This window comes from Candidatus Binatia bacterium (assembly GCA_036504975.1).
GTDB lineage: Bacteria > Desulfobacterota > Binatia > UBA9968 > UBA9968 > JAJPJQ01.
Genome location: DASXUF010000105.1, coordinates 1 through 114,002, shown reverse-complemented (window position 1 = coordinate 114,002; position 114,002 = coordinate 1). Strand labels below are relative to the sequence as shown.

Sequence of the window (114,002 nt, the reverse complement as noted above, 5' to 3'; positions counted from 1 at the left end):
TTCATCCGACCTTCCTGAGATCAGCGAAGATCAAGAGAAGCCCGCAAAACCTAGCGCGAAGATTTCTCCAAGCAAACCTCAAACTTCATCACGCGCTCAGCGACAGGCAAAGGTTTCCGAGAGGCCGTTTGTACGGCGGCCTGCGGAACCGGGAATCTATCAGACCATCCGGCGAACTTCGGTGCGGTCACGGCCGAATAATTCGGCTTCCGTCGTGGACGAGGTTGGGTCGGGAGCCAGGCTCAACGTCGTCGGCTCGGAGGGCGATTGGCTGATCGTTCGCTCAAACAAACTCAAGTCGGTGGTGTACGTGAAAAGGGACGACGCCATGTTTCTTCCCCGGGAAAAACCGGCCGAATCGTATGAAGAAGTCGAGGCCCGGTGGAGAAAGGTCGAGGCAGACATCCATGAAGCCTTCGGCAGGTGGAACGTTATGGGGGTGAGCGTGGCTTTTATCGGCGACACGGCCTATCTCAACGGCCATGTAAAAACAGCGGATGAAAGATTCAGGGCGGAGCAGGCGGCGCGGACGATTCCGGAGGTCGAGCGTATTTACAACGGAGTTTGGGTTAACCCTTAAGATATCTCACCACAGAGGCGCTGAGGGCACAGAGTAAAATCAAGGAATTTTCACCGCGGAGGCGCTGAGGGCGCGGAGATCAGGAATAAAACAAACCCTCCTGCGGACTTTGTAATACTATGCCTGAGAGTTTTCGCGGTTTGCGCAAATTTTCTTGCGCACCAATCCTCAGTTGCCGGATCGACAAGAAAATACGATCTCACCACGAAGCGCACGAAGGCCACGAAGGATTCGTAAACTTTATAACTTTTGACTTTCGTAATACTATGCCTGAAAGTAAAACTTTACGAGCTTGGCATCTTGGCGCGATAACAGAGAAGGACCGAAATGCGTTATCTCGCGCAAAGGCGCAAAGGACGCCAAGGGGAAGAAATTTCGTGTGCTAAGACCTTCGTGGTGAAATGTCTGTTTCTACTTTGGTTGCGGCGTAGCCGCGCGGTGTCTCAGTGGTGAAAAGGAATTCGTATCTCACCGCGGAGGCGCTGAGGGAGAAGACTGAAAGACTTATCGTTTGAAGAACGCGAACAGGATTCCGGTGATTACGCCGATCTGACCGACCCAGAAGATGAACATCCAGCGAATGAGGTCGGCTTTAAACTTAGTGATTTCATGGCTAACTTTATCTACTTCTTCGGTAAGCCGGTGTTCGAATCTAACAGCTTCCACGGTCGGACTTTGCACGAGGCGCATGCGTTTAAATATCAAAGCTTAATACTACAGCGAGAGCTTTTGCGATTGAATCCATTACACGGTCCGGGAGCTTTCCAAGTCGTCGCACAAATCTTTCCTGGGCTAACGAGCGGACTTGAAATGTGTCGGCGGCAGAAGGCTTCTGTAGCCCATTTTGTCCGTCGGGATCTAATCGGACTATCCAAGGCGCCACGGCATAGCGTTCTTTCCATTCGGTAATCGGGACAATTACTTTGAGCGGCAGGATTCCAATCGCGTCATCGCTGACGATGACTGCCGGGCGGGTTTTCTTGATCTCGGCGCCAATCGTCGGGTCCAAATTGATTAGCCAGATTTCACTTCCTTTTCACAAAAATCCTCGCCATCAAGCGCAGTAAAGACAGTGAGCTCGCCCTTAGACTTATAGTCCGGTAGTAGAGCCTTTGCCGCCTTAGCGAGGTTCTTTTCTTTTGCCGGGCGAGTTGTTTTCCGAAGATCTTCCCGAACGAGACGCAAAGCAGCCTCCGCAACGCTGAGCCGTTCGGCCGGCGTCAGTTCCTTTAATTTTTTCAGTAAATCTGGTCGGGCCATACAACCTTCCATCAACTCCTAGCACATATTATCACAGCCCAACCCTACAGTCACGGCTGAATAAATCTCTAAGAGAGAAGGAAATTAAAACGGAGGAAATTAGTATTGCGACCGGGTGGCGGACTTGAAGGATGAGGCGAAGGACGTGCTAATGAAAAAATCTTTGGCGAGATATTTTACCAGCTTCCACGGGCGGACCTTCCAGAGCCGCATGCCTTTCAGATGGTCCACGTTCGCGGCCCAAAACTTCTGCAGGTCCTGGCGGGAATAAAAGGCGCGGTTGGTAAAGGCATCGAACTTCATTTGCGGCAGGCTGAATTTGGACGGGAGAACTTTTCGCAGGCGCGTGTAAGCCTCCTGCCATTCCTGAATTTTTCTTCCCGCCCACGCGGTATTGTGGATGCGCGACATTTCTTCCAGCCGGCGCGCGGCTTCGCCGTCGTACCCAACACGGTTGCGCAATTTTTGCAGGCGCTTCGGTAGCCTCGCCCACTTCCGCAGGAATGAATTCAAGTCGTCACGGCTGACCAGGACCTTCGAGGACAATTCTTCAAACGGGTCGAGCAGGGCTTTGGCCTTGGCGGGCAGCGCCGCCTTGGCATTGTTGTAGGTTTGTTGCCATTCGGCGATCTTGAGCGACTGCCAGATCTCGCCCTGAATCCTCTGAATCTCTTCCAGCCAGCGCTCTTCCCGGTCGCTTTTTTTCCGCGTCTGGAGCCAGACTTCTTCCATCTCTTTGAAAAACTTGGCCCACGAGATGAAAAGACGGGCGATTTCTTTGGAGCGCTTCCACATGTGGACCGGCAGAGGATCGACGGCAAATCCGGGACGGCGCGCGGTCCGGTCTTTTAGCCGGAAAAAGCCCGCGATCATCGGGTGCTCCTTTTCGATCAACGCCGCGTTCTTGTACCAGAAGAAGACCGACATGAGGTTCCAGTAGGCCCTGGGCTTGTGGCTCCAGCGGGAGAGAACGCGAATCATGTTCTCCTTGCTGTAGAACGCTTTCCAGGCGTCCTCGTAGGCCCGCGTCCATTCCTCCGCGTTCATGTGCGGATGATGAATGGTGGCGTGAAAGGAGTCGCGTTTGTTGAAATCCGGGTCCATCCACTCGCCGCGCTGCTTCATCTCTTTGTGGTCTTGCGAGCCCGGCAGCGGCGTCAGCATGAAGAATGAAGCCTGATCCGGCTGGATCACGTTCATCAAATACTCGGCGTCGCGCTTCACGCCTTCCTTCGTGTCCCAGGGAAGGCCGATGATGTAGCCGGTATGAACCACGATGCCGGCGTCGTGCCATTCCTTGATGATGCCCTGGTACTCTTCGACTTTGTTTTGCGCCTTGCCTTCGGCCTTGAGATTCTCCGGATTGACGCTCTCCATGCCGATAAAGACCTGCGAGCAGCCCGCCTTGGCGGCGAGCGCAACGAAGTCCTTGGGCTTCTTGGCGAGGTCCACCTGCATCATGAAGGAGATCTTGATACCTTCTTCCCGGAGCTTGATGATCGCCTCAAAGGTTTCGCGCCAGAGTTTCTTGCGCGCGAAGTTGTCGTCGGTAAAGAAGTAAAAAGTCACACCGTGCTCGTGATAATTTCTCCGCGCCATCGCGGCGATGCTCTCCGGGCTGCGCTCGCGCATCTTGCGCCCCTGGACGTTGATGATCGTGCAGAACGAGCAGGCGAAGGGACAGCCTCTCGAGGTGTCCGCCGTGCCGAAGGCCGGCTGGGCGAAGTGCTTCATCGTCTTCGGACTCGTCACCGGCAGCGGCGCGTCGCCGATGTCCACGAGGTTTTGCAGGTCCCCGGCGTAATGGTAGAGGGGCTTCAGTTGGCCGGCGAGGCAATCGGCGAGGATACCCTCCCATTTTCCTTCCACCTCGCCGGAAATTGCGGTGATACCCTCGCGGAAAAGCTCCTGAATATCGGGCTCCTGATCGCCCAGCATCGAGACGGTCCCGCTGGTATGAAAGCCGCCCATCATGACGTCGATGCCGTGCGCGCGGAACCGCTTGGCCAGGTCGAAGGCGCGCGGAAACTGGTTGGTCTGGACGCCGACGAGGCAGACGAGCAGCTTGGTGCCGGTGCGGCGGCTCCAGCGAATGATTTTTTTGACCGGCAATTTTTCCGCCGTCTCGTCGAACGTCACGACTTCGAGGTCGATGTCACCGAGAGCCCGGCGCTGCTTCACGTCTTCGGTCAACCCGTGGAGAACGTTGAGGGTATTGCTGGGGAGAACCCCGCGCCAGAAGCGAATGACGTAGCCGTCGTCGTCGTACTTGGAGGGCTTGATCAGAACGATCCTGAGCTTATCGATGACGCGATCTTGGGCGGGATTCATTTTTGGCTGAGGATTCTGCCGGACGCTTGTAAGTTGGATGGACATAACCTAAGATAAGCAACACTTATCCCATTGTTTTCAACGAATCTAACAGTCGCTCAGGGGGGTGTCAAGGCATTTTTGCCCTATTTCCCCCGGGCCGCGCTGGCAGATTGAATGATCCGTCTGTTTCGCGTCTCGAAGATCTACCCGCCCAATTATCCCGCGCTCGTCGATATCGACCTGGAGATTACAAAAGGTGAGTTCGTATTTATCAACGGCCCCAGCGGCGCCGGCAAGACGACGCTGCTGAAGCTCCTCTTTCGCGGGGAAGAAGCCACCGACGGACAAATCGTCATCAACGGCCGGAACGTTGGCCGTCTGAACGCGGGCGGCGTCGCCCGGCTGCGCCAGGAGATCGGTCTCGTCTTTCAGGAATTCCGGCTGTTGTCCACAATGACGGTCTTGGACAACGTCGCTCTGGCCGCGGAGGTGGTCGGAACCCCGGCGCGTGAAAGCCGCAAGAAGGCCTTCAACCTGCTGCGCGAGCTGGGACTCAAGGACAAACACGACGCCAGGCCGGCGATGCTGTCCGGCGGCGAGCAACAGAGAGTCGCCATTGCCCGGGCGTTGGTCAACGATCCGCTTCTGGTTCTGGCCGACGAGCCCACCGGGAATCTCGACTCCGAAGTCGCGGAGGAAACGATGCGGCTTTTTAATCGAATCCACCAGCAAGGCGCCACGGTCGTGATCGCGACTCACGACGCGGAGATTTTCAAGCGATTCCGTCACCGGGTGGTCATGCTCCAACATGGCCGTTTGCTCGGCGAGCCGAAGCTCGCGGCGGAGGCCTGGCGATGAAAATATCTCAGGTCTTGTTCGTGTTTCGCCGGGTGTTTAGGAGCTTTCAGGAGGTGCTCTCGACCCATCTCCTCACCTCCGGCACCATGGCGATGACGCTTTTCATTTTTGGCGGCTTTCTCCTCGCTCAGGAAAATCTTCAGGGCCTGTTCCGGGGGTGGGGGAGCCGGATTCATATCTTTGCTTACCTGGGCAATCGCCTCGCCGCGTCCGAAGCCGAGTCTCTCGTCCAGCGCGTCCGCGCCTATCCGGAAATCGAAAGCGTCCGCTTTATCTCGCAGCGCGAGGCGTGGGAGAGCTTCAAGAAATCGCTCGGCTCGCAATCCGGAGTGCTCGAAGGATTGTCCGCCGATACGCTGCCGGCGTCGCTGGAGATCGCTCTCAAGCCGGGCCATCGCGATCACGATTCTGTAGCCGGCGCGGTCGAGCGGCTGCGCGCGGAAAAGGCGATCGACGAAGTGGAATACCCGCAGGAATGGACAGAAAACTTCACTGCGCTCATGATCGGAATCGAATGGGCGAAGTGGATCCTCGGCGGATTTCTTTTTCTCGCGACGCTCTTGATCGTCGTCAACACCGTCAAGCTCGCCATCGTGGCGCGCCGGGAGGAGATCGAGATCATGCAGCTCGTGGGCGCGCCGGCCGGAGTCGTCAAGATGCCGTTTGTGATCGAGGGGATGCTTCAGGGGCTCTTCGGCGCCGCGCTGTCGCTCGTCGCGCTCTGGCTGGCGTTTCTTTTGTTGCAGGCCGAGCTTCCTCAGACTCTAGCCGTCTTTACGGCGCGCGACGGGCTTCGCTTCCTCGCGCCGGAAAGCATGGCGCTGCTGTTTTGTCTGGGTTGGGTCATGGGCGCGTTCGCCGGTTTTTTTTCTATCAGCCGGTTTCTGCCGAGATGACGAGCTGCGCGCCCGGGGGCGCGCCAATGCAAAATGCAGAATTCAAATTTCAAAATGCAAATTGAAAGAAAGAAACATCTGCTCTTTTTGACTTTTACACTTTGCAGTTTTCATTTTGCAATGAGTCCAATTTTTCTTCCGGGCGCGCCTGCCCTCGCCGCGGAGGCCGAGCGGGAGCTGGAAGGAATCAAGAAGAAGATGGAGAAGGAGCGGCAGGGAATCACCCAGGTGAAGAAGAAAGAGGGCTCGGTCCTGGAGATCCTGGCGAAGATCGACGGTGAGCTGGACAAGAAAAATAAGGAGCTGAAAAGAGTCAACGCCGCTCTCGAGTCGGTTCAAGCGGACATCAAGAAAAAGGAAGCGGAGGCGCGGCGGCTCAATTCTTCGATCGACGTGCGCCGAGATCTGTTGCGGCAGCGGTCGCGGGCGCTTTATAAGTGGCAGCGGACTGGAAGCCCGTTTGTCCTGCTGGACGGCGCGGGCTCGTTGGCCGAGCTGATGCAGCGGAGACACTATCTCAAGATAACTCTCGACTACGATCGCGCGCTGGTCGATCGGTTGAGCGACGAGTCCGGGCGCCAGCAGATCCTGCGAAAAGAGCTGGAGCAAAAAAAAGAAGAGGTCGCCCGGCAAAGAAAATCGCTGACGGACATCAAGGAGGGCATCCGGCTCGACCGGCAAAAGAAGCAGGAGATGCTCGCGAGCCTGCGCCGCGAAAAGGAGACGCGCCAGCGCGCGCTGAAGGAGCTGGAGCAGGCGGCTCACAGGCTGCAGAAAATGATGGACGAAATCAGCCGGCGGTCCGCCTCCCTTCCAAAGGAAGCTCCCGCGGGCTCCGGTTTTGAAGCGATGCGGGGCAAGCTGGAATACCCGGTGCGCGGCGCGGTCTCGGGAGCGTTCGGCAAGACCCAGCACCCGGAGTTTTCCGCCGAGCTGTTTCGCAAAGGCATCGACATCGATGCGCCGGTCGGCGAAGAGGTCAGGGCCGTCGAGGCGGGTAAAGTCGTCTTCGCCGACCGCTTTTCGGGCTATGGCAGGATGATGATCGTCGATCACGGCCAGCGCTACTACACGATCTACGCGCACCTGGCGGAGCTGTTCAAAAAATCCGGCGACCCGGTCCGCAAAGGCGAGCCCATAGCCCTGGTCGGCGACAGCGATTCGCTCGCCGGAGCGCGGCTTTACTTCGAGATCCGCAAGGATGGACGGCCCGTGGACCCGGCGCCGTGGTTTAAAAAGTGAAGGTTTGGAGTACTGGAGTATTGGAGTACTGGATTCTTAGTCCATAACTCCGTTGTTCCATTACCCCCCTACTACCTGGCACCCGTTACTTTGCCGGCAAACGGACCCGAAAATGATTGGCAATTTTTTCTTCTTTGATATACATTAAGCCTCTGTTGCAATCTTTTTCTCAGGAGAGCCCCATGAAGTTGGTTAGAAAACATCGGTCTTCGTTTCTTTTGGCCCTGTTTTGCCTCGGCCTGGTTTTCGTTTTCAGCGGGCAGGTCGTAACGAACGTTTCGGCCATCCCGCGCGAGGAATACGAGAGCCTCGAGACATTCACCAGCATCCTGTCCATCGTCAAAAAGAACTACGTCGACGACGTCAACTCCAAGGACCTCGTCAACGGCGCGATCAACGGAATGCTGAACTCGCTCGATCCGCACAGCGCTTACCTGACGCCCGACCTTTACAAGGATCTCCAGATGGACACGGCGGGAAGGTTCGGCGGCCTGGGAATCGAGATTACGGTCCGGAACGGTGTTCTCACCGTGGTCTCGCCGATCGAAGACACACCCGCATCCAAGGCGGGGGTCAAGGCCGGCGACCAGATCATCAAGATCGAAGACGAGTTCACCAAAGATATGACCCTGGTCGAGGCGGTCAAGCGAATGCGCGGCACCAAAGGCTCTAAAATCACCATTTCGGTCAAGCGCGAGGGCGTTGCCGAATTGCTGAACTTCAACCTCGTGCGCGACACCATCCGGGTGCAGAGCGTCCGCAGCCGCGTGCTCGAAGAGGGCTACGGCTATGTCCGGCTGGCCCAGTTCCAGGAGCGCACCGACCGCGACCTGCAACGTTCCCTCGAAAAGCTCAGTCAGGAAAAAGGCGGTCTCAAAGGGCTGGTGCTCGACATGCGCAACAACCCGGGCGGGCTCCTCACTCAGGCCGTCAGGGTTTCCGACATGTTTTTGGATTCCGGAATGATCGTTTACACCGAAGGGCGGCTGGAATCTCAGAGGCAGAAATATTTCGCCCACAAGGACGGCACCTGGAGTAATTTTCCGATCGTCGTTCTGGTGAACGGCGGCAGCGCCAGCGCCTCGGAGATCGTGGCCGGCGCGCTGCAGGATCACAAGCGGGCCATTATTTTGGGGACCAAGACTTTCGGCAAAGGTTCCGTCCAGACGATTCTTCCTCTCGACGACAACTCGGCGCTCCGCCTGACGACGGCGCGTTACTTCACGCCCAAAGGCCGCTCGATTCAGGCGACGGGCATCGCGCCCGATATCATCATCGACAACCCGAGCGCGCCGATAGAGACAAAGGTCGAGGAAAAGAGCCGCCCCAGCCTGAGGGAAGAGAATCTCCCGGGCCACCTGCAAAACCAGCAGCGCCTGCAAGAGCAGAAGGAGAAGGAGCAAAACCAAAAAGAGCAGCTGAAGACGAACGAGAAGGACAAGGAAAGCGAGAAAGTGGTGCAGCCGCCGTCGCCGAGTGAGACCGCGGAAAACGACGTCCAACTGCGGCGCGCCCTGGAACTGTTGAAAGGCTGGGACGTCTTCAAACAACTGGTGCTGCAAAAGGGCTGATGGCCGTCGCTACGAACAGCCGCCGACATACCGCTAAACGATAAGCCACAATGCATTAGCCCTCCCCCCGGAGGGCTAATTGTTTTATAGTGTTTCCATGGGAGAAGGAAAAAGGGAAAGCGACCTGCCGCTCTTCTCCGACGAGCTCGGCGCCTGTCTCACCGTCAGCGAGCTCTCTCAAATCATCAAAGGCACTCTCGAGCGCGGGCTGGAAGATGTGTGGGTGGTGGGCGAGATCTCCAATTTTCGCGTCCCGCCTTCGGGCCACCTCTACTTTACCCTCAAGGACGACAAGAGCCAGATCGGCGTCGTCATGTTCCGCCGCCAGGGAGTGAAGCTCGCGTTTCAACCCGAAGACGGCATGGAGGTGCTCTGTTTCGGCCGCGTGAGCCTCTACGCCGCGCGCGGCGACTTGCAGCTCTACGTCGAGATCATGGAGCCGAGGGGCAAGGGCGCCCTCTACCTCGCCTTCGAGCAACTGAAGAAGCGGCTGGGCACGGAGGGACTCTTCGCCGCGGAAAGAAAAAGACCGCTGCCGTTTTTACCCTGCTCGATCGGCATCGTTACCTCGCTCCACGGCGCGGCGCTCAGCGACATGCTGCGCATTCTCGACGACCGCTTTCCCGAGCGGCGGGTGGTCGTCCGGCCGGTCAAAGTACAGGGCGATGGCGCCGCCGCGGAGATTGCGCAAGGCATCGCGGAGCTTGGCGGCTCCGGGCTCGTCGAAGTCATGATCGTCAGCCGCGGCGGCGGCTCGTTGGAGGATCTCTGGGCCTTCAACGAAGAAATTGTCGCGCGGGCGATTTATGCCGCGCCGGTTCCGGTCATCTCAGCGGTCGGCCACGAGGTGGACTTCACGATCGCCGATTTCGTCGCCGATCATCGCGCGCCGACGCCGACGGCGGCGGCGGAGATGGTGGTGGGGCGGAGGGATGATCTGATCGAGCAGGTCCTCGTCCTCGGGGCCCGCTTCCTCCGCTGCATTCAAAGCAAAATCGAAACCGAGCGCGACGCGCTCAGAAGTTTGGCGCGGCGATTGAGCGATCCGCGGCGCCGGCTGAGTGAGAATCAGATGCTTCTCGACGAACTCTCGCTCAACTTGTGGCGCCGCTTTCAAGACCGGCTCGTCCGCTTGCGGCAGCGGCTGGCGCACGGCTCGGAGCGGCTCGGCGGCCTGAGTCCGCTCGCCGTCCTGGAGCGCGGCTACAGCATCGCGCACAAAATGCCCGAAGGCTCGATCGTGAAAGACAGCGCCGCGGTCGCCGTCGGCGATCGACTGCGGGTAACTTTCGCCCGCGGCAAAGCGCTCTGCGCGGTCGAAGAGAAGGAATGAGATCGGCGACCGTCCTGGCCGTTTTTTTGTGGCTCCTCGCCGGCGACGCTCTTGCCGGCGAGCCCCGGTTGGTTCTTAGCCTGGAACCGGTGGAGGTTTCTCAAGGCGGGATTCTCCACATCAAGGCTTGGGGCAGGGATATCGCGGGGGCAAGAGCGATTCTACCGGATCGCGATTTGCCGTTCGTTCGCGGGCGGGAAGGGGTCTTTTCCGCTTTCTGGGGCGTCGATCTGGAGCACCGGCCTAAAGTTTTGAACTTCGCCGTGGAAATAAGCACCGGCAGCGAAGAGAAATGGGCGAAGCGGTTGACCGCTTACGTCAGAGCCAAAGAATTCCCCAGGGAAACGTTTTCCGTTCCGCCGGCTTCGGATACTTTCGATAGCGCGACGTTAAAGCGGATAGAAAAGGAACAGGCGATATTGGAACGTCTTTGGAAAATTCATAGCGCCGGCCGTCTATGGGAGGGCGCTTTCGCGGCGCCGGTGCCGGGAGAAATCAGTTCTCATTTCGGCTTCCGCCGGGTGATCAACGGCATCGCCCGGGCGCCGCACACCGGCGTGGACTTGAGGGCCGCGTTGGGCGCCGAAGTCGTGGCGGCGAACAGCGGCCGCGTCGTGCTCGAAGACGATTTTTTCTTCAGCGGCAAGAGCCTGGTGCTGGATCACGGCGGCGGACTTTACACCCTGTACTTTCATCTTTCAGAATTTCGCGCCGAGAAAAATGCCCAAGTCCGCAAAGGCGAGGTGATCGGGCTCGTCGGCATGACCGGCCGCGTCACCGGCCCGCATCTCCACTGGGGCGCGCGTCTGAACGGCGCGCGCATCGATCCGATGGAGCTGCTCACGCTCGAAGAAGGCGAGAGGCAGTAGGCAATAGGCATGAGGACTCGCGGTATACGAGAATTCACCTCGGCAATTATTTCACCGCAGAGGTGAATGAAATTCGAAACGAGAACAATTAGCAGGTTGCTGAAAAACCCACCGTTCACCCTTCGACACGCTCAGGGCGAACGGTGCAGATATTGAAATCGTTGAAGAATTCCGTTCGTGCTGAGCTTGTCGAAGCACGAAAAATCTTTTTTCAGCAACCTGTTAGAATCGGAAAAACGGATGGCGAAGAAGGAACAAGAGAAGAAGAAGTTCGAAGAGGCGATCGAGGAGCTGGAGAAAGTCGTGGAGCGCCTGGAGTCGGGCGAGCTTTCCCTGGAGGACTCGCTGGCGGCCTTCGAAGAGGGCGTCGGCCTGGTTAAATTCTGCAACCAGAAATTGACCGAGGTCGAAAAGAAAATCGAGCTCCTGGTCAAAGATAAAGACGGCAAGCTCCAATTGAAGGCTCTTGACGAGGCGGTGGACGAAGATCCGGAGGACGAGGAGCGTTGAGCCGGTGTCCTCGTTCGACATCCAAGATTATTTAAAAAAGCGGAGCGCCCTGATCGACCGCAGCCTGGACCGCTATCTGAAAGAATCAAAACAGCATCCCCAAACGATTCACCAGGCAATGCGCTACGGGCTGTTCTCCGGCGGGAAGCGGCTGCGCCCGATTCTGACGTTGGCCGCGGGAGAGATGTTCGGCGGTGAGCATAAGGCGCTGCTGCCTTTTGCCTGCGCGCTGGAGATGATCCACACCTATTCGATCATCCACGACGATCTTCCGGCTCTCGACGACGACGATTTTAGAAGGGGCGCGCCGGCAAGTCATAAAAAGTTCGGCGAAGGAATCGCTCTCTTGGCCGGCGACGCGCTGCTCACCGAGGCATTTGACTTGATGACCAGGCCGCGAGTCGTTCGCTCGGTCGAGCCGGGTTTAATCCTGGAGCTGATCCATGAGATCGCTCACGCCGCCGGGGTCGGCGGCATGGTCGGAGGCCAGGCGGTGGATCTCGAAGCCGAGGGCAAAGAGATAGATCTCGCCACCGTCGAGCGCATTCACGCACTGAAGACCGGGGCGTTGATCCTCACCCCGGTCCGGATCGGGGCGATCATCGCGGGGGCGAAGCCGAAAGACCTCCTCCGGGTCACCCGCTACGCGAAGTTTTTGGGCTTGGCATTTCAGATCGCGGATGACATCATGGACGTGGCCGACCACGCGGGCGTCGACGGCAACGGAAAAAAAAAGGCGACCTACCCGGCGGTGGCGGGAATCGGCGCGGCCAAGAGCCGGCTCGCCGAGCTGCTGCGCCGATGCTTGAAGGAAATCGACGTATTTGGTAAAAATGCTGACCCGCTCAGAGGAATCGCGCGCATCATTGTGGAACGAGCGTTGTAAAAAAACACCAGTGCTGAGGACTGAGCTATGAGGACTGAGGGCGGAATGAAAAAGACCACTCAATCCTCAGCGCTCATCGCTCAGCACTCTCATTAAAGATGTCCAAGCTGCTCGACACGATTCATGCTCCCGAAGATCTCCGGAAGCTTGCGATCGAAGAACTTCCCGCTCTAGCTGAAGAGGTGCGCGAGGAGATTCTTTCGGTTGTCTCCGAGGTCGGAGGCCATCTCGCCTCCACTCTCGGCGCGGTGGAGCTGACGCTCGCGCTCCACTACGCGTTCGACACGCCGCGCGACCGCATCGTCTGGGACACCGGACACCAGGGTTACGCCCACAAGCTGATTTGCGGCCGGCGCGAGAAGCTCTCGACCATCCGGCAGCTCGGCGGCCTCAGCGGATTTTTGAGCCGCGACGAGAGCGAGTACGACGTCTTCGGCGCCGGACACGCGGGCACGTCGGTCTCGGCCGCGTTGGGAATGGTGGCGGCGAAGTCGCTCTCGGGCGCGAGCCATAAAGTCGTCTCGGTCATCAGCGACGGCGGCTTGAGCGCCGGCTTGACCTTCGAAGGGCTGAACCAGGCGGGGCATCTCGGCAAGGACTTGATCGTGGTGCTGAACGACAACGAGATCTTCATCGACCCGCGCGTCGGTGCCTTCTCTTCCTTTCTCAGCAAGCAACTGACGACCGACCTAGCCGTTCGGCTGCAGCACAACCTCGGTCACCTCATGCGCACGCTCCCCAAGGTCGGAGAAAATCTTTATCAGGTCGCGCGTAAGCTCAAGGAATCGTTTCTCGGTCTGGTCACGCCGGGTTTTCTCTTCGAAGCCCTGGGCTTCCAGTACGTCGGTCCGATCGACGGCTACAACCTGGCGGAGATGATTCAGACATTTCACAACGTCAAAAAAATCGACCACCCGACCCTCATTCACGTGATCACGAGAAAAGGGAAAGGATACGGGCCGGCGGAAGAGGACCCGATCAAGTATCACAGCGTGACGCCCTTTCACGTGCTCACCGGCAAGCCTAAAAAAGCCAAGGGGCCTATTCCAAGCTACACCGACGTTTTCGCCGACGCGCTCATCCGGCTCGCCAAAGAAAATCCCAAGGTCGTGGGCATCACGGCGGCGATGGGGAGCGGCACCGGCATCGACAAACTGTCGCGCGAAATCCCCGACCGCTCCTACGACGTCGGCATCGCGGAGCAGCACGCGGTGACCTTTGCTGCGGGATTGGCGACAGAGGGCTGGATTCCGGTCGTGGCGATATATTCCACTTTCCTCCAGCGCGGCTACGACGAAATTCTCCACGACGTGTGCCTGCAAAACCTGCACGTCGTCTTCGCGCTCGACCGCGGCGGCCTGGTCGGCGCCGACGGCCCGACGCATCACGGCGTTTTCGACTTCGCCTATCTCCGATCGATACCCAATATGGCGGTGATGGCGCCGAAGGACGAAAACGAGCTGAGAAGCATGCTCAAGACGGCGATCGATCATGACGGACCGATCGCGCTTCGTTATCCGCGCGGCGAGGGCGCCGGAGTGGAAATCGACAAGGAGATCCGCCCGCTGGAGATCGGCAAAGGAGAGCTGCTGAAACCAGGGAAAGACATCGTCATTCTCGCCGTCGGCAATACTGTACTGCCGGCGCTGAGAGCCGCTCAGGACGTTGCTCCTCTCGGCATCGACGCCGCGGTAGTCAACGCGCGCTTCGTAAAACCGCTCGATCGCGAGCTGCTCCTCGATCTTCTGGCCCGGGTTCGGTGCGCGATCACCGTCGAAGATCACGTCGTGCAGGGCGGCTTCGGCAGTGCGATCGTGGAGCTTTTAGCCGACGAGGGAATGACGGGCGTCGGCGTCCGGCGTTTGGGCGTTCCGGACAAGTTTATCCCGCATGGGACTCAGGACGAGCTAAGAAAGATCTGCGGCATCGACAAGGACGCCATCGCGCACGCGGCTCTCCGCATGGTTCGGGGAGAGAAGAAGAGAAAAAAGGAGGGATGGGAAAGAGGGAGCGCTTAGATAAACTCCTGGTCGAGCGCGGGCTGGTCGCGAGCCGGGAAGAAGGCCGCAGGCGCATTCTTGCCGGCGAGGTGCTGGTCGATGACCGGCCGTTCGCCAAGGCCGGCAGCTTGATCGACGCGGGTTCTCTTATCCGGCTTAGGGGCAAGGCGATGCCCTACGTGAGCCGCGGCGGCGTCAAGCTGGAAGGAGCGCTCGGACATTTCTCGATCGACGTTAAGGATAAGATCGCGCTCGACGTGGGCGCTTCGACCGGCGGCTTTACCGATTGCCTGCTCGCCTTCGGCGCGCGGCGCGTTTACGCGGTGGACGTGGGCTACGGCCAGCTCGATTGGAAACTAAGAAACGATCCGCGCGTCGTCGTCCGAGAAAAAACCAATATCCGCCACCTCGAGCCCGGCGAGCTGGCCGAGCCGGCCGAGCTCGCAACCATCGACGCCTCCTTTGTCTCGCTCCGCTTAGTTCTCCCCTCCGTTCGCAATCTGCTCGCTCCCAGGGGCGAAATCGTTGCTTTGATCAAGCCGCAATTCGAGGTCGGCAAAGGGAAAGTCGGCAAGGGCGGCGTCGTGCGCCGGCGCGAGGAACATGAGAGAGTGATCGGAGAAATCCGGGCGGCGGCGGTCTCGCTGCAACTTCAAGTCATCGGCGTCGTCGAGTCGCCGCTCGTCGGGCCGAAGGGCAACAAGGAATTTTTTATTTACCTTAGAAAGACCGATTGAGCATGGCGACGTTTATCAGAGTGGCGCACCGCGGCAGCTCCGGCTCCTACCCGGAGAACACGCGCGCCGCGATCGAGAAGGCGCTCGAAGCCGAAGCCGACATGATCGAGCTGGATTGCCAGCTCTCGAAAGACGGCCACATCGTCGTCTTTCACGACGAGAAGCTCCGGCGCACCGCGCGGGCGAAAGGCACCGTCCGGGGAAAGACTCTCGCCGAGCTTAAGAAGCTCGACGTCGGCGGTTGGTTCAAGAAGTCGTTCAAAGGCGAGCGCATTCTTACTCTGGAAGAGGCGCTCGATATTATTGACGGCAAGGTCGATCTCAACCTGGATATCAAAGCCGGGAAACCGGGCGCTTCGGCAATCGAGCTTCAGTTGCTCTTCATCTTGAGCCACTACGATTACCTGGAGCGCTCGGTTCTTTCTTGCCTCGACAATCGCGTGCTCCGGCGCCTGCGCGAGCTGGCGCCCGACGCGCGGATCGGAGTTCTGCACGCGAATGAGATTAAAGACAACCCGTTCCAGCTCGCGCGCGAGATCGGCGCCGAGTCGCTGCACATTCAAAAAGAGCTGGCGACGCCGCCTGTCCTCGAGCGCGCGGCCGGGATCGGCCTCAAGACTCTCGTCTGGACGGTCAACGACCTCCGCGAGATGGAAAAATTCCTCGCCCTCGGCGTCGACGGGATCATCTCGGATTTCCCCGAGAAATTTTGGAAGATCAGGCAAAAGAGAAGGTGAGGCGACTTCGTCCTTTCCTCTGCGCCAATTCAAAGCTCCTTACTTTCGGGTATCTTCCTGGCAAATACGGTCTGGTTTAGGCAATTCTTGGCACAACGTCGCACCCCCGCGCGGTCGCTCTGCGCCATTCCCTACGCGCATGAGTTCGGATCCATAGCTGCTTCGAGTCATAGCGTTGAAAAGCCTTCATTCCATGCAAGGCTGTATGGGCTCGTTTCTCATCGGAGCGTGTCGGGGTTTCATACGGGCCGCGGACGGTTCCACAAGGAAAAAATGCTCCGCAGCCAACGCTCTTTTGCTTGACTTGGAACGCGATTCGGATAAAATTGCTGAGTTGAGGAGAAGCGGCGGTGGTTCGAGTGGGGGGTGATCCATACACTATGACGGGAATACGAGTTCGAGATAACGAGTCCATCGAGAGCGCCATTCGGCGCTTTAAAAAACTGTGCGAGAAAGCCGGCATCCTGGCCGAGCTGCGCAAGCGAGAGCACTACGAAAAGCCCAGCGTCAAGCGCAAGAAGAAAGCGATAGCGGCGAAAAAAAGGGCCTTGCGCCGGGCGCGGAGTCACTACTTTTAAGCGCCGCCGCGCGCTCTGTTCACAAAGCGTGGGACTCAAGTCTGAAATTCAAGACGGGATGAAAGCCGCGATGAAGAGCGGCGACCGCGTCGTCCTGTCCACGCTCAGGCTTTTGTTATCGGCCCTTCATAACGAAGAGATCAAACAGCGCCGCGAGCTCAGCCCGGATGAGATTCTCAAGACCGTCGCCACTCTTTGCAAGCAGCGCCAGGAATCGATCGAGTTTTTTCGCAAGGGCGGCCGGACCGATCTGCTTCGGCAGGAGGAAGCCGAGCTCGCGGTCCTGCGCCGCTTTCTTCCCGAGTCGCTCAGCGAGGAAGAGGTCCGTGCGCTGATCCGAAGCTCCATCGAAGAGGTGGGCGCCAAGGGTCTCCAGGACCTCGGACGCGTGATGAAGCAGCTCATGCCTAAAGTCACCGGCCGCTCCGACGGCAGGCGGGTGAGCGAGCTGGCCAAAGAGATCTTGAGCGCGCCGTAATAGGCAACGCCGGGACGCTCTGAGTCGGATGACGCGCGACCGTTGCCATTGCTGGAAGTAACCCGCCGGTGAATATCGTCGATCCGATCCTGCTCGTCCTGCTCTCGCTCTTCGCACTGAGAGGTTACTTCAAAGGGTTGTTCCGCGAGGCGTTCTCTCTGCTGGGGCTTTTCGCCGGCTTGATGATCGCGGTGCGCTACGAGCAACCTGTCGCCGCGCTGTGGGCGGAGAGCTGGAAATCCTCTTTCATTTTTTTGCGCGCCCTGACGTTTGTGGCCCTTTTCTTTTTGACTTATTTCAGCTTAAATCTGATCGGTTGGCTGCTTCATCGCTCCGCATCGCTCCTTTTCCTTCAAGGGATCAACCGGATCGGGGGCGTCGTTCTGGGAGCGGGAAAGGGCGCCGCGATCATGGCGCTGGCGATTTTTTTTCTGACGTCGACGCCCTTGATTTCGGGAAAGGCGAAGGAGAAGATCGGCCATTCGTATCTCGTTCCCGCGTTCAATCAGTTGGCCGCGGAACTCGTCGAATTGAGCAAGACCAAGCTGCTGGGGCCGAAAGAGTCGCGAGCGAGCGTGAGTGCTTTAGAGTAGACGCGCCTCATGATCCCGGAAGAAAAGATCATCGAGATCCGCGATCGCGCTTCCATCGTGGAGGTGATCTCGGACTATCTGACCCTCAAGAAAACCGGCCGCAATCATCTCGGGCTCTGCCCGTTTCACTCCGAAAAGACTCCTTCCTTTACCGTCAACGAGGAAAAAGGCATCTTTCACTGCTTCGGCTGCGGCGCGGGAGGGAGCGTTTTCCATTTCCTGATGCAGTACGATCATCTGAGCTTCCCCGAGGCGGTGGAGCGGGTCGGCAAGCGCTATGGAATCGTCGTCGAGCGGCTCCAGGCGCCCGGCGCGAGAAGAGACGCCGAGCAGAGAGAATCTCTTTATCGTTTGAACGAAAGAGCGGCGGCCTATTTTCATGGGCTCCTCTTCGGCCAGGGCGAGGGGAGACGCGCGCTCCAGTATCTCAAGTCGCGCGGGGTTGATGAGCCAACGGCGCGCCGCTTCGATCTCGGCTATGCGCCCGAGACCGGTCAGGGTCTTGCCGCCTTCCTTAAAAAAGAAGGGCTCTCGCTGAAGGACGCGATCCGCCTGGGACTCTTGAGCGACCGGGGCGGGGAGCGCTACGGAGAAAAATTCTTCGGCCGGGTCATGTTTCCGATCGCCGACGCCGCGGGAAAAATCGTCGGCTTCGGCGGCCGGGTCCTCGGCCAGGGGATGCCCAAGTATCTCAACTCGGCCGAGACGCCGCTGTTTCGCAAGGGGTCGACCGTGTACGGTCTATACCAGGCCAGGGAGCGGATTCGCGAGACGGACCGCGTCCTGGTCGTGGAAGGATACTTAGACGTCGTCGCCCTGGCGCAGTTCGGCGTCGCCGACGCGGTGGCGACGCTCGGCACCGCGCTGACGCCGGACCACGTGCGCATGCTGGGACGCTACACGAAAAAAATCATTGTTCTTTTCGACGGCGACGAGGCGGGAAGAAAGGCCGCGGCCCGGAGCCTTGAGATTTTCATCGAAGGCGGCCTGTTAGGGCTCGGTGCCTTCTTGCCCAAAGGAGAAGACCCTGACACCTTTGTCCGTTCGAAAGGAAAAGAGGCTCTGGAAAAACAGATCCTTGACCTGGCTAGTCCCCTTGCAGATTTCTATTTTACCTGGTTAAGAGAACGTTACGGGTCAAGTTTGGAGGGAAAGAGCCAAATCGCCCAGGAGATGAGTCGGGTGCTGGCGAAAGTGCGCAATCCACTCGAGGCCGATCTGTTAGCCGCGACGGCGGCCGATAGACTGGGCATTCGGGAGAATCTCTTGCGCGAGGCGCTGCGCCAAGCGGGCGAGGGCAAGCGGCCGGCCGCTGCGCCGCCGTCCGCCGGAGCCCTTCCAGAGGCGGGCAAGGAGAAAACCGAGCGCCTGCTGATCGCGCTCATGCTTCGTTTTCCCGCCATGATCGAGCGCGTGGAGAAGGAATCCGAGTTGCAATCCTTGCTGAGCCCCGCATGGAACGAAATTCTTCAGGAGATGCTCACCGAGTGGCGTAAACGGAACAGCGTCGATGCGGCCGGCCTGGCCGAAAGGTTTTCCTCCGAACGCGCATCCAAGATCGCGGGCCTGGTCCTGGAGGCGGAAACCATTGCCGAAGACGAGTCCGAAAAGATGATGGGGGATCTGATCGCCGATCTGTATAAGCGGCATTTGACCGGTCTGAAGCGGGATCTCAGGCAGGCGATCCGGATCGCGGAAGAGAAGAAGGACGAGAAGACTAAAAGAGAAAGGATGCTCGAATGGCAAGAGGTCGACCGAAGAGAGCGGCAGCTCATACGCCAGTGAGCCGGCCCCAGAACCGAGACCCGGTCAAGCGCGAGAAAATGTCTTCCTCCGCCGATCCCGTGGCGGAGAAAAAAGATATCAAGGAGGTCAAGAAGCTGATCGACCTGGGTAAGGAGAAGGGCTATCTCACCTACGATGAGGTCAACGATATGCTCCCGGCCGACGTCGTGTCGCCGGATCAGATCGATGACGTCATGTCGCTCTTCGGCGAGATGGACATCGAAGTCATCGACTCCAATCAGAGGGTGAGCCTGGCGGGCCAGGCCGAAGAGCTCGCGGATGACGAAGAGGAGGAGAAAGAGCTCGAAGTCGACGTGGACGGGGACGTCGCCGGAAAGACCGGCGACCCGGTCAGGATGTATCTCCGGGAGATGGGAACGGTCTCGCTCTTGAGCCGCGAGGGCGAGGTGGAGATCGCGAAGAAAATCGAACAGGGAGAAAAGCAGGTCATCGAGGAGGTTCTCTCCAGCTCGCTGGCGCTGCGCTACGTCCTGGAGCTGGGCGACAAGCTGGCCGAGCACGAGATCCGCGTGCGCGAGATCATCAAGGAAGAGGGCGATGAGGAGATGGAGTACCTCGAGGAAGAGGAGGTGCATGAGAAAAGGCTTCTCGACCAGATCGGCAAGCTGCGCCGCCTGGCGCGGGAGCGGGAAAAAATCAAGAAGAGTCTCTGCGCCAAGAGCGTCTCGGCGCGCAAGCGCAAGTCGTTCGAAGAAGCGCTCGGCAAGCAGCAGGAGAAAATTTTCGCCGCGCTTAGGGCGCTGCAGTTGAACCGCCGGCAGACCGAGGCGATCGTCGAGGGACTCAAGAAAGCGATGGACCAGGTCCGCGCCATGGACCGCAGGATCGCGGAGTTCGAGCGCAGGACGGGCAAGGTCACGAAGCAGATTTTGGAAATCGTTCCCAGTAACGGCCGCAAGAAAGCCTGGAAGCGGGCGATCGGCGCGCTCAAGATGGGCCACGACGCGATCGAAAACATGGTCGATGCCATCCGCCACTCGCGGCGCGAGGTGCGCGGCGTCGAGAAGGACCTCGAGATGCCGGCCGAGGAGATCCGCCGGCGCGTGCGCTCGATCGTCGACGGCGAGACCAGGGCCAACATCGCCAAGAAAGAGCTGATCGAAGCCAATCTCCGCCTGGTGGTGAGCATCGCGAAGAAATACACCAACCGCGGGCTCCAGTTCCTCGACCTGATTCAAGAAGGGAACATCGGCCTGATGAAGGCCGTGGACAAGTTCGAGTACCAGCGCGGCTATAAATTTTCCACCTACGCGACCTGGTGGATACGCCAGGCGATCACGCGCGCGATCGCCGACCAGGCGCGGACGATCCGGATTCCCGTGCACATGATCGAGACGATCAACAAGCTGATCCGCACGTCGCGTTATCTCGTCCAGGAGATCGGCCGCGAGCCGACGCCGGAGGAGATCGCCTCCAAGATGGAGATCCCGTTGGACAAGGTGCGGAAGGTGCTGAAGATCGCCAAGGAGCCGATCTCGCTCGAAACGCCGGTCGGCGAAGAGGAGGACAGTCACTTGGGGGATTTTATCGAGGACAAGCGCATCATGACGCCGTCCGACGCGGTGGTGAACATCAATCTCCAGGAGCAGACGCGCAAGGTGCTCGCGACCCTGACGCCGCGCGAGGAGCAGGTGCTGCGCATGCGGTTCGGCATCGGCGAGAAGTCGGACCACACGCTGGAAGAGGTCGGGCAGAAGTTCACCGTCACGCGCGAGCGCATCCGCCAGATCGAGGCCAAGGCGCTGCGGAAGCTGAGGCACCCAAGTCGCAGCAAACGGCTTAAAAGCTTCATGGAGAGTTGAGCTGCGGGTTTCTCCGACCTTTGCGTTCTCTGTGGTTAAAGAAGAGAACCGCAAAGAACACAAAGAACTCAAAGTAATCGCGAGAGCCTCTTCGGGTGAATTCAAAACTCACAATTCAACATTCATCGTTATTTTCTCGCGGGCCCATAGCTCAGCTGGTTAGAGCTACCGGCTCATAACCGGTCGGTCCCTGGTTCGAATCCAGGTGGGCCCAAATTTTTTGTTTCACAAAAAATTTAGAGCATTGGAGTATTGGACATTGGAACAATGGACAATACGGAAATGCGGTCTACTGCTCTATTGTTCCATTGCTCGCATTGCCTTCCGTCTTGTCTTTTGCTAACCTCGAAACCATGAAGAAGAACGGCAAAAACGGGTTCAGAGTACTTAGCCGCGAGGAGGGTGAAAAACTTCTCGACCGGCAGGCGCGCCGCTATCTTCGCATGAGCGGGCCGGAATTTGCCCGCAAGTGGAGGGCGAAGCAAATTAAAAACCCCGATCGACCCGAAGTCATGAGGGTCGCTTTCCTACTTCCTTTTGGCGGGTAATTCTCCCCATCAAGCAGTTCGCAATTTCCTTGAGCCGCTAAACCGGGCTGTTTCCTGCATTACGAAATCCGTGTTGGTCACAAGCGGCTCCGATCCGTCCAATCAACGTCACGCAGTGGTACTGAACAACGGTAATCCTGTAAGTCTCCGCTCCAATCCCGTTCTGCTCCTCACCGTACTGATGCATTACAAGGTCACGGAGGCGCCGGGACAATTTGGGCCATGGAAGGTTTCAACCGTGGCGTATCTTTACGCCGTTCAGGACAAGCAGGGGCGCGAGTTGTTCGCCTATCATTGGCATCCGACATCTACGCCGCAGTACGATTACCCGCACTTGCACGTTCATGGCGGCATTCTTGCCAAGCTGCATTTACCGACGCGGCGCATTTCATTGGAAGAGATCCTCAGACTCGTGATTACCCAACTCAGCGTGAAGCCGCTCAAAAAAGAATGGGAAAAAGTCCTGCGAGAAACACAGCAAGCCCACCAAAGGTTCCGAACCTGGGAATAAGTCACATCCACTGATCACGGTGCTCTTCCTCGCGTTATTTCAGAAACTTCAACAACGACAGGACTAGAGCGAGAGCAACTCCTAGCAGCGAAATTAAGACGACAAAAGTCCACGGTGGCCCCATGTAGTCAAAGCTCAAGATTCGCCTTGGCCCTTTAAATTGGAACCTTGTAATCATCGGACCCTCCCGATCAATACGTTATCACTTGTGGCATCTTTGATTTTCTGAAACATGCTGCAAGTTTATGCAGCCGTGTCAAAGATCGAAAGAGATAACGAGTGAGTTCTACTTCTGTAAGCGACTCAAGCGCCGTCAATGAAGTGCGAGAGGGTTCTAAGACGTGGAAGAAGACGATGAAGCGATTCGGGGCTAAGCCCACCTTCCTGCCAGTCTGCCGCTAGTGTTTTATTAACTACTCGGCAGGTGATCTCCATGGCCAAGGCATGGCGTGAGAGATCAATCCAAATTTCTATATCCTGTTCTGTTGCCTCAAGGAAAAGCTCGCCGGATTGCGGATGGAAAAGGCATCGGCCTTTGCGGCCCGGTACTTGAGGAAGCTCAGTAAAGATAGTGGCTAGGAATTTTCGGCGCCGGTCTCTATCATCGTGAGGAAATCGTCCTCTCGATTTTCTGGGATACTCTGTCAGGCATTTCATTACATCTTCGTATGTTGCTAGGTAAATTAGTTGAAAGACATTTCCATGCTGAGGCCTGCCGCGCATGTCTAGATGAGGCCATTTGGCTATTCTAGGCAAAAGCCTTTCGCATCTTACAACAGGATCATCGGCGGGCCTTTTCCCGAAATCATTAATCCAGACATCAATCAGATAGCCGAGAGCCTGATTTAAAAACACCGCAGTCTGCTCTGGGTGCCAACGGATCAGGGTTGACCCATCGCGTGAAGTTTCTTTGGGGAAATACCGCCTAAGTTTTTCAACTACAGCCCGGCAAAGCACTTCCGTCATCCTTTGCGCTGGATCACCGGAATCATCTGGGCAGGTAGCTCGGAAAAGGTTGCCTTGAAAATATTTCCGGAAAGCCTCTGCAATCCGTTCCACATTATCAGTCTTTTTTAGGATGTCCTCTAGATCCAGAGCGGCGGACGGGTGAAGGAAGTTAAGTGGAGATTTACTAGGTATTTGCGACATGCTCTCTCACCGTCTCTCTCTCTCTCTCTCTCTCTTTGAAAGGGAAGGCGCCAGGCCGAGCGTGAGAGAATCTCCCGGCCGTTCGTTAATCAGCTCAAGTAAACCCCTTTTTCTTTTCTCAGTTTAAGGGTGGCCCGGCAAAAGGCAAGGAAAATCTTTGTTGACTAGTGCACGACCAGCGTGGGAAAATCCGTTTTCGAGGCAGGAAGGGCGAGACGAAAAAACAAACCATACTATTTCCATTCCTACCGCTGGGGTGAGAAGATGAAGAGGCTCGATTGGCTTCACTGGGCGCTTATAGCGATCTTGTTTGCAGTCGTTGCGCTCGGAATTCTTACACCTTACAGATATGAGAAGATGGGTCAACGAATCGTGCGAATCAACCGGCTCAGTTCGGAGGCTGACATGCTCACCAATTCTGGCTGGCGTCCTCTCCGGCCCTCTAAAGAACCGATTGGCTCACGGTTTGATTTAGGGTCAGAAGAGAAAAAGGGCCCGCGATTACGTAAACTTGAGCCAGACGAACAGATCTTGCCGCTCAAGGAGTAAAATTCCTGATCACTTCATGCACCTAATGGACGCCCATAAGTTTTAATCATGGCTCAAAGAATCGTCGTCACGGGCGGGAGCGGGCGGTTGGGGCAGCATGTGATCCACGAACTGCTGGATTACGATTACGATGTCCTCAGCCTCGACCGGGTCGCTCCCCCGACGGAAATCTGCCCTTCGCGGATCGTCGATCTCGCGCACGCGGAAGACGTCTACCGGGCTCTCGAACGCGCGGACGGCGTCGTTCACCTCGGCGCCTACCAGGCGCCGGCGATTGCGCCGGACTGCGAGACGTTCGGCAACAACGTTACCGCAGTCTACAATCTGCTCCACGGGGCGACGAGAGAGGGGATTCGCCGCGTCGTGATCGCCTCGAGCACGGCGGCGTTCGGTTTTTTATACGCGCATAAGCCGTTTTTGCCGGACTATCTGCCGCTCGACGAAAAGCATCCGTGCAAGCCGCAGGACCCCTACGGTCTATCGAAAGTCGTCGGAGAAAAAATTGCCGATTCTTTCGCCGCCGCTCACGATATCAGCATTTGCAGTTTGCGCCTTCCCGGGGTCCATTTCGATTTGAGCTATCAGACCTTCGCCGAGAAGTGGCAGGATCCGAGCGTCAAGCTGGGCCGATTCTGGAGTTACATCGACGCGCGCGACGGTGCCGTCGCCTGCCGGCTGGCGGTGGAGAAGGATCTGCGCGGGCATGTGGCGCTGATCGCCGCCGCGCCGACGAGCACGGTGCGAGAGCCGACGGACGTTCTGTTGCGCCGCTATTTTCCCGGCGTGAAAAAAGCCCGGCCGGAGCTCGCGGGTAACTGGAGCGGCCTGGATTCCACCCGAGCCCGCAAACTTCTCGGCTTCGAAGCCAAGCACGTTTGGGAAAACCACCTGCCGTAACCGGTTTCCACGGCGTCGAGCGGCCCTCTTCTCGGTCAAGAAAATTTAAACCGAACTCTAAATAGTTTGAAATTGACATGATCTTCACGGGCAAATATTCTGGGTCCCCGTTGGACGCATGAAAAGGAAAAAAAGCAAAGTTACCCTCTCCGACCTGGCTCACGTCGGTCCCGGCACGCCGGCGGGCGAATGGTTCCGGCGATACTGGTTGACGGTCGCGACGACGGCGGATCTCCGCGACATTCCCTTGGGGGTAAAGATCCTGGGCGAAGAGTTGGTGTTGTTTCGAGATGGCAGGGGGCAGTTAGGTTTGTTGGGTTTGCATTGCCCGCATCGCGGAACCTCGCTCGAATACGGCGACATCGAAGAGACAGGTATCCGCTGTCCGTATCACGGCTGGCTTTTTGATGTCTCCGGTCAATGCTTGGAACAACCGGCCGAGCCGAAAGAGGCCACGTTTCACCGGAAGGTGAAACATCTTTCTTGTCCGGTGCGCGAGCAGGGCGGATTTATCTTCGCGTACCTGGGGCCGGACCAAGACGACCCGCCACCGCTGCCGCGCTATTATCCTCTGGTCGATGAAAAAGGGCGGAGATCGCTGGAAAGCACGCGCCACTACGACTACAACTGGCTCAACTTTATCGAGAATGGCGCCGATCCTGTGCACTTTTCCATCTTACATCGCAGCGACCCCAATGACGGCACCTGGAGAAGCTGGTTCTTCAGCTTTAAGGACATACCGCCGTTCGACGCCGTGGAAACTGGCTACGGCATGAAAGTCATTTCGCGCAAGCCCGGACCAACGCCGGAGACGGAGTACGTGGATGAAAAGAGCTTCGCCCTGCCGAGCATTCTGCAGATCGGCGATACCGAGTTCACCCATTTCAAACAACCAAAGGAATCACTGGGCACCGGCTCGCACAACGTGCACTTCATGTTCTTGACGCCGAACGACGACGAGCGTTTCACGCTCTTCACGGTCAACTATTATACCGGTCCGGACCCGAAGTTTTTCGAGAAGCTCTCGCCCTCGCGCGAATTAACTCCCAAAGAAGAAAAAAAGGCATACGACGAACGGAAATACGCCGCCTTTCGCGGCAGCGTCAGGCGCGAGGACATCGCGTGCCAGGCGACCCAGACGGTTATCGACGCGCGGAAGGAGCAACTGGCGACCTCGGATCGCGGCGTCATTCTACTGAGAAAACTGATTCTCGACGGCATCCGAGCCGTCCAGGACGGCCGCATCCCGAAAGGAGTTTTAACCCAAGAGCGCGCCGGAGAAGTGGTCAAGATCGATTCATTCACCGGCGTGCGGGCCAAGGGCGCCTCCAAGAAATCGAGCACCGTCACAAGATGTTAGATACTTACTTTTGAAATGTCGAACAGAACGACTTCAAGAAAATTTATCGCGCCAAGACGCCAAGAGCGCAAAGAAAGAAATCTTTCTCCGGACTTGGCGCGCCTTGCGTCTTGGCGCGAGGCATTCTTATTCCGATTCTGTAAGCCAAATTCAAGGGGAAATTTCAAGTATCTTTGGAAAGGATTTTTTCTCGCCGTTGTTTTGTCGCTCATTTCTTCGACTGGCGACGCGTTCGGCGCCTCGATTCACGTCGCCTACAGCGCGATCAGCGGCGCGATGGCGCCTCTATGGGTGGCGCAAGACGCGGATTATTTCCGCCGCGAAGGGCTCGAAACAAAGCTCCTCTACATCGGCGGCGGCTCGCTGTTGATACAATCGATGCTCGGCGGCGACGTTCAGTTCGCCTTCGGGCCGTCGGTTCCCGTCGTCAACGCTTCGCTCAGAGGGGCGGATCTGGTTTTGATCGCCAACACCGGCAACGCGATGGTTTTCTCGATCATGTCCCGGCCGGAGATTAAAAATCCGCCCGACTTGAAGGGAAAAAAAGTCGGCGTGACGCGGCTCGGCGGATCGACCGACCTGGCGCTCGATTTCGCTCTGGAGCGGTGGGGACTTCAGAGGGGGCGCGACGTGACCGTGTTGCAGACGGGCGGCATGCCGGAGAGCCAGGCGGGAGTGAGCTCCGGCGCGTTGGACGCGGCGGTCCTGTCTTCGCCGAGCAACTTCCGCGCGAAAAAGTTGGGCTTATATGAGCTGGCCGACGTCGGCCAACTCGGCATCGTTTTTCCCAACACGCCGCTCTCGACCCGCAAGTCTTACATCCGCTCGAACCGAGAAACGGTGGTGAAGTTCCTGCGGGGATTCATTCACGGGCTGCACCGCCTCAGAACCGACAAAGAATTCAGCATGAAAGTGCTGGCCAAATATACCCGGGTCACGGACGCGGAAATCCTGAGCGAGCTGTACCAGGTTTACGGCGTGCGCCACACGGGCGATGCCATTCCTTACGTCCGCTCTGAAGGAGTAGCCAGGATTCTCAAAAGCATCGAATCGAAGGATGCCCGCGAAGCGAAGGCGGCGGATTTCATCGACAACGGTCTCCTGAAAGAGATCGAACAAAGCGGCTTCTTCGGTAAACTCCGCCCGTAGAGCTTCTCATGCTTCGACAAGCTCAGCATGAACGGAAAATTATAAACGATCTTAACCCTTGTCCCGTTCGCCCTGAGCGAGTCGAAGGGTGAACGGGGCATTTTGAGGAATGAAAGTCGTCGTCACGGGAGGCGCGGGCCGGCTTGGGCAATACGCGATCCAAGAATTGTTGCAGTACGGGTTCGACGTTCTCACCGCCGACATTGTACAGTCCGCGAAGAATCTCTGCCGCTTCGTCGCCGCCGATCTCGGCAATGCTGAATCCCTTCAAGAAATTTTTGCCGGTGCCGACGCCGTCGTTCACCTGGCGCGGCGGCGATTCCCCTACACGGAGAACGGCTTCGATCCCGCGAGCGGGACGTGGAAGACTCCGGACGTCATCGGCGACGCGCGGCGATTCAACGACAACACGGCCATGACCTACAACGTTCTTACCGCGGCGATCGCCGCGGGCGCCAAAAAAATCGTCGCCGGCTCGAGCCTCGCGGTGTACGGTTTGTTTTATCCCCCCATGGAGGCAGTTCCGGACTACTTGCCCGTGGATGAAGATCATCCGTGCCGGCCGCACGATCCGTACGGACTGTCGAAGCTCGTCGGCGAGGCGATGTGCGATTCTTTGGGTCGCAAAGCGGAGGTGCAGATAGCGAGCCTGCGTTTTTCCGGCATTTACGCCGGCGAGAGCGCGCGCGTTCTCGCCGAGCGGCGGAAAAATCCGATCGTTCGCGGCGCCGGCGCGCTGTGGAGCTACGTCGATGTCCGTGATGCGGCCACGGCGTGCCGCCTGGGGCTGCAGGCGGACTTCCAGGGGCACGAGGCATTCAACGTATGCGCGCCGACGACCATCATGGATGAGCCGACGGAAGATTTGATCCGGCGCTATCTGCCAAAGGTGAAATCCATCAGGGCCCGTGGACAAGCCAACTGGTGTGGCTACGATACGAAAAAGGCGGAGACGATGCTCGGCTTCCGGGCGCGGCATCTGTTTAACAACGGAACTTTGCAATAACCAACGGGAGGAACGATGCAATCTCAAAGCGAATTTGCGCCTAAGACTTACGGCGCGACTCCTTTCGACCAGTTTCTCGAATGGGAAGAGCTTCCCGTCATCAGAAATTTCGTCGTCGACGATATCAGAAAAACCGTGCTGGCGCCCTGGCGCCGCCGCGGCGGGCGGGGCTGCTATATCATCCTCGGCCACCCCAAGGAGCCGCCCAATTCGGCGGCCTACGTCTGCGAGATTCCGCCGGGCGAAAGCTTGAAGCCGCAAAAGCAGATGTTCGAGGAGATGATCTTCGTCTTGAAGGGCCGCGGCGCGACCAGCGTGTGGCTCGACAACGGGAAAAAGCAGACCTTCGAATGGCAGGAGCGCTCGATGTTCTCGATTCCGCTGAACGCCTGGCACCAGCACTTCAACGGCCAGGGAAAGGAAGCGGTGCGCTACATCGGCTATACCAACGCGCCGTCGGTGTTCAATTTATACCACAACTACGATTTCGTTTTTAACAACAACTACCAGTTTTTGGACCGCTATCACGGCGAGGAAGATTACTTCAGCGGCAAGGGCACGGCGCTCGCCCAGCGGCGCGTCTGGGACACGAGCTTCATCGCCGACATCGAGAAGCTCCAGTTTCACGACTGGACGAAGAAAGGCCCGGGCGCGACCAACGTCGAGCTGGAGTTCTGCGACAACATCATTTCGGCGCACATCACCCGCTCGCCGGTCGGCGCCTATAAAAAGGCGCACCGCCACGGCCTCGGCGCGGATATCTTGGTGCTCGAAGGCAAGGGGTACTCGCTCATGTGGCTCGAAGGGTCGGAGATGGAACGCTACGATTGGGGACCGTTCAGCATGTTCTCGCCGCCGCACATGTGGTTTCACCAGCATTTCAACACGGCCAAAGAGCCGCTCAAGATGCTCGCCTTCAAGCCATTCGGGCAAAAGTTCCAGGTCATGGACTACGACCGGCTGTTTGTCAGCACCGGCGGCGGCGGTCACCTGATCGAGCTCGAAGACGAAGATCCGAAGGTGCGGCGAATGTTCGAAGAGGAGCTCAAAAAAGACGGCATCCCACTCAACATGCCGCCGGCCAAGTACCGGCGCTAGAGGAGGCACTATGCGCGCGCGAAATATTTTCTTCTTGGCTGCCGCACTGGTTCTGCTTCCGGCGGCGTCCGCGTACACCGCCGAGCGGGTCGTGCTGGGTTACAGCGGCGTCGGCTCGGGCGAGGAGGTGCATCATCTGGCCAAGCAGTTGGGACTTTTCAAAAAATACGGTCTCGACGTGGAGATCGTCTACATCCCCGGCGGCTCGACGGTCGTGCAGGCGATGGTCGCCGGCGACGTTCAGTTCGGCCGCGGCTCTTCGAACGAGGTCGTAAGCGCCCATCTCGCGGGCTTCCCGCTTAAAATCATTTCCGCGCTGATCAACAAATTCGTCTACAGCTTCGTGACGCCGCCGTCGATCGCCAAGCCGCAAGATCTAAAAGGCAAGTCCGTCGCGGTCAGCCGGTTCGGCTCGGGGTCGGATTTCATCACGCGCCTGGCGCTCAAATCCTGGGGCTTGGAGCCGGTGAAAGACGTGACGATTCTGCAAGTGGGCAATTCGCCCGAGCGCCTGGCCGCGATCGCCTCGGGAAAAGTTCACGGTTCAATTCTATCGCTGTCGCAGACGCCGCGGGCGAAGAAATTGGGATTGAGGGTTCTGGCCGATCTCTCGCAGATCGACGCGGAATATCCGCAGGGAGTGCTCTACGTTTCGGCCGCGCTCATCGAAAAACGGCCCGATTTGATCCGGGAATTTATGAAGGCCTACGTGGAGGGCATCCGGCAGTTCAAGACCAACCTGCCGGCGGCCTTCGCCGTGATCGAGAAAAATAGCGGGCTAAAAGATAAAAGCGAGATCGAAGAGTACCACAATGTCTTGACCAAGAATTTTTTATTGAGCAATCCGATGCCGACGACGGCGGGGATCAAAACCGTGCTCGACGATCTCGGCCAGAAAAATCCCAAAATTCGCGAGCTGAAGCCCGAGGACTTGATCGACACGCGCTTCCTGCGCGAGCTGAAGGACGGCGGGTTCATAAAATAATTAAGAGACTGTTTACGTCGTTGTTGCGCTCAGCCCGAGAGCGCGAGCCCTCCGGGCGAGATCAATAGTTTTCTGCCTCGAGGGCCGCCCTCGCCGGCCGCCCCAATTATGCTAACTCCATCCATCGGGCTTGCCGTGTCGCTGCATGTCCCTGTGATCTCGCCCTCCAAGCTCGCACTCTCGGGCTTGTTGCCTCCATTAAATTGCAATGTGAGATCTGTAATTTGAGATTTGAGATTCCGAGCGGAGCGAGGACTTGGCTGGAAAGCTTGTCCCTGAGGAACCGGGGGCAATGACATTATCGATAGGATGCGCGTGGACTGAGCAATCCCGCCCAGCGCCCCTCTTTGAGCACCTGATGGAGCAGTGAGAAATCCGCGAGCTGAGAGAGTGGCACCTCCTTGATCTTCGATTCGGCCAGTTGCTGATCGATGACGGGTTTCAATACGGATTCTTCGACCGTGCCGTCCAGGGTGAAGTTGTTGACCGAGAGCTGGTAGATCGCTTGAGCAAAATTTTGAAGCCGTTCTTTTTGGCCAGGAACGCTTCATTGTAGTCGAGCAATCCCGCGTCCATGGAGCCCGAGAGCAGCGCCGGAATGCGCGCGCCGACGTTGAGCACCTTGTAGACCGCGTCCTTATCCGGGTCCAATCCGTTTTGCTTGAGGATCGCTTTCGTAGTGATGTGATGCGCTCCGGCCAAGCCCGCGACTCCCATGACCTTGCCTTTGAGCTCCTTGACCGAGTTGACTTCGGGGCGGACCACCAAGGCCCAAAAGGGCTTGATCGTGCCGACGAAAAGCATCCGCACCGGCAAGCCGCGCGCCGCGGACAAAACGGTCGAGCCGCCCCGCAGGGTAAAGTCGATCTCGGCGCTGGCCAATGCCGCGCGGTCCACGTCGGACTTCGTCAGGATGAGCTTGACGTCGAGGTTTTGCCGCTTGAAGAGGCCCTGGTGGCGGGCGACCTCGGTGGGAAGGAAAAAGATCGCGGGTCCGGGATAGGAAACCGTGATCTGCTCCTGCGCGAGAGCCGCGGGATCGGCGAGCCCTCTGAGCGCGACGAGGAAAGCGAGCGAAACAATGGCGCGGCGCATTTTCGATCCTCCCACGGTCAATCCAGAATTTTTTTGCCCCACTTCTCCCGCACCTGCTTCGCCAGCTCGTCGGGAACTTTCACCGACTGGGGAAAATCCTTGATCCATTCGTACGGCCGGCACGCGTCGATGATCGCCCTCGAATTGGAGCTGGCGTTCCTGCTCTTTTTGTCTTTGGGGAGGATCGGGTCGAGCGGACTGCTCCAGCAGCGCCTGAGGATCTCGATGTCCTCGATCGGATCGCAGCGCGTCGTCATCGCCCAGATCACGTCTTTCATGTCGCAGGGGTCGATGTCCTCGTCGACGACGACCGTGAAGCGGCCGAGATACGCCGCCGCGTGCACCTGCGACGCGAGCACGCCGGCCTGGCGCGCGTGGCCGGGATAGCGCTGCTTGATCGCGACCACGGTGAGAAGCCGCGTGTTGCCTTCCGGCGGGCACCACACCCCGGCGATATCGGGAACGCCGGCTTTTTCCAACTCGTCCCAGATCATCGCCGAGCGCCAGAAGCTTTTGTAAAACGTCGCCTCGGTCGGCGGCCGGCTCGGCGGCGCGCCGGTCATGATCGGATGGTCGCGGAAATAAACCCGCTTCACGCGCAGCACCGGCTCTTCGCGCACCGAGCTGGCGTAATAGCCGGTCCATTCTCCCAACGGCCCTTCCGCCTTTTGGTCCGACGGCAGACATTCGCCTTCGATGACGAGCTCCGCCGTCGCCGGCACCGGGAGGCCGGTGCGCTCGAGGCGGACGACGTCGATCGGCTCTCCTCTCAGCCCGCCCGCGAAATCGTACTCCGAGAGGCCGTAAGGCACCTCGAACGCCGACGCCATGAAAATCAGCGGATCGTAGCCGATCGCGACGGCGACGGGAAACGGGCGGTTCTGGGCGAAGTACTTCTCCATTTGAATGCGCCCGTGGCGGCCGGGCGAGATATAGAGTCCGAGGTTTTTCTCGTCGTGGATCATTATTCGATAAGTCCCGAGGTTGACCCATCCTTCGTCCGGGTCGCGGCTGATCGTGAGATGCCCCGTGCCGATGTAGCGACCCCCGTCGCCGACGTTGTAGCGCGGCGTCGGGAAGCTGAGCAAGTCGACGTCTTTTTCCTCCCAGATGTTTTCCATGAAGTCGCCGTCTTTGACGACGTTCGGCGCGATCGGCTTCATCTCTTTGATGCGCTGGCGCCACGTGCGCACGAATTCCATCGGCGGCAGATCGAGCGCCATGTCCGTCGTCAGCGCGACGCGCTTGATCGAGTTCAAAAGACCCACGGCCAGGCGATGGCCTTTGGGGTAACCCTTGACGGAGTCGAACACGATGCACGGCGCGGTCTTCGATTCTTTCCGCGCCATCTCGGTGATCGCGCCGATCTCCAGGTCCCAATCCGCGCCTTCGACGGTCCGGAGCTCGCCGAAGTCGTCTACCTGTTTCAGCCATTCTCTGAGATCACGATAACTCATGCTATCTCCTATTTATAAAGTTTGCGGAACAAACCTTCGCGCTCCAGATCGGCGACGAGACTATTGTCGATGAAGTCCGCCGCTTTCGCCGCCGCGCCCGTCTTCACTTCCGACCTGAGCACTTCCTCGACCGCCTCGGGTTTGACGTAAGGAATTTTTTCCAGGTGCTTGACGCCGTAAATGCGATAAAGCTCCGCGAGTATTTCCGCGTCCTGCACCTTGGTGTACTTGGCGAAGATCTTTAACGCAGCCTCTCTATCCGTCTTCACCCGATGAATGCCCTCGGCATAAGCGCGCACGACGCGTAGCGCGACTTCGCGGTTTTTATCCAGGAAGGCCTGCGTGGTCGCCAGCGGCGAGTTCGGGTATTGAATCGGCAGATCGCCGAAGTCCACCAGCTCCTTGAGTCCCATCTTCGCGGCCGTGAGATTCGTCGGCGGCGAGGTCACGCCGGCATCCACGCTCCCGGCGGTGATCGCGCCCAAAAGTTGCGGCATGCCGCCGGTCTGCAGCACGGCGACGTCCGGTCCCCGGCGGAGATTCCATTTTTTCAGCGCCAGGTCGAGAGCGAAATCGGTGGAGCCGCCGAGACGGGTCACGCCGATCTTTTTTCCTTTGAGGTCGCCGGGTGTTTTTATTTCCGGCTTCGTCATGAGCGAGAAGACCAGGCTGTTGATTGTGTTGCCGATCATCTTCAAGTTCGCGCCGCGGAGCGAGGCCTGTATCACGGCGCTCGCGCCCAGGCGCACGAACTGCACGTCGCCGCCGATCAGCGCCTGCGTGACGACCGACCCGCCGCCTATGTAAAGGAGCTGGACGTCCAAGCCCTGGCGGCTGAATAAACCGAGGTCGTGCGCCGCCCAGAGCGGTCCCATGGCGCCGCTGATCGAGCTGTAAGCGATGCGCACTCTTTCGGCGGCGAGGAGATTGCCGGGACGGAAAAGCGTGGCCGCCGCGACCAGTAGTGCGAGGATAAAGATTCTTTTCATGCGTGTTGCTGCCTTCGTAATCATTTCTTCGGCAGGAGGATCGCTTTGAGCTTGGCCGCGGTCGCGGGATCGATCTCGTAGAGGTCGGCAAAGGTTTTCGCCGTCGCCGGTCCATCGATGGGGTCGATATCCAGATCGGCCTTCTTCGCCTCGGCCAACAGCTCGGGATCTTTGAGCGCGTCGAGAAACGCTTTCTGCAGAATTTGCAATCTATCTTTCGGCACGCCGGGCGGAACCGAGTAGGGGAACTGCGCGCCGTGGGCGCTGTCGGCGATCCTCAGCAGCAAGCGCGCCTCGTCGGTCTTGGCGTATTTGATCGCCAGCGGAACGTCTTTCAAGTCGGGATGGGGCTTCAGCGTCGCGAGGAGGACGGGCCGTATTTTTCCCGACTCGAACGCGCCGCGCCAGACTGTCTTGACCGTCTGCCACGACCCGCAGTAACCGTCCACCTCGCCCGCCTCGACGGCGACGCGCGCGTCGGCGCCGCCCTTGTAACCTTCGACAACCTGCATGGGCAATCCCAAGGCCACCTGGAGAAGCTTCGGGACATCGGAGGTGCTCGTGCCCGGCCCGATCGAAGAGATCTTCATCGGCCGTTTGGCGGCAAACCAATCCTCGGCCGTCTTGATGCCGCTCTGGGCGTTAAAAGTGCAGAGCGTGTCGTAGGGGCTGGGGACGCCGAGATAGCCGAACTTCCGGCCGTCGAACTTCGCTGCCTCGTTGCCCATGATGTGCTGGAGGATCAGCGGCGCGGCCCACGCGCCGACGGTGAGACCGTCGGACTTCGCCTGGTTGAAGATATAATTCGCCGCGATGATGCCGCCCGCGCCGGTCATGTTCTCGACGATCACCGTGGGATTCCCCGGCACGTGCTTGCCGAAGTGGCGCGCGATCAGCCGGCTGTAAAGATCGAACGAGCCGCCCGCGGAATAACCCACGACGAAGCGGATGGTCTTGTCCTTGTAAAAGGATTCCTGCGCGAGCGTGGACGCCGTGTGAAATAGTGCAATGAAAATACACGCCCCTGCGACCCTGTAACCCTTGACCTTTAAACTTTTTAACGACATCGCGGCCTCCTTCAAACCGGTTACGACTTCATGCTTCGACAGGCTCAGCATGAACGGAAATTTTCAATTTTCTGGTATGTAGCCGTTCGTCCCGAGCTTGTCGAAGGGCGGACGGCAGTCGCTTATATCCCGACCTCGATAGTTAACCTCGCCCCACGAACGGGATGGCCTTGCCTTCGGTTCGCTCGAGATACCGGACAAAGCGATATTTGTTTTCCGCCAGGTCGATCGTCGGGCGCGGAATTTTCCTGTGCACGAGGCTCTCCTCGACCTTGCAGACGATGAAGCGCAGGCCTTTGCCCTTGAGCGCGGCAATGCCGGCCTTCTTAAATGCCCGGATGTTGCGAATCGTCATCGCCTGCCGGATGCCCGCGCCTTTCGCGACCTTTTCAAGGTCGGTTCGTCCGGCGGTCGCCGTCGGCTCGCTGATGCGGCTGCCGCTGTAGACGCCGTTATCGAAGACGAACACGCTGAGATTCGCTGGATTCAAGCGCGCGAGCGTCGGCAGATTGAAAAGCGAAAGCAGAATGCTGCCGTCGGATTCCAGCACGACGACTCTCCGATGTGGCAGGGCGAGGGCGAGGCCGGTGCCGATGCCGAGCGCGCAGCCCATCATGCCGAGAAGAAGATTTCCCTCGTGGTTCGAGAGGTGGCTCCATTCGATCCGCTGGCCGCTCTGCGAGGTTACGACCAGATGGTCGGTCATCAGCGGCGCCATCAGCTCCAGACATTCGTAGCGGATCATATCGTGAAGTCTCCCGCGAAGACGAGCGCCGCCGGCGACCTGAGGGCGTTCGCGCTGCGCACGGCGTTCTTGATTTTGGTTTCGAGGCCCTCGCCGCTTTCGATCACTTCGTGCGGGATCGCGAGCGCGTCGAGTACTGGAACGGCATGCGCGCCGATCGTGGAATAGAGAAAACTGTTCCGCTGGTCGGCAAAGCCGCCGAGAAAGCCGACAACCAAGAGCAGCGGCACGCCCAACTGCTTGCCGACGGTCACGAGCGAGTAGCAGGATACATAGACGCCGGTGCTTTCGATGTAACAAGCCGCCTGCTTTCCGCCCAGGACGGCGCCAGCCGCGATGGTCACGGCTTCGGCCTCGCTGGCGACGGGTGCGAGCTGAAAAGAGGAATCTTCCCGCATCAGGGGAAGAATCTGGCTCAGCCGGGTTTCCGGCAAGTAGGTGACGAAGTCGATCCCGGCCTCGCTGAGGCCGTTGACGATCCGTTTTGCGAGTTTTTGCTCCATAAACAAAACCAGCCTTAACCGAGCAGAGGCGCCGTCATGGTTCGACAAAGCTCACCACGAACGGCGCGCTCCCTGCCCATTCGCACTGACCCCTCGACAGGCTCGGGACTAAAGGCTGTCGAGGGGGCCTGCCCTGAGCCCCCTCGAAGGGTCGAAGTGCGGGCATGCCATGCTGTTCTCACCCTTCCGGCAGCAGCCCGGATTCTTTCAGCTCTTTGAACAGTCCGTCGCGCGCTTCTTTGGGCATCGGCTCTGTGTCCCACTTGGGAAAGCGCTTGACGGCGAAACCGCGCATGCGGAAGATTTCGCCCAGCGCGCTCCGGCCGTAGCGGCGCAGCGCGACGCCGACGAGACGCGCCGCGGTATTCACGCGCTGCTGGATCTCGACGGCTTTGTCGTATTGTTTTTCGTCGAGCGCGCGCCACAAGCTGACGCACAGCTCCGGGAGAAAGCTCGTCGGCGGATTGATCATGCCGGCGAGGCCGAACGGGACGAGGCCGAAGAGATCCGCGTTCCCGGTGAAAACGGAAACATCCGGCGGAAACAGGCGCACGTATTCCAGGAGAGCGCCCTGGCCATAGGCGACCTTGATGCCGCGAATCGTCGGAATCGCGTCTTTCATCCGCTTGGCCAAATCCGGCGGAATGGAAATCCCCGAATACTTCGGGTTCTCGTAAATGTAAATCGGCAGCTTTACGGCTGCTGCAACCGACTTGTAATGAGAGATGATCTCGTACTCGGTGTGGTCCGAATAATAGTAGGGCGGGACGACGCCGACGGCGGCTGCGCCTTTGTCCGCTGCATGAACCGCCAGCTCGACCGTGCTCTCCGCGTCGGCGGTGCCGACGTGGATGATGACGGGAAGTTTTGATGCGGCCTGATCGAGCGCGACCTCGGCGGCTTTTTTTCGCTCCGGGATCGACATGGCCGGGCCCTGCCCCGACGAGCCCAGGACGAAGAGGCCCTGCACGGCGGTTTTGACGTAGAAATCGACGAGCTTCCGCATCATCCCCTCGTCGACTCTTTCTTTTTCATCGAAAGGAGTGATGAGCGGAACCAGGACTCCTTTAATCATGCAGCCCTCCTATCCATCTCTCGCGTAGTCAGCCGAGGTTTCTCAGCGCGCCGCGCTCTTGCGCACGCCGGTGAACGAATCGAAGTAGACGATCTCTTTCTCCCGTCCCTTGGGAACGACGCCCTTCGGCCGGTCGCCCTTCAGAGCCGCGACGATCGCGCCGCGGACGATCTTGCGAAACATGATGACGCCGCGATCGGAAGTCGCCAGGCGCTCCGCGCGCTCGCCGAGAAAACCCTGGGTCGATTGGCTCATGATGTCTTCCTGCCGGACGTTGCCCTTGAACGGCATGTATTTGCGCCGGTCGTATTCCTTGACCTCCTGCTTGGGAACTTCGGTCGCGCGCATCCGTTTGAGCTTTTCGAAAAAGTTCGGGTCCGAGCCCGTGTAATAATTCACGGTAAAAATCGTGAAGCGCTGGTCGTCGTTGGGCGTGAGAAAGAGCACGTGCTCGCATTGCGAGCCCTCGGTCATGAGCTTCACCGCGTCCACGCGCGCGTGGACAAACTCGGTGTCGCCGACCTGGATGATGCTGGGAAGCGCGAGCGTCATCGTATCGACGAACTCGGTCCCCGGGCTCGGTCCCGGTTTGGTCATGACCACCTTCATGCCGTAGTCGGTCTCGACGTATTCGAAGTCCGGCATTTCCTCGTAGCTGAAGAACTGGTCGCCCCAGGATTGCTCGCCGTAGCCTGTGTGGCGGTGAAGAATACAGATGTGGCACGGGTCGGCGGAATTTTCGAAGAAGTTGAACCAGTTGTAGTCGTTGTAGCGAACCGGCTCGATCTGCCTCTCACCGCCACGGTCGACCAAACAGGAGTAGCGCGGCAGGGGAGGCGGCTTTTCAGGATGAGGACCGAGATAGGCGAAGACGAGACCGCCAAGCTCTCGGACTGGATACGACAGATGCTTTACTTTTTGGCAAAACACGCTGTCCTTCGGCTCCGCCGGCTGCTCCAGGCACTGTCCGGATACGTCGAACAGCCATCCGTGATACGCGCAACGTATGCCGCGATCCTCGATGTCGCCGTACTCCAGCGACGTGCCGCGGTGGGGGCAATGCAAACCGAGCAGTCCAATCCGACCTTTGGGATCGCGAAACAGCACCAGCTCTTCGCCGAGAACTTTGACCGCTTTGGGAATGTCGTGAAGCTCCGCCGCCGCGCCGACGACCAGCCAGTATTTTCTGAGCCATTCGCCGGCCGGCGTGCCGGAGCCGACGCGGGGAATAGCACCGAGGGTGACCGGCTTATTTTTTTTCTTTGCGCTGGTAACTTTCATGTGCGAACCTGAATCAACTTATAATTCCATTAGTAAGGCGAGGGATTCGAAGCCATCGGTTCGAAGCCGTCCAAAACTGTTCCCTCTCCCCCACGTTTTTTGTGGGGGAGAGGGTGAAGGGTGAGGGGGCGCTGACCGTCGAGCCCTCACCCCTGCCCTCTCCCGCAAGCGGGCGAGGGGGAATCTGGCTCGTCTCCTCCGAAGACTTCGTAAATGTACTTCGCCTCAAGGCGACGGTTTCAACCGTTCCCGAAGAGGAGAGCAAGCAAACTTACACTCAGCTCCTGAAGCCGTACTCTTTCCAGCGCTTGAGAACCGCTCCTCTCATTTCATCCGTCGGCTCCGCTACCTGGCCGCGGAAGCCGGGCTTGATCGTCGCGTCGGCCATCATTTTCGAAGTCACTCCGTCCGGTGTGGACGACGGCTCCAGACTGCTCGTGATGCCTCGCGGAATCACGTACATGTCGGTCGCCGGTTGAAAGCGCGTGGTAAGCGCCCAGAGAATTTCGTTGGGGTCGTAGACGTTGACGTCCTCATCGACGACGATCACGTGCTTCCACTTGCCGCTCCGCGTGTAGAGTGAGGCGGCCAGCATGTTGTTCATAAGGCCGGGCCGTTTCAGACGGCCTTCCACCTGAAGCACCAGGACGATCGAAACTCCCCACGGCGGCGCGTAGGCCATCTTGAGCGCGGGATACGCCGGTTTCAGCTCCAGATAAGCGGCGACCGCGTAGGTGAGCGCGTCGATGTAGAGATGCTCGTGCGGCGGCTTGCCGAGCCAGATGTTGTGCCAGATGGGATTTTTCCTGTGCGTGACCGCCTTGATGGTCATGATGCGCTCGTTGGGGACGGCTTGCGTCGTATAGCCGCAAAACTCTCCGAACGGTCCTTCGGTGCCGGTCTTCGGAGGAATCGTGAGCTCGCCTTCGAGCACGATCTCAGCCAGCGCCGGAACTTCCAGATCGACTGTCCGGCACTTGACGACCTCCACCGGCTCGCCGGCGAGCCCGCCGGCAATTTCCAGCTCATAGACGCCGAGGCGCGGCTCGAACTGCGAGGCGACGTAAACCGCCGGCGGCACGCCGACGCAAACGGCGACTTCGAATTTTTTCTGCCCGCGCTTTTCCGCGTTCTTCATGAAGTCGTAGCCGTCGTGGCCGGGAGTCAGCCTGAGGCTGACTTCGTTCTTCGACATCAGCATCATCCGGTAGATGCCGAGGTTCATGCCGTACTCGGGATCTTTGATGATGACATGGCCCGCGGTGATATAAGGACCGCCGTCGTTGGGATTGTTGGTGCAGATCGGCAGCTTGGTCAGATCGACGGCGCTTCCTTCCATGACGACTTCCTGGCACGGTCCATTACCGACGAGTCGCGGCGCAATTGGATTGGTAGCCCGCTTGACGGTCTCGTCGAAGACGTTTTCCTGCGAGAGCCCCAGCGCCATGGAGACCCGCTTGTCGCCGAAGAGGAGCTGCCCGACGACGGGGATCGTCGAGCCCTTCACGTTCTCGAAGAGCACCGCCGGGCTGCCCGCCCGCTCGTTCAAAATCTTACAGACCGCGCCGATTTCGTGCTTGGCATCGATGGGCGCGGTTATTTTTTGCAACTCGCCTTCGGCTGCCAAAAATTTTAGAAATTGTCTCAGGTCCATCATGGGCAAGTCACCTATTCGTGAACGACGCATGCACCATAAAGCGAACTTGAAATCGTGTCAATCTTGAACTATCAAACAAACGCTCAAGTATTTTTTAACTTATGGAAATCGGCCAGTTGAAGAGTCTCTGTCTGATCGCGCAGTACGGCAGCGTCAAGGAGGCCGGTCTCTTCAAGCTAAAACGCCGGAGGTAATTTCTGCCAGATAGGCAAGAATTGCCTCTTCACGGCGATCCCTGTCTCGCGACTATTTCTAAAAACTCGAATTCCGTAGAGCTTTTCTCTCTGGCACAGCAACTGCTTAGTAGAGCAGGGTCTTACCATTTTTTCATTCGCGAGCGACGATCATGATGGATATGAGCATCTGTCCGGTTGTAGGAGCAACGGTCACCAGGCCGGTTTCGCCTCCCGCGCCGACGCGCGCGCTCCGCGAAGCGCCGCCGCCTGCGGAACCAATAGAGGAAAGTGAAAAAACATCTACGGCCAAAGCAGCTCCGCCGCCCGAAAAGAAGAGCGCTATCAAATGGTGGAGCAAAGAGAATTTCAGCTTCAAAGATATCCTCGACATGTTGAACCCGCTGCAGCATCTCCCGGTGATCTCCACGCTGTATCGGGCGTGGACGGGCGAAGGCATCGGTGGGGTGGCGCGGATCATCGGCGGAGCGATTTACGGGCGGGCCGGCGGCTTCATCAGCATGGCGACTTCCGTCGTCAACGCCGCGATCGGCGCCTTCACGGGCAAGGACATAGGAGAACGCGTCTATGCCGCGGTATTCGGCGATCCCAAAGCGTCGGAAACCAACGCGCTGGCTGCGGCTTCAACACCAACATCTTTGGCGCGCGGCTCGGCCGGCACGCGCCTGGCATTGTCGCTCGCTCCGATCGCTCAAGCGTCGCCCGCCGGCGCAGACGCTCTGACCTATCGCCAGACACAAACGCCGGACGGTCTCGCCGGCGAGCAGAACGAGAACGGAATGGACCGCAAGCGGCCATCCGGCTCTTCGATCGACCTCCCGACTAAGCTGATTCTTTCCAAGAGACAACTCACCCGCGATGTGCGCGATGTGATTGATGCGCTCGATTTGTACGATCGGCTGGCGCCGCTCCGCGCGCCGCAGCGAAAGAAAGCCGACTCCGAGAAGGAAAACGACTATACCCTCGGTTCGAGAAGACCCAACCGAGAGGGCCTTAGGGAATAGAATAAGGCAGGGTGAAGGTAAACGTAGTTCCTTTGCCGAGCCGGCCGTCGACCCGAATCTCTCCCTGCATAAGAGACAGGTATTTTTTCACGATGCTCAAGCCAAGGCCGACTCCGGTGCGGTTCGTCGCTTGCGCCTGCTTGCCCTGGTAAAACTCATCGAATATTTTTTCCCGCTCGCTTTCCTCGATCCCGATGCCGGTGTCGGCGACGGAAAACTCCAAGCGGTTCCGGCCAGGGAGATCGACGACCCGCACTTCGATTCGGCCTTCAAGGGTGAACTTGCAGGCGTTGCCGACGAGGTTTTGGAGAATCGCATCGAGTTTGGCGACGTCGGTCGAGATCGGCGGAAGATTGCTCGGCGTCGCAAATAAAATTTTAAGCCGCCCGTCCGGGTCGATTCGGCGGGAGAAGCTAAGAATGTGATCCATGACCTCCGCGACCTCGACCGTCGAGATATCGAGGACGGTTTTATTGACTTCGGCCTTCGTGAGCGCTAGAACGTTGCCGATCAACCGGTCGAGAATCTCGGCGTTCTGAAGAATGGTGCTCAAAACCCGGCCTTGCTCTTCCTTCGACTGTCCGACGATGCCGTCCTTGAGCAGATCGGCGTAGCCGATGATGACTTGAAGCGGGGTTCTGAGCTCGTGCGAGACCGTGGAGATAAATTTCGCCTTGGCGCGGCGCGCCTGTTCGAACTCCTTGCCCATTCTTTTGAGCTCGTCCGATTTTGCCTTCGTCTCTTCGAGGAGAATGGATTTCTCCAGCGCGATCGCCGCTTGGTCCGCCAGGGCCGTCATGAGATCGACTTCGTCCGGGTGGAACTCCCGCTCTTTTGCCGATAGTCCGACGATGGCGCCGACCGGCCGCCCCGCCGCGCGCAACGGCAGACAAATGGCGGCCCGGCAACCCCGCCCGCTCAAGCGTTTTCGATACTGGGCGCTTAGCGCGACGTCATCGGAAACGTTCTTAATGGCTATCGTTCGATCCTCGCGGATCGCCGTCGCGCTGAGGCTTTCGTCCTTGTCGATATCCACCCTCGCTCGCGCCCGCTCGCCGCTGCCCGCGTGGGCCGCGCGCATGAGCCGGTTCCCGTCGACGAGACGGATCACGACGCCGTCGAGCGCCAGAAGATTTTTTGCTTCGGCGGCGATCCGGGAAAGCAGAGTTTCCCTGTCGAGGGAAGAAGCGATGCTGCGGTTGATCGCGGTCAGCGCGCTGAGCTCGCGGATTTTTTGCGCCACCATGCGCTGGAGCACGACGGGGAGAGAATGGCCGGAGTTCAGGTTTAAAAGGCTTTGCGAAAGCTCTTGCAACACGTCCATGTGTCGGACTCCTCGGCTGGTGAAAGGATGAAAAAGCCCGGCTAGGCTTTGCTTTCGACTTTGCCGGCGTAGGCCTCGGACAGCCGCGCGACGCTGGCGGTCGTTCGTTCTATGTCCATCTCCCAGCGGCGGGTGGAAATCTGCGTGCGGACGCGGGAAAGCAGCTCCCGATTATGAATCGGCTTGGTGACGAATTCATTGACTCCGAGCTCCATGGCGGCGGCGCGCGTCGCCAGGTCGTCCTTGGCGGTCAAGAGAATGATCGGCAGCGACGGCATGGTCCGCTTGAGCTCCGCGGTGACTTTGATTCCGTCCATGCCGGGCATCATCACGTCGAGAATGACCAGGTCCACGGGTTCGCGCTGAACGATGGCCAGGCATTGGCTGCCGCTTTGCGCCCGCAAGACGGTCGATCCATGGTTGGAGAGGAGCAAGTCGAGCAGGTCCAATACGGTTTCATTGTCGTCCACCACGAGCACCGTGGGCGAAGAGATATTTTTGCTCTGAGTTTCCATTAGAACACTCCCTTATCCGCGCCGGTATCCGAGGCGCGTCGCCGGCTCGGCGCGGTCGGTCAGCTCGACGCCGTCGGGGCCTTCATGACTTCCGGTCGCGTAAACGGCGGCCTCCTTGGCGATGCTGCGCGCAGGCCTGGGCGAGAGCGGCGCGTCAAAAAGGCCCCGCCTCCGCTTTCTGAGCTTGGCTACGAGCGTGGTGCGTTTGACCCTCAAGAGCTGAGCCGCCGCGCTCTTTTTTCCCTTCGCGAGCCTGAGCGCTTCGTCGATCAGCCGGAACTCGAGGTGGTCGAGCGCCTGCTGTAAGTCCAAACCTCCCTCGTCCACCGGCCACGAAGTATGGGGCTGCCTTTTCGCGGCGTCGGCAAGTTTTGCGGGCAAGTCCTCCAAAGTCTGATCATCCACCGGCCACGAAGGATGGCGATTTGTTTTTATGGCGGCGCCGATGCACGCAGGCAGGTCTTCGATGTCGATGCGGTCCTTGTTGCTCAAGATCACCATCTGTTCCAGCATGTTCTGCAACTGTCGCACGTTGCCCGGCCAGTCGTATTCCCAAAGGTGCACCATCGCCTCGGTCGAAATCTCGACCGAGACGCCGTAACGCTCGTTGATTTTTCTTAGGAAATGGTGCGCGAGCAGCGGGATATCCGAGCGCCGCGCCCGGAGCGGCGGGACGACGATCGGAATGACCTGGAGGCGGTAGAACAGATCTTGCCGAAAGGCGCCTTTGGCGACTTCCACCTCGAGGTCTTTGTTCGTGCTGGCGATGATCCTGACGTCCACCGGCACCGGATGATCGGCGCCGAGCGGCCGCAACTCTTTTTCTTGCAGCACGCGGAGGAGCTTGGCCTGCAAGGCGAGGGGCATCTCCGCGATTTCATCGAGGAGCACGGTGCCGCCCTTGGCCAACTGGAAAAGTCCCGGCCGCGGGGCGATCGCGCCCGTAAAGGCGCCGCGCGCGTGGCCGAAGAGCTCGCTCTCGAGCAGATCGTGGGGAATGGCGGCGCAATTGATCGGGACAAAAGGTTTCTCGGCTCTTTGACTGAGCTCGTGAATAGTGCGCGCGACCAGTTCTTTCCCGGTGCCGGTTTCTCCGGTAATCAGGACCGTGGCGTCGGTCGGCGCCGCCCGCCGGATAAGCTCCCTGAGCTTCAACATCACCGGATCGCCGGCGACCACGGAGGGCTCGAAGCTCTCTTTCCCGGTTTTCATTTAGCGCGCTTTATAACATCGGCACGGGATAGGGTGACAACCTGTTTTTTTCCTAGGGGATTCCCCTAGGAGTTTGCCCGATGGATCCTCTCAAGAAAATCAAATGGTCGAAAATGCGGTAGGGGCAGGCCCCTGTGCCTGCCCTTCTTTTCTTGGTGTGAGAGCGATCGACCGGCCTGGGAAGGTTTTTTCGTGAAGCTTGGAACTATGATTTATTGCTTTATAGCGTGGGGCGGAGTTTCGTTCTGTTGCCACGAGACGGCGTACTGCACCAGCTCGGCGGCGTCTTCGAGTTTGAGTTTTCTTTTGATATTTTCCCGGTGCGACTCGATCGTCTTCACGCTCAAGCGCAGCGTCTCCGCGATTTTGCGCGTGCCGACGCCTTGCCCGATCAAATGGAAAACCTGCAATTCGCGGTCGCTCAGCCCCTCGAGAGCGGAGCGCTTCGCTCCGGGCTTGGTCTTGGCCATGCGCGACAAGAGCTTGGCGGTGACGTTCTCGCTGAGATACATGCCGCCGCCGAGAAGCTGGCGCACGGCGTTCAACAAGTTTTTCGTCGCTTCTTGCTTCATGACGTAGCCGTTGGCCCCGGCGCGGAGCGCGCGCTCGGCGTAGAGCGTCTCGTCATGCATGGACAAAGCCAGGACCGGCAGATCCGGACATTGCTCTCTCAGCGCCTTGATGACGTCGAGGCCGTTGACGCCCTTGAGAGAGATGTCGATGATCGCAAGATCCGGCCGCAACTTGTCCACGGTTTGCAAAGTCGCCCGGCCGTCCGCCAGCTCGCCGCAGACCATCAAGTCGGACTGTTGCTCGATCAACTGCTTCAGCCCCTCGAGCACGATCGGATGGTCATCGACCAACAGAATGGATTTTTTGCTTGAGGTTGACTGCAATGGGATCGCTCTCGACATCGTCTTTGCCCTCCCCGCCGGCCCTTCTTTGGAACGAGCATTCCACGATCGTGCCCCTTTGGTGCCCTTTGCGTATTTGCAGGATTCCGCCGATCATCTCCGCTCGGTACTTCATGATGCGGAGTCCCATGCCTTGATGGTCCCGCGCGACTCCCGCAAGGCCGGAGCCGTCGTCGGTTACGGACATGATGCCGATTCCGTTTTGGTCCCAGAGCCTCAGCCAGATGTGCTTGGCTTTGCCGTGGCGGACGGCGTTGTCGATCGCTTCTTGGGCGATCCGGTACAGGTGGATGGAAACGTCGTCGTTCGCCACCGACACGTTGGGATCGCACTTGAGCTGGCACGATATGCCGAACAGAGTCTCGGCGTTGACCGCCAGCTCCTGGAGCGCGGAAAGCAAGCCGTTGGCCTGCAGCTCCACGGGGTAGAGCCCGCGCGCGAGCGTGCGCGTCTGGGTGATCGCCTGGTTGGTGAGGTCGGCGATCTGCGTCGCGGTCGCGGCTTCGCGCATCGACTTGCCGTCCAGCTCCTGCGCCAGGCTCGTGCTGATGCACGCGATTCCGGTGAGGAACTGGCCGAGCTCGTCGTGCAGGTCCTGGCCGATCCTCTGCCGCTCGCGCTCGCTGATTTCCGAGATCTCCCGCTCCATGCGCCGGCGCTCGGTGATATCGAAGCAAACGCCGCGGAGCTTCGCCGGCCGCTGGCTCTCGGTCACGACGGTCACGATATTTCGGATCCAGACGGCGCGCTCGTCGGCGGCGATCATGCGGTACTCCAATTCAAAGGGCTGCATCTCCCGGGTGGCCTTTTTGCAGAAGTCGGTCACCCAGCGCCGGTCCTGCGGATGCAGGCGCTGGAGCCAGAAATGCGGTTCCTCAATCCACTGAGCCGCCGGAAAGCCCAGAATCCGCTCCGCCTGATGGCTCACGAAAGTCGCCTGGAAAGTTTGCGCGTCCGCCTCCCAAACGATGCCCTCGATCGACTCGACCAGGTTCTCGTAGCGGCGCTGCGATTCTCGGAGTTTTTGTTCCGCCTGGGAGCGGTTGAACGCCGTGGCCAGGATGTAGGCGAAAGAGACGAGAAAGTGGACTTGTTCTTCGGTAAAGTCGCGCCGAGTGGCGCTGTAGGCGCCGATCGTGCCGAAGGGCCGCTCTTGACCGACGATCGTCATGACGATGCCGCTCGTGACCCCGTGCTCGCTCAGCAGCGTCGAGCCCCGGAACCTGGTCTCACGGCTCAAGTCTTCGAAGACCAACGGCTCGTTTTGCGCGAGGGTGTAGCCGGCGTGAGACTCGATCCCGCTCGTCACCGTGGCCTCGCCCACCTGTCCTTTTCTCCAGCCGGTCCCCGCCCTCAGAACCAAGCGATCGCCGGCCGGGAGAAGCTCCAGGACCTCGCAGTAATCGACTTGCAAGACGAGCGAGATCTCGAGCGCCGCTTCGTCCAGGAGCGTTGGGATAGCCTTCGACGACAACGCCAGTTGGCCGAAGTGGTTCAGCACCGCCTGTTGGATGGTGCGCGCCTTGAGCCTCTGGTTGGCTTTTTCCAGCGAGTCCCGCGCCGATTTCACCTCGTCGAAGAGATCCCGGTTTTCGAACACGATCTCCACCAGGCGGGAGAGCGCGAGCAGATGGTCTTTTTTATCTTCGGTGAAAAAACCGGCCGCGCGGCTGGCGAGGTGGATGACTCCGCGCACATTCCCTTTGACCTTGAAGGGCAGAAAGGCGCAAGAATGAAAACCCGCCTTGAGCTGTTTTTTTTCTATCAGCCGGGGGTCTTTGGCGATGTCGGAGGAGATCAGCGGCTCTCCCGTCTCGTAAACCACCCGCGCGTTGCTGAATCGGGCCGCTTCCCCGGTCGACGCCATATGCTCGAGCGTGAATCCGCGGTAGCCGACGCAGACGAAGGAAGACGTGGTCTCGTCGAATATGCGGAAGGAAACGGCGTCCGCTCCCGCGGCCATATAGAAACGGTCGGTAAAGTCCTCGAACATGCGCGCCGGATTTTCCGACGCGTCGAGCGGCGCCAGCGCCGAATACAGCCCGGTGATCTGGTGCAGCAGTTGCGACAGACGCTGGTTGGCTTCTTCCTGCTTGTCCTTGGCTGTTTTGGCTTCGTGATAGAGCTGCGAGTTATGGATGGCCATCGCGCCGTGGCTCGCCACCGCGGAGAGAAAATCGATCTCTTCGCGGCTGAACTCGCGCTCTTCTTTGGTGAAGATGGTGATGGTTCCGAGCGCTTCTCCCTTGGCGATCAGAGGCAGGCCGACGTAGGAGACGAGCCCGTTCTCGGTGAAAAAATGTGGGAAGCGAGTGCGCGGATCTTTGAGCGCGTTGGGGATGACGAGCGGCGCCTTCTTTTCGAGCGGGATGCCGCTCAACCCGCGCACGCCGTCCGGAACGATTTTTCGGCAGTCCTCTATGGCGATGTTCCGGCAAGCGAGCAGCTCCGTCGTTTGACTTTCCTTGTTGAAAATTCGGACGGTCGCGACGATGGGGAAGGAAAGCGCCTGTTCGATTTTTTCGAGCAACGTATCGAGCACGGACTTGAGGTCGAGGGTCGAGGTGACCGCCAGGTTGATCTCGTGCAGCACCCGGACGCGCTCCAAATTCCGGCTCGTCTCCTCGAAGATCCGGGTCTTGGTGATGCCGATGCCGACGTGATTCGCGATCGCCTCCAGCAGCCGGATCCGCTCGGAACTGACCTTGATGACGGAGCGGCTGCCCAAGACGATGCAACCCAAGACCTGCCCGGCGTCGAAGATCGGCAAAAAGATCGCGGTCCGGATGCCCTCTCTCTTGGCGGTTCTGAGATTCGGAAACGCATCGACGTCGTCGATCACGCGGGCGCGGCTGCCGCTCTTCATCGCCTCGCGGACGACTCTTAACAGCGGCTCCCTCGTGGTCTCCTCCGTGTCCCGGAGGACGGTGCATCCTATAGAGCCGACGACGGTGGTTTGGTCGGTTCGCCGATCGAGAAGCCGCACGCGTCCCATGTCGAACGGGCCGAGCGGAAGAATCATTTCGAGAATGTCGTGGATCAGCGGCTTGAGAGACGTGTGGTGGAGAACGGCTTTGCTGATGGCGTCGAGAACCTCGCGTCTCTCGACCCCGGCTTCGGACATGTCCGGTTCGCCGTTGGGGTTGGTATGCCGGTCCATTTAACTCCTGGGAGCCGTCACGGTACGCGGGCGCGTGGGTGAAAAGAAAATGCCATCGCGCGCCATCGAATGCTCTTTTGGTACACGCACAAATACGGCCAAGTTCAGTTGGGGGGTTGTCACAGGCCGCGCCAAGGTAAGGCCGGATTTTACTCGCGAACCGGTTTATTTTCAAGCCTTTGCAGAAATGGTAGTTTTCGCAGATCGGTCACGGCAAATAGCGTATAAAATTACTGCAAACAGGAGTTTTACCGTATGCCACGAACCGCCCAGGCGCGCGCAATCAACCGTATCGAGCCGTCTTCTGCAAATGGGAGAGTCGCACGGATGCGGTCGCGCAGAGCGATCCGGTCCGCTTCGCTCAACGACATCGCATATTCCGGGGCCGGAAATTGCCCGCCGAGGAATGGCGTCCAATAGTCATCGAAATCCCGGAAGTGAGTCGGTGCGTCGATGCTGCGGGTTTCCACGTTTTTCAATCCGGCACTCTCGAAAAGTTTCTTCAAAGGCTCCGGCTTACAGATCGGGAATCGGCGGCCTTCGTCGCGCTCCAGATTCTCGGGCTTGAGGGCGACGGCGGCATCCCAAAAATAGCGCATCAACTCCATCTTTCCGGCGTAATCCCACACATACGCCGCGATCGCCCCGCCCGGACGAACGACGCGCGCCAACTCGGACATGCCGGCCTGTAGATCCGATATGAAATTGAGGACCAATCCGCAGACGGCCGCGTCATACTTTTCCGATTCGACCGCGAGGTTGCGCGCGTCGCCTTTCTCGAACCGGACTCGCGGGTTCCGAATATGTTCGCGGGCGAGAGCAAGGTATCCATCTGATGGGTCAATCCCGTGGACCGAGGCCGGACTTGCTTGACGCAAAATGATCTCGGTAAGCGCTCCGGTCCCGCATCCTACTTCCAGCCAGCGAGCGGAAGGTGGGACACGGAGCCAATCGACAAACTCCCGCGCCACGATCCGACTCCACCGGCCGACATAAGGCTCGTACGCCGCTCCACCGGCCCAGACATGCTTTTCCGTAGAGGCGCTCATCGATCACCTCCTATGCCGGAGTTCACAGCTTAACGATCAAGCGAAATTTAGCTTGCAACCTTTTGGCGAAACTTGCGCGGAGCCAGAAACCAAAATACGCACCCGTAAACTAAGGACGCAACAGCAGACAATAACCAAAGTTGATAAGCAGAGACCGGTGCGTGATCTGGCCACGAACCGGTCAGGATTTCGGGCACGGCGACAACCAGTAAAGCCGAGACCGAACACGAAATGAAGGTCCAACCATAGAATCGACGAACCAAAAGGAAGATCGGGATGCTAAGAAGAACATAGAAGAAGTACGTTGGCATATAAAACTGTACTCCGGAAATTTTATCGAGAGCGGCGAATTGAAGAAATACAGCTATCGCCGTCATATAAACCAAGATGTAAGCGACAGGCGAAAGCAGAAAGGTCAATATCACTCTGGTCGGTGTCACGCTGAATTAGGACGCTCACTCCCAGAACTCGACCATCAACCCAGGTACACGTTCATAGTCCCGGCGATTACGTGAAATCAATCTGGCAGGATGTGCAATGCAAAGAGCAGCAATCCGCAAATCGTGCGTGGCAATACGAATCCCCTGTTGGCGCCACTGTTGGTACAATGTCTCTGCCTGAGTCGTGTACGAAAGGATGTGAAGACGGCGAAAGTCCCTGAAAGTTTCCTCGAACAGTTCATAGGCGCGTGCGATGCTGGCGCCGCCTATGCCTGCCTCGGCTTGCCGGATGACATTGAGTCTGCCCCGCATGATTTCTTCGATTACGATCACGGGGACAGCCTGTTCGCGCATCGGAATCGCCGCCGCCCGCGCCACAAAAGCCGCGTTCCCCAGCAGGATCTCCGTCAACACATCCGTGTCGAACGCGATCATCGGCCTCGGTCGGCATCGCGTGCCTGGTAGGCATCGTCACGGATCGTGCTCAGCGTCGGGTCTGTATTGTACTTCCCGGCCAAGTCGGAAACACCAAGCGTCTCAATGTCCAGGGCGAGAAGCTCGCCAAGGGCGACGCGGCGCTCAATCTCTGCTTTTAGGGCATCGATGGCCTGGGAGCGTGTCGGTTCTACCACGCGCACCTTCGGTACCCCCACAAGAGACGCCGCAAACTGACCGTCACAAGCTTCTACCAAGACAGGGAATGTCATAGGAAAATCTCCTCGAAGCATTCTACAAACTGTGGACTTCAATCTCAACCCGTTTCATTGCTCGGCGCGTCCGCTGCGAGCGGTTAGGCGCGGTCACGTTGCAGCAAATCTCTTGCTGCCGCTTTCGGCCATACGGCGACTAAATCTCTTGCACCCGAGATCGTTACTCCGACCGCCATCGTGGTTAAGATCCAACTGAGCCATCCATAGTCGTGCCGTGTGAAGCCGGATGGTCTTTGGAACCAGATCATAAGCTCCGGCAGTAAGCACGCCAGGAATGCCCCATACATTATACCCATAAGCGCATGCATTACCCGCTCGCCAGGAGGGACTTTCCGCGACCGGTCTTCCTCGATGAAGTCCAGGAGAGTAATAACGATTTCGAAGATTAGTGCTCATGTTCTGACCTGTCTCTATAAGAAGAGATTGGGATTAACCCTTTCACATTTGCGACCGGCCATAAGCGCGTTCCTAGAGGCGGAATTTAGAAGTTCGGGCAATAAATACTCTAAAGCGCCGTCTTGGGTCAAGCGTTATCTTCCATGGCGCTCCGTGGAGCGTGTCGGGACAAATCGAGACAGCGCTTCGCGCTTCGTTAAATTTTTAGCGCGAGTTGGACGACGCGTTATTTTTTTGCCGCCTTGTCGGCATCTGTTCGCGATGCGTAGAACTTCGTTGCGTGCGTAAAAAGAAATTTTCGTTGAAGAAAGAAAGCTGACCCGCTCAAGCGTGATCCATCGCAAATCGACGACAGCAACATGAGTTAGAAGGAACGACTCAGACGCTATTCGGCGTGGCCGACGCCTTCGTTCAATATCCACCGAACTCTTCACGCCCGACCCTGGCTTTCAAATTGCAGAGCGCCACCGAATCATCACACGGAAAAATTTTCCCGCGCCGAGCGAATCGCGCGGCAGTTTTTGACTCCAAGGAAGGAAAATTATGACGACAAGCATCGACTCTTTACTCGATCAGACGGCGGCGAGCTTGCCTTGGCAAACCATCGGCATGGTGGCCGGGAGCCCGGTCATGCGGCAAATCTTCAATCTCATCCTCAAGCTCGCAGGCAGCGATGCCACCGTCCTGATCATGGGAGAGAGCGGCACCGGCAAAGAGATGGTCGCCAACGCCATCCATAACATGGGCAACAGGGTTTCGCAGCCCTTCGTGCCGGTCAACTGCGCGGCGATCCCGGAAGAGCTTTTGGAGAGCGAGCTGTTCGGACACGTGCGCGGCGCTTTCACCGGCGCGGTGAACGCCCGCCAGGGACGGTTCCAGTTGGCGCACGGCGGTACGCTTTTTCTCGATGAAGTCGGCGAGATGAGCCCGAAGCTCCAGGTCAAGCTCCTCCGCGTCTTGCAAGATCGGGTATTCGAGCCGGTCGGCAGCGACAAGGCGGTGCGCGTGGACGTCCGCGTCATAGCCGCAACCAACAGAGATTTACGACAGGCGGTGACGGAAGAGCGCTTTCGTGAAGATCTGTTCTATCGCCTGAACGTCCTGCCGATTTTTCTGCCGCCGCTCAGGGAACGTCGGGAAGACGTTCCGCTCTTGATCGGCCACTTTCTCCTCCTCCATAGCCGAAAAAAAGGCAAAGCCATCGAGACCATCGAGAGCGAAGCCTTAGAGCTGCTCAAGCGCTACGACTGGCCGGGGAACGTTCGCGAGTTGGAGAATTTGATGGAGCGCCTCGTGGTCCTGAACGAAGACGGAGTGATCCGCGCCAAGGATCTGCCCGGTTATCTCGCCGAGAAGCGCGTGGCAAAAGGCGAGATAAGCGCCGCCGTCTCTCTGCCTAACGAAGGCGTGGATCTGGACGCGCTGTTGAAAATCATCGAAGGCGATTTGATGCGCCAGGCCCTTCAGCGCACCGGCGGCAACAAGAGCCGCGCCGCCGAGCTATTGAAACTCAACCGCACGACCCTGGTCGAGCGTCTCAGGCGCCAGGAGCAGATCGCGCGCCAATTCGCGCTGCCGCTGTCTTCCGTCGGGAACTTGACGCGCGACCGGTTTTCCTTGACGGCGGGGCGGCAAATTTTTCCCGACGGCAGCATGACGGGCCTTGCCGCGTCGTGACGTAAGGGCGTGATGCATGTTCTTGGGCGCCGGAAATAACTGGCACAACGATTGCAAATTTTGCCGAGCGAAAGTGAAAAATCATGCAGTCCGTTGCTGAGCAAATCTGTCAAACAACCGCCGAAGTCGACGTGGGCGTCCTCGCCGATCTGATCTCGCGCTTCCAACAAAGCAGCATCGAGCTGACCCAGGAATATCGACGGCTCCAGCTCCGCGTCGCCAACCTCGACGGCGAGCTGGAAAGAAAAAATCGCGAGCTGGAAAAAAGCCTGTTCGAGCGCGAGAGGGCCCGCGCCTATCTGCTGTCGATTTTGGAGAGTCTCAAAGCCGGAGTCCTGGTGCTGGACCCGGAGCTCAATCCCACGCTCGTCAATCGCCGCTGGACGGAGCTGGCGGGCGAGGGCAGTCGCGAGCAATTGTCCCGGCTCACGGGCGAAAGATTGATGCGCTGTCTCGAACAGGGCCGGCGCGACGTTCTCCCCCTGGAATGCGAACGCAGCGTCAAATTGCCCGATGGGACGACCGTCCCCGTGCACCTAACGATCTCGGAAATCGTCGTCCATGAGAATCAGAGCGGCGGCTACGTGCTGGTGCTCCAGGACGTGGGGCGGCTGAAGCGGCTCGAAGCGGAGGCGGCGCGGACGCGCCGGCTCGCCGCGCTGGGCGAGATGGCGGCGGAGATGGCCCATCAGATCCGGAGCCCGCTCGGCGGCATCGAGCTTTACGCTTCGCTGCTCAAAGAAAAGGGCGACGCCGACAGCCAGAGGGTGGCCGGCGAGATTTTGAGCGCGGTCAACCGGCTCTACACGACGATTTCCCATTTGCTTTCTTTCGGCGCCGAGCCAGCGATCGCGGCCGATCTGGTGCCGGTCGGTTTGTTGATGCGCGACTTGAAAGAGCTGACGAGCCCGCTTTTCCGCTCGGGACAATGGCGGCTCAATTTGGATATCGAGCCCGGGCTCCCTCCTCTATGGGGCGACCGCGGGCTCCTGGCGCAGGCGCTTCTCAATCTCGTGGCCAACGCGAAAGAGGCGATGCCCGACGGAGGAGAAGTGCGGCTCACGGTGACGCGTTCGCCGCGCTACACCGTGAACGGCCGCATCCATCGAACCCTGGAGTTGAGTATCATCGACGACGGAATCGGGATCGCGCCGGAAAATCGCGAGCGCATCTTCGATCCTTTTTTCACCACAAAGGCGGCGGGGACCGGCCTGGGTCTCGCGCTCACGCACAAGATCGTCCGCGCTCATCACGGCTCCATCGAGGTCACGTCGGAGCCGGGACGCGGAAGCCGTTTCGTTCTGCTGCTGCCTGTTGCTGGTAGCGTGGAGGAATATGCAGAAACAGATTCTGATAGCTGATGACGACCCGACGATGCGCGCGGCGCTCGACGAAGCGCTCAAGACCGCCGGCTACGGCGTGACGGCCTGCGCCGACGGCGAAGAGGCCGGGCACGCGATCGACCAGGGCGGCGTGGACCTCGTCGTGAGCGACGTGCGCATGCCGGCCGTGGGCGGGATGGAGCTTCTGAAGCGCTTTCAAGGCATCCCGTTCATCATGGTGAGCGGCTACGCCACGGTGCCGGAAGCCGTCGAGGCGATGAAGGTCGGCGCTTACGATTTTCTCGTCAAGCCGTTTTCCTACCGCGAGCTGATCTCGCTCGTCGAGAACGCGCTCACCGACGGCGCCGACGGCGCGCGCGGCGAGCTCGCGACCGACGATATCGTGACGACGCACCCGCAAATGCACGCGCTGCTCAAATTCGCCGCGCAGGTGGCGAAGTCGCACGCCGCGGTCCTGATCACCGGCGAGAGCGGCACGGGCAAGGAATTGCTCGCGCGCTTCATCCACGTGCGCAGCCGGCGCGACAGCGGGCCTTTCGTCGCCGTCAACTGCGCCGCGCTCCCCGAAGGTCTTTTGGAATCCGAATTGTTCGGCCATGAAAAAGGCGCGTTCACCGGCGCCGTCGCCGCCAAGCCGGGAAAGTTCGAGCTGGCGCACAAGGGAACCCTGCTGCTCGACGAAGTGAGCGAGATGCCGCTGGCGCTGCAAGCCAAGCTTTTGCGCGTGCTGCAAGAGCGCGAAGTGGACCGGTTGGGCGGAAAACGGCCGCTCGCGATCGACGCGCGCGTCATCGCCACGACCAACCGCGATCTCCGCGAGATGGTGCGCGCGGGGACTTTCCGCGAAGATCTTTTTTACCGCCTCAACGTGATTCCGCTCCGGCTTCCCGCTCTGCGCGAGAGAATGCAGGACATCGAGCCGCTGGCGCGCGACTTTTTTTCCGGCCGGGGCTACAAAAAAACTTCGCTCTCGCCCGGGGCGCTGGCCGAGCTCATGGCGCGAGCGTGGCCGGGCAATATTCGCGAGCTTTTCAACGTGCTCGAACGGGCGGCGATCATCGCCGCGGGAGGGCTCATCGAGCGGGAGCATCTGCTCCTGGACGACGACATGGCGGCGGTCGTGGGCGCGCAGTCGAGAGTCTGGAACGCGATTGCGGCGGCGCCCGAAACGCCTTCGGCCAATAACGGCGTGGACAAGATCGCGCCCGGCATCTCGGTCAGGGAGATGGAAGAGAAGTTGATCTGGAAGACTCTAGCGGAGGTCCGCAACAACCGCACCGAGGCGGCGAAGCTCCTCGGCATCAGCGTCAGGACCTTGCGCAACAAGCTTAAGCAGTACCGGCTTAGGCAATGTCAGATGGAGGCATAATGGCGGGCTTTACACTGTTCAATGCGACGCACGACCTGCTTCAGCTTTCGATGCGGCTGCGCTCGATGCGGCATGAGCTTTTGGCGGGAAATATCGCCAATGCCGACACGCCCGGATACCGCGCCAAGGACATCGACTTTGCCGCGGCGCTGCGCGCGCTGGTCGCGCCGGAAAACGCGCCGGTTCAGTTTCCGAAGACGCCGGGCATTCAACTGATCAGCGCGCCCTCGATTGGTTTTCCGCAGGGCGGCGCGATCGAACCGGCGCTCGTCGTGCAGGAAGCCGAAGCCAAATTGGACGGCAACTCCGTCGATCTCGACCGGCAGATCGCGAACCTGGTCGAGAACTCGCTTTCGTACGAGACCAGTCTCGTTTTGCTGGGGCGGAAGCTCGCGGCCCTGCGCTACGCGATCAGCGAAGGAAGGAGATAGGTCGATATGGATCTCTACAGAATTTTGACCGTGAGCAGCGCGGGCATGAACGCGCAGCGCGACCGCATGAGCGTCGTCTCGGGGAATCTCGTGAACTCCGAGACCACGCGCACGCCCGAGGGCGGCCCGTATCGAAGGAGAGACATCATCTTTCAGGCCGCGCCGGTCGAGGAGGAGAATTTCTCTTCGCTCATGACGGTTGGGTTTTCCCAGCAGCGGCCGAGCGGAATTTTAACCGTGGAAGTCGCGGGCGTGCGTGAAAGCAGCAAGGCGCCGAGACGGGTCTATGATCCCGAGCATCCCGACGCCGACGCTCAAGGATACGTTTTCTATCCGGATATCAACGTCATGGAGGAGATGGCCGATCTCATGTCGGCGGTGCGCTCGTACGAGGCGAATCTTGCGGTCTTCAACGCGACCAAGGGACTGGTGCGGCGGCTCTTGGACTTCGGCCGCCAGCCGTAAAATTGTTTTTCGGGAGAACGGACTATGACGATCAAAGAATTAGGCACGAAGGCCCTGTTGCCCGAGGTCGGACAGCTTCCCAAGGCGGCTTCCAATCCGACGAAGGCGGAGTTCGGCACGTATCTCAAGGAGGCCGTGGGAGAAGCCAACCAGCTCCAGCAGAAGGCGGACCAGGCGATTCAGCAGCTCGTCGCCGAAGGCAAGGGCGACCTGCAAGACACCATGGTCGCTCTGGAGAAAGCGGATGTCTCGTTTCGCTTCATGATGCAGGTGCGCAACAAAGTCCTGGAAGCCTACCAGGAAATCATCCGCATGCAGGTATGACGTGAATAGCGATCAGCGATAAACGGTCAGCTTTCAGCCAAGATGAGGATTCAGCCCGGTTCTCGTAGCCATAGATATTTATGCCCCAACAGATCCTGCAAATTTTCAACAACGCCCGACAATGGTTGGGGCATTTTTTATCTTCGCTCTCGCCGAAACAAAAGCGCCTGATCGTTCTCGCCGTGCCGGTTTTCCTGGTCCTGGCGGCCGCGGGAAACTACCTTTTTAAACAGGGTTATTACAGCCCGCTTTTCACCAATCTTTCGCCGCAGGACGGCGCCGCCGTCATCCGCGAGCTCGAGGCCGATAAAATTCCCTTTCAGCTCCGCGGCGACGGCTCGGTGATCGCCGTGCCGCGCCAGATCGTCTATGAGGCGCGGCTGAAGCTCGCCGGCAAGGGCATTCCCTCGGGCGGCGGAGTCGGCTTCGAGATTTTCGAGAAAACCTCCTTCGGCATGAGCGAGTTTACCCAGCAGGTCAATTATCTGAGGGCGCTGCAAGGCGAGCTGGCGCGCACGATCAACAGTCTCGGCGCGGTCCAGTCGAGCCGGGTGCACCTGGCGCTGCCGTCGCGCTCGAATTTTCTCGCGGAAGAAGAAAAACCGTCGGCCTCCGCCGTCGTCGAGCTGAGACCCGGCTATCACCTCACCACGGAGCAGGTCGACGGCATCATCCACCTGATATCGACGTCGGTGCCCAAGCTGACGCCCGACCGCGTCAATGTGATCGACACCTCCGGGCGGCGCTTGCTCGGTTTGCCGGCGGCGGGCGCCGGGGCGGCGAGCGAGGGCGAATCTCTCCATCAGTTGAAAGTGCGCTTCGAGCAGGAACTGGAGCGGCGAATCGAGACGATGCTCGACCCGGTCGTGGGCTCCGGCAGAACCGTCGTGCGCGTCAACGCGCAGATGAGCTTTCAAGAAACGCAGATGCTCCGCGAGCAGTTCGATCCCAACAACCAGGTCGTGCGCGCGCAGCAATTCCTCGAGGATGCGCCGGGAAAATCCAAAACCGCGGGCGTGCCCGGAGTACAGTCCAACATACCCGGAGGCGAAGCGCTGAATCAGAAAGACGGCGCGCAGAAAGAAGCCGCGCAAAAGGAAAGCGCGCCCAAGCGAAGCGGCCAGATGGTGAGCTACGAAGTCGGCAAGACCACCAGCCGGATCAACGAGCCGCGCGGGCAAATTATGCGGACCTCCGTCGCCGTTCTGGTGGACGGAAAATACGACGGCGGCAATTACGCGCCGCGCCCGCCGGAAGAGCTGGAGCAGATCAAAGGCATCGTCATGCGGGCGATGGGATTCGACGCGGAGCGGGGCGATCAGGTCGAAGTGGCCAACATTCCGTTCAAAGCCGAGCCCGCGCCGGCTATTTCCAGTCTGCCAATCAAGAGCTTGCCGCCGTGGACGACGAGCCCGCCGCTCGGAATCGGCGCCGCCGCGGGCGCCGTGTTGTTGGGACTTTTGCTGTTCGCTCTCCTGCGCCGCGGCGGCAGGCGCAAGCCGCATCGAGAAGCCGTCGCGCAGCCGCAGGCCCCGCTCATGGTGAAGGAAGCCGTCGAAGGCGTCATCGACAAAGTCGTGGTCACTCAGGATCCCCGCCGCGAGCAGCTCATCCAGATCACTCGCGATTATCACGAAGCCATGGTGCGGATCATACGGACATGGCTCCATGAAGAGAGCGGGCAAAAAGGGGCGGTGAGGCCGCCCAACGGCAAGCGCGTCGAGATGCCGCGCGCGGAGGCATTGCATTGATGCCGAACGAAAGCCGCAAGGACCCGACCGCCGGACGTCCGCTGACCGGCCCGGAAAAAGCCGCGGTGCTGCTTGCGCTCGTGGGCGAGAAAGCGGCGACGGCGCTCGCCGGAGATCTCGAGGAAAAGGAGCTCGTCATGCTGCGCCAGGGCATCCACCGCATGGCGCAGATCGAGACGGAGCACATCGATCAGGTTTTCGAAGACACTTGCCGCCAGTTGAACAAGGCCAACATCCTGCCCGAGGGGACGACGGAATATCTGCTGAGGGTTCTCACCAAGGCGATGGGGCCGGAAAAGGCGAACAGCATCATCGGACGCATCTTTCAGGAGAACGACGACATCAGCGGCGTCGAGGCGCTCTACGACATGGACAGCAACACGCTGGCCCATTTTCTTCAGGAAGAGCACCCGCAGACGATCGCGTTCATCGTGGCTCATCTTTACCCCGCCCACGCCGGAGAGGTTTTCTCGCTGCTGCCCGAGGACAAACAGAACGACGTCGCCTATCGCATCACGCGGCTCGGCAGCACGCCCCCGGGCGTGATCGAAGAAGTGAGCGCCGTTTTGCGCAACGAGATCCGCCAGGTGCACGGCAAGCAGGTGGGCGGCGCGCGTCCGGTGGCGGAGATCCTCAACTACGTCGATAAAACGACCGAAGAGCGCGTGCTGGTCGGGCTGGCGAAGGTCGAGCCGGAGCTGGCCGAAAGCGTGCGCCGGCTCATGTTCACCTTCGAAGACCTGGCGCGGATCGACGATCTCAGCATGCAGGTCCTGATCCGCGAGGTCGAGCGCGAGAAGTGGGTGATGGCGATGCGCACCGTGAGCCCATCGCTCAGGAAAAAAATCTTCGCCAATATGTCCGAGCGCGCGGGAACGCTCTTGAAGGAAGAGCTGGAGTCGATGGGGCCGGTGCGTCTGCGCGACGTCGAGACGGTGCAGCGGGAGATTCTGGACTATGCACGCAAGCTCGAGGCCGAAGGAAAAGTTTACCTCACCTCGGGCAAGAGCAAAGAGGACATCCTTGTATAAGCTGGTCCTGAAAAATTCCCTCGATCCGAACGATATACAACCGTACCGCGAGCTGGACCTCGGCCGGCCGAGCGACGAGCCCGTCGCCGCGGCGCCGGAGGTGGAAACCGTTGAAGTCGAAGCGCTCGACTTGGACGCGCTCGGCCCGCTCGTGTGCTTGACCGTCGCGCAGCAAAAAGCCGAGGAGATCCTCGCGGCGGCCCGCAGCGGGGTGGAGAGTCTGCGTAAGGAAGCTTACGAAGAGGGTAAGAGCCTCGGCCGGGAGGAAGCCCGGAACGAGATTCTTCCCGCGCTCATCGGTTTCGCCCAGGCCGGCCAATCTCTCATCGTCTTCGAGGAGCAAATGGTCACGCGTTTTACGCCGCAGATGGTTCGGCTGGCGCTCGCGATCGCCGAAAAGATCGTCGGCAAGGCGGTCGCCGAAGATCCCGAAATCATCGCGTCGGTCTTGGAGCGCGCGAGAAAAGAAGTTCCCGACGCCCGGTTGGTCCGCGTGCGGCTCCATCCGGCGGATTACAACGTGCTCGTGGAAATGCGGTCCGATCTGGTGCGCGCCGGCGAAGAAGGCGGCAGAAAAGTCGAAGTGCTGGCCTCCGACGAGATCGGCCGCGGCGGATGCCGGATCGAAACGGAGATCGGCTCCGTCGATGCATCCATCCCGACTCAATTCCAAGAGATCAAGAGACAACTGCTCGATGAATGACTATGAGCGAAAGTTTGCTCGAGCCCTACCATAGCCGGCTTCCAACCATCGCGCCGTATCGCGTCTCCGGGACGGTCACCGACGTGGTCGGACTTTTGATAACGAGCCGCGGTCCGTGGCTGCCGGTGGGCGCGGTGTGCAAAGTTCATCCGCTCCAGGGCGGCAACCCGGCGTTGGCGGAAGTCGTCGGTTTTCGCGGCGAACAAACTCTCTTGATGCCGCTCGGCGAGTTGCGCGGCGTGGGACCCGGAAGCCGGGTCATCGCTCTGGCGAAGGAGGCGCACTATCCCGTGGGCGAAGGACTGCTCGGACGCGTGATCGACGGCTTGGGCCTTCCGATCGACGGGAAAGGTCCGGCGGCCGGCGCGCACTCTTATCCTCTCTATATTTCCGGCACCAATCCCATGGACCGGCAAGGCATCACCGAACCGCTCGACGTCGGCATTCGCGCGATCAACGGCATGGTGACGTGCGGCAAGGGACAGCGGGTGGCGATCATGGCCGGCGCCGGCGTCGGCAAAAGCACGCTGCTTGCGATGATCGCGCGCAACACGCGTGTCGATGTGAAGGTGATCGCGCTCCTCGGCGAGCGCGGGCGCGAAGTCGAAGACTTCGTCGAGCGCGGACTTCCCGCCGAGGACCGGGAACGGACGGTCGTGGTCGCTGCGACCTCGGCCGACCCGGCTCTGGTGCGCGTGCGCGGCGCTTTTTTGGCAACAGCCATTGCAGAATATTTTTGCGACCACGGCCAGGACGTGCTGTTGCTGGTGGATTCGCTCAGCCGCTTCGCCATGGCTCAGCGCGAGGCCGGTCTCGCCGTCGGCGAGCCGCCTTCGACCAAAGGTTACACGCCGTCGGTTTTTGCGCTGTTGCCGCGCTTGATCGAGCGCGCGGGCACATGGAAAGGAAGGGGCAGCATCACCGCTATGTATACGGTTCTTATGGAAGGCGACGATCCGCACGAGCCGGTGACCGACGCGGTGCGCTCGCTGACCGACGGCCACATCCAGCTCTCGCGCCGCCTGGCGGAGCAGAGTCATTTCCCCGCCATCGACGTTCTTGCCTCGGTCAGCCGGGTGCGGCCGCAAGTGACCTCAGCGGAGCATAGAAATTTAGTCGCGGAGATCACGCGCTTGCTCGCGGCCTATCGAGACGCAGAGGATTTGATCCAGATCGGCGCGTACGTGAAGGGAAAAAATCCCGACGTGGACCGCGCCATCCAGCTCATGCCCCGCATCCGCCGCTATCTCTGCCAGGACCGGGTCGAAGATATCAACTTCGAGGCGAGCGCGAGCGGGCTCACGGAAGTCCTCGCCGGATAAGTACCACTCCGCGTAGCCCGAGGCGCGAGTCTTTCCGGTCGAGCGCAATAGGGCGGTGCCTCATGGAGGTCTGCAAATGACAGATATGGAGCGCACATTTCCGGAAGACTGCAAACATGGTGGACAAGCACCCAACGCGGCATTGCGGCTGTACGTCCCTGTGCGCTCGCCCTTCAAGGCTCACCCCTCGGGCTACGGGCTGGATGTAACGCTTGCTGCTAGTTTTTTCTTTCTTTCGATAACTCAAAGTTCACAATTCAAAATTCAAAATTAAGCTCATGGCTCTCTTTCGCTTCCGTTTAAATTCCGTTCTCCGCTACCGCGAGCGAAAACGCGAGGACAAGCGCCTGGAGCTGCGCGCGCTGGAGCAAGCGAAGGAGAATCTCATCTCCGAGATCGACCGCCTCGAGCACAGTCTCACCCGCCAGAGAAAAGAAATGGACGAACAACGGGGGAAATTCGTCTCGGTCGCGGAGATGAGGCTCGCCGCGGATTTCGCTCAGCGAGTGACGGATCGAATTCGCGAGCGCCGGAGCGTTTTGGCGATCGTCGAGAAGCGGGCCGCCGAGAAACGGGACGAGCTGCTCGAAGCCAACCGGGACGTGAAAAGTCTCGAGCAACTGCGCCAGAGGCGATGGGAAAGACACCGCGTGGAAGAAGCGCGCGAAGAGCAGAAGCTCACCGACGAGGTCGGACAGCGGCAAGCTCTCGCCGGCGGGAAGCGGAAGAATTTTCCCCACGGAGAGTCATAATTTTCCCAGCACCGGCGCTCGCATGATTGGTCTCGTCGAAAGAAAAGCCGAGCAAAAACACCGTCAAGTTTTGGCCGGCGGCGCCGATATCGGTGGCGTACCCCTTGGCATTTGCTTTGCTCTCCCTCCTCTCCGCCATGAACGCGTCTGCAATCTTGCCGGCTCAACCGAGCGACGCCGGTTTGGAATCTCCTCACGCGGAAAATTCTAATCCATCCGAAGCTCCGGCCATGGACTTCGGCTCGTTATTGTTCATGTTTTCTTCCGGGCCTCAATCGGAGCCGGGCATTGGCGACGGATCAAATACGGCCGACGCCGAAAGTGCCGAGGGCGCCGATTTAGATCCGGAAAAACTTTCTCTCCGGTTAGTTCTCACTCCCGCGGTCATCTCGTTATACGATCCGCCGCAGCAAGTTGTAAACGGCAGACAAGGATTCATCGGTGAATTCTCCGAGGCGCTGGATCTTTCTCCGGTTTATTCCAACGAGCACGCAGCCGCGCAAGCGCTTCCCTTCGAGGGGCGGCTGCCGGAAGAGCCTCGGAAAGCTCTCGGGGAGTTCGATGTGGAGAAGTCGTACGGCGATGATCCGAGCTTTTGTGCAGAGGTCGGCCTTTCAGCGATGCCTGCCGAAGGAGCAGAGACAGCGGCACCGCAGAAGGCGGGAGAGAATATTTTATCTTTTCCGCCGACGGAGCGAGCCGGCGCGGGTCTTTCGCTCGAGAATGACGCGCGAAAAGACAACGCGGCAAATTTTGCTTTTATTCCGGAACCGGCACAGACCGAGAGAAGCGAGCAGATTTCGAGCGTACCGAAGCCGGACGCCGGTGCCGGGACGGCGCCATCGCGCGCGTACAATCTAGCGAAACAAAATAGCGGCCAAGATAAACCAACCGAGTCCGAAGGCCGAGACCGGGAAGCTCCTTCATCGGCTTCAAGCCGGCCTCAAATTAATCTGCCTCGCGATTCCGAAAACTTCGTTTTGCCTGGATCATCCACTAAGGACCATCTCGCGGCGCGCGTCGAAGGTTCTTCTTCGCCAAGCGAGAAAAGCGATTTTTTGATTGCCCGAAAAGGTGATTCCTCCGACGTTGAGCCGAACGCGCAATCAATTGCGCAAGGGACGTTCTTCCGCGGCCTCGAAAGCGAGCGGACGGCGGCGCCGCAGGCGGCGCATGTCTGGTCCTCCACGATCGAGCGACTGGCGGCGGAGATCTCGACCCATATTCGCCAAAATCGGCACGAAGTCACCATGCATCTGGAACCTCCCGAGCTGGGCAACTTACGGATCGAGCTCTCGCTCGACGGCGACCGGCTGCAAGCGCGCGTCACGGCGGAAGTCGCCGACGCGGGCAATCTGATTCAGACGCACCTTCCGGAGCTGCGCCAGGCCTTGCAAGCGCACAAGCTCGATCTCGTCAACGTACAAGTGGATCTCGACGGCTGGGCGGGGCTCGGCGCCGGTCTCGCGCAAGATTCTCGTCAACAATCACGAGAGAGCGCCGATCTGGCGACGCTGTCCGCTATTTCTCAAGCCAGCGACGGCGAGGCGAAGGAACTTTCGAAACCCACGTCAGCCTCCGGCGGCTCGGTGAGTGTCTGGGCGTGAACAAAAAAAGTAAAAAGTAAAAACTAAAAAGGCAAAAAAAGAGAGCAGGTAAAACATGGCGGTACAACCGATCAGTCAAGGGGCGATACCGGGAGCGGCGGGTCCCATCGGCGGGAATCAGGGCATGGGGCGCGATGATTTCTTGAAGCTCTTGATCGCGCAGTTGCAGAATCAGGACCCGCTTCACCCGCTCGATAACCAGGAATTCGCCGCGCAGCTCGCCACTTTCAACAGCCTCGACCAGTTGATCGGCATCAACCAGAAGCTCGACGGCGTGCAGCTTCAACAGCAGTTTCTCGGCCAGCTCGGCGCCGTCTCGTTGATCGGTAAAGAGATTATCGCGGAAGGAAACCAGATCGTCCTCGCGAGCGGAACGCAGCCGACGATCTCATATTCGCTCGGCGCGCCCGCGGCCCGGGTCGTGATCAACATCAAGGACGATAAGGGCAACACCGTGAGGACGATCCAGACGGGAAACCAGGGTGCCGGAAACCAAACGGCCGTGTGGGACGGCAAAGACAGCACTGGAAACGCGCTTCCCGCGGGCGTCTATTCGATCGAAGTCACCGCGTTCGACGCGGCCGGCAAGAGCGTCGCCGCAACCACGCGCACGCGCGGCGTCGTCACCGGAGTCAGCCTCGACGGCGGTGAGCTCTTGCTCGAGATCGGCGGCATTAAAATTCCGCTGGGCGCGGTGAGAGGAATTCTTTAACCATGTCGATTTCCAGCTCGCTATATACTGCGGAGAGCGCGCTCAGCGCAACCGATTATTGGATGTCGGTGATCGGCAACAACATCGCCAACATGAACACCGTCGGCTTTAAAGCCTCGCAAGCGGACTTTGCCGATCTTTTTGCCTCGACCGAGGGATGGCTGCAATTCGGCCACGGAGTCCAGCTCGCCGGCACGCGCCGTCTGGAGCTGCAGGGCGCGATCGAAGGCACGGGCGCTCCTTTGGATTTGGCCGTCGCCGGGCAGGGGTTTTTCATTCTCAGAGACAGCGGCGGCAATTTATTTTACACCCGCGCGGGACAGTTTACGTTGGATGCCGACGGCACCATCGTCAACGCCGGCGGTCTCGCCCTCCAGGGCCCGGGCGGAAATATTACTTTGACCGGCGGGCTCACGCTGCCGGGGCGGCAGACGACTGCCTTGAGGCTTTCGGTCAACCTCGACGCGGACGAGACGACTCCGACGAGCGCGTTTCCCGCCGGCCCCGACGCTCCTTCGAGCGCCTGGTTCGCGGCCGGAAATTATTCCACCAGCTTTTCGCTGTACGACTCCGCGGGCGAACAGCATGATTTGAATTTTGTTTTTCGCAAGACCGGGACAAATACCTGGGAGTACCGCGTCCTCGCCAAGAGGAGCGAGATCGACCCGGGCGCGCCCACGAGCGCGGATTTGCGCCAGATCGGAAGCGGGACTTTGACGTTCGACTCTTCCGGCGCGCTCACCAACTCGACCGGCGGCATCGGCGCGGTCAACTGGGTCGGCGGCGCCGCTAATCCGGCGATCAACGGCGGTAATTTGAGCTTCACCGGGACAACGCAATTCGCCGCGGCTTCGGCCGTTAATTTGCTCACCCAGAACGGCTTCGCGACCGGGACGCTGACGCGCATCACCATCGGCGCCGACGGCGCGATCGTCGGAGAATATTCCAACGGCGGCACCCGGCCGTTCGGCCAGATCACGCTGGCCAATTTTGCCAACTCAGCCGGCCTCGATGCGATCGGCGACAGTCTCCTCGCCGTCTCCGCGGATTCCGGCGCCGCCGTGACGGGCATACCGGGCCAGGGCGTCCTCGGCGCGGTGCTTTCTGGATCGCTGGAGATGTCGAACGTGGACCTGCCTCAGGAGTTCGTCAACATGATCCTGACCCAGAGAAGCTTCCAGATCAATTCGCGCGTCATCACCGTGGCGGACCAGATGTACTCGATCGCGGCAAACCTCAAATAAGTTAAAAGCATGCCCTGAGCGGAGTCGAAGGGTACAAAGGAAAAAGTAAAAAGTAGAATCCAAAATCCAAAATCGAAAATCTAAAATAGAAAAAGGGGGTACTCATGGCACTTACGTCAGCGCTTTTCAGCGGGGTCAGCGGCATCAACGCCAACGGCAACGCGATGAATATCATCGGCGACAATATCGCTAACGTCAACACGGTGGGCTTCAAGGCGAGCCGGTCGGTCTTTTTCGATCTGCTCAGCGCTCAAGTCGGCGGAACGAAAATAGGCACGGGCTCGCGCCTGGCCGCCGCCACCCGTCTTTTCAGTCAAGGCGGCGTGGAGACGACCAGCAGCGCGACGGATATGGCGATCGAAGGGGCGGGGATGTTCGTGCTCGCGGACGCGCAGGGCGGACTTTTCTATAGCCGCGCCGGACAGTTCAATTTCGACGCCGACGGCAATCTGGTCAATCCGGCGGGGCTGCAAGTCCAGGGCTTCGAGCTCGACGTCAACGGCAACATCATCAGCGGTCTCATGGACATCAGCATCAACTCCAGACGCTTGCTTCCGCCCGTCGTCACGACCGAGATCGACTTGTCCCTGAATCTCGACGCCACCGCGACGGTGCCTGCCACGCCGTTTCCCGTCGATGCGGTCGGCACGCAAGCCGCTCCCAGCGTCTGGTTCGGCGCCAGCAACTTCTCGACCGTGGTGACGGTCTACGACTCTCTGGGCGCCGCGCACGATCTTACGTTCGTGTTTCGCAAGACGGCGACCGCCAATGAGTGGGAGTACCGCGTCCTCGCCGACGCCGGCGAGGTCACCGGCGGAACCGCCGGCAACTTGATGCAAATCAACGCGCCTGGCGGGTACCTCGCGTTCAATCCGAACGGGACTCTGAATTTCGGCCCTCCGACCAACATCGGGGCGATCGGTCCGGTCGCCTGGGCCAACGGCTCGAACCCGCAGACGATCGCGGCCGTCGACCTCGACTTTACCGGCACGAGCCAGTTCGCGCTGCCTTCCGCGACCAATGCCTTAAGTCAAAACGGCTCGCCCTCCGGAAGCGTGAGCGGCATTACCATCGACACCGATGGAGTGATCACCGGACATTTCAGCACCGGCCCGACCGAGCCGTTGTTCCGGATCGCCCTCGCCGACTTCAACAGTCCCGAGGGACTGACGCATCTGGGCAACACGCTCTTTGCGCAATCGTCGCAATCCGGCGCGCCGATCTTCGGCACCGCCGGCAACGGCGGCTTGGGAACGGTCTTGCCGGGATCGCTTGAGCTTTCGAACGTCGATCTCGCGACCGAGTTCGTCAAAATGGTAACGACGCAGCGCGGCTTTCAGGCCAGCTCCCGCATTATCACCGTGACCGACACCCTGCTGGAAGAAGTCGCCAACTTGAAGAGATAACCCGCCCCCGATGACCTATCAACTCTCCGCTCCTGAAGCCGGGCCGGTCTCCGTGAGGCCGGCCCGGCTCCCTTCCTTTATATAGGGGCATGCTTCAGGCCGGTCGCTAAAGCATGGCGGGTTTTTGCCGATGCAATATCAGGAGTGAATTGTTCAAAAGGGGGTACTATGGCCGAAGCCTGCAGTTGTAGAGAATCTCATCCGGACAGCGAACCATGCGCCGGCGCCAAGGGCGCCGACGGTGCCTACTCCGTCACGGAAGTCATCGAGATGGCCCGGGCCCTCACCGAAGGCAACTTCGAGCGTCAATTCAGCCAAAAATTTCAGGGAGAGCTGGGAGCCCTCGCCGGCTACATCGAAAACTTGCGCCAGAGGCTGAAGGGAATCTCGTCGGCCGCCGACAGCTCGTCCTACCTGATTCCCCAGGCCTCGATGGGGGTCGCGGGGATTTCTCACCAGACCGAGATGGGGATCAATTCCATCCTCGAGCTGATCGAAGAGGTCCTCGGCGATCAGGAGCGGATGCTGGAGTTGATCGACGGCGCGGGCAAGACCAACGGGAAAGGGATCGCGCTCTCCGTTTTTCAGGGCTTCGCCGAGAAAAGCAAGCGCAACCTGATGGCGGTGATGAGCCAGCTTTCTTTCCAGGACGTGATCCGGCAGCGCGCCGAGGGCGTGCAGGAGACGCTGGAGGCGGTGGAGAAAAAGATCGTCGAGCTGTTGATCAAGTTCAAGGTGGAGATGAGCGGCGACGGTTTGAAAGAAGAAGACGCGCGGGACCGCGTGCGCGAGGAAGTGAAAAATTTAACCGACGACATCGGGCTCGATCAGGCTCTGGTCGACGAGCTGCTCGACAACATCAAGTAAGCGGAACTTCCGTTGCTCTTGGGAGGTGAACAGTGTTCGATTCCAATATGGACATTCTGGTCGTAGACGACGCGTCCACCATGCGGCGGATCGTTCGCGGCCTGCTGCGCGAGCTGAGCCTGAAAAACATCCGCGAGGCCGAGAATGGATGCGACGCGCTGGAGGAGCTCAAGCGCAAAAAAGCCGATCTGGTGATCTCGGACTGGAACATGCCGCAGATGACCGGCATCGAGCTGTTGCGGGCGATTCGCGCCGACGGATCTCTGAAAGACGTCCCGGTGCTCATGGTTACCGCCGAGGCCAGGAAAGAAAATATTCTCGAGGCGGTGCAGGCCGGGGTGAACAACTACATCGTGAAGCCGTTCAGCGCCGAAACGCTGCAGGAAAAGCTGAACAAGATTTTCAAATGACGGTTTCGGCCGATCTCCATGGGCTCGCCAGTCCTTTCCCCCGCCGCGCGCTCTAGTCGAAATCGAGCGCGCGGCGCCTTCGATACCGCCGCCTGGAGGCTTCGTGATCGTGCTTTGGAGTTGAGATGGAACAGGAAAGAGCGGCTACCGTAAGCATCGCCGAGCGCGACGGCAAGCGCGCCGTCGTTTTGCAAGGCGCGGTCGATATTTTCTTCGCCGCGGATCTGCGCCAGGCCGCGCTCGCGCTGCTCGAAGGCGGGGAGGACGTCACCGTCGATTGTGAAAGATTGGAGCGCCTCGATACCGCCACGCTGCAAATCCTCCTGGCGCTGAAAAAAGAGCTGGAGCAAAGGGGGAAGAAGCTCAGGATGACCGAGCTCCGCTCCGAGCCGGCGCGTTTTGTCGGCCTGGCCGGTCTCACCCATCATCTTCTGCAGGAGTAACGACACATGCGAAGAAAAAACAAACCCCGGCCCTGCCAATGCGAAAAGATCGAGCGGCGCCAGGCGGCCCGCCTCGACGCGTGGACAGCCGAATGGCAGAGCCCGCTCCTTCCCTATCTCCCCGAGCTTCCGGCGCTCGTGTCCGAGCTGCGCGAAGCGGCGAGCCAACTGGAGCGCGCGGCGCTCGAGGCCTCGGAGGGCTTTGACGGGATCCGCGTCCAGGCGCGCGCGGCGCTGGGTGATCGGAGCCGGGAGCTGGAGCAAGAGATCGTGCGGGTCATGATCGCGCTTCAGTTTCAGGACATCGTGAATCAGAAGATCACTCACGCGATCGATACCCTGACCCGGCTCGACGCGGATCTGGACAAAAGCCTGGGGCGGCCGGTCCCTGAAGCTCGATCGAAGCGCCGCGTCGACGGCGTTTCGAATTCCATGCTTAAGCACACGCCGAAAGAAACCAAGCGTCCTTTGCCGTACGGACGGAACGGCGCGGTAAAAGGTTCCGAGATTGAGCCGAGCGGCGACGTAGAAATCTTCCTGCCGGAGGTTAACTCATGAGCAAAACAGCGCTGATCGTGGATGATTCCACGACGATGAGACGGATGGTCGGCCTCACCTTGCGTGAGGCGGGCTTCGAGGTGATCGAGAGCGCCAACGGGCGGGAAGGTCTGGGTCAACTGGAGACCTGCGGCGTCGATATCATCATCACCGACGTGCACATGCCGGTCATGGACGGTCTCGCGATGGTGCAGGTTGTCCGCGAGCGTCCCAAGCATCGCTTCACGCCGATCCTCATTCTCACGACCGAGAGCGGCGACGAGATGAAGCGCCGGGGCAAAGCGGCGGGCGCCAGCGGCTGGATCGTCAAGCCGTTCAACCCGAAGCAGCTCCGCGAGGTGGTTTATCGCTTGCTGGGCCTGCCTACGGACGCGTCGTTGGAGTCCAAGAGCGCATGAATTTGGACCCCGTCATACAAGGCTTCCTCGAAGAAGCCGGGGATCTGCTCGCGGATTTCGAGGCGGCGCTTCTCGAGCTGGAGGACAACCCGGCCAATTCGGAGATCTTGAACCGCATTTTCCGCTGCGCGCATACCATCAAAGGCAACAGCGCCATGCTGGGCCTTGACCGCGTGGCGCGCTTCACCCACGTCCTCGAAGACCTGCTGGACAAGGTCCGAAAGAGCGAGCTCGACTTGAGCCCGGCGCTGATGGAGACGCTGCTCAAATCGGGCGACGCGCTGAAAGAGCTTTTGGCGGAAACCCAGTCGGGCGCGCCGGGCGATCACGCTTGGCACGAACAACTGCTGAAGTCGATTCAATCCTTCGCCGGACAAGATACGGCGGGAACGGCGGCGGCAGAAGCCATGCAAGCCACGATGGCGGCGCCGCAAGCGACCGCACCCGCCGGGAACGCCGAGACGCTCTACGAAATTTACTTCGCGCCACCCGGTGAATTGATGCGCCGGGGACTCGATCCGATCCAATTTCTGCAGGCGCTCTCCGATATCGGCGAGCTGCATCAGGTCACGCCGGATCTCGGACATCTTCCGCCGCTCGCCGAGATGGAAGTCGAGCAGTGCTATCTCCGTTGGAAGGTTTGGCTGTCGAGCGGCCGGAGCAAAAAAGAAATTGAAGCCTGTTTCGAATTTCTCGGCGACGCGTCCGCCGTCACCATCGAGGCGCTTTCTTTTGACGACGACGGAGCGGAAGCGGAGGCCGAGCCCGAGGTCCCGGCGTCTCCGTCGCTCGTTCCTCTCAACGCAAAACCCGAAACCCGAAACGCGAAACTCGAAACGCTGGAATCCGGCAGCATCCGCGTCTCGATCGACAAGATAGACAAGCTGATCAACCTCGTCGGCGAGCTGGTCATCACGCAATCGATCGTGGCCCAGACCGTGGGCCATTATTCTCCCGAGAAGCTCTCGATCCTCGAGGAGGCCGTGGCCCAGATGGACCGCCACGCCCGCGAGTTGCACGAGCGCGTGCTCACGGTCCGGATGATTCCGGTGAAGACGCTTTTCTCGCGCTTTCCCCGTTTGGTGCGCGACCTGGCGGCGACGGTGGGAAAAAAGGTTCGGTTGGAGGTGTTGGGCGAGGATACGGAGCTGGACAAAACCGTTATTGAAAAGATCGGCGACCCGCTGACGCACTTGATCCGTAACGCCATCGATCACGGCATCGAGGCGGATGAAGATCGCCACGCGGCCGGGAAGCCCGTGACCGGCACGGTCAGGATCGAGGCCTATCAGCAGAGCGGCAACGTTTACATCGAGATCGCCGACGACGGCAGAGGTTTGGATCGGGAAAAAATCGTCGCCAAGGCGATTCAGAACGGTCGCGCGACCCCGGAGCAGGTTTTGACCGACGAGGAAGTTCACGCGCTGATCTTCCAGCCGGGCTTTTCCACCGCGACCAAAGTGACCGAGGTCTCCGGCCGCGGCGTCGGCATGGACGTCGTCAAAAGAAATGTCGAGAGCTTGGGCGGAAACATCACGATCCACAGCGAGAGCGGCAAGGGGACGCGCTTCCGCATCAAGCTGCCGCTGACCTTGGCGATCATGGACGGCCAAGCGCTCCAGGTGGGCGAGCAGATCTACATCTTGCCTCTCGTCGCGATCACCGAATCGGTGCGGCCGGCGCGCGGCAGCGTTCACAAACTGACCGGCGGCGCCGAGGTGGTCATGATACGCGATCGGGCGCTGCCCGTGCTGCGCTTGCACCGTCTGTTCGGCGTCCGGCCGAAGAGCGACGACCCGACGCAGGGTCTGGTGGTGATCGTCGAGTACGAAGGGCGGCAGGCGGCCCTGCTCGTCGATGAATTGCTCGGACAGCAGCAGGTCGTGATCAAGAGCCTGGAAGCCAATTTTTCCAAAGTCGAGGGCGTCGCCGGCGCCACGATCCTGGGCGACGGCCAGGTGGCGCTGATTCTCGACGTCCCCGGCCTCGTGCTGCTCAGCAGGGGCACGGACGGCGGACGAATCGGGAAAAAAGCCGCGTAACGATTGAATGATGCGTAGGGGCGGTTCACGAACCGGCCCTACCAAAAGGACCGCCGCAGTAAAAAATCTGCAAGACGATTCGGCACCGGAATTCTAAAGGAGCAGCGGATGAATTGGTTCTATGACTTCAAGACGAGCACCAAACTCTGGGCCGCGTTCGGGATCGTATCGTTCCTGACCGCCGCAGTGGGCTTCGTAGGGCTTTCGGGACTCCGAGCGATGGACACGATGTTGAACAAGGTCTACGACGACCAGGCGCTGACGGGCCGATACTTGAGAGAAGTCAACAACGAGATCCGCGCCATTTCCCGCTATATGCACAACGCGGTGGCCGCCGACTCGGACGAGTCGGACAAGATCGACAGGGAAATCGAGTCGATCACAAAAGCCGACGGGCGGGTGCGGGAAAATCTCACCCGGCTCAAGCCCACGATCGCGACCGCCGAGGGGCAGACGCTGTTCGCTTCCATAGAGCAGGACTATCCCGGTTGGAAGGCGACCGTCGATCAGGTGATTTCTCTGGCCCTATCGCAAAAAGACCAGGAGACGAAATCTCTCGTCGAGTCGGCGCGGGTCAAGGGCGACGCCATCGAGGCGAGCTTGAACCACTTGGTGCAGCAGAAAAACCAAGACTCCGAGCGGCTGAGAAAAGAGGCCGCGGCGCTTTATGGCCGCTCGCAGGCGGAGCTGGTTGCGATGGCGATCCTCTCCGCGCTCCTGGCGGCGGGCGCCGGCTTTATTATCTCGGGACAGATTCGATCCTCGATCGGCCAGGTGGTCGAGCTGGTTTCCGCGGCGGCCGGCGGGAACCTGACCGTCCGCGGCGAGTTCAAGGCCAGGGACGAGCTTGGGCGCATGGGCGAGGCCTTGAACGGTTTTTTGGAGACGCTTCATCAGAGCATCAAGCAGGTTGCCGAGAGCAGCGGCGCGGTGGCCGAAGCGTCCGAGCAGCTCTCTTCGGCCAGCGACCAATTGTCGGCCGGTTCCCAGCAGCAGGCGTCGTCGCTGGAAGAAACGGCGGCGTCGTTGGAAGAGATCACCGGGACGGTCAAGCAGAACGCCGACAACGCCATGCAAGCCAATCAGCTTGCGATGGGCTCGCGCGACGTGGCCGAGAGAGGCGGGCAGGTGGTGGACACGGCGGTCGCCGCGGTGGGTAAGATCAACGAGTCGTCGAAGAGGATCGCCGACATCATCACGACGATCGACGAGATCGCATTTCAAACCAATCTGCTCGCGCTGAACGCGGCCGTGGAAGCGGCGCGCGCGGGCGAGGCGGGAAGAGGCTTCGCGGTGGTGGCGTCCGAGGTGAGGAACCTGGCGCAGCGGAGCGCGACGGCGGCGAAAGAGATCAAGGCGTTGATTCAGGACAGCGTGTCGAAAGTGGAGAGCGGATCGGAGCTGGTGACCAAGTCGGGCGAGACGCTGGGCGAGATCGTGTCTTCGGTCAAGCGCGTGACCGACATCATCGGGGAGATCGCCGCGGCATCGCACGAGCAGACGGCGGGGATCGATCAGGTGAACCGCGCGGTGACCGAGATGGACGCCGTCGTGCATTCGAACGCGGCGCAGACCGAAGAATTGTCGTCGACGGCGCGCTCTCTGACCGCGCAAGCCCAGCAGCTCCAGGCGCTGGTGGCGAAGTTTAGATTGCGCGATGGGCAAAAACGGCGCGACAGAGCGACGGTCCGGGCGGCAGAGTTTGCCCAGCCGGCGGCGCCCTACGCTAGGCCTTCGGCCTTCGTCCGTAACGGCGGCAACGGAGTGGCCTACGGTCACGAAAGCGCCTTCGAGGAGTATTAGCGAACGAATGGGTACTTCCGTTCTCTTCCGGGCAAGCTGTGATATTCCCGCACTAAAGGAAACGCGGGATGTGACGATGTTTAGATCGAGATAGGAATTATTTGCTTTGCGGAACATTTTTTCCAGGAGGTTCGTATGAAAAAGTTGCTCAGTGCGGGACTCGTGACGGCCATGTTGCTGGCCGGTTCCTCGACGGTTTTGGCCGGCAAGAAGGCGACGGCCTCTCTTTACTGCGGGACGACCTATTCGGTCGGGGCCGAAGACGGCAGTCTTTTGATTCAACACCATGGGAAGTTTTCCCTGATTACCGTGGGTTCGGGAGCGGAGATCAGCAACGGCAAGGGACAAGCGCTGACGCTGGAAGACATCCGACCCGGCGATTGGATCGAATACTGGTCCGAGCAGTCGGCCGGCAAGACGATCATCCGTAAGATTGCCGTCAACGCGGGTGGGCACGCGAATTGCTCTGCACCGACCGTGTTGGGGAAAAGATAGCCGCTCGAGAATCCCTATAGCTACCGGTTGATCCCGGAGAGGACACCAAGATGGAGCAATTGGACGCGCTCAGCAATAACATCAGCTTTGCCACCGACGGCAACCAGTACCTGACCTTCACGCTGGGGCAGGAAGAGTACGGAGTGGAGATCCTGAAGGTCCAGGAGATCAAGGGTTACTCGGCGATCACGCCGATCCCCAATACCCCTTCGTACATCAAGGGCGTGATGAATCTTCGCGGCACGATCATCCCGGTAGTGGACTTGCGGTCGAAATTCGGGATGAGCGAGGCGGAGTACAACCAGTTCACCGTTATCATCGTCGTGACGGTCGGGACCAAAGTCATGGGATTGATCGTCGATGCGGTCTCCGATGTGCTCAACATCCCCAGAGGCGACATTCAGGAGACGCCGGATTTCGGCTCGCAGGTGGACGCTCAATTCATCTGCGGCATGGCCAAGGCCGGCGAGAAACTGGTGGTGCTGGTCGATATCGACAAGGTCGTCAACACCGGCGAGGTGAGTAGCTTTACCGGCGCCAACTAGAGCGTCCCGGAAGGAGTGGGTTCATGACAAGCGTGTTTGTGGCAAGCTTTTGGCGGCGTTCCCGGTCGGGTCTGACGTTGCGATTTAGTCTGATCGTCGGCGTCGCTCTGCTCGTCTTTTCGGCGATTTCCACCTACACCAGCGCAGTGTTCGAGCGCCGCTCGCTCCGCGCGGGCCTGGAAGCGCAGGCGACGCGGCTGGCCCAAGCATTCGGTTCCAGCGTGGCCAACGCGCTTTTTACTTTCAACAGCGAGACCATCAAAGCGGCTTCTCAAGGGTTCGGCAACGATCCCTCGATCCGTTTCCTCGAGGTCAAAGATCCGTCGGGGAAATCGCTCTCTTCGATCGGCGATCCCGCGGCGACCCAGGGATTGGTCACGGCGAGCTACAAAGTCAAGATGGGCAATGAGGTGGTGGGGACGGTGGCGTTGGGCATGTCCACGGAGTCGGTCGATGAGGCCATGGCGAAGATCTGGTGGGTTCTTGTCGGCCGGGAAATCGTTGTCCTTGTCGCGCTCTTTTCGATTATCGCTTATTTGATCGGCCGTCATGTGACCAAGCCGCTGGCGGAGCTCGACAAGGTATTGGAAAAGGCCCAGACGACCGGAGATCTCACGGTCCGGTTGCAGGTCAAGCGAAAAGACGAAATCGGCAGTCTGACGGAGCGGTTCAATGGGTTCATGGAAACTCTTCAGGGGCTGTTGGTCGAAGTGACCGGCGCAGCGCACCGCGTCTCTTCCGCAGCGCAACAGCTCACGTCGGCATCGCACCAGCTCTCCTCAGGCTCGCAAGAACAGGCGAGCTCGCTGGAAGAGACGGCGGCGTCGTTGGAAGAGATCACCGGGACGGTCAAGCAGAACGCCGACAACGCCAAACAAGCCAATCAGCTCGCGATGGGCTCGCGCGATGTGGCCGAGAGGGGCGGGCAGGTGGTGGACACGGCGGTCACCGCGATGGGCGAGATCAACAAATCGTCGAAGAAGATCGCCGACATCATCACGACCATCGACGAGATCGCATTTCAAACCAATCTGCTCGCGCTGAACGCGGCCGTGGAAGCGGCGCGCGCGGGCGAGCAGGGAAGGGGTTTTGCGGTGGTCGCCTCCGAGGTGAGGAATCTGGCACAGCGGAGCGCGACGGCGGCGAAAGAGATCAAGGCATTGATTCAGGACAGCGTGTCGAAAGTGGAGAGCGGATCGGAGCTGGTGACCAAGTCGGGCGAGACGCTGGGCGAGATCGTCTCTTCGGTCAAACGCGTGACCGATATTATCGGAGAAATCGCCGCAGCCAGCCAGGAGCAGAGCACCGGCATCGATCAGGTGAACCGCGCGGTGACGCAGATGGACCAGGTGGTGCAGTCCAACGCGGCGCAAACCGAAGAGTTGTCGTCCACGGCGCAGTCCCTGACCGCGCAGGCGCGGCAACTGCAGATGCTGGTGGCGAAATTCAAACTGGGAGAAGGCGCCGACCAGTCAGGAGCGACGGAGCAACGCGAAACGGCGAAACCCAGACAGCCGGCTCAGCACGAGCGGCACGCCAGGCCGGCGCCCAAGGGTGCGGAGCATCCGCCGGCCCTTGGATTTCCGCGCGGCAACGGCGGCTCGCTCTCTCAGTATCCGGCGGCATTCGAGGAATTCTAAGCGTTAGGAGAAATTTCACTGGACGGAGGAAGTTTTTATGTATTTGAAAGTGATCACGATGGTTATGTTCTTGCTGAGCGCCGGCGCGCTCTGGGCTCAGGACAAAGTCGTTGTCGGCGGCTCGGGCGGCCTTATCGATGAAATGGAAGATCTCGCCAAAGCCTACATGGCCAAGTATCCGTCCGAAAAAATCGAGGTCATTCAGGAAAGCATGAGCACATCGGGCGGGCTTGGAGCGGTCATGAGCGGGCGGATGACGATCGGGCTCGTGACGCGCCCGCCCAAAGGCGACGAGAAAGCCAAACTCGTCTATCGCGCCGTCGGCCGGTCTCCGGTAGGCGTTGCGATCCACAAGTCGTTGCCCGTCAACAATCTTAGCGAAGCCCAGATATGCAATATTTTCGGCGGCAAGACCAAGTCGTGGAAGGAAGTCGGCGGCGAAGAAGCGAAGATCATGGTCATCACGCGAAAGCAGGAAGACAACAACACGGAAGTCATGCGCGAGAAGGTCTCCTGCTTCAAGGACCTGAAGGTGACTGCAGACGCGGTTGCGTTGTCGCGCGGGAGCGAGGTCTTGGACGCGCTCAACCGCCGTCCGGGCGCCGTTGCGATCGTCTCGGTTGCGACCAGCATGTTCGAGCGCCCCGACGTCAAGGCCGTCTCGATCGACGGAAACTCTCCTTCGGCCGAAGCGGTGAAAAGCGGCAAATACAAAGTCTACAACGAGCGCGGGGTCGTGACCGTGGGTGAGCCTAAAGGCACTGCCAAGAAATTTCTTGAATTCGTCGCCACGGCCGAAGGGCAAAAAATCCTGGCCAAGCGCAGCATGATACCGGTGATGTAGATGACGTTTACTTTCCCGTTGCGAATGAGCGGTAAGGCGCTCGTCACCGCCCGGCGGCCAAGCCTCGGGAAGCAGGGCTTTATGAAATCACGCCCTACGATGAAGATGGTGAAACTGACTTTGGCTGTTTGCGTGACCGCCGCCGCTGTCGGCTTGGCTTTCAGCGGCGGCGCAGCGTGGGCGCAACAAAAAATCGTCGTTGGAGGCTCAGGCGGCCTGCTCGACGAGATGGATGAATTAGCCAAGATCTACATGGCGAAGAATCCCGCCGACAAGATCGACGTGATCATGGAGCCCATGAGCACGACGGGCGGCATCGAAGGGGTGAAGAGCGGACGGTTGACGATCGGATCGGTGACGCGCCCTCCAAAAGGGGATGAGAAGGCGCTGTTGGTTTATCGCCCGGTGGGCCGGGTCTTTGTCGGGATAGGGGTTCACAAGTCGGTTGCGATCAACGAAATCACGGAGTCACAGATCTGCGATGTGTTTAGCGGGAAGATCAAGTCGTGGAAGGAGATCGGAGGCGGGGAAGGGAAGATAACGGTAGTGGCCCGGAAAAAGGACGACAACAACGACACGGAGATGCGCCTGAAGATACCCTGCTTCAAGGATCTTCAAATCACCACTGACGCGGTCCTCGTAGCGCGAGGCAATGAGTTGATGGATGCTGTCCATCGGCGGCCGGAAGTGATCGCCTTGATTAACGGCGGGTCAAACTTTCTCGAGCGCGCGAATATCAAGCCGGTGGCGATCAATGGCATTCAAGCTTCTGCCGAGGCGGTGAAAAGCGGCAAGTATAAATATTACAACGAGCGCGGGATTGTCACTCTGGGCGCGCCTCAAGGCTTAACCAAGCGATTTCTCGATCTCGTAAGCAGCGCTGAAGGTCAAAAAGTCTTGGTCGCCCGCGGGGTGGTACCTGTTCTCTAAATTCAGGAGGAGAAAGTTATGAAGCACAAATTATTTTCGGCGCTGTGTCTGGCGGCCTTGCTGCTCGCGACCTCCGCGGCGGCGTTCGACTCGGGCCCGTTTGCCGGACGCGGCATCGTCCGCGCGGTCCGGTCGATAGAGGGAATCGTCTTGCTCGAAAACGATCAGGGTTTCGAACTTCTCAACCTCGACGAGGACGCGACGGTCCAAGATTCCCAGGGCGCTTCCATCGCGCTCCGAGACCTGCCGCTCGGCACCCACGTTGAGTACACGGGCCGCTATTGGCAAGGGCTGAACTTTGCGCGCTCGCTGCGCGTGAGACCTGTCTCGCTCGTGATCAGCGCTCGTTGAGCGTTTCTCACCGAAGGACGCAGAAAATTCCAAGGTGATACCAGTCATGTAGAGACCTCTTTGCAGGATGGCATGGAAGCCGTAAACCTAAGGACACGGGAATTCGAAGCGGAGAGACTCCGCCGTCAAGGCGACAAAATCATAGTCGGGGCGCTATGGTTTTTGTCCGTCTATCCTTTTGCGATCGACCCGTGGCTTGGCACTTGGTTCGACGCCATAACCGTAGACTTTCCCGCCACCATAATTTCTACCATTGCAGCCGGACAGTTGCGGCCATGAAGAAACGTCTAAGCGTCAAGATAGCCTGTGGGATCGCCGCCATCCTCGTCTTCGTGCTCGGCACGGTGGCTTGGGTCACCGTCTCGTTCTTTGGCCAGCAATATCTCGAGTGGGTCGAGGCGCGTTCCGAGGTGCTAGCCCGGCCTATACAAGAACGCATCAAGGACTTGCTGTCTCAAGTCGGCTTGGACCCTTCCATCTTCATCGTCTTGAACATCGACATTGCCAAGGTGTTGAAGGAGAACACCGAGCTTTCGCAGATCGTTGTGTACGACCCGGCGGGCAAGCTTTTGTTCCATTCCGACAAGGAGAAGGCAAAACCGCAAACCCTCAACGGTCAGGTCCAGAAGACTCTTGAGGGACGGCCGCAGAAACCGGTCACGGTTTTTTTTGACGGAAGCTATCACACTCTAGTTCCCGTCATTCACGAGAAGGGACTCGTTTACATCGCGATGGGATCCCGGGGAGATTTAGTCGAACGGGTTCGCACTCGGATCGCCTGGACGTTCTTTTTGTTGACTTTAATCGCTCTGCTGGTCGGCGGCGCCGGAACCTTTTTCCTGCTGCGACATCAGATCTCCCGGCCCATCGATCGACTGGTCGCGCTGGCCAAAGACATCGCCGAAGGCGAAGGCGACCTGACCAAACGGCTCACGGTGCAAAACCGGGATGAGATCGGCGAGCTCGCCCATTGGTTCAATACGTTTCTCGATAAGATCCACAACCTGGTCAGCCAGGTAAAATCTACCGCGATCCAGGTTGCCGCGGCCTCGCAGCACGTTTCGGCGGGCGCGGGGCAACTGTCATCCGGATCTCAGGAGCAAGCATCGTCGTTGGAGGAAACCGCCGCTTCATTAGAAGAGATTACCGGCACGGTCAAGCAGAACGCCGACAACGCCCGACAGGCCAACCAACTTGCCCTCGGCTCCCGCGACACGGCGGAGACAGGGGGCCAGGTGGTGGAGACCGCGGTCGCCGCGATGGGCGAGATCAACAAATCGTCGAAGAAGATCGCCGACATCATCACGACAATCGACGAGATCGCGTTTCAAACGAATTTGCTTGCACTGAACGCGGCCGTGGAAGCGGCGCGCGCGGGCGAGCAGGGAAGAGGCTTTGCGGTGGTGGCCTCCGAGGTGAGAAACCTGGCGCAGCGGAGCGCGACGGCGGCGAAAGAGATCAAGGCGTTGATCCAAGACAGCGTGGAAAAGGTGGAGAGCGGATCGGAGCTGGTAAATAAATCCGGTCAGACGCTGGGCGAGATCGTCTCTTCGGTCAAGCGGGTGGCCGACATCATCGGCGAGATAGCGACGGCGAGCGCGGAACAGAGCACCGGGATCGATCAGGTGAACCGAACGGTGACGCAGATGGACGCGGTGGTGCAATCGAACGCGGCGCAGACCGAAGAACTATCCTCCACGGCGCAGTCGCTTAATGCTCAAGCGCATCAACTCCAGACTTTGGTGGCGAAGTTCAAGCTGGGGGAAGAGGAGGGGGGCCGGGAGACAGCGCCGGTTCATGCGGCGCCGAAGCCCGGGCATCACGCGAAGCCAAACGGCCCCGGGCCGATTTATCCAAACGATTTCGGCGCGGGCCATGACGCGCTCGCGGAGGAGTTCTAGCCGTCATGTTCGGTCGCTTACGCCCGCGCCATTGGAAGATCACCGCCAAGCTGATCGTCCCTTACGTGACGATCTTCGTCTCGGCGATCGCGCTGATCGGGGGAATGTTCATCCGCTCGCAGAGCGCGGCGCTCTCCGAGATGCTCGACAAGAAGGCCGAGATCATCGCCCGGAACGTGGCGCTCGGCGTCGGCGACGTTTTTTTAGTGCCCGACCAGGCGCAAAGATTGATCGAAGCCGCCAAGAAATTCGACGAAGCCGTGTCCTATCTGACGCTCGTCAGCAACGACGGCGGCATCGTGGCGACGACCGACCCGGCGGCGCGCAACAGCCGCGGCGAGTTCGACGCGGGCGCGCTGAAGGCGGAAAACTTCATGCGGCGCGAAACGCCGACCGCCGGCGTGTTCGAGGTCGTCATACCGGTCAAGGCGGGCACTCACCGGCTCGGCGTGCTGCGCATCGGCATCTCCCGCCGTCAAGTCGAAGCCCAGACGCGGAGCGCGGCGACCATGATGGTCGGCGTGAGTTTCCTGGCGCTCACCCTCGGCATCGGCATCTATCTCTGGGTCGCCCGGCGCGTGGCGCGACCGCTCGGCCAGGCCGTCGAGCGGCTCGATCAATTGGCGCGCGGCGACGCCGACTTGACGCTCCGCCTGGAGGTCAAGTCGAGCGACGAAGCCGGCCAACTGGCGCGGGTGCTGAACCGCTTCCTCGACAATATTCACGGCCTCGTCCATGAGATCCGGGACATGTCGGTCGAGGTGGCCGCGGCGTCGCAGCACTTATCGGCGGGCGTGGCGCAGCTCTCGTCCGGATCGCAGGAGCAGGCATCGTCGTTGGAGGAAACCGCCGCTTCATTGGAAGAGATCACCGGCACGGTCAAGCAGAACGCCGACAACGCCAAGCAGGTCAATCAACTGGCGCTGGGCTCGCGCGACGTGGCCGAGCGGGGCGGGTACGTAGTGGAGACCGCGGTCGCCGCGATGGGCGAGATCAACAAGTCGTCGAAGAAAATCGCCGACATCATCACGACGATCGACGAGATCGCGTTTCAAACGAATTTGCTTGCGCTCAACGCGGCCGTGGAAGCGGCGCGGGCGGGCGAGCAGGGGAGAGGCTTTGCGGTGGTCGCCTCCGAGGTGAGGAATCTGGCGCAGCGGAGCGCGACGGCGGCGAAAGAGATCAAGGCGTTGATTCAGGACAGCGTGGAAAAAGTGGAGAGCGGATCGGAGCTGGTGACCAAGTCGGGCGCGACGCTGGGCGAGATCGTCTCTTCGGTCAAGCGCGTGACGGACATCGTCGGCGAGATTGCCGCCGCGTCCGAGGAACAGTCGAGCGGCATCGACCAGGTGAACCGGGCGGTGACGCAGATGGACCGGGTGGTGCAGACGAACGCGGCGCAGTCCGAAGAACTGTCGTCCACGGCGCGCTCCCTTACGGCGCAGGCCGGAGAGCTCCAGGCGTTGGTCGCGAGATTCAAGCTGAGCCATGAAGACGGCGCGCGCAACGAAATGACGTTCGAAGCGCCGCCCGAAATTGTCGCAGAGCCTAAGCCAAGCTCCGAGGCCGTCAAGCCGCAAGGCGGAGCGCCCGCGAAGCCCGAGCCGAAGCCGGTTTACTATATCGGCTCAGCCATGCGTCATTGAAGGAAGGTTCGAGGGATTTTTTAAGCGCGCGTCCGGCATCGACGGCGAAACCAAGGGGGAAATGTTATGAAGACAGTGACAATCCTTACGATATTTGCGCTCTTCGTGGGTATCGGCCCAGTTGCGGCGCAGGAAAAAGTGGTCGTCGGTGGCTCAGGGGCCATGGGAGACGCTGTCGACCTACTGGCAAAGGTCTACAAGCAGAAAAATACCTCCGAAGTGCTGGAGGTCATTCCCGAGCCCATGAGCACCACGGGCGGAATCGAGGGCACCAAAGCCGGCCGCCTGACGATCGGCATCATCACCCGTTCGCTTCACGATGACGAGAAGAAAAGCGGGTTGGTCTACCGGCCGATGACCCGAATACCGGTCGTGGTCGGTGTGCACAAGTCGATTCCGGTCAATAACCTGAGCGATTCTCAGGTGTGCGACATCTTCAGCGGGAAGATCAAGTCCTGGAAGGATGTCGGCGGAGGCGACGGTAAAATCGTGGTGCTCGGGCGGAAAAAAGACGACAACAGCATGGAGATCTTCCGCGAGAAGATGGCCTGTTTCAATCAGCTCCAACTGGGCCCGGACACCGTGCTGCTGGTGCGTGGAAGCGAAGTGCTCGATTCCCTCAACAACCGGCCCGGAACCGTGGGCGTCACCGTTGCCGGCGCCGTAATGATGGAGCGTCCGAACATTAAGGCGGTGGCGGTGGCGGCTGTCGCGTCCGCATTGGACGCCGTGAAGAGCGGTAAATACAAGTATTTTAACGAAGTCGGATTTGTAACCGTCGGAGAGCCCAAGGGAACGGCGAAACGGTTCGTGGAATTTGTGAACAGCTCGGAAGGAGAAAAGATTTTCGAGAAGTTCGGTATGGCCGCTGTTCGATAGGTTGATTCGGCCGCGCCCCTGAAGGAGAGAGTCGGTAAAGAATTGACGAGTCACCCCCCCGTAGCAGGAAGGCGCATTCGCAGAGGGCAACATCATGTATTCAAACGCGGCTTCTTCTACGGCTGAAATCCTTCCTTCCCCCCCCGGCCTTTTCTCCATCAGTCAGAGAGAGTTCGCCGCTTTTCGCGAGTTGATCCTCAAGGAGGCGGGCATCTCGCTCTCCGACGCCAAGCGCGCGCTGGTCTGCTCGCGCCTGTCCAGGCGGCTGCGCCACTTCGGGTTCAAGAGCTTCACTCAATACTACAATTATCTGATGAGCTCGGATGCCAATGGAGAAGAGCTCCTGCAGATGATCAACTGCATCACGACCAACAAGACCGATTTTTTCCGCGAGAGCCATCACTTCGATTTTTTGCGTGAATTTTTTTTCCCTCAGGTCCGGGAGCGGGCGCTCTGGGGTCACGCCAAGCGCTTAAGGATCTGGAGCGCCGGCTGCTCCAGCGGGGAGGAGCCCTACACTCTCGGCATCGTCGCCCGGGAATTTTTCAGCTGCCTTCCCGGATGGGACGTGAAGATCCTGGCGTCGGATATCGACACCGAGATGCTCAGCATCGGCGAGCAGGGCGTCTATCCGGCGGAGCGGCTGGAAGGCGTGCCGGTCGAGCTCAGGAAGCGCCACTTCCTCCGCGGCCGGCGGGAGTGGACGGGGTATTTTCGCGTGCGCAACGAGCTCCGGGAGCTGGTCACCTTCCGGCGCATCAACTTCGCGGACGACCCCTGGCCGATCAAGACCCGCTTCGACGTCATCTTCTGCCGCAACGTCATCATATATTTCAACCGCGAAACGCAGCGGAAGTTTTTCGAGCGCTTGGCCAGGTATCTGCACCCGTACGGCTGTCTCATGGTCGGCCACTCGGAAAGCCTGCAGTGGTTGAGCGACCTGTTCGTGCCGCTCTCCGGCACCATCTACCGCCTGAAGGATGCGAGGCGCGACCGGTGATGGATCATGCCGCAGGCGTCAAAGAGGTGAGCATCCACATCGGCGGGGTATTTGCCAGCCGCGAGCCCGCGGTCGTGCGCACGGTGCTCGGCTCGTGCGTTTCCGCGTGCCTTTTCGATCCGCTGACGAACGTCGGCGGCATGAATCATTTCATGCTGCCGGACGGAGAACAGGACGGCGATCAGCCGACGCGCTACGGGATCAACGCCATGGAAGTGCTGATCAACGAGATCATGAAATTGGGCGGCGAGCGGCGCCGGCTGCGCGCCAAGGTATTCGGCGCCGGACATGTGCTCAACATCGAGAGCGTGGGCATGGCCGTGCCCAAGCGCAACGCCCTGTTCATCAAGGAATTTCTCGCGACGGAAAAAATCCCGATCTTGAGCCAGCGTCTCGGCGGCGTCAACCCGCTGCAGGTGCACTTTTTTACCCACGTCGGCAAGGCGCTCATCCGGATTCTGGGAGGAAAGGACGAAGAGATCGCCGGCGCGGAAGCGCGCTATCGCGTGGAAGCCGTCAAGCAGGTGATCCGCCGGTCCGAAGAGAACGTCACGCTGTTCTGAGGAGGATCGCTCAGCGACCGGCAACCCTATGACGATGGAAAAAACCAAAGTATTGATCGTCGACGACTCGGCGCTCATCCGCCAGGTGCTGACCGGCCTGATCTCCCACGATCCGGGACTCGAGGTGGTGGGCGTCGCCGCGGACCCTTACGCGGCGTGGGACAAGATCAAAGCGCTCCGTCCCGATGTCCTGACGCTCGACGTCGAGATGCCGCGCATGGACGGACTCGCGTTTCTCGAGCGGCTCATGCGCGCCCGTCCGATGCCGGTGTTGATGGTCTCTTCGCTCACCGAGAAGGGCTGCGAGAACACGCTCCGCGCCCTCGAGCTCGGCGCGGTCGATTTCGTCACCAAACCCAAGATCGACATCAAGAACGGCACGGTCGGGCTGGCCGACGAAATCATCGCCAAGTTGAAGATCGCGGCGCGCGCCAAGGTCCGCCCGCGCCAGAAGCTCGGGGCCAACGAGCTGGCGCGTTTGAACGCGCTCCGGAGCGAGGCGCCGGCGAAGGGCACCCAGAAAGTCGTGGCCATCGGCGCGTCCACGGGAGGAACCGAGGCGCTCCGCGAAGTCCTCACGGCGCTGCCGGCGGACGCCCCGGGGCTGGTCATCGTCCAGCACATGCCGGAGCACTTCACCCGCGCCTTCGCCCAGCGTCTCGACAAGCTCTGCCAGATCCGCGTGCAGGAGGCGCGCGACGGCGACCGCATTCTTCCGGGCCACGCGCTCATCGCGCCGGGAAACTACCACATGGGCGTCAACCGCAACGGCGCCCATTATAACGTCGAGATATTCATGGGCGAGCCGGTCAACCGTCACCGTCCGTCCGTCGACGTGCTCTTTCAATCGTGCGCGCGGCATTTGGGCCGCAATGCCATCGGAGTAATCATGACGGGAATGGGCGACGACGGCGCGCGCGGCCTGCTGGCGATGCGCCAGGCGGGCGCCCGAACCCTGGCGCAAGACGAAGCGAGCAGCGTAGTCTTCGGCATGCCCAATGCGGCGATCGAGATCGGCGCCGTCGGCGACGTGGTCGGGTTGACCCTGATCGCGGACAGAGTGGCGCATATCGTCGCGGAAAGTTAGCGTTTGGAACTGTTCGCATGCGCGGAATCTCAGGTTCGGCATTTGAGATCTCATATCTCGATCTGAGACTTGAAATTGCGATTTGAGATCCCGAAGGGCATGGCACTCGTCTTGCTCTACCGTCCAGCCAGTGCGGATGATCGAGGAACGGCGGGGGTTAGCCGTTAAGAAGGAGACGGAAAATCGCCAAGCGCGTCAAATCTTTGACGCCGGCATGAGCCAGCAACGATGAAGCAGGTTCTATCCCAAGACGAAGTCGATTCCCTTTTGCGGGGCATCGCCGAAGAAACGATCGAGGTCGGCACGGGAGTCGAGGAAGAGCCGGAGTCGGCTAAAGCCTCGGGCGGTCTCGCGGACTTAAAGCCGTATAATTTCACCCGGACCGAGATCTCGGCGCGCGGCCGTTTGCCGGGCCTGGAGATCATCTTCAATAAATTCACCCGGCGCGTGCACAACATCTTCGCCTCGGAGCTGGGCAAATCCGTGGACGCCGGCTTCGAAGACATGGACGTCGTTCTTTACGAGAACCTGATCAAGCGCTTTCCTCTGCCCAGCAGCATTCACGTCGTGCGTCTCGAGCCGCTGCGCGGACTCGGGCTCTTCGTCATCGAAGCGCGTCTCGCTTACGCCATGGTGGACGTTTTTTTCGGCGGCACGGGGCAGCGCGTGGCGAAAGTCGAGGGACGCGACTTCACTCCGATCGAGACCAACTTTCTCGGCAAGTTCGTCGGCAAGATGCTGCGCGGCATGGAAGAGGCCTGGCAGCCGGTCGTGCATCTCACCGGCCACTACATGCGCTCGGAAATGAACCCGTATCTATTGGGCGCCTCGGGCATGGGCGACGTGATGGTGGTGGCCAACTACCGGATCGACATGGCCCAAGTGACCGGCAGCATTTTTTTCTGTTTTCCGCTCTCGTCGATCGAAGAGCTGCGCGAGCAGCTCAAGTCGCCGCACGTGGCCGACGAGGGCGAGGGCGGCATGGTCGGCCGTCTGCAACTGCCTCTCGCCGTCGCCGAAGTGGACGTTCAGGCCGTCGTCGGCGTGATCGACATGAAACTCAAAGATATTTTGCGCATGTGTCCGGGCGACATGATTCAGTTGAACCGGCAGGGACTCGAGCAGATCGAGCTGTGGGTGGAGGGGCGGCCGAAATTTCTCGGCAGCGGAGCGCAAAAAGAGGGCAACAAAGTTTTCATGGTTTCCGAGCGGATCGCGCCGCAATAGGAGAACGCGGTCGGTCGGTAAAAAAAGATAAGGATGGAACAACGCTATGGACCAGCAGACTAAAGAAAACGGCGGCAGCCAGCAAGTCGATCTCTCGTTTTTGCTCGACGTCCCGTTGCAGGTGACCGTGGAACTCGGCCGCACCCGCATGACCATCGAAAGCCTTCTCAAGCTGACTCAAGGCTCGGTGGTGGAGCTGACCCAGACCGTGGGCGAGCCGCTCGATATTTACGTCAATAACCGGCTGATGGCACGAGGCGAGGCGGTGATCATGAAAGACAAGTTCGCCATGCGCATCATCGACGTCATCAGCCCGGAGCGGCGGATTGAAAATCTACGCTGACAATTGGCGAAAAAATTCCCACGCCACTACTAACGCGGAATAAACTTTGCGGGTTTTCTAGCTCTTGACGGGTAAAGGCTTCGGAACAGCCCACCGCACTTTGCCTGCGGCGATCTCGCGAAGCGCAATAACGATATCTCGGTTATCCGATTCTACAAGAGGCTTGGCTCCCTTTAGGAGCTGCCGCGCTCGTTTTGCCGCGAGGACTACGAGTTCAAAACGACTGGCGCCTTTTCCGACGCAATCTTCAACGGTAATTCTAGCCATCAGGCATACTAGGCTTCGGCGGTCTTGGAATACAAGACAAATCTTATTTATTTTAGCGTCCTGCCAAAATATGCCGCGCGCGCTTCTTCAGTAACCCACACATGTTGTCGATGTTGCTGATCTTTGTCTGAAAAACACCGGCGCCTCGGCCCACGGAGGTTGTGCGGAAGCGGTTTCGGCGAAGGCGTGAAGGGGGAAGGTGTGTCTTAGTCAACCGAGGCTTGAGCGGTATTGAAGGGAGAAGACTGCTCGCTCTTTACTGTCTCTCTTTTCGGCTCTCTCAACACCAAGATATTGATCCGCCGGTTGGCCGGGTCAAGGGGATTGTCGGGCGAGATTAGAAACCGGTCCGCGTGACCGACCACCCGTTCCACCCGCGCCGCGGGAAAGTGCATCTCTTCCATGGCACGCCGGGCGTTCAGCGCCCGGGCGGCGGAAAGCTCCCAGTTCGAGTAAAAAGGCGTCTTGTGGTACTGGCGCGCGTCGGTATGGCCGCTGATGGCGATTTTGTTGGGTACATCCATCACTCGATTCACGATCACCTGCAGCACGCGGCGAAGAACCGGCTTCAGCTCCGCGCTGCTGAGATCGAAAAAAGCCTGGCTGTCGGTATCGACCAGCTCGATCACCAATCCCTCCGACGTCAGGCGGACCGAGATCTGTCCTTCGATCGCGGCGTACTCCTTCAAGCGCTTGAGATCCTGTTGCAGCGCTTCCTGCAAGTCTTTAAAAGCGTCGTTGCCCTCTAGAGAAATAAATTCTTCCTCTTGCTGTTGGATCGGGACGAATCCCCGGGAGCTGTCGAAAACGGCGGGGTCGCGAAAATAGCGCGCGACGCCGGCTTTGAGCTCGGGATCGCCCGACGAAACGATCCACAGCACGATGAAGAGCGCCATCATCGAGGTGACGAAATCGGCATAGGCGACCTTCCAGGCGCCGGTATGCGCCACTTCGTGCTTCGGCCTTAACTTCTTGACGACGATGGTTTTTTCTTCGACGCCTTTGGCTTTGCGGCTTCCTTTACGCAGCATTCAGGGATTCCTCTTCGTGCTTGGCGCCCCGGCACTCCCTTTCCAGCTCGAGCGCGGTAGGCCGCTCGCCGCTGAACATGACTCTGCGGGCGTACTCGATGGCAATGATCGGCGCCGCGCCGTGAAGATTGGCGAGCAGTCCGGTCTTGATGCATTCCAGGTATTTCGCCTCTTCCTGGCGGAGCAGCTCCAGCTTGGTCGCCAACGGCTGAAACAAGCCGTAAGAGAGAAGCACGCCGAGAAAGGTGCCGACCAAGGCGGCGGCGATTTTTTGGCCGATCACGGCGGAGCCCTGGTCGATGGAGGCCATCGCGATGATGACGCCGAGGACGGCGGCGACGATCCCCAGGGCCGGCAGAGCGTCGGCCACTTTGGCGAGGAGCGCGGCGGGACGCCGGCTTTCCTCCTCGTGCGTGGCCAGCTCCTCGTCCATCAATTGAGAAAGCTCCCCGGGACTGGCGGAGCCGCTGATGACGAGCCTGAGCGAATCGCAGAGGAGGTTTCTTGCATCCGGGTTGGCGAGGAAGACCGGGTATTTGGAAAAAACCGGACTGTTGTCGGGATCGTCCACGTCTTTTTCGAGCGCCATTTCGCCGTTTTTGCGCATGATCGAGAAGACTTCGTAGAGGAGGTGAAAAAGCTCCATGTACTGGGCCTTGGTATAGCCCGAGCCCATGATTGCCTTTTTGAGGTCTTTGGCCAAGCCGCCAAGCACCTTCCCAGGCGCGGCGATGATCAGGCTGCCGATAGCCGCGCCGCATATGACGATCAGCTCCGCCATCTGGAGGAGAACGGTCGGCGGGCCTCCCGCCTCCATAAATCCGCCAAAAACAGCGCCAAAGACGATCAAAAAGCCGATAAGTGCGTACACGTTATGTGTCTCTCCGAGAAGTTGAAATCGACGAAAAATAGGAAAACTTTAGCGGTATTAAAGGTTTTCCGGAATTTGCCGACAGGATAACTGAGGCAATCCCTCTCAGGAGGCAATACCCGGTGGCCAACGTCGATCAGGTTTTCGAGCGCGTGTCGGAAGGACTGTCTTCCCCGATCAGCCTCAAGGTCCTCGAACTGACCAAGGACGAGCGGGCGTGGGCGCACAGCCTGGCCGAGGTGATCAGCGCCGACCGGCTTTTCAGCGTGCGCTTTCTCTTTCTTGCCGGTTTGGTGAACGGCCTGCCGCGCAGACTCGCCACCGTCTCCCAGGCCGTTACGACGCTCGGCTTCGGAACGGTCAAAGCGCTGGCGTTGTGGCTGCCGCTGTATACGTTCGACGCCCCCGATCCGGACGAGACGGAACACCAACCCGTGCGCCTTAGAGATTTATGGGAGCATTCCATCGCCAGCGCTTTGATCGCCGGCCGCATGGTGGCCGCGGAAGACTACAGTCCGATTCCTACGGCTTTTGTCGCCGGCTTGCTCCACGACGTGGGCCGGGTGCTCTGCTATCGCCATTTCAGGGAGGAATTTTACACCGCGATGAGGCTCACGGGCGAGAGAGGCATTTCGCTCGCGGAGGCCGAGGCGATCGTCTTCGGCGCCGATCATTCCGTCGTCGGGGAATTTTGGGCGCGCAGCATGGATCTTCCTCCGCTGATCAGACACACGATCCGCTACCATCATTCGCCGCTCGATTCTTTGCCACGCGCGATCGATCCGCTGCTCAAAAAGACTCTGGCGGTGACCCGAATCGCCGATCATTTCGGCCTGGGCGCTCGTCTCGAGGCGCGCGACAATCAGTACCCGCTCGGAGAAGAATGGTCGGTCTTCCACCAAAACGAAAGCGACTGTCGCCGGATGGTCAAGCGCATCCAGCAGGAGGTGGCGGACGTGAAGGAGATGTTCGGCTTCGAGTTGATGCCGGTCAAGGCGGAGCAGAACCCGGGCGGCCGCGCCAAAGCCCAAGTGATCCCATTTCCCGGCCGCAACCGGTTGAGAGACCGGATGGGCGGCAAGCTTCATGGAAAAAAGCTCACGATCCTGGTCGTCGAGGATCACGGCTCGCTTCTCGAAGTGCTCGGCCTTTATTTCATGCGCTCAGGCTATCACGTGCGCACCGCCGGCGATGGCGAGACCGCGCTCGAGATTCTCGCCAAAGAGGAGGTCCATCTGCTGGTGCTCGACTTGATGCTGCCGCGGCTCGACGGCTTTGGATTGCTGAAAAGGCTCCGAGAGATCAAGCCGGAGCAGATGCCTTACATCATCGTGATCTCGGCGCCGGGCGCGGAGGGCGACAGAAAAAAGGTTTTGGAGCTCGGCGCCGACGAATACGTACCCAAACCCTTCCACCTTTCCGGACTCTTAGAAAAAATCCAAGCGGTCGAACGGCAATTGACCTAAGACGAGAGTTGTTTGAGTTATTTGAGTTTGTTGAGTTGGTTGACGCAAAACCCAACAAACCCAATCAACCCAACAAACCCAATCAACCATTCGTCAAAACTCTGACACCTCGCTCCGGCTTTCTTGACAAAGCTCCCCGGTCGGTTTCCACCAACCACAAGTAAAGCTCGCTTCTAAAGCCACTTAGCGCTCTTCCTTCCCTGGCACCCGGATTGCTCAAGTGACGGGTACGCCTATGATTAAAACCGAATTCAGAAAAAAAACCCTCTTGTCGGCACTGGTCGTGACTTTAACTCTCGGACTGCTCGGCGGCGTTTGGCTCCTGGCCTATGAATTTTTCAAGCCGGGCGCAGCCGCGGAGCAAACAGAGAAACACGTCGCCAAAAAAGAAGCGACCGTCGAGATGGAACCGTTCGTGGTGAATCTCGCCGGGGCGCAACCGGCGCGTTATCTCCGCGCTTCCCTCAGCCTCGTCTTAAACAACGGCCACGACAAGCAAATCGTGAAGCAATCCTCCTCGCGGCTCCGTCACGAGCTCATCATGCTTCTCAGCAGCAAGACGGCCGAGGGGTTGCTGGCCGCCGAAGGAAAGTCGGAGCTGCGCGAGGAGATTATCGAGCGGATCAATACCGCCGCCGGAGAAGAGCTCGTGGCCGAGGTCTACTTCCGGGAGTTCCTCATTCAATAATCAAGGAGAGACGACGGATGATCGGATCTGAATTTGCAGCGCCGGCGTTGATGGTCGTCGGCGCTGCCGCCGTGGCGCTTTTCTCGCGCCGTCTGGGGCCGTTCTTTCAACACAGGTCCGGCAGGAGCGACATTCCGCGCCACCTCGGCACGTTGATGCTGAACCCGAAGTGCTCGGTGGCGGTGGTCCAGGCCGGCGAGGAGACGTTGCTCCTCGGTGTCACCGCTTCCAGCGTCACGTTGCTCACGAAGCTTCCGCCGGCGCCGCCGGAAACTCCCCAGAGCCAAAAGGAAGCGAGCGAAGAAATCAGGCTCCAGTAACATGAACCCCTCGGCTCTACCGCTTTTGTCTCAATCCCTACAGGGGACGCAAATCTCCACGGCTTTCGAGATCGTCTTCCTTCTCACGGTCCTCTCGCTCGGGCCGCTGATCCTCATCACGCTGACTTCCTTCACCCGGATCGTCGTGGTGCTTTCTTTCGTCCGCCAGGCGCTGGGGACGCAGCAGGCGCCGTCCAATCAAATCGTCATCGCGCTCGCCCTGTTTCTCTCGATGTACGTGATGTCGCCGGTGTGGCAGAAGATCGAAGCCGACGCCGTGACGCCCTATCTCAACAAGAAAATCACGCCGCAGGCCGCCATCGTCCAGGCCTGGGCGCCGCTCAGAACGTTCGTCGCCAGGCAAACGCACAAAAACGATCTCGCCATCTTTCTCCGCACCGAGAAGGAAAAGGCGCTGGACTTGAAGGACGTTCCCGCCACGGCGCTGATTCCCGCCTTTATGATCTCGGAGCTGAAGACTTCTTTTCAGATGGCGTTTTTCATTTACGTGCCGTTTCTCATCTTCGATCTCGTGGTGGCTTCGGTCTTGATGTCGATGGGGATGATGTTCCTGCCGCCGGCGTTGATTTCGCTGCCGTTCAAGCTCGCCCTTTTCGTCCTGGTGGACGGCTGGAACCTTCTGGTCACTTCTCTCGTCAGGAGCTTCGAATGACGCCGGAAGCCGTCATCGACATTCTGCGCCGGGCGCTGGAGGTGGGCGGCCTGGTGGCCGCGCCGATCATTCTCGTCAGCCTGGCGGCGGGCGTCGCCGTCAGCGTGCTGCAGGCGACCACGCAGATCAACGACTCGACGCTCGTTTTCGTTCCCAAGATCATCGGCGTGGTTGTGGTCCTCGTCCTGCTGGGTCCATGGATGCTCCAGACTTATATGGACTTTACGCGCCAGACGATCCTGAGCCTGCATTTGCTCGTGCGGTGAGGCGAACGATGTTCTCGCTCAATCAATTGATCAGCTCGCGCTGGCCCGAAGTGGTCACGTTCCTCTTGGTCCTGGGGCGGACGAGCGGCCTCGTGATCAGCGCGCCTTTTTGGGGCAGCCGGGTCGTGCCCGGACTCGCGCGCGCCTGGATCGCGGTCGTTCTCAGCGCCGCCGCCTATCCTTACGTCACGACGCTTTCGCTCGCGCCGGGCGCGGCCGGCAGCGGCTACGGTCCGGTCGTGTTTCTGGTTCTCGCGCTGGCGGGGGAAATTCTCCTGGGAGTCGGCTTGGGCTGGGCCGCGCAGTTGCTTTTCGCCGGGCTGCGCTTGGCCGCGCAGCAGTTGGAGATGAAGATGGGGCTCAATCTTGCGCAAATGATCGATCCTCAGTGGGGCAGCTCCAGCTCTTCGCTCGCTTCCATCTTCGAGATGGTCGCCGTATTGGTCTTCTTTTCGCTCAACGGCCACCGTCTTTTGATCGAAGCGCTGAACGCGAGCTACGCGATTTTTCCCCTGGCGGGCGGGAAGCTCGAGTTCAGCCGCACGATCGTCGGCTCCGCCGGACAAATATTTTCCATCGCGCTCCGGGTGAGCGCGCCGGTCGTGATCGGACTGCTGCTCACCGATGCGATCCTCGGCATTATGAGCCGGGCCATTCCCCAGATGAACGTCTTTTTCGTCGCCATGCCGCTCCAGTTCGCGTTCGGCATGCTGCTGTTTTTTTTATCGTTGCCCGCGGTGGTCTGGTTTTGCGTGGATTATTGGTCGGCCGGGAATCATTTACCGGCATTCGGCCGTTGATACGAGCGGAGGAAATGTTTCGCGCCGACGACTGAACCCCGATAGCCGAGAGCTGCTTTTATGGCCGAACAGCAAGACAATTTCGAGCGCACCGAAGAAGCCTCGCCCAAGCGCCGCGAGGATGCGAGGAGCAAGGGCAACGTCCCGGTCTCCCGGGCGGTGGTTCCGACGGCGACCTTGCTCGCGGCCGTTTTGGTTTTCCGCTTTGTCGGAGAGGAGTTCGTCGCGCGCCTGGGACGCCTGTTCGTCGGCTTTTTTTCGCTCGCCGGCGCGCGCCACGAGATGGGCGGCCAGAAATTGTTTTCGCTGTCGCTCGAATCGGGACTGATCCTGGCCCCGGTCCTCGCGCCGCTCTTTCTCGGCGTGATCCTGGCCGGCGTCGGAACCGGCCTCTTGCAAACCGGCTTTCTCTGGACGTTCGAGCCGCTGAAGCCCGATTTCTCCCGCATCAATCCTCTCTCCGGGTTCCGCCGCATCTTCAGCCTCGACGCCGTGTCGGAGATGCTGAAGGCGATGATCGCTTTGGGCGCGCTCGGCGCTTTGGGCTTCCATTTTCTCTACGCCGATCTGGGCGCGCTCTCGTCGCTCACTTCGCTCGGCGTCGAGGAGATCCTGCTCTACGTCGGGCGCGAGGGGACCCATCTGATCGGCTTCGGCGTCGGCATCATGGCGCTGTTCGCGGGCGGGGACTATTGCTACAAGCGCTGGCGCTCGGAGGTGAAACTCCGCATGAGCCGGCAAGAATTGAAAGAAGAGATGCGCGAGCAGGAAGGAGACCCGCTCACCAAGAGCCGCTTGAAAGGCATGAGGCATAAGATCTCGCGCCGGCGGATGATGGCCGACCTGGTTAAAGCCGACGTCGTCGTCACCAACCCGGACCACTTCGCCGTGGCGCTCAGCTATCGCATGGAAACGATGAAGGCGCCGCGGGTCGTCGCCAAAGGCGCCGGATTCATCGCGCAAAAGATCAAGGAGATCGCGGCCCAAAACCGCATTCCCGTCGTCGAGAACAAGCCGCTAGCCCGGCTGCTCTATCGGGTCGTCGAGGTCGGGCAGGAAATCCACGAGAGCCTTTACCGCGCGGTCGCCGAGGTGCTGGCCTACGTCTACCGGCTGCGGAGAAAATAGGGATTGCGAATTAGATTCTTGCTTTTGAAATGTTGAACAAAACGGCTTCAAGAAAATTTATCGCGCCAAGACGCCAAGCACGCAAAGGAAGAAAATATTTCTCCGAACTTGGCGCGCGTTGCGCCTTTGCGCGAGGCATCTTTTTTCCCGATTTCGTGAGCCAAGTTCAAGCGAAAAATTTCAAAAATTAGGGAAGAAAAAAAATGAGTCAAGCAAAGGCGCAAGAGATCACGGGACTTTCGTGGAGCGACTCCGGGCCGGCGATCGCGCTGGTGGCGATGTTGATGCTGTTGCTCTTGCCGGTGCCGTCCTGGCTGCTCGACTTCGCGCTGGTCATCAGCATGGCCTTTTCGCTCACGATCCTCATGGTTTCTTTCTCGATCAAAGAGCCGCTGGAGTTCGCCGCTTTTCCCACGGTGCTTTTATTCGGGACCTTGCTTCGTCTCGGGCTCAACGTCGCCTCCGCGCGTCTGGTCCTGCTGCGCGGCGAGGAAGGATCGGCGGCGGCGGGCCGCGTGATCGAGGCCTTCGGCCATTTCGTCATGGGAGGCAATTACGCCGTCGGCTTCATCGTCTTCGTGATCCTCACCGTCATCAACTTCGTCGTCATCACCAAAGGCGCGACGCGCATCGCCGAAGTGGCGGCGCGCTTCACCTTGGACGCCATGCCCGGAAAACAGATGGCGATCGACGCCGACTTGAACGCGGGCCTCATCAACGACGCCGACGCCAGGCGGCGGCGCGAGCGGGTGCAAAAAGAAGCCGACTTCTACGGTTCGATGGACGGCGCCTCCAAGTTCGTCCGCGGCGACGCGGTCGCCGGCCTCATCATCCTCGCGGTGAATCTCCTCGGCGGATTTTTCGTCGGCGTGATGCAAAAGGGAATGTCCGTCACCCAGGCGGCCCAGCTCTATAGTCTCCTCAGCATCGGCGACGGCCTGGTGGCCCAGGTGCCCGCGATCATCGTTTCCACCGCGGCGGGCCTGGTCGTAACGCGCACCGCATCGGAGTCCGGTCTCGGCGTCGAGCTGTCGCGTCAATTGCTGTTCAACCCGAAAGTCCTCGGCGTGGTCGCGGCGGCTCTCGGTCTCTTGGCTTTCATGCCCGGTTTTCCGGCGCTGCCTTTTTTGGCCACGGCCATGGTCGCCGGCGGGTTGTCGTATTCGGCGGCGGACAAAGAGCAAAAGAAACAGCTTCAGGCGGAAACCGAGAGTCAAAAGCCGCAGAAGCGCGAGGAGGCGATACGGCCGGCGCCGATCGACCTGCTCGAGCTCGAAGTCGGCTACGAGCTGATCCCGCTGATCGACAGCGAAAAAGGCGGGCTGGTCGAGCGCATCAAGGCGCTGAGATGCCAACTGCTCACCGACCGCGGCTTCCTCATTCCGCAGATTCATATCCGCGACAACCTGCGTCTCGGGAGCAAGCAGTACACGATCCTCATCAAAGGCGTCGAGGCTGGCAGGGGCGAGCTCAGGCCGGGAAAATTCCTCGCCATGAGCGTGTCGCCGGAGACCGATTCGACTGCGACCTTGCCGGGAGAGCGCACCGAAGAGCCGGCGTTCGGCCTCCCCGCCCTGTGGATTTCTTCCGCCGACAAGGACAGGGCGGAAGGGATGGGACACACCGTGGTCGATTCGGAGACCGTGCTGATCACCCATCTCTCGGAGATCGTCAAGCGCTACGGCCCGGACCTGCTGACGCGCCAGGACGTGCAGCGGCTCATCGACGAGCTGGCCAAGGAGCATCCTAAAGTTGTGGAGGAGTTGATCCCGCAGCACTTGACCGTCGGCGGCGTGCAGAAAGTGCTGCAAAATCTTTTGCGCGAAGACGTGCCGATCCGCGACCTCTTGACGATCGTCGAGACGCTCGCGGACCACGCGCCGCAAGTGAAAGACATGGATCAAATCACCGAGTACGTCCGCCAGGCGCTGGCGCGTTCGATCACCGCTTCGTGCCGCAACGCCGACGGCATTCTCCCCGTCATGACGGTGGACTTGCAGATCGAGCGGACGATCCGCGAAAGCATGCAGGAGAACATGGCGCTCGAGCCGCAGGCGGCGCAGCGCATCATCACCGCCGCGCGCCAGGCGATGGACACGTTTACTCAGCGCGGGCTCCTGCCCGTTTTTCTCGCGAGCCCCGACGTGCGCCGCCATCTGCGCCAACTGTTGAGCCATTATCTGCGGCAGGTCGTCGTGCTGTCGCACCGGGAAATTACCGACGGAGTCAAAATACAATCTCTAGGGGTCATAAGGTGAAACGATGAAACCGAAACATTTTTTAGGCAGAGACATGTCCGAAGCGCTGAGCGCGGTGAGGAAGTCGCTCGGTCCCGACGCTCTGATCTTGGAATCGCGGAGCGTCGCGGCCGGCAACGGAATGGGCGTGGAGGTGACCGCGATGAACGATGAAGCGGACGGTATTCGCGGAGAAACGGTGAATCGGGGAAGCGGAGAATCGGAGAACCGGCGAGAAAGCGACGCCGGACCGCTGAAAGAAGTTCAGGAAGGGATCGCGGAAGTCCGCGCGCTCTTGCATTGGATTCTTCCCGGCGTGGCACGCAAGGGCCTGGCGGAGAAGCTTCTCGATCAAGGTCTCTCGCCTGAAGTCATCACGCGTCTGGCGCGCGCGATGGAGGGCATAGAAGCGAAAGGCGATCGCGAGCGGATTTTCGCCGCGCTTTCGCGGCTGATTCCCTGCGCTGAAGCACTACAGACGAAAGCGGGAAAGCAGCAACGGCTCGCGCTCGTCGGGCCCACCGGCGTAGGAAAAACTACGAGCATCATCAAGCTCACCGTCCGCCTCCTACAAAAAGCGCGCCGCGTCGGCTGGATCAGCCTCGAGAGCGGGCGCAGCGTCGGCGCCGACCTGCTGGCGAGTTATTGCGGGATTCTCGACGTTCCCTACCGCGCCGCTCACGACCGGACAAGCCTGGAGCAGGCTTTCGATCAGCTTTCGAGCTCCGATTGCGTCCTCCTCGACACGCCCGGCTTCAGCCCGCGCGACGAAAGCGGCGTGGAAGAGCTCACGGAATCGCTCGACGCCGTTTCCGATCTCAAGCGCATGCTGCTTCTCAGCGCGGCGACCAACGGCCGCGACATGGCCGATTGGGTGGAAGTTTACCGCAAGATCGGTCTCGACTCTCTGGTCTTTACCAAAGTGGATGAATGCCGCTACTTCGGCCCGCTCATCAACACGGCGATCGTCTCAGGCCTGCCGCTTGCCTACGTCACCGGCGGGCAGGACCTGGTGAACGACCTGCAGGTGGGTCGCCCGGAGCTGCTGGCTAATCTAGTTCTATCGGGATGGAGCAACGATGATTGATGTAACGGATTCCTTATCGACCCGTTCGACCCGGCTCAGGGTCGATCCTTCGGCCGAGGCGCTCACGAATCGAAGTCCTGAGTCCATCGAAGGATCGACGGCCGTTTTTCCGCGGCGGAACCCTTTCTTGGGCGTGACCGCGACTGAGTTGGACGGCCGCTTGGCGATGCTGCCCACGGCACGGGTCTTCGCCGTGACCAGCGGCAAGGGCGGCGTCGGCAAGACCAATACCGTGGCTAATCTGGCCGCGGCGCTCGCGCGCCGGCAAAAGAAAGTCTTGCTGATGGACGCGGACCTCGGGCTCGCCAATCTGGATCTCTTTCTCGGCGTCAAGCCGCGCTACACTCTGGCGGACTTTTTTGCCGGCCATATGAGCCTCGCGGAGATCATCGTCTCGACGCCGCTGGGAGTTTCGCTCCTGCCGGGCGGCAGCGGCATTCAAGAAGTCACCGCGCTCACCGACGCGCAGAAGATCGCCTTCATCACCGAGCTCGACGCGCTCACGCACGACATCGACGTCGTGTTGGTCGATACCGGCAGCGGCATTTCCGATACCGTCACGTACTTTACCACCGCGGCGCAGGAGATCATCGTCGTGGTGACCCCCGACCCGTCGTCGATGACGGACGCGTACGCTCTGCTCAAAGTTCTAGCCTCCAAGCACCACGAAAAACGGTTCTGGGTCCTGGCCAATACCGTAGAAGGCGAGCTCGGCGCACGGCGCCTCTACGACACGCTCTCGCGCACGGCGCTCCGCTTTCTCAACATCTCGCTCGATTTTCTCGGCTGGGTCCCCTGGGATCAGGAGCTTCGCCGCGCGGCGTCGAACGGTCAAATCGTGAGCTCGAATTCCGCGACTTCGCCGTCGGCGCAAGCGTTTGCGACGATCGCGTCCCGGCTGCTTCAGCAAGCGGCGAACGAGAGCCGGGTCAAGGGCAACATGCAGTTCTTTTTCCGCCGCGTTCTCGGGCCAAGGAGAGAGACGAGTTGAAAGCCGAAGCCAAAACGCTTCCCGATCAGAAGTCGTGGGACGAGATGGTGGAAACCTATCTCCCGCTCGTCCGCATGGTGGCGGAGAAAATCCACCGGCGCCTGCCGCCCGGCGTCGACCTCACGTCGTTGATTCATTCCGGCATCGTCGGGCTTTTAGAGGCGTTGGGCCGCTTCGATCCCACGCGCGGCGTCGCCTTCGAAGTGTACGCCCGCTACCGCATCGAGGGGGAAGTGATGCAGTGTCTCCGCTCGCTCGACTGGGCGAGCCGCTCGGTGCGCTCCTGGGGGCGCAAGGTGGAAGCCGCCCGCGGCCGGCTCGCGGGCCAACTGTCGCGCGCGCCGACGGTCGAAGAAATGGCAGGGGAGCTCAACATCCCGCTGGAGGAATATTACCGGGTCGAGCAGAAGGTGAGCGAGGCGACGCTTTTGAGCCTCGAGGATCTTTCGATTACGTCCGAGGGACAGTGGGAAAAGGCGCAGGAGGAATTTGCCAATTATCCATTTCGCGACCCGCTCACGTTCGTCGAAGACAAGGACCTGATCGAGAAGCTGACTTCGGCCGTGGATCAATTGCCCGAGCGCGAGCGGCTCGTCGTGACGTTGTATTATCACGAAGAGCTCACGCTCAGGGAAATCGGCGAGATCATGGGGCTCACCGAGGGCCGCGTCTGCCAAATTTACGGCCAGGCGGTCGGACGATTGAAAGAAATGTTCGGCGAAAAGAAAGCGCAAGCCAAGACTAAGAAAACGCCAGCGGAGGCGCCGGAGGCCAAAGGCCGGACAAAGAAGACGGTGGCATGAGAGGAGTTTTTGTCGTTGCGTCTATGAGTGATGCGTCGTGGCCGAATCGGTAAACAGAATCGTCTCGCCTCCCGTGTCGCTCGACCGCGCCGTTGCGGTCGATCGGGAGAGAGATCGGACGAAGGACAGGGAGCGGGAGGAAAAAAAGCGCGACGCGGCGGCGGAAAAAGATGAAAAGGAAATCGAGGCCGCAAAGGACGCTGGGCAGGCCGAAGAAAAACAGCCGGCCGATGAAAAGGTAGGCCGCTCGCTCGATATCAAAGTTTAAGTGAAAGGGAAGAAAGGGGTGACTATATGAATCCAAGTTGGATCGTGATCGCGGTTTTAGGATTGCTTCTCTGCCTTTTAAGCCAAGCGGGCAGGCGAGTGTTTGCCGCCGTCTTCAGCGGTTTGTACGATCTGGCGCTCCTGCCGATTTTTGTCGGAACGAAGAGCCTTTTCGCCGGGAAGTCCGGCGTGCGCGACGATCGGCTCGCCCGTCTCGAGGAAGTGCTGCGCGCCGCCGAGCTGACCAACAATAGCTTTTTCCGCTCGCTCGAAATGGTGCAGAAAAATCTCGAGGCCGTAATCCTCCGAGCTGAAAACACGGAGCAGCGGCTGCACAACTTGCTGACGCAGACCGATCTCGGCAAGCCCGACCAATACTCCTCGGCGGCGCTGTTGCTTGCCGAAGGAAAAGGCGCTGAGCAGGTGGCCAAGATGCTCGGCCTGCCGCTCCAACAGGTCCAGCTCGTCCACAAGCTCCGCCAGGCGGTCAAGGGCGACGACAAGCCGATCGAGTCCAAGCCGCAAGGGCCGCGTCGCGGGGAGAAAAAGCTCGAAGAGCCGGCGGCGCCGGTTACGGGGAAAAAGCGGCCCGCGTTTCCGGCGGCGATATTGAAAGGGGAGAATGGTGCCGCCCACAGGGAAAAAGATGCCGCCTTGCAGCGCTAGGCGGCGGGTAGGAAAAAATGACCGCCGGTAAAAATCTTTCAAGAAAGGCCGATTCTTTATCGCCTCTGGCGTGGGCCTTCGATGCCACGCTACGCGGTACATAAATTGCAGAAATGCGAGGCATCGTATGAACGCGGGGATGTACAAAGCTGTTTCCGGCTCGGTCGCGCAGATGCGCCGGCTTGAAGTGACGACACAGAATCTTGCCAACCTGAACACCTCGGGCTTCAAGGGCCAGCGGCTGGCTTTCAGCGAGCTGCTCGGCCTGACCGCGGAGCAAGAGCGGGTCGGCGGCCTGGTGGCCGTCGCCGAGCAGCGCACGGATTTCTCACAGGGGGAACTGCAACCTACGGGCAATAACTTCGATCTGGCGCTCGACGGCGAAGCGTTCTTTGTCATCCGCACCGGCCGGGGATTTCGCTACACGCGCCAGGGCAACTTTACTCTTGCCCCCGACGGAATACTGGTGAACTCGTTTGGCGAACCGGTGCTGGGAGAAAGCGGGAACCGCCGCGAGGGCGAAGTCATTCGCATCAGCGGCAAAAAAATGGAAGTAAGCTCGGATGGGATCGTGCGCTCCGAAGAGGGCGAAGTCGGAAAATTGCGCATCGTGCGTTTTCGCGATCCGCGCATACTCGCGAAAGAAGGCCGAGGTCTGTATCGGGCGCTCGACGGAACGGCTCAGCCGGCCCCGGATTACCGTATTCTCCAGGGCAATCTCGAGCGGGCGAACGTCAATCCCGTCGATGCCATGGTCGGTCTGATCAACATCCACCGCCAGTTCGAGGCCTATGGAAAAGTCCTGCAGATGATGGACTCGGCAACCGCAAGAATGTTGTCGGAAGGAGCGAGGTTATAACATGAGAGCTTTATGGACCGCCGCCACCGGGATGCAGTCCCAGCAGTTGACCCTCGATATCATCGCCAACAACCTGGCCAACGTGCAGACCGCCGGCTTCAAGCGCAGCCGTCTCGATTTCCAGGATCTGGTTTATGAAACGCTGCAAGCGCCCGGCAACGCCTCGGCGCAGGGACGCGAGGTGCCGTCGGGCCTGCAGGTAGGACACGGCGCGCGCGCCGTCTCGACGTACAGACTTTTCATCAAAGGCGACCTGCAGCACACCGGCAATCCCCTGGACGTCGCGGTCGAAGGCGACGGCTTTTTCCAGGTGCTCCAGGCGAGCGGCGAGATCGCCTACACCCAGGCCGGGAGTTTGAAGAAAGACAGCCAGGGTAAGCTCGTCACCAGCGAGGGTTTTCCGCTGCAGCCGGAGATCACGATCCCGCAGGACGCGATCTCGCTCACGATCGGCGTCGACGGCACGGTTTCGGTCGGCCAGCCCGGCACGCTGACGGCGCAACAGATCGGCACGATCGAGATGGCGCGCTTTGTCAATCCGGCGGGGCTCGAGAGTCTCGGCCGGAATCTTTTTCGCCCGACTCAGGCCTCGGGCGATCCCATCTTGGGAACTGCCGGCCGGGAAGGATTCGGCACGCTGCTCCAGGGATTCGTCGAGATGTCCAACGTCAACGTCGTCGAAGAAATGGTCAATCTGATCGTCGGCCAGAGAGCTTACGAAATCAATTCCCGGGCGATCCGCACCGCCGATGAGATGATGCAGACCGCCAACAACCTCGTCAGGTTCTAAAAGGGAGGCGCATCGTGAGGAGCCGTGAGGCGAAGAGCGCCGCGATCATAGGCGCATTGATGGGGCTGCTATTGTCTCTCACCGCGTCGGCGGACGAAAAGGCGGGTCAGGTCGTCAGCCAGCAACAAGTGGAAGAGACGCTGCACCGCTATATTTTAACAACCGGCGTCTGGGACGCGCAGCAGATCGAGGTGCGCGCGCTTTCCTACAAGCCGGTGCCGGTCCGTCACGGGAAGATCGCCTTGCGCGTGGCCAAGCCCGCGAAGGGAATCACGCCCGGCGTTCAAACGGTTTTGCTGGCCGCGGACGTCGATGGCAAGGAGGAGAGCCAGATTTGGGTCAGGACCGAGATCAAGGTCCACGATAACGTCGTGGTCAGCGCGCGGCCCTTGGCGCGCCGTCAGGTGATCGGCTCCGAGGACGTGCGCCTCGACTGGCGCGAGATCAGCTCGTCGAATCCCCGCCCGTTGACCAAAATAGAAGACGCGATCGGCAAACAGGTTGCGCGCGCGACCAACGCCAATGAAGTTTTAACTTCGTCTCTGGCCGAGCCGCCGCAGGTGGTGCGCCACGGCGGCCCGGTCCTCTTGATCTATGAGACCGAGCGGCTCCGCGTCGAGGCCGTGGGAGAGGCGTTGCAGGCGGGAAAAGTGGGCGACGTGATACGGGTTAAAAATCCCGCCTCGGGAAAACTGCTTCAGGGCGTGGTGATTGATGGAAGAACGGTAAAGGTAAGCCAGTAAAAAAAGTAAAAAGGCAAAAGTAAGAAAAGGCCCAAATGCAAAACAAAATAGCAATAGGGAAACTCCGGGATTTATTTTTTACTTTTTCCTTTTTACTTTTGCCTTGGTTCGTGGGGTGCAGTTTGGAGCGGCGCTTCATTCCCACGCCGTCCGCCGAGGAATTACGGTTGGAGACGGAGCGCCTGGGGGACGTTCCGGTCTCGCGAACCACGCGCACTCCGGCTTCCACCGGCTCGCTTTGGCCCAGAGACGATCATGTATTTTTCTACGCCGATAAAAAGGCGAATCGCATCGGCGATATCCTGACCATCAAAGTCGTCGAGGCGGCCCAGGCGAGCAACACCGCCGACACCGATCTTTCGCGCAAGTCTTCGATCAACGGCAGGATCGACAATTTTTTTACCGCGAAAAAGCTTTTCGGTGTGCCGATGTCGCAGAACTTCGCGGAAGCGAGCGCCGAGAACTCGCATCTCGGCAAAGGCAGCACGACGAGAGAGGGAAAAGTCACGGCGAATATCACGACGGTCGTGACTCAGGTACTGCCCAACGGCAACCTCGTCATCAAAGGGATGCGCACCGTGGGCGTCAACAACGAACAGCAGCACATCACCTTAACCGGCATCGTGCGCCAGGAAGATATCGCGCGCGACAACTCCGTGTTGTCCACCCAGATCGCGGACGCCCATATCACGCTCAGCGGCGCCGGCGTCGTCGCCGACAAGCAGAGGTCGGGTTGGGGGACGTGGATTTTCGACTGGATATGGCCGTTCTAACATGAATCTCAAATCTCAAATCTCAAATCTCAAATTTGCAATTTTCATCTTGCAATTTTCTGTGCTGCTGTGCGCTTCCGCCGAAGCGTCGCGTATAAAGGACCTCGCGCAGGTCGAGGGGGTGCGCACCAATCAACTCATCGGCTACGGTCTGGTCGTGGGGCTCGACGGCAGCGGCGACCGGCAGAACACCGAATTCACCGTCCAGACGCTGACGAACCTCTTGCAGGCTTACCAGGTCCGCGTCGATCCCGCCGCCGTGCGCGTGAAGAACGTAGCGGCGGTCATGATCACGGCCGAAGTTCCGCCGTACGCCCAGCCGGGAAATCGCCTGGACGCCTTGGTCTCATCCATCGGCGACGCCCAGAGTCTTTCCGGCGGCATGTTGCTGCTCACGCCGCTCAAGGGGCCCGACGGCCGCGTCTACGGCGTCGCGCAAGGGCCGGTCACTCTCGGCGGCGGCTACACCGCGCTCGGAATCGGCGCGCGCCTCAGCAAAAACCACCAGACAACCGGACGCGTGACCGCAGGCATGCTGCTCGAGCGCGCGATCCCGTCCGAAATTCTCACGCTCGAAGGCGAGGTCAAAATCAACGTCAACAAACCGGACTTCACAACGGCGCAGCGCATCACCGACGCCATCAACGGGGCGGACTTGAAATTCTCCGCCCAGCCGGTCTCACCGGGAGTCGTCCTGGTAAAAGTTCCGCCTGAATTTCAGGCCAACCCGATCGGCTTCATCTCTGCGATCGAATCGCTGGAGGTCTCGCCGGACAATCCGGCCCGCGTCGTGATCAACGAGCGCACCGGCACGGTCATCATCGGGAAAAAGGTGCGCATCGCCCCCGTGGCGGTGGCTCATGCCGGCTTGCACATCACCGTCAAAGAGGACCAGCGGGTGTCTCAGCCGGCGCCGTTCGGCAGGGGGCAGACGGTTGTGGTGCCCGACACAAAAATCGGCGTCGTTGAGCCGGAAAAACGCCAATTGATGGAGCTTCCCGGCACCGGCGTCGATCTCAGCGAGGTCGTGCTCGCGCTCAACGCGCTCGGCGTAACGCCGAGAGATCTGCTCGCCGTATTCGAAGCGCTGAGACAGTCGGGAGCGCTGCAGGCGGAGTTAGTCATAATGTAAGAAAATTTTGAATTTTGAGTGTTGAATTTTCAATTAAATCGAAAATCCAAAATCTAAAATCGAAAATGGCAAGATGATCAACCCGGTCGATAAATTCAACGTCGAGAACCTGATCGCCGAAAGGGCGCAGGCGCTGGGCGCGGCTCAGACCGGCAACGCTACTCCAAAGGAGAAGCAGAAGGCGGCGCAAGAATTCGTCTCGCTGCTTTTCCTCGAGGTTCTTAAAGCGATGCGGGCTTCTATCCCCAAAGGCGGTCTCTTCGAAAGCGACTCACTCCAGAGCGACGTGTATATGACGCTTGCGGACACCGAAGTGTCGCGGGCGATCGCCGGAAGGGAAGGGATGGGGCTACGCAAGATGATCGAAAAGGCGCTTGACCGGAGCGCCGGCAAGGCGATGGAATCCGGCGCGACCAAAGCCCTGGACTCGAACGCGGCGCGGTCGCTTGAGCATAGCGCGTTGAAAACGCACGGCGGCGGTATTGCCGAAGATCATCACAGCCACGATTTCGATCCTCCGGCAACCGGCGTAGTGTCTTCAGGATTCGGATTCCGCGCCGATCCTTTTACCGGCGAGAGCAAATTTCACAAAGGACTCGACATCGCCGCTCCGCTCGGCAGCCCGATCAAGGCGGCGGCGGCCGGAAAGGTTGTCTTCAGCGGCTGGGCCGACGGTTACGGCAATCTCGTGACGCTCGATCATGGAGATGGGATAACGACCCGCTATGCCCATACCGCCGCCAATCTGGTCAATCCCGGCGATGACGTCGCCGCGGGACAGGAAATCGCCCTGGTGGGTTCGACCGGGCGGTCGACGGCGCCGCATCTCCACTTCGAGGTGCATAAAAACGGGCAGGCGATCGACCCCACGCAAGTGGTTGGTTTTCAACAGTTTGCCAGCGGGGTCAAGAGGGGGTAAATTTCGTTAAAGAAACAGGCGTAGGCGCCGATGTAAACAGATGTAGGACCCCGATAACATCGGCGGTCCCGCGCTTTAACGAAAAAGAGGAGAACAAGACATGAAGATCACCGGTAAAGATCTTATCGATCCCGGCATCTCGCAGCACGTCCAGAACGATAAAAGCGTCGCCCCAGCGCGCGGAGAAGGGGAGAAAGGCGCCCAGCAAGCCGGCGAGACCGCCAAGATCAGCATCTCCGATGAAGCGCGGCATTTGCAGAAGGCCGCCGAGCTGGCCGGCAAAGGCGATGAGCTTCGGGCCGAGAAGGTCGACAAAATCAAAGAACAGATCGCCGCGGGCACTTACCACGTGGAAGCGGAAGAGGTGGCGAAGAGCGTCGCCCGCAGCGAAGTCGCCCGTCTCTTGGGCAAGCAGGGCAAGGAGTAAAAACTTTCAATGACTCAGGATCTTACGGAATTGGCCGCGGCCATCGGCGAAGAGATCTCGCTGGGCCAGGACCTGCTGGACAATTTGTCCGCCCAGCGGAAAGCGATCCTGGCATGGCAGATCTCAACGCTGATCGAGCGCATCGAGAGCCGCGAGGCGCTGCTGTTGAATCTCGGCGCCGTCGAGGAAAAAAGACAGCGGATCACGAGCCAACTCGGCGGCGGGGATACCAACTTATCGCTGCAAGCGATCCTGGGCCGCGCTTCATCGGCCGAGCAAGCAACCGAGCTTAGCCGTCTCCGCGAGCAGGCGCGCCGCGTCTATGCGCAGCTTCAGGCGGAGGAAAAGAGCCTTTTGAGCTTGATGGAAAATCTTCTGGGTCACATTCGCGAAGCGTTGAGTCCATTGACGCTTCCCGAGGTGCGTCTTTACGGCGAGCAGGGAGCCGCAGGCGCTTCGCGCCCGTCGTCGGGCCTGATTCAAGGCAAAGTCTAACCGCCATGTCTATCCTGACCAGTCTTTTCATCGCGGCGCGGGGCATGCAGGCCCATCAGCAGGGGATTCAAACCACCAGTCATAACATCGCCAACGTCAACACTCCCGGCTTTTCGCGCCAGCGCTTGATTCTCTCTACATCTTTTCCGATCACGTACGGCCAGCTCCTGCTCGGCAACGGCGTCTCGGTCGAAAGCGTCAGAAGCGTCGTAGATCGGTTCGCCGAAACGGAGCTTCTCGGCCGCCACGGCGAGTGGGGTTTTTCCCAGGCCGCGGCGCGCGCTCTCGGCGCAGTCCAGGACGCTTTCCCGGTCGCCGGCGGAGTCGAAGAGGCGCTCGACAATTTTTTCAACGCCTGGTCCGCTCTGTCGAATAATCCGGGCGGGCAGGCCGAGCGGACGGCATTGATCGGCAAGGCGAATGCACTGGGAGACCGCTTGCGCCAGGCGCGCGGCATGCTCAGCAACGCGCAGTTCAATTTGGACAAAGACGTCGGCCAAGTTGTCGGCCAGGTGAATTCGGTGCTGGCGCAGATCGCCGATTACAACCGGCAGATTGCCGCCGCCGAAGCGGCGGGGCAGCCGGCGAACGATTTGAGGGACCAGCGCCAGCTCCTGCTCCAGGATATTTCCCGCCTGACCGGCGCGACGATCACCGAAGGCGCCCAGGGGCAGGTCACCGTCACGTCGGGCGGGCTCTTGCTCGTGAGCGGCGACCGCGCCGCTACGCTCGATGCCAGCAACGTCGGACTCAACGGACTCCATACCGTTGACTACCGGAGCCCGTCGGGACTCACTTTCGACGCGACGACGTTTTTTACTCGGGGCGAGCTCGGCGGCGTTCTCACGATGCGCGACCAGGAGCTTCCGAGCATGATCGGGCGGCTCGATCAGTTGGCCAAGACCATCGCCGATGAGGTCAATGTCCAGCATGCGGCGGGCTTCGACTTGAACGGCGCGGCCGGCGGCAACTTCTTCAACCCGATCGGCGCCGTCGCTGGCGCGGCCAACAGCCTCCAGATCACGGCCGCCGTCGCGGCCGACACGAATCTGATCGCCGCCTCGGCCACCGCCGCCGGCGTGCCCGGCGACAACGGCAACGCGCTGGCGATGGCGAATCTGCGCAACACGGCGTTCCCCGTTCTCGGCAACCAGACGTTCAACGAATATTACGTGTCCCTGGTGCAAGACGTCGGCATTAAGGCGGAGGCCGCCGAGCGCAACTTAGATTTCCAAGAGGCGCTGCTCAACCAGGCGCAGGTCCGGCGCGACGGGCTTTCCGGCGTCAGCCTGGAGGAAGAGATGACCAAGATGATCATGTTTCAACGCGCCTTCGAGGCCGCCTCGGTCCTGGTCAAAACCGGCGACGAGATGTACCAGACGATTTTGGGAATGGTCAGATAAAGTAAAAAGTCAAAAGTAAAAAGTAAAAAAAAAGAATCAACCATGCGTGTCAGCAATCAATCGCTCGCGAATCAGGTCCAGGAGAACGTCCAGCAGGCCATGCGCAGGCTGGCGGCGGTGCAGGAGCAGATCTCTTCGGGCAAGCGCATCAACCGGCTCTCGGACGATCCGTTCGGCGCGGCCCGCGCCGTCGATCTCAAAAGCTTCCAGGCCTCGCTTGACCAGTATCAAAAAAATATCGACAGCGCGCTGCCGTTTCTCAATCAGACCGATTCGGTCCTGGGCGACGTCGACGACGTTCTCAACCGGGCCAGGGAACTGGCCGTGGCGATGGCGAACGGCGCGATGTCGGCGCAGGATCGGGCGAACGCCGCCGCCGAAGTGCATCAGCTCTTGTCCCGGCTCGTCGCTCTCGGCAACGCCAAGCTGGAGAACCGTTACATGTTCGCCGGCTTTGTCAACGGCGCGGCGCCTTTCGCCCTGGCGGCTGGAGTCGTCACTTACAGCGGCGACAGCAACGACATATTCATTCAGGCCGACAGCTCCACCAACGTCGCCATCAACTTGCCCGGCGACAAGCTCTTCCAGGGAGTGGGAGTGGCTGGCGGCACCGACCTCTTCGACACTCTTTCCGACCTCGAGACCGCGCTCAACGCCAATGACGTCGCCGGCCCAAACGGAATCACCACGCAGATCGGACGGCTCGACAGCGGATTGAATCAAGTCCACGGTTTTCGCGCCGAGATCGGCGCGCGTTTGGAGACTTTGAACACGGCGCGCGCCGGCCTGGAGATCATGAAGCTCAGGACCACGGAGACGCGCTCTAAAATAGAGGACATCGACGCGATCAAAGTCTTTTCGGACTTCGCCCTTCTCCAGCAGGCTTTCCAGGCGGCCCTCCAGTCGTCGGCTCGGGCGATCCAGCCGAGCATCCTCGATTTCCTCCGTTAGAATGCCATGCTCGTTCTTGCACGCCGGCCCGGTGAAAGCATCACGATCGGCGACGATATCGTCGTCACGGTGGTCGCCGCCGCGGGCGGCCAGGTGAAGCTCGGGATCACCGCCCCGCAGCACGTGCGCGTGTTGCGCGAGGAGATTCTGAAAGCGCTCAAAGAAGAGAACAGCGCCGCGGCAAAAGGTCTCGGGGACGCGTTGCCGCTCGAGGCCCTGGCCAAACGCTGGCACGCGGAAAAGGGGGAAGGCTCAAGTGGCTAGTCCGGCAAAGCAGGATATCGACGCTATCGCGATCCCATCCAGGGGGGAGAGGCGGTTGTTCTTTCCCGACGGCCTCTTGGGGTTTTCCTCGCAGCGAAATTTTATTCTGAGCCCGTATCAACCGGGGGATGGAAGCGCGTCGCCCTTCTTCGTTCTCCAGGCCGAGGAGGACGACCTCTGCTTCCCCCTGGTTTCGCCGCATTCCATAGTCTCCGATTATGCGCTCAAGCCGCCGCCGGAGGCGCTGGCCGTCCTCCGCGCCGGCTCGCCGGCCGACCTGTCGGTTTTTGTCATCGTCACCTTGCGCGAGCGCGTCGAAGACATCACCGCCAATCTGCAAGGCCCGATTCTCCTGAACCCGTCCTCCAGCCTGGGGCTCCAGCTCGTCGTCGAGCACTATCCGCTCCGCTATCCTTTGATTAATCCCCGCTAATCCTAAAGTTTCGGTCCCATCAGCCGAAAATGCAGTAGAGGGGTTTCTGCGATGGAACATGCCGAAATGCGCTTGAAAGAAAAGGTATTTGGCTTATTCGGGCCTGACGCGCTTCTGCCGGTGCAGTATTTCGACCTGCTGCGCCGAAAGACGCCGATCGAGCCTGAAATAAGGCTAATGTGGGCGGTCCTGGAAGACGCCGTCGAGTGCTATCGAAGGCACGTCGGCGACGCGAAAGGCAAGCCCAACGGAGAATTCGAAGAGGTCGATAGCTGGATTTTCGACCCCGACGGCGACTGGTTATTTTCCTTCGAAAACATATGCGCGACGCTGGGAATCGACGCTGAATATCTGCGCAGCGGCCTCCTCGGCTTGAAGAACAAATCGCGCGCGGCACACCCGGCGGGACCAATGGCCCACGCGAACTCCGGCAGTGCCGAGAAAGGCAGTTTCGAGCCTGGTGTTTTAACCCCTTCGGCCTCGCTCTCGTTCGATTCCGAGGCTCAGGGCTCTTCCCTCAGAGTCGAGGACAGGGTTGATCCTGAGCGCGTCGAAGGATCAAGTTTTTAGGCGACGAAAACATGAACGCCGATGAGCCGCGAAACCCGCAGCTCGAAACCTGAAACTGAGCAGACTAGATGGACGGTTTAAATCGAGCAAGAAAATCACCCGGCGCCGTCGCGCCCGACCTCACTCCTTTCCATAGGATCATTCCCGAGCACGGCTCCTCCGCTCGCGTGCACCGGGTCGATCGAGTCATCGAGCGCGTCACCCAGCTCCCGTTCTCTCCGGTGGCGATGAAGATCCTCGAGGTCGCCTGGGACGAGAGGGCCGGCGCGCGCGACATGGCGAAGGTCATCGTCCTCGATCAGGCCTTCACCGCCCGCCTGCTGAGAATCGCCAACTCTCCGTTTTACGGCCAGTCGCGCGAGGTGACGACGGTGTCGCAAGCGGTCGCCATCCTCGGCATGGACGCGATCGCCTCGCTGGCGTTGACGCTGTTCACCTTCGGCTCCTTTCCCGAGGACGACAACGAGACTCTCAGCATCGGACAATTATGGGAGCACTGCTTGGGCTGCGGCGTCTGGGCCCGCGCCATCGCGACGCGTCTCAGGCACCGCACGCCGGAAGAAGCCTTCATCGCCGGGCTGCTCCACGACATGGGCAAGGTCTTACTGTACCGCTTTTTTAAAAAGGAGCTTCTGCAGGCGGTCGAGATCACGGCGGCCGAGGGGCTTTCGCTCTCCGAGGCCGAGCACCGGACGCTCGGCACCGACCACGCCGTCGTCGGACAGGCGGCGGCCAATCAATGGGGGTTTCCGCCGCTCCTCAGATACTCGATTGCGTTTCACCGCACGCCGCTGGAGGTGCCGCGCGACGCCGACGAAACGGTGCGCCAGATCGTCGCCATCGTTCACGTGGCCGATTTTCTGTGCGAGAGTTCCGAGATCGGCAACGGCGGGGAGCGCGGCGCCGGAGCCATCGACGAATCCGTCTGGGAGCTGCTCCGAGTGACGGAGGATGAATGCCGCGAGATGATCGGACCGGTGGTGGTCGAGATTGAAAAGAGCCGGGAGCTTTTCGCCTCAGCCATGGGATGGAAAAAGCCGGCCGCAAGAAAAGAAAGCAAGCCGAACGGCGCGCGCGCCGGTGAAAAAGCGCCGTCCCGTCCCGCGCCCCTGGCGCCTGCCGCGGTCCAGACGAGCGCCTATCTCTCCCGTTTCGTCGACGCCGGAAAGCAGATCGCGGTTCTCGCCGGATTGGACGAGCTGCTCCCGAACGTCGCCGCGCACGCGATGAAACTGCTCGGCGCGGATGCGGCGGAGGTGCTCGTGCCCAAAGACGACGGCTTTGAAGTGGCCGGCGCGGCCGGAATCGAGGGTCTTCTAGGCAAAACCATTCCCCAGAAAAGGAGCCTCGCGGGCTGGGTGGCGGAGATGAAGGAGGCGCTCGTGATCGCCGACCTCGACCGGGCGCCGGCGTCGTGGGAAAAAGATTTTTTCGCCGCGGCCGGTTACCGCGCCCACCTGTTGCTGCCGGTCGAGTGGGCCGGAAAATCGATCGCGGTGCTGTCGGTCCACTGCCGCCGCGAGCGGCAATGGAGCCCGCAGGACATCGGCTACTTCAACACGTTCGTCGGCCTGACGGCCGTGGCCCTGGAAAACGCGCGCCTGTACCGCGAATCGGAAGAGAAGGCCGTCACGTTTCAGAAGTTGAACCAGGCGCTTCAGGAAGCGCTTCGCGTCAAAGAAAAATTTCTCCACATCGTCTCGCACGAGCTGCGCACGCCGCTCAGCATCATCATGGCCTATCCCGGCATGATCCTGAACAACATCTTCGGCGAGACGACGCCGCAGATCCGCGAAGGCATGAAAAAGGTCATGAAGGCCGCCAAGCACCTGCTCACCATGATCGACAATATCCTCGACCTCTCGCAGCTTGAAGGAAATCTTCTCAAGGCGCGGCGCGAGGCGGTCGATCTTCCCGCGCTGCTCGACGAAACCGCCGAGCCGGCGCTGACGTTGTTGGAGGGCAAGCCCATCGCGTTCGAGCGCGACTACCGCATGCCGCTGCCGACGGTCTATACCGATCCCAGGCGGCTCAAGCAGGTGGTGACCTGCTTGCTCGACAACGCGGCAAAATTTACCCAGCAAGGAACGATCGTCCTGGGCGCGGCCGGCGTGGAAGGTGGCATCGAGATCTTCGTCAAAGACACGGGCATCGGCATCGAAGAAAAAGACCGAGAAGTCATTTTCGACCGCTTCCGTCAAATCGATGACGGCGATTCCCGCACTTATGGCGGTCTCGGCCTCGGGCTTTACACGGCGCGGCGTCTGCTCGAGCTCGTCGACGGCACCATCGCCGTCGAAAGCCAGGTGGGGCAAGGCTCGACCTTCAGCGTACGGATTCCGCTGGGGGAACCTACTCCCTCAACTCGGACTTCCGCCTCCCCAACTCCTAATTCCTAATCCTAACTCCTGATTTCCCCCTGGCCTCTATCTTGCTCCAGCACAGGTACGCGCTTCTCGCGGGTAAAAGTTTCCCCGCCGGCGTGGCACTCGGTTTGCGTAAAGAAAAGGTGAACCATGTCTCACGGATTCGATAATCAAGTTATTCTGGTGACCGGCGGCACCGGCTCGTTCGGCCAAAAGTTCATCGAGACGGTGCTATCGCTCCATCGGCCGCGGAAGCTGATCGTCTTCAGCCGCGATGAAGTGAAGCAGCTCGACATGATGCGGCGGTTTCCCGAAGCGCGTTATCCCGCGATCCGCTGCTTCATCGGCGACGTGCGCGACCGGGACCGTTTGCATCGCGCCTTCGAGGGCGTCGATGTCGTGGTCCATGCCGCCGCGCTGAAGCAGGTGCCGACCGCCGAGTACAATCCGCTCGAAGTGATCAAGACCAACGTCATCGGCGCGGCCAACATCATCGACGCCGCCATCGACTGCGGCGTGCGCCGGGTGATCGCGCTGTCGAGCGACAAGGCGGTCAATCCGATCAATCTCTACGGCGCGACCAAGCTCTGCGCCGACAAGCTGTTCATCGGCGCCGGCGTCTACGCGGGCGCGCGCGAGACCCGCTTCGCCGTGGTGCGCTACGGCAACGTCATCGGCAGCCGCGGCAGCGTGATTCCGTTTTTTCTTGCGCAGCGGGGGAAAGGCGTCTTGCCGATCACCGATCCGCGCATGACCCGTTTTTGGATCGCCCTCGACCAGGCCGTCGCGTTCGTCATCAATTGTCTGGGCATGACGCAGGGCGGCGAGATCTTCGTTCCGAAGCTTCCGAGCATGCGTCTGATAGACCTGGCGCGCGCCATCGGGCCGGAGTGCCGGCACGACATCGTCGGCATCCGTCCCGGAGAAAAATTGCACGAAGTGCTGCTTACCGAGGACGAGTCGCGCCGCGTGCTCGAGTTCGACGACCTTTTCATCGTCAACCCCGGCTGGCTTTCGGGCGGCTGGACGAACGGCAACGCCCACGTCGGCCGGCCCGTTGCCGAGGATTTTCGCTACAGCTCCGAGACCAACGACCGGTGGCTCACCGTGAGCGACCTC

General features: G+C 59.9%; 114 protein-coding genes and 1 tRNA gene (1 of these 115 running past the window's edge). 91 read left to right on the top strand and 24 right to left on the bottom strand.

Annotated elements, in window-relative coordinates; translation table 11 throughout:
- On the top strand, positions 1-580 hold the 3' portion of the coding sequence (locus tag VGL70_14110) for a BON domain-containing protein (protein HEY3304661.1). The gene continues 173 nt to the left of window position 1, outside the view; 580 of the gene's 753 nt are visible here — the last part of the coding sequence; its start codon lies off the left edge, out of view; it ends in the stop codon at positions 578-580.
- Positions 581-1,274: 694 nt separating this feature from the next.
- Here the strand turns inward: VGL70_14110 and VGL70_14105 are convergent.
- From VGL70_14105 to VGL70_14095, 3 genes are all read right to left on the bottom strand, one after another.
- Positions 1,275-1,589 carry a type II toxin-antitoxin system PemK/MazF family toxin gene (locus tag VGL70_14105; GenBank protein ID HEY3304660.1) on the bottom strand — a complete coding sequence of 105 codons (315 nt, stop codon included), beginning with the start codon at positions 1,587-1,589 and terminating at the stop codon, positions 1,275-1,277.
- Positions 1,590-1,594: 5 nt separating this feature from the next.
- The gene (locus VGL70_14100) at positions 1,595-1,840 is read right to left on the bottom strand and encodes a hypothetical protein (GenBank protein HEY3304659.1); all 246 of its coding nucleotides are present in this window, start codon (positions 1,838-1,840) and stop codon (positions 1,595-1,597) included.
- A 99-nt stretch (positions 1,841-1,939) separates the two neighbouring features.
- Complete coding sequence (locus VGL70_14095; protein ID HEY3304658.1) at positions 1,940-4,171, bottom strand: radical SAM protein; 2,232 nt, start codon at positions 4,169-4,171, stop codon at positions 1,940-1,942.
- 156 nt (positions 4,172-4,327) lie between these two features.
- On the opposite strand from VGL70_14095, the gene ftsE reads away from it, so the two are divergent.
- The 18 genes from ftsE (at position 4,328) to VGL70_14005 (ending at position 22,108) form a co-directional block, all read left to right on the top strand.
- Positions 4,328-5,011, top strand: a complete 684-nt coding sequence (gene ftsE / locus VGL70_14090) for a cell division ATP-binding protein FtsE (GenBank protein HEY3304657.1) — start codon at positions 4,328-4,330, stop codon at positions 5,009-5,011.
- Entirely contained in the window at positions 5,008-5,907 is a 900-nt protein-coding gene (locus VGL70_14085; GenBank protein HEY3304656.1) for an ABC transporter permease, read from the top strand. The genes ftsE and VGL70_14085 overlap by 4 nt, the downstream gene beginning before the upstream one ends.
- Before the next feature lie 120 nt (positions 5,908-6,027).
- Positions 6,028-7,149 carry a peptidoglycan DD-metalloendopeptidase family protein gene (locus VGL70_14080; protein ID HEY3304655.1) on the top strand — a complete coding sequence of 374 codons (1,122 nt, stop codon included), beginning with the start codon at positions 6,028-6,030 and terminating at the stop codon, positions 7,147-7,149.
- A 182-nt stretch (positions 7,150-7,331) separates the two neighbouring features.
- Positions 7,332-8,720 carry a S41 family peptidase gene (locus VGL70_14075; protein ID HEY3304654.1) on the top strand — a complete coding sequence of 463 codons (1,389 nt, stop codon included), beginning with the start codon at positions 7,332-7,334 and terminating at the stop codon, positions 8,718-8,720.
- Positions 8,721-8,817: 97 nt separating this feature from the next.
- Positions 8,818-10,053, top strand: coding sequence for an exodeoxyribonuclease VII large subunit (gene xseA, locus VGL70_14070; GenBank protein HEY3304653.1), 1,236 nt, complete (start codon positions 8,818-8,820; stop codon positions 10,051-10,053).
- Positions 10,050-10,922, top strand: coding sequence for a M23 family metallopeptidase (locus VGL70_14065; GenBank protein HEY3304652.1), 873 nt, complete (start codon positions 10,050-10,052; stop codon positions 10,920-10,922). Before xseA ends, VGL70_14065 begins: the two co-directional genes overlap by 4 nt.
- Positions 10,923-11,162: 240 nt before the next feature.
- Complete coding sequence (gene xseB / locus VGL70_14060) at positions 11,163-11,432, top strand: exodeoxyribonuclease VII small subunit (protein HEY3304651.1); 270 nt, start codon at positions 11,163-11,165, stop codon at positions 11,430-11,432.
- Between the two features lie 4 nt (positions 11,433-11,436).
- Positions 11,437-12,318, top strand: coding sequence for a farnesyl diphosphate synthase (locus tag VGL70_14055; GenBank protein ID HEY3304650.1), 882 nt, complete (start codon positions 11,437-11,439; stop codon positions 12,316-12,318).
- A gap of 98 nt (positions 12,319-12,416) precedes the next feature.
- On the top strand, positions 12,417-14,336 hold the full coding sequence (gene dxs, locus VGL70_14050; protein ID HEY3304649.1) for a 1-deoxy-D-xylulose-5-phosphate synthase: 1,920 nt from the start codon (positions 12,417-12,419) through the stop codon (positions 14,334-14,336).
- Positions 14,315-15,055 (top strand): TlyA family RNA methyltransferase, encoded by a 741-nt coding sequence (locus VGL70_14045; GenBank protein HEY3304648.1) that lies wholly within the window; start codon positions 14,315-14,317, stop codon positions 15,053-15,055. Before dxs ends, VGL70_14045 begins: the two co-directional genes overlap by 22 nt.
- A gap of 2 nt (positions 15,056-15,057) precedes the next feature.
- A complete protein-coding gene (locus tag VGL70_14040; protein ID HEY3304647.1) occupies positions 15,058-15,792 on the top strand; it encodes a glycerophosphodiester phosphodiesterase family protein in 735 nt (244 codons plus the stop codon).
- Positions 15,793-16,172: 380 nt separating this feature from the next.
- Entirely contained in the window at positions 16,173-16,370 is a 198-nt protein-coding gene (rpsU, locus tag VGL70_14035; protein HEY3304646.1) for a 30S ribosomal protein S21, read from the top strand.
- Positions 16,371-16,398: 28 nt separating this feature from the next.
- The gene (locus VGL70_14030) at positions 16,399-16,848 is read left to right on the top strand and encodes a GatB/YqeY domain-containing protein (protein ID HEY3304645.1); all 450 of its coding nucleotides are present in this window, start codon (positions 16,399-16,401) and stop codon (positions 16,846-16,848) included.
- 68 nt (positions 16,849-16,916) lie between these two features.
- On the top strand, positions 16,917-17,441 hold the full coding sequence (locus tag VGL70_14025) for a CvpA family protein (GenBank protein ID HEY3304644.1): 525 nt from the start codon (positions 16,917-16,919) through the stop codon (positions 17,439-17,441).
- Positions 17,442-17,450: 9 nt separating this feature from the next.
- Positions 17,451-19,226, top strand: coding sequence for a DNA primase (gene dnaG / locus VGL70_14020; GenBank protein ID HEY3304643.1), 1,776 nt, complete (start codon positions 17,451-17,453; stop codon positions 19,224-19,226).
- A gap of 38 nt (positions 19,227-19,264) precedes the next feature.
- Entirely contained in the window at positions 19,265-21,049 is a 1,785-nt protein-coding gene (gene rpoD / locus VGL70_14015) for an RNA polymerase sigma factor RpoD (protein HEY3304642.1), read from the top strand.
- A 140-nt stretch (positions 21,050-21,189) separates the two neighbouring features.
- Positions 21,190-21,263: transfer RNA gene (locus VGL70_14010), tRNA-Ile, on the top strand.
- Between the two features lie 404 nt (positions 21,264-21,667).
- A complete protein-coding gene (locus VGL70_14005; GenBank protein ID HEY3304641.1) occupies positions 21,668-22,108 on the top strand; it encodes a hypothetical protein in 441 nt (146 codons plus the stop codon).
- 303 nt (positions 22,109-22,411) lie between these two features.
- Here the strand turns inward: VGL70_14005 and VGL70_14000 are convergent, their stop codons facing one another.
- Entirely contained in the window at positions 22,412-23,257 is an 846-nt protein-coding gene (locus VGL70_14000; GenBank protein ID HEY3304640.1) for a hypothetical protein, read from the bottom strand.
- A 597-nt stretch (positions 23,258-23,854) separates the two neighbouring features.
- On the opposite strand from VGL70_14000, the gene VGL70_13995 reads away from it, so the two are divergent.
- The 6 genes from VGL70_13995 (at position 23,855) to VGL70_13970 (ending at position 30,301) form a co-directional block, all read left to right on the top strand.
- Positions 23,855-24,703: an NAD(P)-dependent oxidoreductase gene (locus VGL70_13995; protein HEY3304639.1), complete on the top strand. Its 849-nt coding sequence runs from the start codon at positions 23,855-23,857 to the stop codon at positions 24,701-24,703.
- A gap of 118 nt (positions 24,704-24,821) precedes the next feature.
- Positions 24,822-26,063 carry a Rieske 2Fe-2S domain-containing protein gene (locus tag VGL70_13990; GenBank protein HEY3304638.1) on the top strand — a complete coding sequence of 414 codons (1,242 nt, stop codon included), beginning with the start codon at positions 24,822-24,824 and terminating at the stop codon, positions 26,061-26,063.
- A 201-nt stretch (positions 26,064-26,264) separates the two neighbouring features.
- A complete protein-coding gene (locus tag VGL70_13985; protein HEY3304637.1) occupies positions 26,265-27,212 on the top strand; it encodes an ABC transporter substrate-binding protein in 948 nt (315 codons plus the stop codon).
- Positions 27,213-27,321: 109 nt separating this feature from the next.
- Positions 27,322-28,218, top strand: a complete 897-nt coding sequence (locus tag VGL70_13980) for an NAD(P)-dependent oxidoreductase (GenBank protein HEY3304636.1) — start codon at positions 27,322-27,324, stop codon at positions 28,216-28,218.
- Positions 28,219-28,233: 15 nt separating this feature from the next.
- On the top strand, positions 28,234-29,316 hold the full coding sequence (locus VGL70_13975; protein ID HEY3304635.1) for an ethanolamine ammonia lyase-activating protein: 1,083 nt from the start codon (positions 28,234-28,236) through the stop codon (positions 29,314-29,316).
- A gap of 10 nt (positions 29,317-29,326) precedes the next feature.
- The gene (locus VGL70_13970; GenBank protein HEY3304634.1) at positions 29,327-30,301 is read left to right on the top strand and encodes an ABC transporter substrate-binding protein; all 975 of its coding nucleotides are present in this window, start codon (positions 29,327-29,329) and stop codon (positions 30,299-30,301) included.
- 441 nt (positions 30,302-30,742) lie between these two features.
- Here VGL70_13970 and VGL70_13965 read toward each other — a convergent pair whose 3' ends face one another.
- The 9 genes from VGL70_13965 to VGL70_13925 form a co-directional block, all read right to left on the bottom strand.
- Positions 30,743-31,396 carry an ABC transporter substrate-binding protein gene (locus VGL70_13965; GenBank protein HEY3304633.1) on the bottom strand — a complete coding sequence of 218 codons (654 nt, stop codon included), beginning with the start codon at positions 31,394-31,396 and terminating at the stop codon, positions 30,743-30,745.
- A 17-nt stretch (positions 31,397-31,413) separates the two neighbouring features.
- Positions 31,414-32,853 carry a UbiD family decarboxylase gene (locus VGL70_13960; protein HEY3304632.1) on the bottom strand — a complete coding sequence of 480 codons (1,440 nt, stop codon included), beginning with the start codon at positions 32,851-32,853 and terminating at the stop codon, positions 31,414-31,416.
- A gap of 8 nt (positions 32,854-32,861) precedes the next feature.
- On the bottom strand, positions 32,862-33,842 hold the full coding sequence (locus VGL70_13955) for an ABC transporter substrate-binding protein (protein ID HEY3304631.1): 981 nt from the start codon (positions 33,840-33,842) through the stop codon (positions 32,862-32,864).
- A 20-nt stretch (positions 33,843-33,862) separates the two neighbouring features.
- Positions 33,863-34,909, bottom strand: coding sequence for a tripartite tricarboxylate transporter substrate-binding protein (locus tag VGL70_13950; protein ID HEY3304630.1), 1,047 nt, complete (start codon positions 34,907-34,909; stop codon positions 33,863-33,865).
- Positions 34,910-35,051: 142 nt separating this feature from the next.
- A complete protein-coding gene (locus VGL70_13945; protein HEY3304629.1) occupies positions 35,052-35,654 on the bottom strand; it encodes a thiamine pyrophosphate-dependent enzyme in 603 nt (200 codons plus the stop codon).
- On the bottom strand, positions 35,651-36,157 hold the full coding sequence (locus VGL70_13940; GenBank protein ID HEY3304628.1) for a hypothetical protein: 507 nt from the start codon (positions 36,155-36,157) through the stop codon (positions 35,651-35,653). Before VGL70_13940 ends, VGL70_13945 begins: the two co-directional genes overlap by 4 nt.
- A 178-nt stretch (positions 36,158-36,335) precedes the next feature.
- Positions 36,336-37,232 carry a dihydrodipicolinate synthase family protein gene (locus VGL70_13935; GenBank protein HEY3304627.1) on the bottom strand — a complete coding sequence of 299 codons (897 nt, stop codon included), beginning with the start codon at positions 37,230-37,232 and terminating at the stop codon, positions 36,336-36,338.
- A 42-nt stretch (positions 37,233-37,274) separates the two neighbouring features.
- Positions 37,275-38,513 carry a Rieske 2Fe-2S domain-containing protein gene (locus VGL70_13930; protein ID HEY3304626.1) on the bottom strand — a complete coding sequence of 413 codons (1,239 nt, stop codon included), beginning with the start codon at positions 38,511-38,513 and terminating at the stop codon, positions 37,275-37,277.
- A 277-nt stretch (positions 38,514-38,790) separates the two neighbouring features.
- Complete coding sequence (locus VGL70_13925; GenBank protein HEY3304625.1) at positions 38,791-40,170, bottom strand: UbiD family decarboxylase; 1,380 nt, start codon at positions 40,168-40,170, stop codon at positions 38,791-38,793.
- Between the two features lie 346 nt (positions 40,171-40,516).
- Between VGL70_13925 and VGL70_13920 the strand changes: the two genes are divergently transcribed.
- Complete coding sequence (locus tag VGL70_13920; GenBank protein HEY3304624.1) at positions 40,517-41,368, top strand: hypothetical protein; 852 nt, start codon at positions 40,517-40,519, stop codon at positions 41,366-41,368.
- Here VGL70_13920 and VGL70_13915 read toward each other — a convergent pair.
- The 8 genes from VGL70_13915 to VGL70_13880 form a co-directional block, all read right to left on the bottom strand.
- On the bottom strand, positions 41,358-42,692 hold the full coding sequence (locus VGL70_13915) for a GAF domain-containing sensor histidine kinase (GenBank protein HEY3304623.1): 1,335 nt from the start codon (positions 42,690-42,692) through the stop codon (positions 41,358-41,360). The two genes, VGL70_13920 and VGL70_13915, sit on opposite strands and share 11 nt — an antisense overlap.
- Positions 42,693-42,733: 41 nt before the next feature.
- The gene (locus tag VGL70_13910; protein ID HEY3304622.1) at positions 42,734-43,207 is read right to left on the bottom strand and encodes a response regulator; all 474 of its coding nucleotides are present in this window, start codon (positions 43,205-43,207) and stop codon (positions 42,734-42,736) included.
- A gap of 12 nt (positions 43,208-43,219) precedes the next feature.
- Positions 43,220-44,419, bottom strand: a complete 1,200-nt coding sequence (locus VGL70_13905) for a sigma 54-interacting transcriptional regulator (protein HEY3304621.1) — start codon at positions 44,417-44,419, stop codon at positions 43,220-43,222.
- Between the two features lie 212 nt (positions 44,420-44,631).
- Positions 44,632-45,333 carry a response regulator transcription factor gene (locus VGL70_13900; protein HEY3304620.1) on the bottom strand — a complete coding sequence of 234 codons (702 nt, stop codon included), beginning with the start codon at positions 45,331-45,333 and terminating at the stop codon, positions 44,632-44,634.
- Positions 45,272-48,493: a GAF domain-containing protein gene (locus VGL70_13895; GenBank protein HEY3304619.1), complete on the bottom strand. Its 3,222-nt coding sequence runs from the start codon at positions 48,491-48,493 to the stop codon at positions 45,272-45,274. The genes VGL70_13900 and VGL70_13895 overlap by 62 nt, the downstream gene beginning before the upstream one ends.
- A 248-nt stretch (positions 48,494-48,741) precedes the next feature.
- The gene (locus tag VGL70_13890) at positions 48,742-49,542 is read right to left on the bottom strand and encodes a methyltransferase domain-containing protein (protein HEY3304618.1); all 801 of its coding nucleotides are present in this window, start codon (positions 49,540-49,542) and stop codon (positions 48,742-48,744) included.
- A gap of 455 nt (positions 49,543-49,997) precedes the next feature.
- A complete protein-coding gene (locus tag VGL70_13885) occupies positions 49,998-50,417 on the bottom strand; it encodes a type II toxin-antitoxin system VapC family toxin (protein ID HEY3304617.1) in 420 nt (139 codons plus the stop codon).
- Positions 50,414-50,689 (bottom strand): hypothetical protein, encoded by a 276-nt coding sequence (locus tag VGL70_13880; GenBank protein HEY3304616.1) that lies wholly within the window; start codon positions 50,687-50,689, stop codon positions 50,414-50,416. Before VGL70_13880 ends, VGL70_13885 begins: the two co-directional genes overlap by 4 nt.
- A 942-nt stretch (positions 50,690-51,631) precedes the next feature.
- Between VGL70_13880 and VGL70_13875 the strand changes: the two genes are divergently transcribed.
- The 37 genes from VGL70_13875 (at position 51,632) to fliN (ending at position 87,197) form a co-directional block, all read left to right on the top strand.
- On the top strand, positions 51,632-52,765 hold the full coding sequence (locus tag VGL70_13875) for a sigma-54 dependent transcriptional regulator (GenBank protein ID HEY3304615.1): 1,134 nt from the start codon (positions 51,632-51,634) through the stop codon (positions 52,763-52,765).
- Between the two features lie 83 nt (positions 52,766-52,848).
- Positions 52,849-54,126, top strand: coding sequence for an ATP-binding protein (locus VGL70_13870; GenBank protein ID HEY3304614.1), 1,278 nt, complete (start codon positions 52,849-52,851; stop codon positions 54,124-54,126).
- Positions 54,101-55,477 (top strand): sigma-54 dependent transcriptional regulator, encoded by a 1,377-nt coding sequence (locus tag VGL70_13865; GenBank protein ID HEY3304613.1) that lies wholly within the window; start codon positions 54,101-54,103, stop codon positions 55,475-55,477. Before VGL70_13870 ends, VGL70_13865 begins: the two co-directional genes overlap by 26 nt.
- Positions 55,477-55,908 carry a flagellar basal body rod protein FlgB gene (gene flgB / locus VGL70_13860; GenBank protein HEY3304612.1) on the top strand — a complete coding sequence of 144 codons (432 nt, stop codon included), beginning with the start codon at positions 55,477-55,479 and terminating at the stop codon, positions 55,906-55,908. Before VGL70_13865 ends, flgB begins: the two co-directional genes overlap by 1 nt.
- Positions 55,909-55,914: 6 nt before the next feature.
- On the top strand, positions 55,915-56,373 hold the full coding sequence (flgC, locus tag VGL70_13855) for a flagellar basal body rod protein FlgC (protein ID HEY3304611.1): 459 nt from the start codon (positions 55,915-55,917) through the stop codon (positions 56,371-56,373).
- Between the two features lie 24 nt (positions 56,374-56,397).
- Complete coding sequence (gene fliE / locus VGL70_13850; GenBank protein HEY3304610.1) at positions 56,398-56,697, top strand: flagellar hook-basal body complex protein FliE; 300 nt, start codon at positions 56,398-56,400, stop codon at positions 56,695-56,697.
- 80 nt (positions 56,698-56,777) lie between these two features.
- Positions 56,778-58,448, top strand: a complete 1,671-nt coding sequence (fliF, locus tag VGL70_13845; protein ID HEY3304609.1) for a flagellar basal-body MS-ring/collar protein FliF — start codon at positions 56,778-56,780, stop codon at positions 58,446-58,448.
- Positions 58,448-59,479 carry a flagellar motor switch protein FliG gene (gene fliG / locus VGL70_13840; protein ID HEY3304608.1) on the top strand — a complete coding sequence of 344 codons (1,032 nt, stop codon included), beginning with the start codon at positions 58,448-58,450 and terminating at the stop codon, positions 59,477-59,479. The genes fliF and fliG overlap by 1 nt, the downstream gene beginning before the upstream one ends.
- Positions 59,472-60,182 (top strand): FliH/SctL family protein, encoded by a 711-nt coding sequence (locus VGL70_13835; GenBank protein HEY3304607.1) that lies wholly within the window; start codon positions 59,472-59,474, stop codon positions 60,180-60,182. The genes fliG and VGL70_13835 overlap by 8 nt, the downstream gene beginning before the upstream one ends.
- Positions 60,183-60,184: 2 nt before the next feature.
- Complete coding sequence (locus tag VGL70_13830; GenBank protein ID HEY3304606.1) at positions 60,185-61,504, top strand: FliI/YscN family ATPase; 1,320 nt, start codon at positions 60,185-60,187, stop codon at positions 61,502-61,504.
- A 76-nt stretch (positions 61,505-61,580) separates the two neighbouring features.
- Positions 61,581-61,778, top strand: coding sequence for a hypothetical protein (locus VGL70_13825; protein ID HEY3304605.1), 198 nt, complete (start codon positions 61,581-61,583; stop codon positions 61,776-61,778).
- A 4-nt stretch (positions 61,779-61,782) separates the two neighbouring features.
- Positions 61,783-62,256, top strand: a complete 474-nt coding sequence (fliJ, locus tag VGL70_13820) for a flagellar export protein FliJ (protein HEY3304604.1) — start codon at positions 61,783-61,785, stop codon at positions 62,254-62,256.
- A gap of 230 nt (positions 62,257-62,486) precedes the next feature.
- Positions 62,487-63,863 (top strand): flagellar hook-length control protein FliK, encoded by a 1,377-nt coding sequence (locus tag VGL70_13815; GenBank protein ID HEY3304603.1) that lies wholly within the window; start codon positions 62,487-62,489, stop codon positions 63,861-63,863.
- Between the two features lie 55 nt (positions 63,864-63,918).
- Positions 63,919-64,575 carry a flagellar hook capping FlgD N-terminal domain-containing protein gene (locus VGL70_13810; GenBank protein HEY3304602.1) on the top strand — a complete coding sequence of 219 codons (657 nt, stop codon included), beginning with the start codon at positions 63,919-63,921 and terminating at the stop codon, positions 64,573-64,575.
- A 2-nt stretch (positions 64,576-64,577) separates the two neighbouring features.
- Positions 64,578-65,819: a flagellar hook protein FlgE gene (locus VGL70_13805; GenBank protein HEY3304601.1), complete on the top strand. Its 1,242-nt coding sequence runs from the start codon at positions 64,578-64,580 to the stop codon at positions 65,817-65,819.
- A 104-nt stretch (positions 65,820-65,923) separates the two neighbouring features.
- Entirely contained in the window at positions 65,924-67,225 is a 1,302-nt protein-coding gene (locus tag VGL70_13800; GenBank protein ID HEY3304600.1) for a flagellar hook protein FlgE, read from the top strand.
- A gap of 168 nt (positions 67,226-67,393) precedes the next feature.
- Entirely contained in the window at positions 67,394-68,092 is a 699-nt protein-coding gene (locus VGL70_13795; GenBank protein ID HEY3304599.1) for a hypothetical protein, read from the top strand.
- Positions 68,093-68,139: 47 nt separating this feature from the next.
- Positions 68,140-68,502 carry a chemotaxis response regulator CheY gene (locus tag VGL70_13790; GenBank protein ID HEY3304598.1) on the top strand — a complete coding sequence of 121 codons (363 nt, stop codon included), beginning with the start codon at positions 68,140-68,142 and terminating at the stop codon, positions 68,500-68,502.
- A 125-nt stretch (positions 68,503-68,627) separates the two neighbouring features.
- Entirely contained in the window at positions 68,628-68,945 is a 318-nt protein-coding gene (locus VGL70_13785; protein ID HEY3304597.1) for an STAS domain-containing protein, read from the top strand.
- Positions 68,946-68,951: 6 nt separating this feature from the next.
- Positions 68,952-69,503, top strand: a complete 552-nt coding sequence (locus VGL70_13780) for a hypothetical protein (protein HEY3304596.1) — start codon at positions 68,952-68,954, stop codon at positions 69,501-69,503.
- Positions 69,500-69,901: a response regulator gene (locus VGL70_13775; protein ID HEY3304595.1), complete on the top strand. Its 402-nt coding sequence runs from the start codon at positions 69,500-69,502 to the stop codon at positions 69,899-69,901. The genes VGL70_13780 and VGL70_13775 overlap by 4 nt, the downstream gene beginning before the upstream one ends.
- Positions 69,898-71,943, top strand: a complete 2,046-nt coding sequence (locus tag VGL70_13770) for a chemotaxis protein CheA (GenBank protein ID HEY3304594.1) — start codon at positions 69,898-69,900, stop codon at positions 71,941-71,943. The genes VGL70_13775 and VGL70_13770 overlap by 4 nt, the downstream gene beginning before the upstream one ends.
- A 108-nt stretch (positions 71,944-72,051) precedes the next feature.
- A complete protein-coding gene (locus tag VGL70_13765; protein HEY3304593.1) occupies positions 72,052-73,746 on the top strand; it encodes a methyl-accepting chemotaxis protein in 1,695 nt (564 codons plus the stop codon).
- A gap of 135 nt (positions 73,747-73,881) precedes the next feature.
- On the top strand, positions 73,882-74,241 hold the full coding sequence (locus VGL70_13760; protein HEY3304592.1) for a hypothetical protein: 360 nt from the start codon (positions 73,882-73,884) through the stop codon (positions 74,239-74,241).
- A gap of 50 nt (positions 74,242-74,291) precedes the next feature.
- Positions 74,292-74,786: a chemotaxis protein CheW gene (locus VGL70_13755; protein ID HEY3304591.1), complete on the top strand. Its 495-nt coding sequence runs from the start codon at positions 74,292-74,294 to the stop codon at positions 74,784-74,786.
- Between the two features lie 23 nt (positions 74,787-74,809).
- The gene (locus tag VGL70_13750) at positions 74,810-76,426 is read left to right on the top strand and encodes a methyl-accepting chemotaxis protein (protein HEY3304590.1); all 1,617 of its coding nucleotides are present in this window, start codon (positions 74,810-74,812) and stop codon (positions 76,424-76,426) included.
- A 37-nt stretch (positions 76,427-76,463) separates the two neighbouring features.
- A complete protein-coding gene (locus tag VGL70_13745) occupies positions 76,464-77,270 on the top strand; it encodes a substrate-binding domain-containing protein (GenBank protein ID HEY3304589.1) in 807 nt (268 codons plus the stop codon).
- 81 nt (positions 77,271-77,351) lie between these two features.
- Positions 77,352-78,200 carry a substrate-binding domain-containing protein gene (locus VGL70_13740; protein HEY3304588.1) on the top strand — a complete coding sequence of 283 codons (849 nt, stop codon included), beginning with the start codon at positions 77,352-77,354 and terminating at the stop codon, positions 78,198-78,200.
- An 18-nt stretch (positions 78,201-78,218) separates the two neighbouring features.
- Positions 78,219-78,551 carry a hypothetical protein gene (locus VGL70_13735; GenBank protein HEY3304587.1) on the top strand — a complete coding sequence of 111 codons (333 nt, stop codon included), beginning with the start codon at positions 78,219-78,221 and terminating at the stop codon, positions 78,549-78,551.
- A 275-nt stretch (positions 78,552-78,826) separates the two neighbouring features.
- On the top strand, positions 78,827-80,452 hold the full coding sequence (locus VGL70_13730; protein HEY3304586.1) for a methyl-accepting chemotaxis protein: 1,626 nt from the start codon (positions 78,827-78,829) through the stop codon (positions 80,450-80,452).
- Positions 80,453-80,457: 5 nt separating this feature from the next.
- Positions 80,458-82,098 (top strand): methyl-accepting chemotaxis protein, encoded by a 1,641-nt coding sequence (locus tag VGL70_13725; GenBank protein HEY3304585.1) that lies wholly within the window; start codon positions 80,458-80,460, stop codon positions 82,096-82,098.
- A 66-nt stretch (positions 82,099-82,164) separates the two neighbouring features.
- Positions 82,165-82,977, top strand: a complete 813-nt coding sequence (locus tag VGL70_13720) for a substrate-binding domain-containing protein (protein ID HEY3304584.1) — start codon at positions 82,165-82,167, stop codon at positions 82,975-82,977.
- A 94-nt stretch (positions 82,978-83,071) separates the two neighbouring features.
- Positions 83,072-83,977 (top strand): protein-glutamate O-methyltransferase, encoded by a 906-nt coding sequence (locus VGL70_13715; protein HEY3304583.1) that lies wholly within the window; start codon positions 83,072-83,074, stop codon positions 83,975-83,977.
- A complete protein-coding gene (locus tag VGL70_13710) occupies positions 83,977-84,540 on the top strand; it encodes a chemotaxis protein CheD (GenBank protein ID HEY3304582.1) in 564 nt (187 codons plus the stop codon). Before VGL70_13715 ends, VGL70_13710 begins: the two co-directional genes overlap by 1 nt.
- Positions 84,541-84,568: 28 nt before the next feature.
- Positions 84,569-85,627 carry a chemotaxis response regulator protein-glutamate methylesterase gene (locus tag VGL70_13705; protein ID HEY3304581.1) on the top strand — a complete coding sequence of 353 codons (1,059 nt, stop codon included), beginning with the start codon at positions 84,569-84,571 and terminating at the stop codon, positions 85,625-85,627.
- A gap of 228 nt (positions 85,628-85,855) precedes the next feature.
- Positions 85,856-86,854 carry a flagellar motor switch protein FliM gene (fliM, locus tag VGL70_13700; protein HEY3304580.1) on the top strand — a complete coding sequence of 333 codons (999 nt, stop codon included), beginning with the start codon at positions 85,856-85,858 and terminating at the stop codon, positions 86,852-86,854.
- A gap of 46 nt (positions 86,855-86,900) precedes the next feature.
- Positions 86,901-87,197: a flagellar motor switch protein FliN gene (gene fliN, locus VGL70_13695; GenBank protein ID HEY3304579.1), complete on the top strand. Its 297-nt coding sequence runs from the start codon at positions 86,901-86,903 to the stop codon at positions 87,195-87,197.
- A gap of 57 nt (positions 87,198-87,254) precedes the next feature.
- Here the strand turns inward: fliN and rpoZ are convergent, their stop codons facing one another.
- The 3 genes from rpoZ to motA all read right to left on the bottom strand — a co-directional run bounded on the left by rpoZ (position 87,255) and on the right by motA (position 89,366).
- Positions 87,255-87,464, bottom strand: a complete 210-nt coding sequence (gene rpoZ / locus VGL70_13690; protein ID HEY3304578.1) for a DNA-directed RNA polymerase subunit omega — start codon at positions 87,462-87,464, stop codon at positions 87,255-87,257.
- 206 nt (positions 87,465-87,670) lie between these two features.
- Entirely contained in the window at positions 87,671-88,495 is an 825-nt protein-coding gene (locus VGL70_13685; protein ID HEY3304577.1) for a flagellar motor protein MotB, read from the bottom strand.
- The gene (gene motA, locus VGL70_13680; GenBank protein HEY3304576.1) at positions 88,485-89,366 is read right to left on the bottom strand and encodes a flagellar motor stator protein MotA; all 882 of its coding nucleotides are present in this window, start codon (positions 89,364-89,366) and stop codon (positions 88,485-88,487) included. The genes VGL70_13685 and motA overlap by 11 nt, the downstream gene beginning before the upstream one ends.
- A 122-nt stretch (positions 89,367-89,488) precedes the next feature.
- Between motA and VGL70_13675 the strand changes: the two genes are divergently transcribed.
- The 28 genes from VGL70_13675 to pseB form a co-directional block, all read left to right on the top strand.
- Positions 89,489-90,832, top strand: a complete 1,344-nt coding sequence (locus tag VGL70_13675; protein HEY3304575.1) for an HDOD domain-containing protein — start codon at positions 89,489-89,491, stop codon at positions 90,830-90,832.
- A 235-nt stretch (positions 90,833-91,067) separates the two neighbouring features.
- Complete coding sequence (locus tag VGL70_13670) at positions 91,068-91,520, top strand: flagellar basal body-associated FliL family protein (GenBank protein HEY3304574.1); 453 nt, start codon at positions 91,068-91,070, stop codon at positions 91,518-91,520.
- A gap of 17 nt (positions 91,521-91,537) precedes the next feature.
- Positions 91,538-91,840 (top strand): flagellar biosynthetic protein FliO, encoded by a 303-nt coding sequence (locus tag VGL70_13665; protein HEY3304573.1) that lies wholly within the window; start codon positions 91,538-91,540, stop codon positions 91,838-91,840.
- A gap of 1 nt (position 91,841) precedes the next feature.
- Entirely contained in the window at positions 91,842-92,513 is a 672-nt protein-coding gene (fliP, locus tag VGL70_13660) for a flagellar type III secretion system pore protein FliP (GenBank protein ID HEY3304572.1), read from the top strand.
- Positions 92,510-92,779 carry a flagellar biosynthesis protein FliQ gene (gene fliQ, locus VGL70_13655; protein HEY3304571.1) on the top strand — a complete coding sequence of 90 codons (270 nt, stop codon included), beginning with the start codon at positions 92,510-92,512 and terminating at the stop codon, positions 92,777-92,779. Before fliP ends, fliQ begins: the two co-directional genes overlap by 4 nt.
- Before the next feature lie 8 nt (positions 92,780-92,787).
- Positions 92,788-93,579, top strand: coding sequence for a flagellar biosynthetic protein FliR (gene fliR / locus VGL70_13650; protein HEY3304570.1), 792 nt, complete (start codon positions 92,788-92,790; stop codon positions 93,577-93,579).
- A gap of 60 nt (positions 93,580-93,639) precedes the next feature.
- Positions 93,640-94,707 (top strand): flagellar biosynthesis protein FlhB, encoded by a 1,068-nt coding sequence (gene flhB / locus VGL70_13645; protein ID HEY3304569.1) that lies wholly within the window; start codon positions 93,640-93,642, stop codon positions 94,705-94,707.
- 203 nt (positions 94,708-94,910) lie between these two features.
- Entirely contained in the window at positions 94,911-96,965 is a 2,055-nt protein-coding gene (flhA, locus tag VGL70_13640) for a flagellar biosynthesis protein FlhA (GenBank protein HEY3304568.1), read from the top strand.
- Positions 96,966-96,969: 4 nt separating this feature from the next.
- Positions 96,970-98,031 carry a hypothetical protein gene (locus tag VGL70_13635; protein HEY3304567.1) on the top strand — a complete coding sequence of 354 codons (1,062 nt, stop codon included), beginning with the start codon at positions 96,970-96,972 and terminating at the stop codon, positions 98,029-98,031.
- Entirely contained in the window at positions 98,024-99,022 is a 999-nt protein-coding gene (locus VGL70_13630; protein HEY3304566.1) for a MinD/ParA family protein, read from the top strand. The genes VGL70_13635 and VGL70_13630 overlap by 8 nt, the downstream gene beginning before the upstream one ends.
- Positions 99,019-99,825, top strand: a complete 807-nt coding sequence (locus tag VGL70_13625; protein ID HEY3304565.1) for a FliA/WhiG family RNA polymerase sigma factor — start codon at positions 99,019-99,021, stop codon at positions 99,823-99,825. The genes VGL70_13630 and VGL70_13625 overlap by 4 nt, the downstream gene beginning before the upstream one ends.
- A 37-nt stretch (positions 99,826-99,862) precedes the next feature.
- Positions 99,863-100,093, top strand: a complete 231-nt coding sequence (locus tag VGL70_13620) for a hypothetical protein (GenBank protein HEY3304564.1) — start codon at positions 99,863-99,865, stop codon at positions 100,091-100,093.
- A 26-nt stretch (positions 100,094-100,119) separates the two neighbouring features.
- A complete protein-coding gene (locus VGL70_13615) occupies positions 100,120-100,758 on the top strand; it encodes a hypothetical protein (GenBank protein HEY3304563.1) in 639 nt (212 codons plus the stop codon).
- Positions 100,759-100,885: 127 nt separating this feature from the next.
- Entirely contained in the window at positions 100,886-101,617 is a 732-nt protein-coding gene (gene flgF / locus VGL70_13610; GenBank protein ID HEY3304562.1) for a flagellar basal-body rod protein FlgF, read from the top strand.
- Between the two features lies 1 nt (position 101,618).
- The gene (gene flgG / locus VGL70_13605) at positions 101,619-102,407 is read left to right on the top strand and encodes a flagellar basal-body rod protein FlgG (protein HEY3304561.1); all 789 of its coding nucleotides are present in this window, start codon (positions 101,619-101,621) and stop codon (positions 102,405-102,407) included.
- Between the two features lie 14 nt (positions 102,408-102,421).
- Positions 102,422-103,150, top strand: a complete 729-nt coding sequence (gene flgA / locus VGL70_13600; GenBank protein HEY3304560.1) for a flagellar basal body P-ring formation chaperone FlgA — start codon at positions 102,422-102,424, stop codon at positions 103,148-103,150.
- Positions 103,151-103,185: 35 nt separating this feature from the next.
- A complete protein-coding gene (locus VGL70_13595; protein ID HEY3304559.1) occupies positions 103,186-103,923 on the top strand; it encodes a flagellar basal body L-ring protein FlgH in 738 nt (245 codons plus the stop codon).
- Position 103,924: 1 nt separating this feature from the next.
- Positions 103,925-105,055 (top strand): flagellar basal body P-ring protein FlgI, encoded by a 1,131-nt coding sequence (locus tag VGL70_13590; GenBank protein ID HEY3304558.1) that lies wholly within the window; start codon positions 103,925-103,927, stop codon positions 105,053-105,055.
- Between the two features lie 73 nt (positions 105,056-105,128).
- The gene (locus VGL70_13585) at positions 105,129-105,974 is read left to right on the top strand and encodes a peptidoglycan DD-metalloendopeptidase family protein (GenBank protein HEY3304557.1); all 846 of its coding nucleotides are present in this window, start codon (positions 105,129-105,131) and stop codon (positions 105,972-105,974) included.
- Between the two features lie 100 nt (positions 105,975-106,074).
- Entirely contained in the window at positions 106,075-106,401 is a 327-nt protein-coding gene (gene flgM / locus VGL70_13580) for a flagellar biosynthesis anti-sigma factor FlgM (GenBank protein HEY3304556.1), read from the top strand.
- Positions 106,402-106,410: 9 nt separating this feature from the next.
- Positions 106,411-106,896, top strand: a complete 486-nt coding sequence (gene flgN, locus VGL70_13575; protein HEY3304555.1) for a flagellar export chaperone FlgN — start codon at positions 106,411-106,413, stop codon at positions 106,894-106,896.
- A gap of 5 nt (positions 106,897-106,901) precedes the next feature.
- Positions 106,902-108,299, top strand: coding sequence for a flagellar hook-associated protein FlgK (gene flgK / locus VGL70_13570; protein ID HEY3304554.1), 1,398 nt, complete (start codon positions 106,902-106,904; stop codon positions 108,297-108,299).
- 42 nt (positions 108,300-108,341) lie between these two features.
- Positions 108,342-109,250, top strand: coding sequence for a flagellar hook-associated protein FlgL (flgL, locus tag VGL70_13565; protein ID HEY3304553.1), 909 nt, complete (start codon positions 108,342-108,344; stop codon positions 109,248-109,250).
- A gap of 6 nt (positions 109,251-109,256) precedes the next feature.
- Positions 109,257-109,514, top strand: coding sequence for a carbon storage regulator CsrA (gene csrA / locus VGL70_13560; protein ID HEY3304552.1), 258 nt, complete (start codon positions 109,257-109,259; stop codon positions 109,512-109,514).
- Positions 109,507-109,947: a flagellar assembly protein FliW gene (locus tag VGL70_13555; protein ID HEY3304551.1), complete on the top strand. Its 441-nt coding sequence runs from the start codon at positions 109,507-109,509 to the stop codon at positions 109,945-109,947. The genes csrA and VGL70_13555 overlap by 8 nt, the downstream gene beginning before the upstream one ends.
- Before the next feature lie 51 nt (positions 109,948-109,998).
- A complete protein-coding gene (locus VGL70_13550) occupies positions 109,999-110,517 on the top strand; it encodes a hypothetical protein (GenBank protein ID HEY3304550.1) in 519 nt (172 codons plus the stop codon).
- A 68-nt stretch (positions 110,518-110,585) separates the two neighbouring features.
- Positions 110,586-112,916, top strand: coding sequence for an HDOD domain-containing protein (locus VGL70_13545; protein HEY3304549.1), 2,331 nt, complete (start codon positions 110,586-110,588; stop codon positions 112,914-112,916).
- A 117-nt stretch (positions 112,917-113,033) separates the two neighbouring features.
- Positions 113,034-114,002 (top strand): UDP-N-acetylglucosamine 4,6-dehydratase (inverting) (gene pseB / locus VGL70_13540; GenBank protein HEY3304548.1); only part of this gene is annotated, 969 nt, incomplete at its 3' end.

Coding starts and splice junctions, on each gene's coding strand:
- VGL70_14100 (HEY3304659.1), bottom strand. CDS start 1,840: ATGGCCCGACCAGATTTACTGAAAAAATTAAAGGAACTGACGCCGGCC.
- VGL70_14095 (HEY3304658.1), bottom strand. CDS start 4,171: ATGAATCCCGCCCAAGATCGCGTCATCGATAAGCTCAGGATCGTTCTG.
- ftsE (HEY3304657.1), top strand. CDS start 4,328: ATGATCCGTCTGTTTCGCGTCTCGAAGATCTACCCGCCCAATTATCCC.
- VGL70_14085 (HEY3304656.1), top strand. CDS start 5,008: ATGAAAATATCTCAGGTCTTGTTCGTGTTTCGCCGGGTGTTTAGGAGC.
- VGL70_14080 (HEY3304655.1), top strand. CDS start 6,028: ATGAGTCCAATTTTTCTTCCGGGCGCGCCTGCCCTCGCCGCGGAGGCC.
- VGL70_14075 (HEY3304654.1), top strand. CDS start 7,332: ATGAAGTTGGTTAGAAAACATCGGTCTTCGTTTCTTTTGGCCCTGTTT.
- xseA (HEY3304653.1), top strand. CDS start 8,818: ATGGGAGAAGGAAAAAGGGAAAGCGACCTGCCGCTCTTCTCCGACGAG.
- VGL70_14065 (HEY3304652.1), top strand. CDS start 10,050: ATGAGATCGGCGACCGTCCTGGCCGTTTTTTTGTGGCTCCTCGCCGGC.
- xseB (HEY3304651.1), top strand. CDS start 11,163: ATGGCGAAGAAGGAACAAGAGAAGAAGAAGTTCGAAGAGGCGATCGAG.
- dxs (HEY3304649.1), top strand. CDS start 12,417: ATGTCCAAGCTGCTCGACACGATTCATGCTCCCGAAGATCTCCGGAAG.
- VGL70_14045 (HEY3304648.1), top strand. CDS start 14,315: ATGGGAAAGAGGGAGCGCTTAGATAAACTCCTGGTCGAGCGCGGGCTG.
- VGL70_14040 (HEY3304647.1), top strand. CDS start 15,058: ATGGCGACGTTTATCAGAGTGGCGCACCGCGGCAGCTCCGGCTCCTAC.
- rpsU (HEY3304646.1), top strand. CDS start 16,173: ATGACGGGAATACGAGTTCGAGATAACGAGTCCATCGAGAGCGCCATT.
- dnaG (HEY3304643.1), top strand. CDS start 17,451: ATGATCCCGGAAGAAAAGATCATCGAGATCCGCGATCGCGCTTCCATC.
- rpoD (HEY3304642.1), top strand. CDS start 19,265: ATGTCTTCCTCCGCCGATCCCGTGGCGGAGAAAAAAGATATCAAGGAG.
- VGL70_14000 (HEY3304640.1), bottom strand. CDS start 23,257: ATGTCGCAAATACCTAGTAAATCTCCACTTAACTTCCTTCACCCGTCC.
- VGL70_13995 (HEY3304639.1), top strand. CDS start 23,855: ATGGCTCAAAGAATCGTCGTCACGGGCGGGAGCGGGCGGTTGGGGCAG.
- VGL70_13990 (HEY3304638.1), top strand. CDS start 24,822: ATGAAAAGGAAAAAAAGCAAAGTTACCCTCTCCGACCTGGCTCACGTC.
- VGL70_13980 (HEY3304636.1), top strand. CDS start 27,322: ATGAAAGTCGTCGTCACGGGAGGCGCGGGCCGGCTTGGGCAATACGCG.
- VGL70_13975 (HEY3304635.1), top strand. CDS start 28,234: ATGCAATCTCAAAGCGAATTTGCGCCTAAGACTTACGGCGCGACTCCT.
- VGL70_13970 (HEY3304634.1), top strand. CDS start 29,327: ATGCGCGCGCGAAATATTTTCTTCTTGGCTGCCGCACTGGTTCTGCTT.
- VGL70_13965 (HEY3304633.1), bottom strand. CDS start 31,396: ATGCGCCGCGCCATTGTTTCGCTCGCTTTCCTCGTCGCGCTCAGAGGG.
- VGL70_13960 (HEY3304632.1), bottom strand. CDS start 32,853: ATGAGTTATCGTGATCTCAGAGAATGGCTGAAACAGGTAGACGACTTC.
- VGL70_13955 (HEY3304631.1), bottom strand. CDS start 33,842: ATGAAAAGAATCTTTATCCTCGCACTACTGGTCGCGGCGGCCACGCTT.
- VGL70_13950 (HEY3304630.1), bottom strand. CDS start 34,909: ATGTCGTTAAAAAGTTTAAAGGTCAAGGGTTACAGGGTCGCAGGGGCG.
- VGL70_13945 (HEY3304629.1), bottom strand. CDS start 35,654: ATGATCCGCTACGAATGTCTGGAGCTGATGGCGCCGCTGATGACCGAC.
- VGL70_13940 (HEY3304628.1), bottom strand. CDS start 36,157: ATGGAGCAAAAACTCGCAAAACGGATCGTCAACGGCCTCAGCGAGGCC.
- VGL70_13935 (HEY3304627.1), bottom strand. CDS start 37,232: ATGATTAAAGGAGTCCTGGTTCCGCTCATCACTCCTTTCGATGAAAAA.
- VGL70_13930 (HEY3304626.1), bottom strand. CDS start 38,513: ATGAAAGTTACCAGCGCAAAGAAAAAAAATAAGCCGGTCACCCTCGGT.
- VGL70_13925 (HEY3304625.1), bottom strand. CDS start 40,170: ATGATGGACCTGAGACAATTTCTAAAATTTTTGGCAGCCGAAGGCGAG.
- VGL70_13920 (HEY3304624.1), top strand. CDS start 40,517: ATGATGGATATGAGCATCTGTCCGGTTGTAGGAGCAACGGTCACCAGG.
- VGL70_13915 (HEY3304623.1), bottom strand. CDS start 42,692: ATGGACGTGTTGCAAGAGCTTTCGCAAAGCCTTTTAAACCTGAACTCC.
- VGL70_13910 (HEY3304622.1), bottom strand. CDS start 43,207: ATGGAAACTCAGAGCAAAAATATCTCTTCGCCCACGGTGCTCGTGGTG.
- VGL70_13905 (HEY3304621.1), bottom strand. CDS start 44,419: ATGAAAACCGGGAAAGAGAGCTTCGAGCCCTCCGTGGTCGCCGGCGAT.
- VGL70_13900 (HEY3304620.1), bottom strand. CDS start 45,333: ATGTCGAGAGCGATCCCATTGCAGTCAACCTCAAGCAAAAAATCCATT.
- VGL70_13895 (HEY3304619.1), bottom strand. CDS start 48,493: ATGGACCGGCATACCAACCCCAACGGCGAACCGGACATGTCCGAAGCC.
- VGL70_13890 (HEY3304618.1), bottom strand. CDS start 49,542: ATGAGCGCCTCTACGGAAAAGCATGTCTGGGCCGGTGGAGCGGCGTAC.
- VGL70_13885 (HEY3304617.1), bottom strand. CDS start 50,417: ATGATCGCGTTCGACACGGATGTGTTGACGGAGATCCTGCTGGGGAAC.
- VGL70_13880 (HEY3304616.1), bottom strand. CDS start 50,689: ATGACATTCCCTGTCTTGGTAGAAGCTTGTGACGGTCAGTTTGCGGCG.
- VGL70_13875 (HEY3304615.1), top strand. CDS start 51,632: ATGACGACAAGCATCGACTCTTTACTCGATCAGACGGCGGCGAGCTTG.
- VGL70_13870 (HEY3304614.1), top strand. CDS start 52,849: ATGCAGTCCGTTGCTGAGCAAATCTGTCAAACAACCGCCGAAGTCGAC.
- VGL70_13865 (HEY3304613.1), top strand. CDS start 54,101: ATGCAGAAACAGATTCTGATAGCTGATGACGACCCGACGATGCGCGCG.
- flgB (HEY3304612.1), top strand. CDS start 55,477: ATGGCGGGCTTTACACTGTTCAATGCGACGCACGACCTGCTTCAGCTT.
- flgC (HEY3304611.1), top strand. CDS start 55,915: ATGGATCTCTACAGAATTTTGACCGTGAGCAGCGCGGGCATGAACGCG.
- fliE (HEY3304610.1), top strand. CDS start 56,398: ATGACGATCAAAGAATTAGGCACGAAGGCCCTGTTGCCCGAGGTCGGA.
- fliF (HEY3304609.1), top strand. CDS start 56,778: ATGCCCCAACAGATCCTGCAAATTTTCAACAACGCCCGACAATGGTTG.
- fliG (HEY3304608.1), top strand. CDS start 58,448: ATGCCGAACGAAAGCCGCAAGGACCCGACCGCCGGACGTCCGCTGACC.
- VGL70_13830 (HEY3304606.1), top strand. CDS start 60,185: ATGAGCGAAAGTTTGCTCGAGCCCTACCATAGCCGGCTTCCAACCATC.
- VGL70_13825 (HEY3304605.1), top strand. CDS start 61,581: ATGACAGATATGGAGCGCACATTTCCGGAAGACTGCAAACATGGTGGA.
- fliJ (HEY3304604.1), top strand. CDS start 61,783: ATGGCTCTCTTTCGCTTCCGTTTAAATTCCGTTCTCCGCTACCGCGAG.
- VGL70_13815 (HEY3304603.1), top strand. CDS start 62,487: ATGGACTTCGGCTCGTTATTGTTCATGTTTTCTTCCGGGCCTCAATCG.
- VGL70_13810 (HEY3304602.1), top strand. CDS start 63,919: ATGGCGGTACAACCGATCAGTCAAGGGGCGATACCGGGAGCGGCGGGT.
- VGL70_13805 (HEY3304601.1), top strand. CDS start 64,578: ATGTCGATTTCCAGCTCGCTATATACTGCGGAGAGCGCGCTCAGCGCA.
- VGL70_13800 (HEY3304600.1), top strand. CDS start 65,924: ATGGCACTTACGTCAGCGCTTTTCAGCGGGGTCAGCGGCATCAACGCC.
- VGL70_13795 (HEY3304599.1), top strand. CDS start 67,394: ATGGCCGAAGCCTGCAGTTGTAGAGAATCTCATCCGGACAGCGAACCA.
- VGL70_13790 (HEY3304598.1), top strand. CDS start 68,140: ATGGACATTCTGGTCGTAGACGACGCGTCCACCATGCGGCGGATCGTT.
- VGL70_13785 (HEY3304597.1), top strand. CDS start 68,628: ATGGAACAGGAAAGAGCGGCTACCGTAAGCATCGCCGAGCGCGACGGC.
- VGL70_13780 (HEY3304596.1), top strand. CDS start 68,952: ATGCGAAGAAAAAACAAACCCCGGCCCTGCCAATGCGAAAAGATCGAG.
- VGL70_13775 (HEY3304595.1), top strand. CDS start 69,500: ATGAGCAAAACAGCGCTGATCGTGGATGATTCCACGACGATGAGACGG.
- VGL70_13770 (HEY3304594.1), top strand. CDS start 69,898: ATGAATTTGGACCCCGTCATACAAGGCTTCCTCGAAGAAGCCGGGGAT.
- VGL70_13765 (HEY3304593.1), top strand. CDS start 72,052: ATGAATTGGTTCTATGACTTCAAGACGAGCACCAAACTCTGGGCCGCG.
- VGL70_13760 (HEY3304592.1), top strand. CDS start 73,882: ATGAAAAAGTTGCTCAGTGCGGGACTCGTGACGGCCATGTTGCTGGCC.
- VGL70_13755 (HEY3304591.1), top strand. CDS start 74,292: ATGGAGCAATTGGACGCGCTCAGCAATAACATCAGCTTTGCCACCGAC.
- VGL70_13750 (HEY3304590.1), top strand. CDS start 74,810: ATGACAAGCGTGTTTGTGGCAAGCTTTTGGCGGCGTTCCCGGTCGGGT.
- VGL70_13745 (HEY3304589.1), top strand. CDS start 76,464: ATGTATTTGAAAGTGATCACGATGGTTATGTTCTTGCTGAGCGCCGGC.
- VGL70_13740 (HEY3304588.1), top strand. CDS start 77,352: ATGAAATCACGCCCTACGATGAAGATGGTGAAACTGACTTTGGCTGTT.
- VGL70_13735 (HEY3304587.1), top strand. CDS start 78,219: ATGAAGCACAAATTATTTTCGGCGCTGTGTCTGGCGGCCTTGCTGCTC.
- VGL70_13730 (HEY3304586.1), top strand. CDS start 78,827: ATGAAGAAACGTCTAAGCGTCAAGATAGCCTGTGGGATCGCCGCCATC.
- VGL70_13725 (HEY3304585.1), top strand. CDS start 80,458: ATGTTCGGTCGCTTACGCCCGCGCCATTGGAAGATCACCGCCAAGCTG.
- VGL70_13720 (HEY3304584.1), top strand. CDS start 82,165: ATGAAGACAGTGACAATCCTTACGATATTTGCGCTCTTCGTGGGTATC.
- VGL70_13715 (HEY3304583.1), top strand. CDS start 83,072: ATGTATTCAAACGCGGCTTCTTCTACGGCTGAAATCCTTCCTTCCCCC.
- VGL70_13710 (HEY3304582.1), top strand. CDS start 83,977: ATGGATCATGCCGCAGGCGTCAAAGAGGTGAGCATCCACATCGGCGGG.
- VGL70_13705 (HEY3304581.1), top strand. CDS start 84,569: ATGACGATGGAAAAAACCAAAGTATTGATCGTCGACGACTCGGCGCTC.
- fliM (HEY3304580.1), top strand. CDS start 85,856: ATGAAGCAGGTTCTATCCCAAGACGAAGTCGATTCCCTTTTGCGGGGC.
- fliN (HEY3304579.1), top strand. CDS start 86,901: ATGGACCAGCAGACTAAAGAAAACGGCGGCAGCCAGCAAGTCGATCTC.
- rpoZ (HEY3304578.1), bottom strand. CDS start 87,464: ATGGCTAGAATTACCGTTGAAGATTGCGTCGGAAAAGGCGCCAGTCGT.
- VGL70_13685 (HEY3304577.1), bottom strand. CDS start 88,495: ATGCTGCGTAAAGGAAGCCGCAAAGCCAAAGGCGTCGAAGAAAAAACC.
- VGL70_13670 (HEY3304574.1), top strand. CDS start 91,068: ATGATTAAAACCGAATTCAGAAAAAAAACCCTCTTGTCGGCACTGGTC.
- VGL70_13665 (HEY3304573.1), top strand. CDS start 91,538: ATGATCGGATCTGAATTTGCAGCGCCGGCGTTGATGGTCGTCGGCGCT.
- fliP (HEY3304572.1), top strand. CDS start 91,842: ATGAACCCCTCGGCTCTACCGCTTTTGTCTCAATCCCTACAGGGGACG.
- fliQ (HEY3304571.1), top strand. CDS start 92,510: ATGACGCCGGAAGCCGTCATCGACATTCTGCGCCGGGCGCTGGAGGTG.
- fliR (HEY3304570.1), top strand. CDS start 92,788: ATGTTCTCGCTCAATCAATTGATCAGCTCGCGCTGGCCCGAAGTGGTC.
- flhB (HEY3304569.1), top strand. CDS start 93,640: ATGGCCGAACAGCAAGACAATTTCGAGCGCACCGAAGAAGCCTCGCCC.
- flhA (HEY3304568.1), top strand. CDS start 94,911: ATGAGTCAAGCAAAGGCGCAAGAGATCACGGGACTTTCGTGGAGCGAC.
- VGL70_13635 (HEY3304567.1), top strand. CDS start 96,970: ATGAAACCGAAACATTTTTTAGGCAGAGACATGTCCGAAGCGCTGAGC.
- VGL70_13630 (HEY3304566.1), top strand. CDS start 98,024: ATGATTGATGTAACGGATTCCTTATCGACCCGTTCGACCCGGCTCAGG.
- VGL70_13615 (HEY3304563.1), top strand. CDS start 100,120: ATGAATCCAAGTTGGATCGTGATCGCGGTTTTAGGATTGCTTCTCTGC.
- flgF (HEY3304562.1), top strand. CDS start 100,886: ATGAACGCGGGGATGTACAAAGCTGTTTCCGGCTCGGTCGCGCAGATG.
- flgG (HEY3304561.1), top strand. CDS start 101,619: ATGAGAGCTTTATGGACCGCCGCCACCGGGATGCAGTCCCAGCAGTTG.
- VGL70_13595 (HEY3304559.1), top strand. CDS start 103,186: ATGCAAAACAAAATAGCAATAGGGAAACTCCGGGATTTATTTTTTACT.
- VGL70_13590 (HEY3304558.1), top strand. CDS start 103,925: ATGAATCTCAAATCTCAAATCTCAAATCTCAAATTTGCAATTTTCATC.
- VGL70_13585 (HEY3304557.1), top strand. CDS start 105,129: ATGATCAACCCGGTCGATAAATTCAACGTCGAGAACCTGATCGCCGAA.
- flgM (HEY3304556.1), top strand. CDS start 106,075: ATGAAGATCACCGGTAAAGATCTTATCGATCCCGGCATCTCGCAGCAC.
- flgN (HEY3304555.1), top strand. CDS start 106,411: ATGACTCAGGATCTTACGGAATTGGCCGCGGCCATCGGCGAAGAGATC.
- flgK (HEY3304554.1), top strand. CDS start 106,902: ATGTCTATCCTGACCAGTCTTTTCATCGCGGCGCGGGGCATGCAGGCC.
- flgL (HEY3304553.1), top strand. CDS start 108,342: ATGCGTGTCAGCAATCAATCGCTCGCGAATCAGGTCCAGGAGAACGTC.
- csrA (HEY3304552.1), top strand. CDS start 109,257: ATGCTCGTTCTTGCACGCCGGCCCGGTGAAAGCATCACGATCGGCGAC.
- VGL70_13550 (HEY3304550.1), top strand. CDS start 109,999: ATGGAACATGCCGAAATGCGCTTGAAAGAAAAGGTATTTGGCTTATTC.
- VGL70_13545 (HEY3304549.1), top strand. CDS start 110,586: ATGGACGGTTTAAATCGAGCAAGAAAATCACCCGGCGCCGTCGCGCCC.